Genomic DNA, 81646 nt, shown 5'->3' on the forward strand with positions numbered 1-81646 from the left:
AAAACCAACCGACATTACTAACTGAAGGTTGTATCTAATCCTGGGGGCAGGTCATCTATAGCCCTGATGATCCCAGTGCTTGATTTTGGACTAACCCGGCAATACAACGGCCCCCCTTCAACAGGTCAGATGGAAGCCCGTTTATGTGAAGCGATCAAAGATGACTCATCGCGTTCAGTGGATAACCTCTTGATCACTGCATTTGTCGGTAGCGCCATTTGTCTTGTTTTAGTCTTGCTCATCTTCAAGAAAGTGAGATGACCGCCAGCGCTTTGCTAAACGCCCTGTTCACCGTTCAACAAATCGCGGCAACTTTCAGGGTAAATAGCGGTACTTTGGTCACATTAACTTAGAGGTAATGCATTGATTTATAAGGATTTTAAAGGTCATGGAGCGGGCGAAGGGAATCGAACCCTCGTATAGAGCTTGGGAAGCTCTCGTTCTACCATTGAACTACGCCCGCTTTGAGGTGCGAGTGGCATTATAACCCCTTACCGCGACAGAGCAAGGTGTGATTGCGGATAACCGCTGGAGTTTTAAGCAGTTAATCTTTACGGCTTCCTTATGCGCCGGGATCGGCAATGAAGACCTCTCCGCTTCAGCCCGCGGCAAACAAAAGTCGCTCGCTGTCTTCCCCGTAAGACTGCTCATTCTTTGCGTTTCCCAGGATAAATTGACAGAGATTAGGACAACCGCACCTGCCGCCTCGCCAGATAAGGAATAGCATATCTCCCGTCGTCACCATTTCTAAACCGGAGAGAACAATGAATATTAAGTCATTGTTTGTAGGATTTTTTCTGATGTCGGGTTTCGTCAATGTTGCATTAGCGGACAGTTGCCGGGAGAACATTTTTGGCGGTCAGGATTGCCGCTACGATAATGGAACGACGTCAACGAGTCGGGCTAATATTTTTGGGGGACAGGATGTTCAGTATAGCGACGGCAGATCATCGACCAGTCGCGCCAATATTTTTGGCGGTCAGGATGTGAAAAACAGCGATGGAAGTAGTTCGACCAGCCGCGCCAACATTTTTGATGGCCAGGACACCCAATACAGCAATGGCGAAAGTGCGAGCAGCCGAGCCAATATTTTTGGCGGGCAGGACACACAGTACAGCAATGGCCATTCATCAACCAGTCAGCAAAATATCTTCAACGGCCAGGATACGCGGAATTATTAATTCACCGTAATAACACGCTAACAGGCCGGACTGCGCCTGTTAGCATTGCACGTTAGCACTTCGGTACGCTGCCCTGCGGGGGCAAATAACGCAGCGGATCAATCGCTGTTGCCCGGTAGCGTAACTGGAAGTGAAGCCTGACTGAATCGGTATCGCTACTGCCCATAGTGGCAATCTTCTGCCCCGCTTTCACGTTTTGCCCGTTATTCACCAACAGTGTGTCGTTATGCGCGTACGCGGTGATGTAATCTTCGCTGTGTTTAATCATGATCAGGTTGCCATAACCGCGCAGCTGGTTGCCGACATACACGACTTTCCCGGCCCCGGCGGCATAAATCGGTTGCCCGCGCGCACCGGCGATATCAATACCTTTGTTGCCACCTTCAGAGGTGGAATAGGTCATGATCACTTTGCCGGTCGTTGGCCAGCGCCAGCAGCGCTGCCCCACTGGCGGCCAGGAAGACTGGGGCACGGCAGAAGAAGGCACAACTTTAGCGGTTTTACCGCCGCTTTTACCGGCAGAAGAGGCCGTTTTTGAGGCGCCTTTGATTTTAAGTTGCTGCCCAACCTCAATCGTGTAAGGCGGCGAAATGCCATTCAGGCTTGCCAGATCTTTAACGCTGGTGCCGGTGATCCGCGAAATACGGTACAGGGTATCACCCCGTTTCACCGTATAAACGGCACCGGAATAAGAAGATTTACTCCCGGCGCAGCCTGCCAGCAGCAAAGCGATTGCCAGGCAAATAAGCATGCGAAACGGGTTTATCGTCGGGCGTCCTGCGCGCAAAACAGATCCTCGAATGTGATAAAAGGCGACCTATGATAACAGCCACGACCGGGATGCCAACCCCTTACGATTGATGGCGTGGGATCGGGTATCCCTGGGCGATGATTTCCATAATTTCCGGCAGATAAGGCATGGCAGGCATCTTTACCAGCGCCGGATAAAACACCTGCGGCGAAGGGAAAACATCCACCACATGGCACTGCGTAAGTTTACTGGCGTTCACTTCCGAAGAGGGTAGCAGTGTTGCCGCTGCCAGGCCGGATTCCAGCCACTCAAGGATCACGCCTGGCTGAGTAATATGCATGATCACTTTCGGGTTAACCCCCGCCTTACGGAACAGATCGATTAGCATCTCATACGTACCGCTGTCTTTAGCCCGGTGCAGCAGTACCAACGGAAATGCCGCCAGCGCCTGGTAGTCATAAGGACTGGACGGTACTTCCAGCAGGCACTGTTTACTGATCACCGCCACCAGCCGCACCGGATCAAAGGAGACATAATCAAAACCTTCACTGCGATAGGGCCGCTGGATCATCGCCAGATCGATAGTGCCTTCGTTCAACATGGTTTCTAAATGGCTGGAATCCGTTACCGAAATATTAATTTCCGCGTCGGGATGCCGTTTATAAAGCTCGAGGAGCAACGGCTTAAAATAGGATTGAAAGAGATGGGTCAAACCGAGTCGCAACTGGAATTTTTCTTTATTAGCAATAGCAACCGTTTCACGCGCGGTATCTTCAACATGACGTAATATTTCACACGCTTTACGGTAAAGAAAATAACCGGCGTCAGTAGGTTCAATACGATTTCCCTGCCGTGTAAACAGCGAAACCTGTAACTCTTCTTCCAGTTCCTGGATGCGTTTACTGAGCGGAGGCTGCGCCATATTCAACACTTTCGCCGCCTGACTTACCGATCCCTGCTCCACCACACGGCAAAAATAACGCAATCTTTTCAGATCCATACAACTTTTCTCCGCCATATCTGAATGCTCAGTATCCCACTTAGCGTGGAAAAGGAAAAGCCCGCTATTTTAATCAATTCACCAACGTTAAATTAACAATTATATAAAGAGTACTTTTTTGATCTGGTCTGAGTCAGGAAAACGGTATTTGTTTAATTGGTGACGTAAAAATAAGGTACTCGCAGTTAGTAAATTCCCATCTATCAATGGAAAAGACCATGTCAAATAGTAAAAATAATAATGTCAGCGGCGTTTCCGATTTACGCTCTGCACTTGAGTTATTAAAAACGCTACCCGGCGAATATGTTGAAACGGACACCGAAGTGGATCCGCACGCGGAGCTTTCCGGGGTGTACCGTTACGTAGGTGCTGGCGGCACCTGCCAGCGCCCGACACGTAAAAATGGCCCGGTAATGGTGTTCAATAAAATAAAAGGTTTTCAGGACATCAGTGTTGCCATCGGCCTGAACGGCTCGCGCAAACGCGTCAGCCACTTCCTGAACTGCGAACCCGAAAAACTCGGCCATCTGCTGAAAGACTCGGTACAAAACCCGATTCCTCCGGTACTGACCAAAGACCACGCGGTCTGCCAGCAGGTGGTGCATCTCGCCAGTGATGCAAACTTCGATCTGCGCACGCTGTTGCCTGCGCCTACCAACACCGAAGAAGACGCCGGTCCGTATATCACCATGGGCCTCTGCTATGCCTCTGATCCTGAAACGCATGAATCTGATATCACCATTCACCGCCTCTGTGTACAGAGCCGCGATGAACTCTCAATGTGGTTAACACCGGGCCGCCATATTGATGCTTTCCGCATGAAAGCGGAAGCTGCCGGCAAGCCGCTGCCGATCTCTATCAGTATCGGCGTTGACCCGGCGATTGAAATTGCCGCCTGCTTTGAGCCACCCACAACGCCGCTGGGTTACGACGAACTGAGCGTTGCTGGCGCGTTGCGCGGCCACGCTGTTGAAATGGTGCAGTGCAAGACCATCAATGAACGAGCTATTGCACATGCTGAAATTGTCATTGAGGGCGAATTGCTCCCGCATGCGCGCCTGCGTGAAGATCAGAACACCGATACCGGCAAAGCGATGCCTGAGTTTCCGGGCTATACCGGCGAAGCGAAAGATGCGCTGCCTATTATCAAAGTCAAAGCCGTGACGCATCGCTATAACCCGATCTGGCGCACCACTGTCGGCCCAGGTGAAGAGCATGTGAACATGGCGGGCATCCCGACTGAAGCCAGCATTCTTGATATGGTTGGCCGCGCCATGCCAGGCAAACTGCTCAACGTATTTGCTCACTCTGCTGGCGGCGGCAAGCTGCTGGCCGTTATGCAATTCAAGAAATTCTCTCCGGCAGATGAAGGCCGTCAGCGCCAGGCCGCGCTGCTGGCATTCTCAGCCTTCCCGGAACTGAAACACGTCATTCTGGTTGACGAAGACGTGGATATTTTTGACAGCGACGACGTGCTGTGGGCAATGCAGACACGCTATCAGGGCGATGTGGATACCGTCACTATCCCCGGCGTGCGTTGCCATCCGCTTGATCCTTCACAGATTCCGGCCTACAGCCCAAGCATTTTGCAGCAGGGAATGTCCTGCAAGACCATTTTTGACTGCACCGTACCGTTCCATCTGAAGAGCCACTTTGAACGTTCGAAGTTTAAAGAGGTTGATGTGAAACGTTTCTTGCCAGATTTCGAATAAGGAGAAGGGTGTGACCACGACACCACGTATCATCGTCGGCATTAGCGGCGCTTCCGGTTTTCAGTATGGCGTAAAAGCCCTTGAACTTTTACGTGCCCAGGAGATTGAAGTCCATTTGGTTATTTCGAAAGGGGCGGAAAAAACCTGTGAGCTGGAAACCGATTACCGGCTTGATGAGGTGATGGCACTTGCGGATGTGGTCCACCCCATCGGCAATCTTGGAGCCTCCATCTCCAGCGGATCGTTTAAGACCATGGGCATGCTTGTCGCGCCCTGTTCCATGCGTTCTCTGGGATCCATCGCAAACTGCCTGACGGATAACCTGCTAACCCGAGCCGCCGACGTGGTGCTCAAAGAGCGCCGCCGTCTGGTGCTGCTGGCGCGCGAAACGCCACTTAATCTCGGGCATATTCGCAACATGCAGGCAGTGACGGAAATGGGCGGGATAATTTTCCCGCCGGTGCCGGCGCTCTATCAGCGCCCGCAAACCACAGATGAGATCATTACCCATAGCGTCAGCCGCGCGCTGGACCTGTTCGGTATTGATGTGAAAAACCTCCCACGCTGGGGCGAGGGTCACCTTGCTTATAACGCGTAAAAACGCAGGAAATATTATGTTAATCGGTCCTTATGTGAACGGCGCCGCGGTGATCGTTGGCGGTCTTATGGGTTCACTGGTTGGCACCCGCATCCCCGATCGGGTCAAAGTGGCGCTGCCACTGACGTTTGGTCTGTGCTCTGTGGGTCTGGGCATCAACCTGGTGATTAAAGTTAAATTCATGCCCGCAGTGGTACTGGCAATGGTACTGGGGGCAGTGATTGGCGAAGCGTTCTTCTTTGAAAAACAGATTGGAAGAGCGGCCGACACCACCCGGGGTTTGATCAACCGGATTTTTCCGCCGGTACAGGGGCTAACCCACGATGAATTTACGGAAAAATTCGTTGCCATTCTGGTGCTGTTTTGCGCCAGTGGCACCGGTATCTTCGGTGCGATGCATGAAGGCATGACCGGCGATCCGTCGATTCTGTATATCAAAACGGTGCTGGATCTGTTCACGGCGGCGATCTTCGCTACCATGCTTGGCTTCTCTGTGATGACCATCGGTCTGCCGCTGATTATTGTGCAGGTCGCGCTGGCAACGTTGGCGGTGTATATCGTGCACATGATTACCCCGGACATGATGGGTGATTTCTCCTGCGCTGGCGGTCTTATTATGGTGGCGACCGGGCTGCGGATTTGTAATATCAAGCCCTTTCCGGTGGCAAATATGTTGCCCGGTCTGCTCCTGGTGATGCCGTTTTCCGCTCTGTGGGCAAAACTGTTTGCCTGATAGTCAGGTATAATAGGGTTCGCACGGTGGCGCTACGCTTACCAGCCCTGTCGGGAGCCCTCCCACAGGCTGGATAAACGCAGCGCCATTCGGCGTTCTACGTTCTGGAGTCGTTATGGGTATACAAGAGCACGTCATTTTGGTTAATGACCAGGGAGAGGTGACTGGCACTCAGGAGAAATATGCCGCGCACACTTCTCACACCCCACTGCATCTGGCTTTTTCCTGCTGGATCTTCAACCAGCAGGGACAGTTGCTGGTTACCCGCCGCGCGTTGAGTAAGAAAGCCTGGCCTGGGGTGTGGACCAACTCAGTTTGCGGCCACCCGCAACTGGGCGAATCTAACGAAGAGGCGATTATCCGCCGTTGCCGGTTCGAGATTGGCGCCAGCGTCGATAACATCACGCCAGTCCATGCGGATTTTCGATATTGCGAAACCGATCCTTCCGGGATCGTGGAAAACGAGGTATGCCCGGTCTATGCCGCGCGGATAAGCAGCGGGATCGCCCCCAACCGTGATGAGGTAATGGCGTATCAATGGGTCGGGCTGGAATCTGTGCTGCATGCACTGGATGCCACGCCGTGGGCCTTCAGCCCATGGATGGTTAGCGAAGCCGCACCGGATCAAGGCCGGGATAACCTGCGTCAATTCGCCTGCGAATTACAGCCATAAAAAAGCCCCAACGCGGTGAACGTCGGGGCTTTACCGGTTACGGTGTGATTATTTTGTCGGACGCATTGCCGGGAACAGGATCACGTCGCGAATGGTATGGCGGTTAGTGAACAGCATGACCATACGGTCGATACCAATCCCCAGCCCCGCAGTCGGCGGCAGACCGTGCTCCAGCGCCGTCACGTAATCTTCGTCGAAGAACATGGCTTCGTCGTCGCCCGCATCTTTCGCAGCGACCTGATCAGCAAAACGCTGCGCCTGATCTTCCGCGTCATTCAACTCGCTAAAGCCATTACCGATTTCACGGCCGCCAATAAAGAATTCAAAGCGGTCAGTGATTTCCGGGTTCTCGTCATTACGGCGCGCCAGCGGTGAAACTTCCGCCGGGTATTCGGTAATAAAGGTCGGCTGGATCAGGTGCGCTTCTGCGACTTCTTCGAAGATCTCCGTCACGATACGGCCCAGACCCCAGCTTTTCTCCACCTTAATACCGATGCTGTCCGCAATCGCTTTTGCGCTGTCGAAATTATCGAGATCCGCCATATTCGTTTCCGGACGGTATTTCTTGATCGCTTCGCGCATGGTCAGTTTTTCAAACGGCTTACCGAAGTCGAAAACCTGATCATCGTACGGGACTTCCGTTTTGCCGAGGATATCCTGCGCCAGGGTGCGGAACAGCGACTCGGTCAGTTCGATCAAATCTTTGTAATCCGCATAAGCCATATAGAGTTCCATCATGGTGAACTCAGGGTTATGACGAACGGAAATGCCTTCGTTACGGAAGTTACGGTTGATTTCGAACACGCGCTCAAAGCCGCCAACCACCAGGCGTTTGAGGTACAGTTCCGGCGCGATACGCAGGTACATGTCCAGATCCAGCGCGTTATGATGAGTGATAAACGGACGCGCAGATGCGCCGCCTGGGATCACCTGCATCATCGGGGTTTCTACTTCCATAAAGCCGCGACCGACCATGAACTGACGAATACCAGCCATGATTTGCGAACGAATTTTGAAAGTATTGCGGGATTCATCATTAGCGATGAGATCCAGATAGCGCTGACGATAACGCGCTTCCTGATCCTGCAACCCGTGGAATTTATCCGGCAGCGGACGCAATGCTTTGGTCAGCAGACGCAGTTCGGTGCAGTGGATAGAGAGTTCGCCAGTCTTGGTTTTGAACAGCTTGCCACGGGCGCCGAGGATGTCACCGAGGTCCCATTTCTTGAACTGCTCGTTATAAACGCCTTCTGCCAGGTCATCGCGCGACACATACAGCTGAATACGGCCACCAACGTCCTGCAAGGTGACGAAAGAAGCCTTACCCATAACGCGGCGCGTCATCATACGACCGGCTACCGCAACTTCAATGCCCAGCGCTTCCAGCTCTTCGTTCTCTTTGGCATCAAATTCAGCGTGCAGCTTGTCAGAGGTCTGGTCGCGACGGAAGTCGTTCGGAAACGGCACGCCCTGCTCGCGCAGTTGCGCCAGCTTCTCACGGCGGTTTTTCAGTTCATTATTAAGTTCAACTGCCGCGTCAGCGCCCTGTGCTTGTTGTTCAGACATGTTGGTTCCTCATAACCCTGCTTTCAAACTTGCTTCGATGAATTGATCCAGGCTGCCGTCCAGCACCGCCTGCGTGTTGCGGGTTTCAACCCCGGTGCGCAGATCTTTGATGCGGGAATCATCCAGGACATAAGAACGGATCTGGCTACCCCAGCCGATATCAGACTTGTTGTCTTCCATAGCCTGCTTCTCAGCATTTTTCTTTTGCATTTCCAGCTCATAAAGCTTTGCTTTCATCTGCTTCATGGCCTGGTCTTTGTTTTTATGCTGGGAACGGTCGTTCTGGCATTGCGTCACCAACCCGGTCGGAATATGGGTGATACGCACCGCAGATTCCGTACGGTTAACGTGCTGACCACCCGCGCCGGATGCGCGGTATACGTCGATACGCAGGTCCGCCGGATTAATTTCAATATCAATGTCGTCTTTCACTTCCGGGTAAACAAACGCGGAACTGAACGAGGTGTGACGACGGCCGCCGGAATCGAACGGGCTCTTACGCACCAGACGATGCACACCGGTTTCGGTACGCAACCAGCCGTAGGCATAATCGCCAATGATCTTGATGGTCACGGATTTAATACCGGCCACCTCACCTTCGGACTCTTCAATCACTTCGGTCTTGAAGCCGCGCGCTTCAGCCCAGCGCAGGTACATGCGCAGCAGCATGCTCGCCCAATCCTGCGCTTCGGTGCCGCCGGAACCCGCCTGAATATCCAGATAGCAGTCCGCGCTGTCGTACTCGCCGGAGAACATACGGCGGAATTCCAGCTGCGACAGCTTCTCTTCCAGCCCATCCAGCTCGGCTACGGCTTCGTTAAAGGTTTCTTCATCATCGGCTTCAACCGCCAGATCCAGCAGGCCGGCAACATCTTCCAGGCCCTGGCTCATCTGATCCAGTGTGTCGACAATGGCTTCGAGCGAAGAACGCTCTTTGCCCAGCGCCTGCGCGCGCTCAGGCTCATTCCATACGTCCGGCTGTTCCAGCTCGGCGTTTACTTCTTCCAGACGCTCTTTCTTGGCGTCATAGTCAAAGATACCCCCTAAGAACGTCGGAGCGCTCCGTGAGGTCCTGAATGCGATTTTTTACCGGGTTAATTTCAAACATGGTCTGATTTCTTTTAATGGACTTGTCAAAATGCGGTGATAAGGGCGGAAGTTTACCGGATCCACGCCCCTTTTTGTAGCGAATACTGGCGCTAAATTGGCCAGAGGTTTTCGATAATTAACTGCACGCTGCGATTACCGCGAAACTCATTTACATCAAGTTTATAAGCAATATTCACCTGCCTTACGCCGTTATCCGGCCAGCAGGCGGTATCAACATTAAAAGCGATACCATCCAGTAACGGGCCGCCGCCTACTGGTTCGAGCATGACTTTCAGGTGACGCTCGCCCACCAGCCGCTGTTGTAACAGCCGAAACTCGCCATCAAACACCGGTTCAGGGAACATTTGCCCCCAGGGGCCAGCTTCACGTAGCATCTCAGCGATTTCCAGCGTCATCTCCTGCGCCGTCAGCGGCCCGTCGGAGACGATCTCACCCTGCAATAACGCCGGATCCAGCCACTCGGTGACCAGCTCGCCAAAGCGTTGCTGAAACTCGCCGAACCGCGCCTCTTCCAGCGTCAATCCCGCTGCCATAGCATGGCCGCCAAACTTGAGCATCATCCCTGGGTAGAGTGTGTCGAGTCGCTCCAGCGCATCGCGCATATGCAGCCCCTGGACAGAACGACCGGAGCCTTTCAATACCCCCTCACCCGCAGGCGCGAAGGCGATCACAGGCCGATGAAAACGCTCTTTGATCCGTGAAGCGAGGATCCCCACCACGCCCTGATGCCACTCAGGATGGTACATTGCAAGCCCACCCGGTAACGCCGTCGTGCTGCGTTCGAGTTTCTCGCACAGCGTCAGCGCTTCGGCCTGCATGCCCTGCTCAATCTCTTTACGCGTCTGATTCAGGGCATCCAGTTCATTCGCCAGTTGGCGCGCTTCGCCAAGGTTCTCGCACAGCAACAATGCGACGCCGACAGACATATCATCCAGGCGTCCCGCCGCATTAAGGCGTGGCCCTAAAGCAAAACCCAGATCGCTGGCCGCCAGTTTCTGTGCATCCCGATTCGCCACCTCGAGCAAGGCTTTGATACCTGGGCGGCAACGCCCGGCGCGAATGCGGCTCAGCCCTTGCCAGGTCAGGATGCGGTTATTGGCATCTAACGGTACGACGTCCGCCACCGTTCCAAGCGCCACCAGATCGAGCAGCTCCGCAAGATTTGGCATCGCCAGCCCACGGGCATCAAACCAGCCGTTATCACGCAGAAAGCTGCGTAACGCCAGCATCACGTAAAACGCGACGCCAACCCCCGCCAGCGATTTCGACGGGAATGTACAGTCACGCAAGTTCGGGTTAACGATCGCTTCGGCTTCCGGCAGGGTGTCGCCTGGCAGGTGATGATCGGTCACCACCACCGGAATGCCCAGCGCATGCGCCCGCTCAACACCTGCATGAGAAGAAATACCGTTATCGACGGTCAGAATAAGCTGCGCGCCACGCGCATGGGCCTGATCGACCACCTCCGGGCTAAGCCCGTAACCATCGTCAAAACGGTTTGGCACCAGGTAGCTGACATTGTCGCCCCCCAGTGAACGCAGCGCCAGCACGCTTAATGCCGTACTGGTGGCACCATCGGCGTCAAAGTCACCAACAACGATAATGCGCAACCCTTCACGCAGCGCGTCGTACAGGTGTTTAACGGCATCTTCAATACCATTCAACTGCTGCCAGGGCAGCATGCCTTTCACACTGCGCTCCAGTTCCTGGTCACTGCGCACGCCGCGGCTGGCATAAAGCCGACGCAGTAAAGGCGGCATCGAATCTGCCAGTTCCACCGCGTCATTAACCACGCGGCGGCGAAGTTGTATCTGAGCTTTCACGCGTATTACTTACCGCCCGTGGCTTTTTGATGTTGATCGAGGAAGGCTTTCATTTCAGCAGGTGCCTGATAACCCGGCACGACATACCCATCATTCAGTACAATCGCCGGGGTGCCATTCACGCCAAACTGCACGCCAAGCGCATAGTGGTTAGCAATGTCAATATCACAACTGGCTGGCTTAACGCTTTTGCCGTTCATCGCGTCAGTAAAGGCCTGGTTACGATCTTTTGAACACCAGATTGATTTCATCTCTTTTTCAGCGTCGCTTGCCACGCCCTGACGCGGGAAAGCGAGGTAACGCACGGTAATACCCAGTGCGTTATAGTCGGCCATTTCGCTGTGCAGCTTCTGGCAGTAGCCACAGGTGATATCAGTGAATACCGTGATCACGTGTTTTTCCTGCGGGGCTTTATACACAATCATCTCTTTGGTCAGCGCGTTGAGGTGCGGCATTAGCATCTGCGAGGTGACGTTAACCGGTTGAGCGCCGCTGACATCGTACATGGGTCCCTGGATAATATGTTTGCCATCCTCAGTGACATACAACACGCCGCTACTGGTCAATACCGCTTTCATTCCAGCGACGGGAGCGGGCAGGACTTCTGTACTCTGAACACCCAGTTTCGCCAGCGACTGTTTGATCGCCGCGTCATCAGCATGTGCAGCACCCGTGAATGCCGCAGCCAACAGGGTGAACATCATTAAACCGTTTTTCATAACACATCCTTAGATTGTCAGCTCTCACGCCCGCGGGTGATGCTGTTGATGAAGCTTACGCAGCCGCTCGGTAGCCACATGCGTATAAATTTGCGTTGTTGAAAGATCCTGATGCCCCAGCAGCATTTGCACCACGCGCAGATCCGCGCCGTGGTTAAGCAAATGCGTAGCAAACGCGTGCCGTAAGACGTGCGGAGACAGCTTCTCGCTATCGATTCCCGCCAGCGTCGCATAATGTTTAATGCGATGCCAGAATGTCTGACGCGTCATCTGCTGAGCACGCTGGCTCGGAAACAGTACATCTATTGATGCGCCGTTAAGCAGCCACGGACGACCATATTCAAGATAATGCTCAACCCAGTAAACCGCCTCTTCACCCAGTGGCACCAGGCGTTCTTTATTGCCTTTACCAATAACCCGCAGCACACCCTGACGCAGGCTGATATCGCTCATGGTCAGTCCCACCAGTTCCGTAACACGAAGCCCGGTGGCGTATAAGACCTCAAGCATCGCTTTATCGCGTAACTCCAGCGGTTGGTCAACCGTTGGCGCGTGTAAAAGCCTGCCGACCTGCGCTTCGCTTAAGTCTTTTGGCAGGCGCTGCGGTAGCTTCGGTGAGGCCAGCAACGCGCTGGGATCGTCGCTGCGTATTTTTTCACGGTACAGATACTGAAAAAAACGCCGAACTGCACTTAACAACCGCGCAGAACTGGTCGCTTTGTAGCCGCCGTCTACACGCTCGGCCAGCAACGCTTGCAGATCGTCGCTTTGCGCCCGCTCAAGACTGCTCTCGCGATGATGCAGCCACTCCACCACGCTTTTCAGATCGCGTCGGTAAGCGCTAAGGGTATTGTCCGCCAGGTTGTTTTCAAGCCACAACGCATCAAGAAATTGTTCAATACGTGCGAGATCCTGTTCCATCTAAGCGCCTCTTTCTCTCCATCGCTGCATTATGCCTGATTGCCAAACGATTCTGGTACACTGGTCGCAAAGAGACATCAAGCATTGAGAAGTTTACGTTATGAATATTGGTCTGTTTTACGGTTCCAGCACCTGCTATACCGAAATGGCGGCTGAAAAAATCCGCGATATTATCGGGCCGGAACTGGTGACGCTGCACAACCTGAAAGACGACGCGCCCTCTCTGATGGAGCAATATGACGCGCTGATCCTCGGTATACCAACCTGGGATTTTGGCGAATTGCAGGAAGACTGGGAAGCCATCTGGGACCAGCTCGACACCCTCAATCTCGACGGAAAAATCATCGCACTGTACGGCATGGGCGATCAGCTTGGCTACGGTGAATGGTTCCTCGACGCGCTCGGCATGCTGCACGACAAACTGGCGCCTCGCGGCGCAACGTTTATCGGTTACTGGCCAACTGAAGGTTACGAATTTACCAGTAAGAAGCCCGTCATCGCCGATGGCCAGTTGTTCGTTGGCCTGGCGCTGGATGAAACCAATCAGTACGATCTGAGTGATGCGCGCATTCAGGCCTGGTGTGAACAAATCCTGATGGAAATGGCGGAACGCCTGGCCTGAGGCCAGCCCGGACTTTCGCTTAATGCAACCCCTGCGCCGGTTTCTGAGAAAGCACCCGGCGCAAATCCCGCCACTCTCGTGCATCCATGCTGTCTGCCGCTAACCACAAGTGCTGGCGTCTGCCGTCCTCTTCACGCCGCAAACGCAGCATCATTCCGCTGCGTAACATCCAGGGCGTACCGACAATGCTCCACTCCTCACCTTGCCAGCGCAGGCGAGCGTCCACCAACAGTTTGATCTCACCGTGGCAGGTATTAATGCGCCGCTGACTACGTACGCAGTCAAAAACTACCAGTGAAAGCAGCAATAACCACAGCGGGGTGTAGCTCAATGGCCATGGCATCAGCAATATCAGTGCCGCCACTAAGCCGTGGAGCAGTAAAGAGAGCCATTGCGCGCGCCAGGAGACGCGTAAATCAGATTGCCACAGGACCACGTTCCCGATTCCGCGTTTGAATTAACAGCACCATTCTTTGCAACTCCGCATCCTGGGGTTTGCCATGATTCATCAGCCAGTTGAATAAGTCTGGATCGTCGCTCTCCAGCAAACGCACAAACAGATGTTTGTCGTCATCGCTGAGCGTGTCGTACTCATGTTCGAAAAAAGGCATGATAGAGATATCGAGCTCGCGCATTCCACGGCGGCACGCCCAGTGGATACGCGCTTTGTTATTAATATCCATGTTCTTCTCCCTGCGTAGGCATGATTCGCCTATTGTAACGTGTTTTTATGCTTTCTTTTGCGGAATATTTGGCCTTCCGGTGCTGCTCGCGAAATAAATCGCATGCAGTGCAAAAATTTCATTCCTCTGCGTAATGCCTCGCAAGAGCAGGACAATGGCACAAAACGCATGCTTTAACGCTTGCAATGAACAATGGCTCTTTTACCATTAAGTACCCACACAGCGTTAAGCTAATCAGGACATTATTATGGCTTTTACTCCATTTCCGCCGCGTCAGCCGACCGCCTCTGCACGTCTGCCGCTGACGCTTATGACGCTCGATGACTGGGCGCTGGCAACCATTACTGGCGCAGACAGCGAGAAATACCTGCAAGGCCAGGTGACGGCCGATGTCGCAAATATGCTCCCTGAACAGCACCTGCTGGCAGCGCATTGCGATTCTAAAGGTAAAATGTGGAGCAATATGCGTTTGTTCCACTATCAGGACGGTTTTGCCTGGATCCTACGCCGAAGCGTACGTGACGCGCAGCTTACCGAATTGAAAAAATACGCTGTGTTCTCGAAAGTCACTATTGCCCCCGACAATGAACATGTGCTGCTCGGGGTTGCCGGTTTTCAGGCACGCGCAGCGCTGGCCGCACTGTTCCCTGCCCTGCCAGATGCGGAAAAACAGGTCGTGCAGAACGGCACGACTACACTGCTGTGGTTTGCGCACCCTGCCGAGCGTTTTCTGCTGGTCACCGATGAAGCAACCGCCACAGAAGTAGCAACGAAACTGGGTGGCGAAGCGCAACTCAACAACAGCCAGCAGTGGCTGGCGCTGAATATCGAAGCCGGTTTGCCTGTGATCGATACCCCGAACAGTGCGCAATTTATCCCGCAGGCCACTAACCTTCAGGCGCTCGGCGGCATCAGTTTCAAGAAAGGTTGCTACACCGGGCAGGAAATGGTGGCGCGGGCAAAATTCCGTGGCGCAAACAAACGTGCGCTCTGGTACCTGGCTGGTAACGCCAGCCGCGTTCCCGAGGCGGGTGAAGATCTGGAGCTGCAAATGGGGCAGAACTGGCGTCGTACCGGTACTGTGCTGGCCGCTGTGCAACTGGATGACGGGCGTGTACTGGTACAGGTTGTGATGAACAATGATATGGAGCCAGGCAGTGTTTTCCGCGTTCGCGATGATGCCAACACCTTAAGTATTGAACCACTGCCCTACTCGTTAGAAGAGTAAGCGAAATCATCAAGCCGGGGGCTGGCGCCATTCCCCCGGCTACAGCGTTTAAACCCGTCCGACGTATAGATAAATCGCCAGAAAATGGCACACGCTGCCACCCAGTACAAAGCCGTGCCAAATGGCATGGTTATAAGGGATGCGCTTGCAGACATAGAAAATCACGCCAAGCGAATAAACCAGGCCGCCGACGGCAAGCAGCGTCACCCCCCCCACAGACAAGCGTGTGGCAAGCTGATAAATCACAATCAGCGACAACCAGCCCATTGTCAGATAGGTGATAAGCGACAGCACTTTAAAGCGATGCGCAATCGTCAGTTTAAACAGAATGCCCAGCAGCGCCAGGCTCCAGATGACAATCATTAACCCGCGAGCCAGCGGCGAATCCAGGCCGACCAGCAGAAATGGCGTATAGGTTCCGGCAATCAATAGATAAATTGCGCAGTGATCAAATTTCTTCAGCCACACCTTCGCCCGTTGATGCGGGATGGCATGGTAGAGGGTGGAGGCAAGGAACAGTAAAATCATGCTGCCCCCGTACAGGCTGTAACTGGTAATGGCCATTACGCTTGCATTACTGTCCACCGCCTGCACCAGCAGCAATACCAGGCCTACAATACCGAACACCAGCCCGACACCGTGGCTGATGCTGTTGGCAATTTCCTCTGCCAGTGTGTATCCCTGTGCGATTAATGGTTTCTGAACCATGGCTAACTCCGGGAGAACGCTTTAAAACATTGCCATTATAGAGTAACTGAGAATGATTTCAGTGCACACCTGTAAGCTAAAATAAATATCGCGTATGAATGTGTAATGACAAAAGTCATATCTGGTGAATATAAAAATCGGGGAAACCATGCCGGAGTTATGGCAGCATGTGCGCACACAAAGGCCCGCCATGCCTGAAACGGGCTATGTTAACAGCAAGCAAAGGACACCGCCGTGACGATGTTTACTCACTCCGCCGTCGCCAGCCTCAATAATCTGGAGATGAGGGTTTATAACTTTGTTGTCAAAAATCGTGACAAAGTGATGTACATGACGATTCGGGAACTGGCCGACGCGGCGGGCGTCTCCACCACTACCGTGCTGCGCTTTTGTCGCAAGCTCAACTGCGAAGGTTACTCTGAGTTTCGCGTGCGTTTCAAATTATATCTGGAGCAAAACGAACCTCTTCAGACTAATTTCGGTGCCAGTGAAATCATCAGCTTTTTTAAAAGTGTCAATAACGATGATTTTGATAAATTACTCGATGATGCCGTAGAGATCATATTAGCTTCGGAGCGCATTATATTTGTGGGCGCAGGGACATCAGGCTCGCTGGCAAAATATGGCGCACGCTTCTTTTCTAATATCGGAAAATTCAGTAACCATATCGACGATCCTTATTTTCCGGTAACAAATGATATGGCAAAAAATGCGCTGGCAATTGTGCTTTCTGTCTCCGGCGAGACGGAAGAGATCCTGCGCTTCGCAGGGCAATTCAGCCTGCATCACTGCAAAGTGCTCTCTATTACCAGTCATGAGCATTCCCGCCTGGCAAAACTCGCTGATTTTAACCTCTCCTGGCATGTTCCGCCTACGCGCATGAACGGGGGTTACGATATTACAACGCAAATTCCGGTTATTTATATTCTTGAATCATTGGGCCGAAAACTGGCGAAGAAAATAGCATAAAAAAACAGGGTGTTTTTTCTGTGTAACAAATTACTCTGACAGCAATTTGTTATATCGTGACATTTAATTGCCCTTTGTTAGACTCGTTATTAGCCAATATGACGAGAACAGTAATGATGAAAAAATTAACCTTACCAAAAGACTTTTTATGGGGCGGCGCCGTTGCCGCCCACCAGGTTGAAGGTGGCTGGAATAAAGGCGGCAAAGGCCCCAGCATCTGCGATGTACTGACCGGCGGCGCGCATGGCGTACCGCGCGAAATCACTCAAGACGTTGTCGCAGGCAAATACTACCCGAACCACGAGGCTATTGACTTCCACGGGCACTACAAAGAAGACATCAAACTGTTCGCGGAAATGGGCTTCAAATGCTTTCGTACCTCCATTGCCTGGACACGCATTTTTCCAAAGGGTGATGAACAGCAGCCAAATGAAGAAGGGCTGAAATTCTACGACGATATGTTCGATGAACTGTTGAAATACAACATCGAGCCGGTAATCACCCTTTCTCACTTTGAAATGCCACTGCATCTGGTGCAGGAATACGGCGGCTGGACGAACCGTAACGTGGTCGATTTCTTTGTTCGCTTCGCGGAAGTAGTCTTTGAGCGTTACAAAAACAAGGTCAAATACTGGATGACCTTTAACGAAATCAACAACCAGCGCAACTGGCGGGCACCGCTGTTCGGCTACTGCTGTTCAGGCGTGGTCTACACCGACCATGAAAACCCGGAAGAAACCATGTACCAGGTGCTACACCATCAGTTCGTGGCCAGCGCGATGGCAGTCAAAATCGGTCACCGTATCAATCCAGCCATGAAGATTGGTTGCATGCTGGCAATGGTGCCGCTGTATCCCTTTTCATGTAAGCCGGAAGATGTCATGTACGCGCAAGAATCGATGCGCGAACGCTATGTGTTTACCGACGTTCAATTGCGCGGTTACTACCCGTCTTATGTGCTCAATGAATGGGAGCGCCGTGGTTTCAACATCCAAATGGAAGCCGGCGATGAAGCGGTACTGCGCGAAGGCTGCTGCGATTACCTTGGCTTCAGCTACTACATGACCAACGCGGTCAAAGCAGAAGGCGGCGTCGGTGATGCGCTCTCAGGTTTTCAGGGCAGTGTGCCCAACCCACATGTGAAGGCATCTGACTGGGGCTGGCAGATCGATCCGGTGGGCCTGCGTTATGCGCTGTGTGAACTCTACGAGCGTTATCAGAAACCGCTGTTTATCGTGGAAAACGGCTTTGGCGCTTACGATAAGGTCGAAGAAGATGGCAGCATCAACGATGATTACCGTATCGATTATCTGCGCGCGCACGTTAAAGAGATGGTGGAAGCCGTCACTTACGACGGTGTGGATCTGATGGGGTATACGCCGTGGGGCTGCATCGACTGCGTCTCCTTCACCACCGGTCAGTACAGCAAGCGGTACGGTTTTATCTACGTTAATAAACATGATGACGGCACAGGCGATATGTCGCGTTCACGGAAAAAAAGCTTTAACTGGTATAAAGAAGTGATCGCCAGCAATGGCGAAAACCTGTGATGTGTTGACTTCCTGATCAGGGCCCTTTGCCTTATCCAGCCCCGGTTAACGCCGGGCTGGATAAGAGTAACGCCATTCACTCAGCGGCCGCCCGCCAGGTCGAGGAAGCTGCCTGTAACATAAGAAGCTTTCTCGCTCAGCAACCAGGCGATGGCATGCGCCACCTCTTCCGGCTGCCCACCACGCTGCATAGGTATTGCAGGGCTGACACGATCAACTCGTCCTGGCTCTCCACCGCTGGCATGCATGTCGGTGTAAATAAACCCCGGGCGAACACAGTTAACGCGGATCCCGCATGCTGCGACTTCCAGCGACAACCCGGTTGTCAGCGTATCGACAGCGCCTTTTGAAGCGGCATAGTCAACATACTCGCCGGGTGAACCCGTGCGCGAAGCCGCAGAAGAAACATTGACGATAGCACCGCCTTGCCCGCCGCCCTGATGTGACATGCGTTTGACTGCCTCGCGGCAGCAGAGAAAATACCCGGTTACGTTCGTGGTAAGCACCTGGTTAATACGCTCCGCGGAGAGGTTTTCCAGCCGACACTGCGGGAATAAAATCCCGGCATTATTTACCAGCGCCGTCAGCGGTTCCGCAGCCTGGTCAATACGGGAAAACAAGGCTTCCACCTGTTTTTCATCGCTTATATCCGCCTGCACGGCAAAAGCTTTACCGCCCTGCGCGACGATGTCTGCCACCACGTCCCCAGCCGCCTGGGCGTTATGGTGGTAATTTACCGCCACGGTATAGCCTTCCTGCGCCAGCAGTTGCGCGGTCGCCCGGCCAATTCCCCGACTCCCGCCGGTCACTAATGCAATCGCCATCTTGTTCTCCACCATTAAAAAAGGGCGCCGAAGCGCCCTTAAAAGATAGTCTAATCAGTTAATTACTGATACTCGCTCATGGGTACGCAGGAGCAGAACAGATTACGGTCGCCATAGACATCATCCAGACGTTTAACCGTCGGCCAGTATTTGTTTGCCAAGCCCGCCGGGAAAACGGCCATCTCGCGGGTATAACCGTGGTTCCATTCTGCTACCAGCTCATTCTGTGTATGCGGCGCGTTAACCAACGGGTTATCTTCCAGCGGCCATTCACCCTGTTTCACACGATCGATCTCAGCGCGGATCGCCAGCATCGCGTCAATAAAGCGATCCAGTTCCACTTTGCTTTCAGACTCGGTAGGTTCCACCATCAGCGTGCCCGCGACCGGGAATGACATTGTCGGCGCATGAAAACCGTAGTCGATCAGGCGCTTGGCAATGTCCAGCTCACTAATACCGGTCTCTTCTTTCAGCGGGCGAATGTCAAGAATGCATTCATGCGCGACCCGGCCATCACGGCCGGTATAAAGCACCGGGAAAGCCTCTTTCAGACGGCTGGCAATATAGTTGGCATTGAGGATCGCTACCTGACTGGCCTGCTTCAGCCCTTCGGCGCCCATCATACGGATATACATCCAACTGATCGGCAGAATCGACGCGCTACCAAACGGTGCCGCAGATACTGCGCCCTGGCGTGTTAGCATTCCTTCAATCTGCACTACGCTGTGTCCAGGCACGAACGGTGCGAGATGCGCTTTCACGCCAATCGGTCCCATGCCCGGGCCGCCGCCGCCGTGTGGGATGCAGAACGTTTTATGCAGGTTGAGGTGCGAAACATCTGCGCCAATAAAGCCTGGTGAGGTAATGCCGACCTGCGCGTTCATGTTCGCGCCATCCAGGTAAACCTGGCCGCCGAACTGATGCACCACTTCGCACACTTCACGGATCGTCTCTTCATACACCCCATGAGTGGACGGATACGTCACCATAATGCAGGAGAGATTCTCTCCTGCCTGTGCAGCTTTCGCGCGCAGATCGGTCAGATCAATGTTGCCATTTTTATCGCAGGCTACCACTACCACCTGCATGCCCGCCATTTGCGCAGACGCCGGGTTGGTGCCGTGGGCAGAGCTGGGGATCAGGCAGATGTCACGATGACCTTCATTGCGGCTTTCGTGATAGTGGCGAATCGCCAGCAGCCCGGCGTATTCACCTTGCGCCCCAGAGTTCGGCTGCATACACAGTGCGTCATAGCCAGTCAGTTTCACCAGCCAGTCAGAAAGCTGGGCGATCATCTGATGGTAACCCTCTGCCTGTTCCGGCGGGCAGAACGGGTGCAGCTCAGCGAATTCCGGCCAGGTAATGGGGATCATTTCCGCAGCGGCGTTCAGTTTCATGGTGCAGGAACCCAGCGGGATCATCGCCTGGTTTAGCGCCAGGTCTTTACGCTCCAGCGAGTGCATATAACGCATCATATCGGTTTCGCTGTGGTAGCGATTAAAGACCGGGTGCGTCAGGAAATCATCATCGCGCAACATGTTTTGCGCAATGGAGCAGCTGTCGAGCGCCACTTCTTTATCCAGGGCATCCACATCCAGCCCATGATTGTCGCCCAACAGTACGTTGAACAGTACCTGCACATCTTCGCGGGTTGTGGTTTCATCCAGCGTAATTCCCACGGCATTAAGAATGTCGCTGCGCAGGTTAATTTCCTGAGCTTCGGCACGCGTCAGGACAGCCGCCTTATCGGTCACTTCCACACATAGGGTATCGAAGTAGTGCGCATGGCGCAGTTTAAGTCCATTACGCTGTAAACCAGCGGCGAGAATATCGGTCAAACGGTGGATGCGCCCGGCAATACGTTTCAGGCCCGCCGGGCCGTGGAACACCGCATAGAGACTGGCGATATTGGCCAGTAACACCTGTGAAGTACAAATATTGGAGTTCGCTTTTTCACGGCGAATATGCTGTTCACGCGTTTGCATCGCCATACGCAGCGCGGTGTTGCCAGCAGCATCTTTCGACACGCCGATAATACGGCCAGGCATGGAGCGTTTAAATTCATCTTTTGCAGCAAAAAAAGCGGCATGCGGGCCGCCGTAACCCATCGGAACGCCGAAACGCTGTGCGGAGCCAAACACAATGTCAGCCCCTTGTTTACCCGGCGCGGTCAGGAGCACCAACGCCATCAGATCCGCGGCGACACTCACCACAATTTTGCGGGTTTTCAGTTCGTCGATAAGCGCGCTGTAATCATGTACCTCACCGGTAGTGCCGACCTGCTGTAACAGCGCACCGAATACATCCTGGTGATCCAGCACTCTGCTTGCATCATCGACAATCACTTCAAAACCAAAGGTTTCGGCTCGGGTGCGCACCACATCCAATGTTTGCGGATGCACATCGGCGGCAACAAAGAAGCGGTTGGCGCTTTTCAATTTGCTGACGCGTTTTGCCATCGCCATCGCTTCGGCAGCGGCGGTGGCCTCATCCAGCAGTGAGGCGGAAGCGATATCCAGTCCGGTCAGATCCAGCGTGACTTGCTGGAAGTTAAGCAACGCTTCCAGACGTCCCTGCGAGACTTCGGGTTGATACGGGGTGTAAGCGGTGTACCAGCCCGGGTTTTCCAGCATATTACGCAGAATAACCGGCGGTAACTGCACGGCGGTATAACCCATGCCGATATAAGACTTAAAGCGCTTGTTCAGGCCCGCCATCGCTTTCAGTTCAGCCAGCGCAGCGAATTCAGTGGTCGGTTCTCCAACCTGCGGTGGTGTCGCAAGCTGAATGTCTTTAGGCACGATCTGGCCGATCAATACATTTAATGAATCCGCGCCAACTGTGTTCAGCATCTCCTGCTGTTGCGATGCGTCCGGGCCAATGTGCCTGCCGATAAATGCGGCGCGATTTTCAAGCTGACTTAACGTCTGGGTCATGAGCGAGAGTTCCTGAAACGTACAGTGAATCGAGTTTGGAAATTATCGGAGTACGCTAAATCGTTCGCGTTGCAGGGAGGCGGCGACGCAACTCACCCCAGTAATTAACATCCGTAGTGACTGGAGCAAGTAAGGAAGCCAACGCGTTTGCAACGCGAAGGATAGGGCGTATTTATTCGTCTTCTAACAGCGCCGCGTATGCGGTGGCATCCAGCAGAGCAGCAACTTCCGCTTCATCGCTGGCTTTGATTTTAAAGATCCAGCCTTCGCCATACGGCTCGCTGTTGACCCGCTCTGGTGAGTCGCTCAGCGCATCGTTGACCGCCACGATTTCGCCGCCAATCGGTGCATAAATATCGGATGCCGCTTTGACCGACTCGGCTACGGCGCAATCGTCGCCTGCCGTAACCGTTGCGCCGACGTCCGGCAGGTCAACGAAGACCATGTCGCCCAGCAACTCTTGTGCATGTTCGGTGATGCCAACGGTGTAAGTGCCGTCTGCTTCTTTACGCAGCCATTCGTGTTCTTTGCTGTATTTCAGTTCGCCAGGTACGTTGCTCATCTCATTCTCTCCAGATAAAAAAGTTACGCGACAGCTTTGCCTGCGCGCACAAAAATCGGTTTGGTCACTTTTACCGGCATTTCGCGGTTGCGGATTTGCACAACAGCTGTTTCACCGATGCCCGCCGGAACACGCGCCAGTGCAATACTGTAGCCAAGTGTCGGAGAGAAAGTGCCGCTGGTGATCACGCCTTCCTGCACGTTGCCAAGGCTGTCGGTGAAACGTACCGGTAGCGCGTTGCGCAGTACGCCTTTTTCCGTCATCACCAGACCAACCAGTTGTTCGGTGCCTTTTTCACGCTGCAACTCCAGCGCTTCGCGTCCAATGAAATCACGATCCTGCGGCTCCCAGGCGATGGTCCAGCCCATATTCGCGGCCAACGGAGAGACGCTTTCATCCATTTCCTGACCATACAGGTTCATACCCGCCTCAAGACGCAGCGTGTCGCGGGCGCCGAGACCGCATGGCTTGACGCCAGCATCGCGCAGTTGTTGCCAGAAACCGGCGGCCTGCTCATTAGGCAGCGCAATTTCGTAGCCTGCTTCCCCGGTGTAACCGGTCGTGGCAATGAAAAAACCTTCAGTTTCAACGCCAAAAAACGGTTTCATGCCTTCCACGGCGCGGCGCTGCGCATCGTTAAATAGCGAAGCGGCTTTCGCCTGCGCATTCGGTCCCTGAACCGCAATGAGTGACAGATCGTCACGCACGGTAATTTCAATCGCAAAGGGTTCAGCGTGTTGGGCAATCCAGGAGAGGTCTTTTTCGCGGGTGGCGGAGTTTACAACGAGGCGGAAGAAATCTTCAGTGAAGTAGTAGACGATGAGGTCATCAATCACGCCACCGGAGGCATTTAGCATGCCGGTGTAAAGCGCTTTACCGGGCTTCGTTAGCTTTGCCACATCGTTCGCCAGCAAATGCCGCAAAAAATCGCGGGTTCGGGCGCCTTTCAGATCGACAATGGTCATGTGCGACACATCGAACATTCCGGCATCGGTTCGGACTGCATGGTGTTCATCAATTTGTGAGCCGTAATGCAGTGGCATCATCCAGCCATGAAAATCCACCATTCGGGCGCCACACAGTGTGTGTTGTTCATACAAGGGGGTCTGCTGAGCCATCTTTTCCTCGTCGAATAAGCTGAGCTATTACGTTTGCCGGACGTGAAACGCGCCGGAAAACCGCTGTCGCCCCGATTTACACAGAGCAACGCAAACGTTCTCTTTTGCCTGAACTTATCACCGAAAGCCGTGCTTAACCATAAGGCAAAATGGGTCATCACATTAGCTTATGGCCTTTTTCACGAAAAGCAGAGGAAGTTTATTATGCTGCGCATGACCGCAAAAAACCGTCATTATTATTATACATTGCATGAAAATTGGTCTTCAACCAGCTTTTCACTCGGTAAAAGAGTGAGTTTTCCAGAAAAAGAAAATTCACCACATGAGAAAAAGTAATGTGAAAAATGGCGTGAAATTAGAATATTTCAAATGAGGGGGGAGGAACCCTTCCCGCTATGGGGAAGGGAAAGTGTGACGAAGTTAACGTAACCACTCTGGAAGATCGTTCAGACCTAATGCCTGACGCAAAAGCTGGCTTTTAACACCGGGAAGGGTATCGGCCAGTTTCAGACCCATGTCGCGCAGCAATTTTTTGGCCGGGTGAGCGCCAGCGAACAATTCGCGAAAACCTTGCATCCCTGCCAGCATCATTGCCGCGCTGTGTTTACGGCTGCGTTCATAGCGACGCAGATACAGATGCTGGCCAATATCTTTGCCCTGGCTGCGCAAACGGCGCAGTTCGGTAATGAGCTCAGCCACATCCATAAAACCGAGGTTAACCCCCTGGCCCGCCAGTGGATGAATGGTATGGGCTGCATCCCCTACCAGTGCCAGACGGTGCCCGGCAAAATGGCGGGCATAACGCCCGGTGAGCGGATAGACCTGCCGTTCACTCTCCACATGACACAAACCAAGACGGTTATCGAATGCCATACATAACGCCTGGTTAAAGGCTTCATCACTGGCCTGCTGCATCGCTTTTGCCTGATCGGGTGGCAATGACCAGACAATAGAGCACAAATGCGCATCGTTGAGCGGCAGAAAGGCGAGGATACCATCGTTATGGAAAACCTGACGGGCCACCGCCTGGTGAGGTTCGTCGGTGCGGATGGTCGCCACCAGCGCATGATGGTGATAATCCCAGAACGTCAGAGGAATATCGGCTTTGTTGCGTAACCACGAATTAGCGCCATCCGCCCCCACGACCAGCCGTGCGGTAAGCATCGTTCCGTCCTGCAACGTGAGGAAAGCGTCGTTTTCACCCCACGCAACTTGCTGCACGCCAGCGGGAGCAAACAGGGTGACGTCCTGGCACTGCCGGGCTTTTTCCCACAGCGCCTGTTGGATGACCGCGTTTTCAACAATGTAGCCGAGGTGATCGTACCCCATGCTGTGATCATCAAAAGTAATGCGACCGAAACTGTCTTTGTCCCACACTTCCATGCCGTGGTAGCAACCCGCGCGCCGGGCAATAATAGTTGACCATACACCAAGGTGGCTAAGCAGCCTTTCGCTGGCGGCATTGATCGCCGAGACGCGCAGCGCCGGTGGCGCATCATCCGCTAATGGTTCAGGAACTTGCTGTTCCAGCACCGCCACGCGCAGGCCGCTGCCCTGTAACCCGCAGGACAGCGCCAGCCCCACCATGCCGCCGCCGACAATCGCAACATCAACACTCTGCACTCTAGACTCCTTAAATCCTTAACGGGCAACCCAACCGAGGGTTCGCTGCGCCAGCCTGTCGCGCGCCGGGGTAAATAATTCCATCGCCATCAGCCCGGCATTACGCCCGACGACCAGCGGCGCCCAATGATTGGCAAACAGATGCACCAGTCCATCGGTTACACCGATGGTGGCTTTCTTATCCGCATGACGGCGTTTGCGATAGCGCGTCAGCACCGGATAACTTCCCACATCGTTCTGCGCCGACCAGGCCTGCGCCAGGCTTTCTGCAAGGGTCATCACGTCGCGCATACCGAGATTAAAACCTTGCCCGGCAATAGGATGCAGCGTTTGCGCCGCATTCCCCACGAGCACCGTGCGGTGAGAGATGGGCGAAGAGGCACATGTGAGCGTCAGTGGATAAACACTGCGTTTACCGGTCTGCATGATGCGGCCCAGTCGCCAGCCGAAGGCTTTTTGCAACTCATGGCAAAATTCTTCATCTGACCAGCCAGCAACCTGCTGCTGTTTTTCCTGCGGATGGCACCACACCAGCGAGCATCGCCCCTGCGACATAGGCAACATGGCCAGCGGACCGTGCGTAGTAAACCGTTCAAAAGCCCGCCCCTGATGGGCTACGGAGGTGGTCACGTTGGCAATAACCGCTACCTGATCGTAAGGCGATTGTTCCCAGTGAATACCTGACTGCCCGCCAATAACAGAACGCGAACCGTCTGCCGCCACCAACAGTTGACCGGTAATGGACTCGCCGCTTTCCAGTGTTACGCAGACGTGCTGCTCCGTACGGCAAAAGCGGTCGACCTTTTGTGGGCAATGCAGGGTAACGCCCGGGGCGTTTTGCAGCAGGGCAAACAACCGCTGCCCCACATCGTGCAACTCCACCACCTGGCCCAGCGCATCAAGCTGATAATCGTGCGCGTCCAGCGTGACAAACCCCGCGTGGCCGCGATCGCTTACGTGAACAGTGGAAATGGGCGTGGCGCATGCGGCCAGCGTCTGCCAGATCCCCACACGCTCCAGTTGCTGGCAGGTTCCTGCCGCCAGGGCAATTGCGCGGGCATCAAACCCCGGATGATGTGCCGTACCCGGCGTGGTCGCCTCAATCAAATGTACCGGCAACTGGCCGTTAGTGAGGCGAGAAATGGCCAGCGCAAGGGTGGCGCCCGCCATGCCGCCACCAACAATAATCACGCTCATAAACGACGTGCCGCCGCCATCAGCGCCTCGATATCATCCGCGGTTTTCACCACGCTGGCAGTCAGGTTCTCATTGCCATCTTCTGTGATGACAATGTCATCTTCCACGCGGATGCCAATACCGCGATACTGCTCCGGTACATCAGCATCCGGCGCGATATACAGCCCCGGCTCAACCGTTAGCACCATTCCCGGCGCCAGCTTGCGTGAGCGATCCTGGCCGTAAACGCCGACGTCATGCACATCCAGCCCCAGCCAGTGACTTAACCCGTGCATAAAGAAAGGGCGCTGTGCGTTGTTGGTGATGAGCTCTTCCACATCACCGTGCAGAATGCCGAGTTTTACCAACCCGCTTACCATGATGCGCACCACTTCACCCGTCACTTCCTGAATTGAAGTGCCCGGTCGGAATAACGTCAGGGAATGTTCCAGGGATGCCAGCACTATGTCGTAAATTTCACGTTGAGCCGGGCTGAATTTGCCATTCACCGGGAACGTGCGTGTGATATCTCCGGCATATCCCTGATATTCACAGCCTGCATCAATCAACACTAAATCGCCGTCGCGCATTTGGCTTTCGTTTTCGGTGTAATGCAGGATGCAGCCGTTCACGCCAGAGCCGACAATCGTGTTGTAGGAGGGAAAACGCGCACCGTGGCGGTTAAATTCATGGTGAATCTCACCTTCCAGTTGATACTCGAACATGCCCGGACGGCAAACCTGCATGGCGCGAGTATGCGCCAGCGCAGAAATTTCTCCGGCACGGCGCATCACATCAATCTCTTCGGCGGATTTGAACAGACGCATTTCATGCACAATTGGACGCCAGTCGGTCAACGTGGCGGGGGCGGTCAGATTCTGACGCGAACCTTTGCGCAGCTTATCCAGCGCCGTAAACAGAACTTTATCAGCATACTCAAACTCGCCCTGCGCGTGGTAAACCGCATCAAGGCCATTCAGCAACTGATAAAGATGCTCGTTGATATCCGGGAAGGGCAGCGCGCGATCGACGCTCAATTTTTCCGGCGCAGCTTCCTGGCCGAGACGGCGACCGAACCAGATTTCTGCCGTTTTATCGCGCACGCGGTTAAACAGGACGCTATGATTATGGGTGTCATCGCTTTTTATCAGTACCAGTACCGCTTCCGGCTCGTTAAAGCCAGTGAAGTACCAAAAATCGCTATTCTGCCGATACGGGTACTCGCTGTCGGCGCTGCGGGTAACTTCCGGCGCAGCAAAAATCAGCGCCGCGCTCCCTGGCACCATCTGCGCCAGTAACGCCTGGCGACGACGGAGAAACTCAAGCTGTGTCATGACACCCCTCCCTGCAAGGCTGATTAATGTAATGTCGGTTTACGCACTTCCGGTGCGGTTGGCTGCGGGCGCGTGAAAGTGTCGTGGCACAGCAACGCCGCGACACGGACATATTCGACGATCTCTTCGAGCGACATCTCCAGCTCTTCCTGATCTTCCTCTTCGTCATAGCCCAGCTGCGCAATGTTGCGCAGATCGTCAATTGCTTCACCGGTTTCACCCGTGACTTTATCGAGCTTCGGCTGCGTTACGCCCAGTCCTAACAAGAAATGATTGACCCAGCCAGCCAGCGCATCGGCCCGGTCAAAAACACTCACCTCATCGCCATCCGGCAAATAAAGCTGGAACAGGAAACCGTCGTCTTCCAGAGAGTCGCTGGTTGCTGCATGCATTTTGCGCAGCGCCTCTGCCAGCTCGTGGCCGAACGCCAGTCCGTCATTGGTTAAATCATGCAGCAACGGCAGCCAGGAGCTGTCTTTGTTGCCGCCGCAGAGCATCCCCGCGATAAGCCCGTGCATTTCAGCAGGAAGCAATCCCACGCCTTGTTGGTTGAGTAGCTGGCCTACATCGTTGTAACCAGGTATTTCGTTCTGTATAGACATGCGCATTCGTCGTCGTTGGGGGGAATATTCATGATATGCTACCACTTTGGCCCCTGGTGATATACCCGTGATGCTTCACGTTCCATGCCTTTGCATGCACGCTGAATATTTAAGGTATAGACGCAAAAAACTTGAAAGCACGCGCCAGGCTAGCATATAGTGTCGCCCCTTCGCAGCCCAGGGCTCGGATGCGAAGGCAGAGCGCAGTCAAACAGCAGGAAGGTGGCATGTCTGCACAACCCGTCGATATCCAAATTTTTGGTCGTTCACTGCGAGTGAACTGCCCGCCTGAGCAGAGGGATGCTCTAAACCAGGCTGCGGAAGATCTGAATCAGCGGTTGCAAGATCTGAAAGTTCGCACTAGAGTCACAAATACTGAGCAGTTGGTGTTTATCGCCGCGCTGAACATCAGCTACGAGCTGACTCAGGAAAAGGCAAAAACCCGCGAATACGCCGCCAGCATGGAACAGCGTATTCGGATGTTACAGCAGACCATCGAACAGGCATTGCTTGATCAGGGTCGCATAACAGAAAGACCGGGGCCGAAGTTTGAATAACACTTCAGGGTCAGTTGTGGTAGAGTGACCGTGAAGTTAAAAAATTCTCTGAGATGTTTGCAAGCGGGCCAGTCCCCTGAGCCGATATTTCATACCACAAGAATGTGGCGATCCATGGTTGGTGAGCATGCTCGGTTCGTCCGAGAAGCCTTAAAATCATGACGACGCATTCACCTTGAACCAAGGGTTCAAGGGTTACAGCCTGCGGCGGCATCTCGGAGATTCCCTTCTTTTTACTACCATGACGCAACTTCCTGATTTTCCTTCATCTCGGCAAGAAATCCGCAAACTCATTCGCCAGCGACGCCAGGCACTGACCAGCGAGCAGCAAGCACATTTTGCCCAACAGGCCGCCGCACGTATGATGGCCTGGCCGCCAGTCGTGATGGCGCATACTGTCGCGCTGTTTCTTTCATTTGATGGCGAACTGGATACTCAACCCCTGATCGAACAACTCTGGCGCAGCGGCAAACGCGTTTACCTGCCGGTATTGCATCCTTTTAGCCACGGAAATTTACTTTTTTTGCACTACCATCCGCACAGTGAATTGGTGGTTAATCGCCTGAAGATCCGGGAGCCCAGACTGGACGTCCGCGATGTGCTGCCACTCCAGCAGTTAGATGTACTTATCACCCCGCTGGTGGCGTTTGATGAACAAGGCCAGCGCCTGGGAATGGGCGGCGGTTTTTACGACAGGACGTTACAAAACTGGCGTCGGTATGGTTTACAACCGGTGGGTTATGCCCATGATTGCCAGGGAGTGGGTGAATTGCCGGTAGAAGAGTGGGATGTCCCGCTGCCTGCGGTGATCACGCCGTCAAAAATCTGGGAATGGTAACGGCCTCCCTCCCCCGTCAGGGAGAGGAAGACGCGTGGCTTATCAGAACAGTAGACGGGAACGAATGGTGCCAGGAATGGCCTTCATGCTCTGCAGCGCTTTCTGCGCCACCTCTTCATCCGCTTCAATATCCACAACCACATAACCCATATATGGCGTAGTTTGCAGATACTGCGCAGCAATGTTGATGTTCTGGCTGGCGAAGATTTGGTTCAGCGCAGTCAGCACACCAGGACGGTTTTCGTGGATGTGCAGCAGACGGCGACCGCCATGCAGCGGCAGAGACACTTCAGGGAAGTTAACGGCAGACAGCGTAGAGCCATTATCAGAGTACTTTATCAGTTTCCCTGCGACTTCCAGACCGATGTTTTCCTGCGCTTCCTGCGTGGAGCCACCAATATGCGGCGTCAGCAGCACGTTGTCGAACTCGCACAGCGGGGAATCAAACGGATCGCTGTTAGTTGCCGGTTCTGTCGGGAAGACGTCAATCGCCGCACCGGCCAGATGTTTGCGTTTCAGCGCATCGCACAGCGCCGGAATATCAACTACCGTACCGCGTGCGGCGTTGATCAGCAGTGCGCCTGGCTTCATCAGCGCCAGCTCTTCCACGCCGATCATATCTTTGGTGGAGTTGTTTTCTGGTACATGCAGGCTGACAACATCGCTCATGTTCAGCAGATCGGAAAGATGCTGTACCTGTGTGGCGTTACCCAGCGGCAGTTTGTTTTCAATGTCATAAAAGAATACATGCATGCCCAGCGATTCCGCCAGAATGCCAAGCTGGGTGCCAATATGACCGTAACCGATGATGCCCAGTTTTTTGCCGCGAGCTTCATAGGAGCCGACCGCGAGCTTGTTCCAGATGCCGCGGTGCGCTTTGGCGTTCGCTTCCGGAATGCCACGCATCAGCAGGAGTAGTTCGCCAATGACCAGTTCAGCGACAGAACGCGTGTTAGAGAACGGGGCATTGAATACCGGAATACCGCGTTTTGCTGCCGCATCCAGATTGACCTGATTGGTACCGATACAGAAACAACCAATCGCCACCAGCTTTTCAGCGGCTGCAATGACATCTTCAGTCAGTTGAGTACGGGATCGCAGGCCAATGAAGTGGGCATCACGGATAGATTCTTTCAGTTGTTCGCTGTCCAGCGCGCCCTTGTGAAATTCGATGTTGGTATAACCTGCCGCACGAAGGCTATCCAGCGCCTTCTGGTGAACTCCTTCAACGAGCAGGAATTTAATCTTGTCTTTCTCCAGTGATACCTTTGCCATTTACCCGACCCTGTTTTGTCTTGACTGTGATGTTGTGCAGATAACTATCCGCTCTAGTCAACATATCAAAAAAAACTATTGCAGCAATATGAACGTTTGCGTCGGCCATCTGAAGAAATGTCATACAGAGGGAAAAGGCAGACAAAAATGCTGGAAAAGCGAAACACGGCGGCAGGTAGACGACGAGAGGCCTATAAACGTGACAGATATCACCAAATTTGCCGATCGCGGATTTTTTACAGGGAGGCCTTCGCCTCCCGGTCAGATCATTTTACGATGGTTTTCACGCCATCAGCGGTGCCAATGAGTGCTACATCCGCGCCCCGGTTGGCGAATAACCCTACAGTGACGACGCCCGGGATGCCGTTAATGCTGTTTTCCAGCGCGACGGGGTCGATGATTTCCAGACCGTAAACGTCAAGGATCACGTTGCCATTGTCAGTTACCACATTCTGGCGATATTCCGGGCGACCGCCCAGTTTAACCAGTTCGCGTGCGACTGCGCTGCGAGCCATCGGGATCACCTCTACCGGTAACGGGAATTTACCCAGGATATCGACCTGCTTGGACGCATCAGCAATACAAATAAACTTATCGGCGACCGAGGCGATAATTTTCTCACGCGTTAGCGCCGCGCCGCCGCCTTTGATCATCTGCATCTGGCCATTGATCTCATCCGCGCCATCAACATAAATGCCCAGACGGTCAACTTCATTGAGATCGAACACGGTAATACCCAGGCCTTTCAGTTTTTCAGTCGAGGCATCCGAGCTGGAAACGGCGCCTTCAATCTGGCCTTTCATCGTGCCCAGCGCGTCAATAAAGTGCGCGGCGGTGGAGCCAGTGCCTACGCCAACAATGGTGCCGGGCTCAACATACTTCAGCGCTGCCCAGCCCACGGCTTTTTTGAGTTCATCCTGCGTCATGGTCGTTCACCTGTGGTGTGAAATTTCAGGCGCATTATAGACCAGCCACCCCCTAAATGTCCCTGTGACCAGTGTCACATTACGCGACAGCCAATTTCGTCTGTATCTGACAAAAATTTATGTCATAGTGCTGGGTAATCATTTTTCAGGAGACTGCGCGAGCAATGAAACGTCCGGACTACAGAACACTACAAGCCCTTGATGCGGTCATCCGTGAGCGCGGATTTGAGCGCGCCGCGCAAAAGCTGTGTATTACCCAGTCCGCCGTATCGCAGCGCATTAAGCAGCTCGAAAATATGTTCGGCCAGCCGCTATTAGTGCGCACGGTGCCGCCCCGCCCGACTGAACAGGGGCAAAAGCTGTTGGCGCTGCTGCGTCAGGTCGAGTTGTTAGAAGAGGAGTGGCTGGGCGATGAGCAAACCGGCTCCACGCCGCTGTTGCTGTCGCTGGCGGTCAACGCCGACAGTCTTGCAACCTGGCTGCTGCCTGCGCTGGCCCCTGTCCTGGCGGACTCGCCCATTCGCCTGAATCTGCAAGTCGAAGATGAAACCCGTACTCAGGAACGCCTGCGTCGCGGTGAAGTAGTGGGGGCAGTAAGTATCCAGCCGCAGGCTCTGCCGAGCTGCCTGGTCGATCAACTGGGGGCGCTGGATTACCTGTTTGTCGGTTCGAAAGCATTCGCCGAGCGCTACTTTCCGAATGGTGTCACGCGCGCTGCGCTGCTGAAGGCCCCTGCGGTGGCGTTTGACCACCTGGATGATATGCACCAGGCCTTTTTACAACAGTATTTTGATTTACCGCCGGGTAGTGTGCCATGCCATATCGTTAACTCGTCAGAAGCGTTTGTTCAGCTGGCGCGTCAGGGAACTACCTGCTGTATGATCCCACATTTACAGATTGAAAGAGAGCTGAACAGCGGCGAGTTGATTGACTTAACGCCGGGACTGCTGCAACGCCGCATGCTTTACTGGCACCGTTTCGCACCGGAAAGCCGGATGATGCGCAATGTGACCGATGCGCTGTTAGAGTATGGGCACCGCGTGTTACGGCAGGATTAATAATGCCCTCACCCGCAACGGGTGAGGGTGAGCGTTATTTCGCCGCGGGGGCTGGCTGCTGGCTCTGTACAGGTTCCAACTGGAACACAACATCAACCTGATCATCAAACTGGATCGTCGGCTGTTCGTAGGTTTCCTGCGCTGAAGCTGGCGCTGCTGCTTCGGCTTTCATCATCCGCACCATCGGGCTTGGCTGATAGTTAGAAACATGGTAACGCACACTGTAGATAGGGCCGAGTCTGGCATTAAAACCGGCCGCCAGTTGCTGTGCCTGATGCGTCGCATCATCAATGGCCGCTTTGCGGGCTTTATCTTTAAAAGACTCTGGTTGCGCAACGCCCAGCGAGACGGAACGGATCTCGTTCAGCCCGGCTTTCAGTGCGCCGTCCAGCAATGAGTTGAGTTTTTCCAGCTCGCGCAACGTCACTTCCACTGTGCGCACCGCGCGGTAACCTTTCAGAATGCTTTTGCCATTCTGGTAGTCGTAGTCGGGCTGAGTACGTAAGTTCGCGGCATTAATGTCCTTCCTGGCGATGCCGTTTTGCTCAAGGAAACTCAGGTATTGCGCAACACGGTCGTCAGCCTGTTTTTTGGCTGAAGCGGCGTCTTTAGCGGCGACGTTAACTTCAATCGCCAGGGTGGCGATGTCCGGGGTCGCATCCACGCTTGCCGTACCCGAAGTGACAATATGCGGGCCGTCAGGCAATTCATTTGCCTGTACCGCCATTGCGCTGAAACCAACCATTGCCGCCAGGGCCATCACTTTAAATTTCACCGTTGCTCCTCCATGGTGCTTTGTTACGTCCACACACACTGGACGCCTGGCAGCAAGCTTAGCGGCTCGGCGCAAATTGTCCATCGGACTTACCTTAACTGAATAATCCCTGCAAATGGTGCACGCCCTCTTTCGCGAGCTGAAGCGCGATAATCCACATCACCAGCCCGACCAGCAGATTAATTACCCGCTGTGCTTTGGCTGTTCGCAGGCGCGGTGCCAGCCAAGCGGCCAGTAAAGCAAGGCTAAAGAACCACAGGAAAGAAGCGCTGACCGTACCTAACGCAAACCAGCGGCGCGGTTCAACATCCAGTTGCCCCCCCAGACTACCGAGCACGACAAACGTATCCAGATAAACATGCGGATTAAGCCAGGTCACCGCCAGCATTGTGGCAATAATACGCCATCGCCCCTGGCGTAACGCTTCCGCGCTGGCAATATCCGGTTGGCTGCTGAGTGCCGTTTTTAGCGCGCCGAAACCGTACCACAGCAAAAAAGCAACGCCGCCCCAGGTCACCAGCGCTAACAGCCACGGGGACTGCATTAGCAACGCGCTACCGCCAAACACCCCGGCACAGATCAGTAAAACATCACTCAAAGTACAGAGCAGTGCAGTCATAATGTGATACTGCTTGCGGATCCCCTGATTCATCACAAACGCGTTTTGCGGGCCGAGAGGGAGGATCAGTGCAGCACCAAGCATAAAGCCTTGAAAATAATAAGATATCACATCGAAATTCCGTCTGAATTGTTTCTAAAACAGACTATAACGCGAGATTTTCATTAGCGGAAATTGATAATTTTAATCATACATAAGTACAGCTAATGAAGAAGACGATAAAAAAGGCCGACAGTGTCGGCCCGGATAATTATTGTTCTGTCGCTTCGTGGGTACGTTTGAGGTTAACGTCCATCTGCGGGAACGGGAAGCTGATGCCGTTTTCATCAAAGCGGCGTTTGATAAGCTCCAGTACATCCCAGTAAACATTCTGTAAATCGCTGCTCTTACTCCACACCCGCACCACAAAGTTGATGGAGCTTGGCCCCAGCTCGTTCAGACGTACCGTCATGTCACGATCTTTAAGGATGCGATCATCGGCCTGAATAATCTCAGTCAGGATCTGCTTCACCAGGTCGATATCGGAATCGTAAGCGACACCAATAATAAACTCGTTGCGGCGTACCGGCTCACGAGAGAAGTTAACAATATTACCGGCAATGATTTTGCCGTTCGGGATCACGACAATGCGGCCATCAACGGTACGCAGGGTGGTTGAGAAAATCTGCACCTGTAATACCGTACCCGCCACGCCACCAAGATCAACGTACTCACCCGAACGAAACGGACGGAAAGTAACCAGCAACACGCCAGCTGCGAGGTTAGAAAGCGAGCCCTGTAATGCCAGACCAATCGCCAGACCAGCGGCACCGAGCACCGCGATCACCGAAGCCGTTTGCACCCCTACGCGCCCCAGCGCGGCAATCAGGGTAAATGCGATAATCCCATAGCGAATCAGTGCGGAGAGAAAATCCGCGACAGTGGCATCAATATGTCTTGCCACCATCAGACGGTTAACGGTACTTGAGACAACACGCGCCACGATCATACCAATAATGATGATGGCAATCGCAGCCACGATATTGACGGCGTAGCTCAGCAATAGCGCCTGGTTATTCACCAGCCACGAGCCGGCACCGTTAATGCTGTCGACGACGTTGAGATCTTCCATTCTTTCTTCCTTACTGTTGTTCCAGACATAAAAACTGCCGCCCGCGCGCGGAGACAGATCCCTAAAGGGTAAACAATAAGAGGCAGTTTCGCCAAACGGATCACACTTTATGCCGCCAGCAGCCTGTTGAAATCCCAATAAAAAAGCCCGCATATTTGCGGGCTTTTTGCTGAATCAGGATTCAGATTACAGAACGTCTACCGCGTTCAGTTCTTTGAAAGCCTGCTCCAGACGTGCGACCATGCTGGTCTGCGCTGCACGCAGCCATACACGCGGGTCGTAGTATTTTTTGTTCGGCTGATCTGCGCCTTTCGGGTTGCCCAGCTGGCCCTGCAGGTAGCCTTCGTTTTCTTTGTAGTAGTTCAGGATACCTTCCCAGGTTGCCCATTGGGTGTCGGTATCGATGTTCATTTTGATCACGCCGTAGCTTACGGAGTCTTTGATTTCCTGTGCGGAAGAACCGGAACCGCCGTGGAATACAAAGTTCAGGCTGTTGTGCGGCAGGTTATGTTTCTTAGAAACATATTCCTGGGAGTCGCGCAGGATAGTCGGGGTCAGTTTCACGTTGCCCGGCTTGTATACGCCGTGTACGTTACCGAAGGAAGCAGCGATGGTGAAACGCGGGCTGATCGCATTCAGTTTGGTGTACGCGTAATCAACATCTTCCGGCTGAGTGTACAGTGCAGAAGCGTCCATGTGGCTGTTGTCTACGCCGTCTTCTTCGCCGCCGGTGCAACCCAGTTCGATTTCCAGCGTCATGCCCATTTTAGCCATGCGTGCCAGGTACTTAGAGCTGATTTCGATGTTCTCTTCCAGAGACTCTTCGGAAAGGTCGATCATGTGAGAAGAGAACAGCGGTTTGCCAGTAGCAGCGAAGTGTTTTTCACCCGCGTCCAGCAGGCCGTCGATCCACGGCAGCAGTTTTTTCGCGCAGTGGTCAGTGTGCAGAATAACCGGCACACCGTAATGTTCTGCCATCTGGTGAACGTGGTGCGCACCAGAGATAGCGCCCAGAATTGCTGCGCCCTGCGGAACGTCAGTTTTCACGCCTTTACCTGCGATGAACGCTGCGCCGCCGTTAGAGAACTGAACGATAACCGGTGCTTTAGCTTTCGCAGCAGCTTCCAGAACAGCGTTGATGGAATCAGTGCCCACGCAGTTAACTGCCGGCAGTGCAAAGTTGTTTTCTTTTGCTACCTGGAACACTTTCTGAACGTCATCACCAGTGATCACGCCCGGTTTTACGAAATCAAAAATTTTAGACATGTTACGTAGTCCTGTATCTGTATCTTCGACCGTTGAGAAACGTCGCGAGCTTTTAAGCGCGCTGAAAATTGGGCAGGTTTCCCTGCCCAGCAAAACTTACTTTTTAGCGCGCTCTTCGAGCATAGCTACTGCCGGCAGAACTTTGCCTTCGACGAATTCGAGGAATGCGCCGCCGCCAGTGGAGATGTAAGAGATCTTGTCAGCGATACCGAACAGATCAATCGCCGCCAGGGTGTCACCACCGCCAGCAATGGAGAACGCGTCGCTGTCTGCGATAGCGTTAGCCACAATTTCAGTACCTTTACGGAAGTTCGGGAATTCAAACACGCCAACCGGACCATTCCACAGGATAGTTTTGGCGTTTTTCAGGATTTCAGCCAGTTTTTCTGCAGACGCGTCGCCCAAATCCAGAATTTGCTCATCATCTTTGATGTCATTAACGGATTTCAGGGTAGCGGTAGCGGTTTCAGAGAACTCAGTGGCCACGCGAACATCTGTCGGAACCGGGATATCGCAAGTGCTCAGCAGACGTTTCGCTTCATCCACCAGGTCAGCTTCGTACAGAGATTTACCCACATTGTGGCCCTGGGCAGCAACGAAGGTATTAGCGATACCGCCGCCAACAATCAGCTGATCCGCAATTTTGGACAGGGAGTCCAGAACAGTCAGTTTGGTAGAAACCTTAGAACCACCCACGATAGCGACCATCGGACGAGCCGGCTCCTTCAGCGCTTTACCCAACGCTTCCAGTTCGTCTGCCAGCAGCGGACCAGCACAGGCAACATCAGCAAATTTGCCAATACCGTGCGTAGACGCCTGCGCGCGGTGCGCAGTACCGAAGGCATCCATCACAAATACGTCGCACAGGGCAGCGTATTTTTTGGACAGTGTTTCGTCGTCTTTCTTCTCGCCTTTGTTGAAGCGCACGTTTTCCAGAACCACCAGTTCGCCTGCAGCCACTTCAACGCCATCCAGATAGTCTTTAACCAGACGTACCGGGTTGGAGAGTTTGTCTTTCAGGTAATTTACGACCGGCAGCAGAGAGAATTCTTCGTTGTACTCACCTTCGGTCGGACGACCCAGGTGAGAAGTTACCATCACTTTCGCGCCCTGCTTCAACGCCAGTTCGATGGTCGGCAGAGAAGCACGGATACGCGCGTCGCTGGTCACTTTGCCATCTTTAACCGGTACGTTCAGATCCGCACGGATGAAAACACGTTTACCTGCCAAATCCAGATCGGTCATCTTAATTACAGACATGGTGAATCCTCTCAATGATTCTTAAAGTTTTGCAGACACATCAGTGCCTTACCTGAAACCAATAGCCGACATTGCTAACGTCGTGTCGAGCATCCGATTAGCAAAGCCCCATTCGTTATCGCACCATACCAGGGTTTTAATAAGGTGCGCGCCACTGACCCGTGTCTGTGTGCCATCAACAATGGCACTGTGCGGATCGTGGTTAAAATCGGTTGAAACCAACGGTAATTCCGTATAGTCAACTATACCATGAAATGTCCCCTGCGCTGCTTTTTGCAGCAACCCGTTGACTTCCATAGCTTTTACAGGTTTTTTAACCGTTACGCTGAGATCGATAGCCGTGACGTTAATCGTCGGTACGCGTACGGCTATCGCCTCGAATCTGTCGTTGAATTGCGGGAAGATTCGCGTGATCCCCGCCGCCAGTTTGGTATCTACCGGAATGATCGACTGACTGGCTGCCCGCGTACGACGCAGATCCGGATGATAGGCGTCAATAACCTGCTGATCGTGCATTGCCGAGTGTATGGTTGTTACCGTTCCCGACTCGATACCATATGCATCGTCGAGCAGTTTGATGACCGGAATAATACAGTTCGTGGTGCAGGAAGCATTAGAGACAAGGCGATCGTCGGCGCGTAATGTCTGCTGATTAACACCAAAAACGATGGTCGCGTCGAGATCGTGGCTGCCGGGATGGGAAAACAATACCTTTTTCGCCCCCGCCGCCAGATGCGCTTCACCATCTTCGCGGTTGCCATACACACCAGTACAGTCGAGAACCACATCGACGCCCAGCTCACGCCAGGGCAATGCAGCGATAGCGCGCTCGTGTAAAAGACGAATCACATCATCGCCAACAAAGAGTTGCTCTCGCTCCTGGCGCACATCCCAGGCAAAACGGCCGTGGCTGGTGTCATACTTCAATAAATGCGCCATGCCTACGGCATCTGCCAGTTCATTGATTGCCACCACGGTGATTTCCGCCCGACGCCCGGATTCGTATAAAGCACGAAGCACATTGCGCCCGATGCGACCGAAACCATTTATCGCTATGCGTACGGTCATAACTCTCCTGCAAGACAGGCCGGTTTGAAGTGGATGACAGAGTAATCCAGCAACGCCTGGAGGGGAATCCTCGCCTGCCGTAACTGCGCTTATTTGGTCATTTGTCGAACATTTAATCGACTGAAACGCTTCAGCTAGAATAAGCGAAACAAGGAATAAAAGGAATGATTGTCCAGACGGATTCGCCAGTAATCTGACTTGTGTCACATTTTCACTGGAATAATGGGCAACATGGCGGCGAAACGAAGAATAACGGACGAAAAAAACCGGGCAATCTGCCCGGTTGATGATTACCTGACGATGCGGGTTAGCGCTTACACTTTCCGGCCAGCTAACACACCTTGCCGGATAAGAGGAAGCTTACCTGCAGGCAGGCTCTTACAGCACTGCTTTCGCTTTGGCGACGACGTTGTCGACAGTGAAACCAAACTCTTCGAACAGCAGCTCAGCCGGTGCTGATTCACCGAAAGTGGTCATCCCAACCACAGCACCGTTCAGGCCAACATACTTGAACCAGAAGTCAGCAATACCAGCTTCGATAGCCACGCGTGCAGAAACGGCTTTCGGGAGCACGGATTCACGGTACGCAGCATCCTGTTTGTCGAACGTGTCGGTGGACGGCATAGAAACCACGCGTGCATTCACGCCTTCGGCTGTCAGTTTTTCCCATGCGGCTACCGCCAGTTCAACTTCAGAACCGGTAGCGATCAGAATCAGCTGCGGCTGCGCGGCTGCGCAATCCTTCAGGATGTATGCGCCGCGGGCGATATCTGCCAGTTGCTGCGCCGAACGCTCCTGCTGCGCCAGGTTCTGACGGGAGAGGATCAGCGCGGTCGGGCCGTCGGCACGTTCAACACCGTATTTCCACGCCACGGCAGATTCCACCTGGTCGCACGGACGCCAGGTACTGACGTTAGGGGTCATACGCAGAGAAGCCACCTGCTCCACCGGCTGGTGAGTCGGGCCGTCTTCACCCAGACCGATGGAGTCATGGGTGTAAACCAGAACCTGACGCTGTTTCATCAGTGCCGCCATACGCACCGCGTTGCGGGCATATTCTACAAACATCAGGAAGGTAGAGGTGTACGGCAGGAAACCGCCATGCAGGGAGATCCCATTGGCAATCGCGGTCATACCGAACTCGCGCACACCGTAGTGGATGTAGTTACCGGCAGTCTCTTCGTTAATCGCTTTCGAACCAGACCAGATAGTCAGGTTGCTTGGCGCCAGGTCAGCAGAGCCGCCCAGGAATTCCGGCAGCAGCGGGCCAAAGGCTTCGATGGCGTTCTGTGAAGCCTTACGGCTGGCGATTTTCGCCGGATTAGCCTGCAACTTCTCAACAAAAGCCTGCGCTTTAGCATCAAAGTCAGACGGCAGTTCGCCTTTCATACGGCGGGTGAATTCTGCCGCTTCCTGCGGGAAGGCTTTGGCATAGGCCGCGAACTTGTCGTTCCAGGCTGCTTCTTTAGCCTGGCCTGCTTCTTTCGCATCCCACTGGGCATAAATCTCAGACGGGATCTCAAATGGCGCGTATTTCCAGCCCAGTTGCTCACGGGTCAGGGCGATTTCTGCATCACCCAGCGGGGCACCGTGGGAGTCATGCGTACCGGCTTTGTTCGGTGAACCGAAACCGATAATGGTTTTACACATCAGCAACGATGGTTTATCGGTAATGCTGCGCGCTTCTTCTACTGCGCGTTTAATGGCGTCTGCATCGTGACCATCAACGCCGCGCACCACGTGCCAGCCGTAGGCTTCGAAGCGTTTCGCGGTATCGTCGGTGAACCAGCCTTCAACGTGACCGTCAATAGAGATGCCGTTGTCATCATAAAACGCGACCAGTTTGCCCAGTTTCAGGGTACCCGCCAGTGAGCAGACCTCATGAGAGATGCCTTCCATCATGCAGCCGTCACCCATAAAGGCGTAGGTGAAGTGGTTAACAATGTCATGGCCCGGACGGTTGAACTGCGCAGCAAGCGTTTTCTCAGCAATCGCCATGCCCACGGCATTGGCAATGCCCTGCCCCAGCGGCCCGGTGGTGGTTTCTACACCGGCGGTGTAACCGACTTCAGGGTGACCTGGCGTTTTGGAGTGCAACTGACGGAAGTTCTGCAGTTCGGACATCGGCAGATCGTAGCCGGTGAGGTGCAGCAAGCTGTAAATCAGCATCGAGCCATGGCCGTTGGACAGCACAAAGCGGTCGCGGTCAGCCCATGCAGGGTTCGTCGGGTTGTGGTTCAGAAAATCACGCCACAGGACTTCGGCAATGTCAGCCATCCCCATCGGGGCTCCCGGGTGACCGGATTTGGCTTTCTGTACCGCGTCCATGCTCAGCGCACGAATAGCATTGGCAAGCTCTTTACGTGAGGACATTTTGACTCCAGATCGGACGATTAAAGGCAGTTCCCGTAACGACTTGACGACAGCGCGTTTTGGGCTACGCCGGAAAAAAGTGCCAACAATGTAACCCAAGCGGATAGTCATGTACATGGACCATCCTTTTGCCTGTTCAGAAATCTCCGGAAGCTGCTCGCATGTTGCGCAATCCTCTCGCTCGCCTTTCCTGCTCTTCTTTATACTTACGTTCACTACCGGTTCGCCCGGGCAGTGACAAAATCAGAAAATTACTCACCATTGCGGAAGATGACACATGAAAATTCGCCCAGTATTACTTGCTCTGGGAATGACCACCCTGCTGGCCGGCTGCCAGAATATGGACTCCAGCGGTTTTCTTACCTCCGGGGCGGAAGCATTCCAGGCCTATACTCTGAGTGATGCACAGGTTAAGGCGCTGAGTGATGACGCTTGTAAGCAGATGGACAGCAAAGCCAGCATCGCGCCAGCGAGCAGCCCCTATAGTCAGCGTCTGAGTAAAATCGCGGCGGCGCTTGGCGACAATATCAACGGTCAACCGGTGAACTACAAAGTCTATGTGGCGAAGGATGTGAACGCCTTTGCAATGGCGAACGGCTGTATCCGTGTTTACAGCGCCTTGATGGATATGATGACGGATAACGAAGTTGAGGCAGTGATTGGCCATGAGATGGGCCACGTTGCGCTCGGGCATGTGAAGAAAGGCATGCAGGTTGCGCTGGGGACCAATGCGGTACGTGCAGCTGCGGCATCTGCGGGCGGCGTTGTCGGTAGCTTGTCGCAGTCACAGCTTGGCGCGCTGGGCGAGCAACTGGTCAATTCGCAGTTCTCTCAGCGTCAGGAATCCGAAGCGGATGATTACTCTTACGACTTGTTGCGCAAACGCGGCATCAGCCCTGCGGGACTGGCCACCAGCTTTGAGAAACTGGCCAAAATGGAAGAAGGCCGCCAAAGCTCAATGTTTGACGACCACCCAGCATCTGCAGCACGCGCGCAACATATTCGCGACCGCATGGCGGCAGACGGCATTCAATAACGCAACAGGGAGGCGATATTGCCTCCCTGTATTGTTCGACTGGCTGCTACCTGTAAATGTTATTCATCTTCCAGGTAGGTGTAGCCATACAGACCCGCTTCGAACTCTTCGAGGAACTGCTGTTGCAGCGTCTCATCCAGCCCGGTCTGTTTCACTTGATCGCGGAACTGCGTCAGCAATGTGTTCGGATCCAACTGTACGTATTGCAGCATATCTGCCACGGTGTCTCCTTCATCGGAGAGTTCAACTTCAACACTCCCATCCGGGAAAACAAACACGTCAACCGCTTCGGTATCCCCGAACAGGTTATGCATGTTACCAAGAATCTCCTGGTACGCACCAACCATAAAGAAGCCCAGCATCGGCGGGTTCTCCGGATCGTAATCCGGCATCGGCATCGTGGTCGCTATCCCATCGCCATCAACGTAATGATCGATAGCGCCATCAGAGTCGCAGGTAATATCCAGCAATACAGCACGGCGCTCCGGCGCATGGTTCAGCCCTTCCAGCGGCAGCACCGGGAACAGTTGATCGATGCCCCAGGCATCCGGCATTGACTGGAACAGCGAGAAGTTGACGTACATTTTGTCCGCCATACGCTCCTGCAGCTCATCAATAATCGGACGATGCGCGCGGTTACTTGGGTCAAGCTGCTTTTGCACTTCATGGCACATATTCAGGTACAACTGCTCGGCCCAGGCACGTTCCTGCAAACTGTAAGTCCCGGACGAATAACCAACATGGATGTCGTGCAAATCCATCTGGCTATCATGCAACCACTCACGCAGCGAACGACGGGTGCCCGGTTCATGCATCTCCTGCCAGGTTTCCCACATGCTTTGCAGCGCACGCGGTGCGTCTTCAGCCGGTGCGATCGCCTGTGTGTATTCGTTGCGTTCAACGCCAATAATGTTGGATACCAACACCGTATGGTGCGCTGTCACCGCCCGGCCTGACTCGGTGATGACCGTCGGATGCGGCAGGCCATTCTCTTCGCAGGCATCGCCAATCGCCCAGATAATGTTGTTAGCGTATTCGTTCAGCCCGTAGTTCACGGAGCAATCAGACTGAGAGCGGGTCCCTTCGTAATCCACCCCCAGACCACCGCCGACATCAAAGCACTGGATATTCACGCCCAGCTTATGCAACTCAACGTAGAAGCGTGCGGATTCACGTACCCCGGTGGCGATATCGCGAATATTCGCCATCTGCGATCCGAGGTGGAAATGCAGCAGTTGAATGCTGTCCAGACGCCCGCGCTCACGCAGAATTTCCACCAGTTGCAGAACCTGCGTAGCCGCAAGACCAAATTTGGATTTTTCGCCGCCGGACGACTGCCATTTACCGGAGCCCTGAGACGCCAGACGTGCGCGCACACCCAGGCGCGGAACCACGTTCAGGCGTTCGGCCTCTTCCAGCACGATGGCGATTTCGGTCATTTTCTCAATAACCAGATAGACCTTGTGGCCCATTTTTTCGCCGATCAGCGCCAGGCGAATGTATTCCCGGTCTTTATAGCCGTTACAAACAATCACCGATCGGGTCATGCCCGCATGCGCCAGTACCGCCATCAGTTCAGCTTTTGAACCGGCTTCCAGACCCAGCGGCTCGCCGGAATGGATCAATGACTCAATGACGCGACGGTGTTGGTTCACCTTAATCGGGTATACCAGGAAGTAATCACCGTTGTAGCCATAGGATTCGCGCGCGCGTTTGAACGCGGCGTTAATTGAACGCAGGCGGTGTTGCAGGATCTGCGGGAAGCAGAACAATGCTGGCAGACGCTGCCCCTGAGCTTCACGCGCTTTTACCAACTGCGCAAGGTCAACCCTGGCTTCCGGGACATCCGGATCCGGGCAAACGCTGATATGGCCCAGCTCATTGACGTCGTAGTAATTATTGCCCCACCAGGCAATGTTATAAGTACGAAGCATCTTGCTGGCTTCCTGGGAGCTCATCGCAACCTCCTGCATGGAACGTAGTACACCTGGTTCGCCCGCTGACGAAGGCGAAACCGAAGACATGTCGTCAGACATAGCAAACCTCAACATAACAAAGTGTATACCCTGTCCGTTTCACCGCACCGGTTGGCTGCTGAATGAAAAGGCGTGGATACAAAACAGTTGACTACTATCGCAGTGACACATAGCGATAACAACCCATAAACAGCCTGACTACTCAGCATTTCATGCTGAAGCGCCCGCTGTGCGACCGGTTTCTTGTTCATATCATTGTAAAACACGTTCCGAACTTGAGTATGACAGTCCGGCGAAACCACGAGAAAACTCCTGAAAAACCAGGAGAGCCCTTGTTCAGTTATCGCAACGCCTTACCGGCCCTGGAGTCCTGAGAAGCGCCGAAATGGGTATAACATCGGCAGGTTTGCAGATTAGAAATGCAGGTTGCGGGGAATAGGTGCGCGTCAGAACAACGCGACAGTTTCTGCAGAAAACAACGGTTCATTATTTCGTATCACCTCCACACAAGCCATTGACGACCTGCGACAAGCCAAAGCCATTAATTTCACTGCTTAACCCGGCTGGAAGTGGCGACACAGCATCTTGCCGTGCGCTGATTTTTAATGAGCCGCGCGCGGCGTTTTATACCGACAACGGGGTGAAAATGCAAAATAAAAAAGCTGTGTTTGACGCATTGCCAGGAAAATTTTCCGTCACTATTTGTGACAGGATGTGGTGAACAGCAAAAACCGCTGGCAATGGGGTTAAGAATTAACCTAGAATAGCCATCCAGATGTTAATCCGTCCATACGCCACAACCATCGCGCATGCACAGAATAACAGTCAGACTTCTGTGTCATCATCTGTCGTCCACGCGGCGCCACCGCGCTGGCATTCGGGCACAGAATTCGAGCTAACCGTATTACTCCAGGGTGAAAACAACATATGGCAAAACACCTTTTTACGTCCGAGTCCGTCTCCGAAGGGCATCCTGACAAAATTGCTGACCAAATTTCCGACGCCGTGCTGGATGCGATCCTTGAGCAGGATCCGAAAGCGCGCGTTGCGTGTGAAACTTACGTCAAAACCGGCATGGTTCTGGTAGGCGGCGAAATCACCACCAGCGCGTGGGTTGATATCGAAGAGATCACCCGTAATACCGTCCGCGAAATTGGCTATGTGCATTCCGACATGGGCTTTGACGCCAACTCTTGTGCGGTACTAAGCGCTATTGGTAAACAGTCTCCGGATATCAACCAGGGTGTTGACCGTGCCGATCCGCTGGAACAAGGCGCAGGCGACCAGGGCCTGATGTTTGGTTATGCGACCAATGAAACCGACGTTCTGATGCCCGCGCCAATCACTTACGCGCATCGTCTGGTTGAGCGTCAGGCTGAAGTGCGTAAAAACGGCACCCTGCCGTGGCTGCGTCCGGATGCGAAAAGCCAGGTCACGTTCCAGTATGACGACGGCAAAATTGTCGGTATCGATGCGGTAGTGCTGTCGACCCAGCATTCGGAAGATATTGATCAAAAATCCCTGCAAGAAGCCGTGATGGAAGAGATCATTAAACCGATCCTGCCGACTGAATGGCTGAACACCTCCACCAAATTCTTTATCAACCCGACTGGCCGTTTTGTTATTGGTGGCCCGATGGGCGACTGTGGGCTGACAGGGCGTAAAATTATTGTTGATACCTACGGCGGCATGGCGCGTCATGGCGGCGGTGCATTCTCTGGTAAGGATCCGTCAAAAGTTGACCGTTCTGCAGCCTATGCTGCACGCTATGTGGCGAAAAACATCGTTGCCGCTGGCCTTGCAGACCGTTGCGAGATCCAGGTCTCTTACGCCATTGGCGTTGCAGAACCAACCTCCATCATGGTGGAAACGTTCGGTACCGAGAAAATCGCCAGCGAGCAGTTAACCCTGCTGGTGCGCGAGTTCTTCGATCTCCGCCCGTACGGCCTGATCCAGATGTTGGATCTGCTGCACCCAATCTACAAACAAACCGCTGCATACGGTCACTTTGGTCGAGAAACCTTCCCATGGGAAAAAACCGACAAAGCGGCTCAGCTGCGCGAAGCTGCCGGCCTGTAATCCCTTCCCGACTGCTTTTAAGGCCAGCCTCGTGCTGGCTTTTTTATTTCCCCTGCGTTCATCCCGCCACGATTTTTCACACGGTCTATACTGGCTTAATCTCACTCCACGCTAGATGAAAGCGATTACATAGCGCCGCTCCGCTGCAAATTAAGAATTTTCTCTTTGAAATTATCTTAAACACGAGTTGTTACATCACGCTTCGGTTTTGTCCGAATCTTCGCCTTCCCGCTCACAATCCGTCTTTAGTAATTCTATAATATTTATGACTTTAATTTACATTTCGCGAAAAATCGAGATGTAACCGATTACACTCATGTGATAACAATCACATAATTTTGCCTGCTACTGGCCTACCTTTTACATCGATAAAACTAATGACACGAATGGAGGGCATAATGCCTGACAATAAAAAACAGGGGCGTTCAAACAAGGCAATGACCTTTTTTGTTTGCTTCCTCGCTGCACTGGCAGGGTTGCTTTTCGGCTTGGATATTGGGGTGATTGCCGGGGCGCTGCCCTTTATCACTGAGGATTTTCAAATTAGCTCACACACCCAGGAGTGGGTGGTCAGCTCAATGATGTTTGGTGCCGCCGTCGGTGCTGTCGGCAGCGGTTGGCTCTCATGGCGGCTGGGCCGCAAAAAAAGCCTGATGATCGGGGCGGTGCTGTTTGTGATCGGCTCGCTCTGCTCTGCCGTTGCGCCTAACGTTGACGTTCTGATTATCTCTCGTGTGCTGCTCGGCCTTGCCGTCGGTGTGGCTTCGTATACTGCGCCGCTCTATCTCTCTGAGATTGCACCAGAAAAAATCCGCGGCAGCATGATCTCCATGTATCAGTTGATGATCACCATCGGTATTCTCGGTGCTTACCTTTCCGATACCGCGTTCAGCTACAGCGGTGCATGGCGCTGGATGCTGGGCGTGATCATCATTCCGGCCGTATTACTGCTGATTGGCGTCTTCTTCCTGCCAGACAGCCCGCGCTGGTTTGCCGCGAAACGCCGTTTCCATGATGCCGAACGGGTTCTGCTGAGGCTGCGTGATACCAGCGCCGAAGCTAAGAACGAGCTGGAAGAGATCCGCGAAAGTCTGCAGGTTAAACAAAGCGGTTGGGCGCTGTTCAAAGAGAACAGCAACTTCCGCCGCGCGGTGTTCCTTGGCGTTCTGTTGCAGGTCATGCAGCAGTTCACCGGTATGAACGTCATCATGTATTACGCGCCAAAAATCTTCGAACTGGCGGGTTATAGCAACACTACCGAGCAGATGTGGGGTACGGTAATTGTCGGTCTGACCAACGTGCTGGCCACCTTTATTGCCATCGGTCTGGTGGATCGCTGGGGGCGTAAACCGACCCTGGTGCTGGGCTTCCTGGTCATGGCCGCCGGTATGGGGATCCTCGGTACAATGCTGCATCTGGGGATCCACTCCCCGTCGGCGCAATATTTCGCTGTCGCGATGTTGTTAATGTTTATTGTCGGCTTCGCGATGAGCGCCGGTCCGCTGATTTGGGTATTGTGTTCTGAAATTCAGCCGCTGAAAGGCCGCGATTTCGGCATCACCTGTTCGACCGCAACCAACTGGATTGCCAACATGATCGTTGGTGCGACCTTCCTGACCATGCTGAATTCGCTGGGCAATGCCAACACCTTCTGGGTGTACGGCGCGCTGAACCTGCTGTTCATTGTGCTGACGCTGTGGCTGGTTCCGGAAACCAAACACGTTTCGCTGGAGCATATTGAACGCAATCTGATGCGTGGCCGCCCGCTACGTGAAATTGGTTCGCAAAACTAAGCACACTGGCTTCCTCTGCGGAGGAAGCCTTTCCTCTTACGCTTGCACTCCCGCTTCGCTCATCCTATTCTCTGCACTTATGAAAACGCCCCGCCTTCCCATCGCCACGCAACAAGCCGTAATGCGTAGCCTGCGAGAAAAACTCGCTCTGGCCAACCAGACGCTCGACCGTAACTATCCAGAGCCTAAGCTTGTTTACCAGCAACGCGGCACTGCTGCGGGTACGGCATGGCTGGCAGATTATGAGATCCGGCTTAACCCGGTTCTGCTGCTGGAAAATGAGCAGGCATTTATTGAAGAGGTCGTACCTCACGAACTGGCGCACCTGCTGGTGTGGAAGCACTTCGGGCGTGTGCCTCCCCACGGAAAAGAGTGGAAATGGATGATGGAAAGCGTGCTTGGCGTCCCGGCCCGCCGTACGCATCAGTTTGAGCTGGAATCCGTGCGACGCAACACCTTCCCCTACCGCTGTAAATGCCAGCAACACCAGTTAACCGTGCGCCGTCATAATCGGGTGATACGCGGCGAGGCCGTTTACCGCTGTGTACGTTGCGGTGAACCGCTTATTGCTGACGCCAGTAACTGAATCCATTAAGAAGTTTTCTGCTCTTACTGATTGCATCAGGCAACACCTTCCGTTACGTTGCGGACTCGTTTTGACAGGGAGTTCGCCATGTTTCGTCTTTTCTCCATCTTACTGACTCTGATTGCTGGTCCGGCGCTGGCCGCCGATGGCATAAACAGCTTTGCCCAGGCTAAAGCGGCGGGCGTTAAAGTGAACGCCGACGCGCCAGGCGATTTCTACTGCGGCTGTAAAATTAACTGGCAGGGTAAAAAAGGCGTGGTTGATCTCGCTTCCTGCGGCTATCAGGTTCGCAAAAATGAAAACCGCGCCAGCCGCATTGAATGGGAGCATGTCATGCCTGCATGGCAGTTCGGTCATCAGCGCCAGTGCTGGCAGGATGGCGGCCGGAAAAACTGTGCTAAAGATCCGCTGTACCGCAAAATCGAGAGTGATATGCACAACCTGCAACCTGCCGTGGGCGAAGTTAATGGCGATCGCGGCAACTTCATGTACAGCCAGTGGAACGGTGGCGAAGGCCAGTACGGCCAGTGCCAAATGAAGATCGATTTTAAAGCTAAACTGGCTGAGCCGCCGGTACGTGCCCGTGGCGCCATTGCCCGTACTTATTTCTATATGCGCGACCAATACCACATCACGCTTTCACGCCAGCAAACGCAGCTTTTCACCGCATGGGATAAGCTCTACCCGGTTACCGACTGGGAGTGCAAACGCGATGCACGCATCGCTGAAGTTCAGGGCAACCATAACCCCTATGTGCAGCAAGCTTGCATGGCGCGAAAGAGCTAACCTACACTAGCGGCAATCATTTATTTTGCTGGCGCCCCCCTCTACCTGTGCGGCGGAGGGGAACTTGAGCGCCACGCGACAAACGGAATTTCACACTATGCGCACTCCCCGCATTCATCATCCTGAGCTTATCCAGGCGGGTCATGAAATCGCCCTCAGCGAAGATGCCGCCAATCATGTTGGCCGCGTGTTACGTATGGGCCCCGGCCAGGCAATTCAGCTTTTCGATGGCTCTAACCAGGTATTCGACGCAGAAATCGTCTATGCCGATAAGAAAAGCGTACGGGTGAACGTGCTGCGCGGCAGTGTGGACGATCGTGAATCACCGGTGCACATCCATCTCGGACAAGTGATGTCTCGTGGTGAAAAAATGGAATTCACCATCCAGAAATCGATTGAGCTTGGAGTAAGCCTCATTACGCCACTTTTTTCTGAGCGTTGCGGCGTTAAACTGGATGCCGAACGCCTGAATAAAAAGCTGCAACAGTGGCAGAAAATTGCCATTGCCGCCTGCGAACAGTGCGGGCGCAATCGTATTCCGGAAATCCGCCCTGCCATGGATCTGGAAGCCTGGTGCGCTGAAGAAGAGGCAGGTCTGAAACTGAACCTTCATCCGCGCGCCAGTCAGAGTATTAATACACTGCCGTTGCCTGTGGAGCGCGTGCGGCTGCTGATTGGCCCGGAAGGCGGCCTGACCGCCGATGAGATTGCCATGACCGCGCGTTATCAGTTCACGGATATTTTGTTAGGGCCACGCGTATTACGCACAGAGACCACGGCGCTTACCGCCATCACCGCCCTTCAGGTTCGCTTCGGCGACCTGGGTTGAGAGGAGAAGCATAATGATTAAGCTCGGCATCGTGATGGACCCCATCGCGGACATTAACATCAAAAAAGACTCCAGCTTCGCCATGTTGCTGGAAGCGCAGCGCCGCGGCTACGAGCTGCACTATATGGAGATGTCCGATCTCTATTTGATCAACGGAGAAGCCCGCGCCCGTACCCGTAAGCTCTCCGTCGAGCAAAATTACGATAAATGGTACGACTTTGGCAGCGAGCAGGATATTGCCCTTGCCGGGCTGGATGCCATTCTGATGCGCAAAGATCCGCCGTTCGATACCGAATACATCTATGCGACCTACATTCTTGAACGCGCCGAAGAGCAAGGCTCATTGCTCGTCAACAAACCGCAGAGCCTGCGCGACTGTAATGAAAAATTATTCACCGCCTGGTTTGCCGAACTGACCCCGGAAACGCTGGTCACACGCAATAAAGCCCAGTTGAAAGCCTTCTGGCAAAAACATGGCGATATCATTCTTAAACCGCTGGATGGTATGGGTGGTACCTCTATTTTCCGCGTGAAAGAGGGCGATCCTAACCTGTCGGTCATTGCCGAAACGCTGACGGAACTGGGCAACCGCTACTGTATGGCACAGAACTATTTGCCGGCCATCAAAGACGGCGACAAACGCGTTCTGGTTGTTGACGGCGAACCCGTGCCTTACTGCCTTGCACGCATTCCTCAGGGCGGCGAAACGCGTGGTAACCTGGCGGCTGGGGGGCGCGGCGAACCGCGTCCGCTGAGCGAAAGCGACTGGGCGATTGCGCGAAAAGTTGCGCCGACGCTCAAAGCCAAAGGGCTGATTTTTGTCGGTCTTGATATTATTGGCGATCGTCTGACTGAAATTAACGTCACCAGCCCGACCTGCATTCGCGAGATTGAAGCTGAATTTCCCATCTCCATTACCGGCATGCTGATGGATGCCATCGAAAAACGCCTGGGGAAATAGCCCTTAGCGCATCGGATACGGGAGGGATCCCGTATCCTGCCAGGTTTGGCTAGTGACAGCATTCTGCTTTCACCCCATACTAGACTGTCGCTTTTTTGAACCAGGAAACCGAACCTCTGACAATGAATTTACAGCATCACTTTCTTATTGCCATGCCCACGCTTCAGGATCCCCTCTTTCGGCGCTCCGTGGTTTATATCTGCGAGTACAACGACGAAGGCGCAATGGGGCTTGTTATCAATAAACCGCTGGAAAACCTGAAAGTAGACAGCGTGCTGGAGAAGCTCAAAATCCAGCCGGAACCACGCGATCCGGCGATTCGGCTGGACAAACCGGTGTTGCTCGGCGGCCCACTGGCGGAAGATCGTGGTTTTATTCTGCACACACCGCCCGCCAGTTTCTCCTCCAGCATTCGCGTGTCTGACAATACCGTGGTGACCACTTCGCGGGATGTTCTGGAAACCCTCGGGACGGCACAGCAACCCAGCGAAGTGCTGGTCACGCTGGGCTATTCCTCATGGGAAAAGGGGCAACTGGAGCAAGAGATCCTCGACAATGCCTGGCTGACCGCCCCGGCGGATCTCAACATTCTGTTTAAAACACCGCTTGCCGACCGCTGGCGCGACGCTGCAAAACTGATCGGCATAGACATCACGACCATGCCGGGCGTCGCGGGGCACGCCTGATGAGCGGAACTCTGCTGGCATTTGATTTTGGCACCAAAAGCATTGGTGTGGCGATTGGGCAGCGTATCACCGGCACGGCGCGCCCGCTAAATGCGTTAAAAGCGCAGGACGGTACGCCAAACTGGAGCCTGATTGAAAAGCTGTTGAAAGAGTGGCAACCCGATGCGGTGATTGTCGGATTACCGCTGAATATGGACGGCACAGAGCAGCCGCTGACCGCGCGGGCGCGTAATTTTGCCAACAAAATACATGGCCGTTTTGGTGTGCAGGTCAAACTGCACGATGAACGGCTCAGCACTGTTGAAGCCCGCTCCGGGCTATTCGAGCGCGGCGGTTTTCGTGCGCTTGATAAAGGCAGCGTGGATTCCGCCTCCGCCGTGATCATTCTGGAAAGCTGGTTCGAACAGAACATCTGATCTGCGCTTCCCCCTTTCCCCTTCCCCTTTAAAACAGCAAGCCGCGTCTCATCCGCGGCTTTCTGCCGATCGCTCTCACAAATTCAGCCCATGCTTTTTGCAATTCTTTTCTTGTTTCTATAAAAGAAACATAACAGGTAACATCTGTGACTATCAGGGTTTATCTGTCAGGCGTTTCACCAGGGTATGAAGTTCCTGTAAGCGCGCTTCCACGACCGTGTCGTCCACTTGCCACATACCGGCAAAGGCCAGCGCGGCCGAATGAGCACCAAGGGGTTTCGCCATGGAGATTTCGCCATCGTCATGGTGCCAGACCACATGGCCCTGTTCGCGCTGCTGAGCCACGTGCGGGCCAAGTTGTTGCCACTGCTCATCGGTAAAGCGTTGTTGCAGTGCGTCATCGCTTTCTGCCGCCAGGAGCGACATACCGATGACCGACTGCCAGGCCGGCAGCATATGAAAACCCGCCAGCGCCTGGCTAACCTGGCTGCCGGGTTCGGAGTGATAGATGTAAATGACCTGATCCTCCCACAACACCGCCATGGCCACCACAATGTCTTTCGGCGCGTAGCGTTCGAGTAAGGGTAATGCATGGGAGAACAGCGCCGAACCGCGAATCGCCTGAGCCGCCAGCGCATGAATGCCTGGGCCGGGCAGATAACGTCGCTGAGCATCCTGCATGGTCAGGCCAATAGAGGCCATGGTCATTAACAACCGGTTGACGCGGGTGGTGTTGATCCCCATCAGGCGCGCCAGTTCGCGGCAGCCAATCGCGCGGCCGCTGGATACCAGGTACTGCAGACAGCGAATACCGTCGATCAGGCTTTGGTTGGGTTGTGATGACATAGCAGGGGTCGCTTCTCTGGTTGCTCAAAAATTCGATTTTACCGTCAGTAAAGAAGGATACAAGGTTATGAAAATCTTTCCCCAAACCGATGCCAGAACCTTTCCGACACGCACGCTGCATGCTGACCTGCTGGTGGCAGGTGGCGGTCTTGCAGGCTTGTGCGCTGCGCTTGCTGCTGCGCGTGACGGGCTGCAAGTCATTTTGATTCAGGACAGACCCGTACTGGGGGGGAATGCCTCCAGTGAAGTCCGCTTGTGGGCCAACGGCGCAACATCGCATATGGGGAATAATAATCGCTGGGCGCGCGAAGGCGGCATTATGGGCGAAATCATGGAAGAGAACCTCTGGCGCAACAAAGAGGGGAATCCCGTGATGTTCGATCTGGTATTGCTCGATCTCGCCAAACGTCAGCAGGGCCTGACGCTGCTACTGAACACGGCCGTCTACGAGGTGGAAAAAGCGCAGCAACGGATCACGCAAGTCAAAGCGTTTAACCCGATTAACGAAACGTTTTATAGCGTCAGCGCAGATCAGTTTTGTGATGCCACCGGCGATGGTGTGCTCGGATACCTGGCCGGAGCAGAGTACCGCGAAGGGGCGGAAGACGCCGGGGAGCTGAGTGAAAAAATGGCGCCAGGCGATAGCTTCGGCCACAAGTTAGGCCACTCAATTTATTTTTACACCAAACAAACCGACGGACCGGTACGCTTTGTTCCCCCCTCCTTTGCATTGCAGGACATTACGGAGATCCCGCGCTACAAACGCCTCACCTCGACCCTTAACGGCTGCGACTTATGGTGGCTGGAATGGGGCGGGCGTCTTGATACCGTCCACGAAAGCGAAGAGATCAAATGGGAATTGTGGAAAATCGTCTGGGGCGTCTGGGATCATATTAAAAACTCAGGCCACTTCCCGGAAGCGGCAAACATGACCATCGAATGGGTGGGAGCCATTCCCGGTAAACGGGAAAGCCGCCGTTTTGTGGGCGATCATCTGCTTAGCCAGCAGGACATCATTGAACAACGCGATCACTACGATGCCGTGGCATATGGCGGCTGGTCTATTGATCTCCATCCGGCAGATGGCGTTTACAGTACTCACGATGGCTGCCGTCAGTTCCACAGTAAAGGCACGTACACTATTCCTTTTCGCAGTCTCTACAGCCGATCGCTGGATAACCTGCTACTAACCGGGCGGTTGATTTCCGCCTCTCATGTCGCTTTTGGCAGTGCCCGCGTGATGTGCACGTGTGGCCTGCTGGGCGAAGTAGTGGGTCGCGCCGCCGCGTTATGCCAAACCCGGCACTTATTGCCGCGTGAGCTGGCGACACCAGAGCATATTGGCGCGCTACAAACCCAGCTCCAGGCGAATGGCTGTTATATACCGCGTCACTGGCTGAGCGATCCCGCCGTCGGGGCGACGGTCACCGCCAGTAGTGAATTTCAGCTCACTGAACTGCCAGCCAACGGCCGCTGGCAATCGCTTGGCGAACGCATGGCGCTGCTGTTACCCATTAAGGCTGGCGAACATTTACCGGAAATCACCCTGCGCTTGCGTTCCACTTCAGCGCAGCAGTTAGTCATATCGCTGCTGGGCAGTGCCCGCGCCGGGAACTTTACGCCAGATTACCAGTACGACGAGTGCGCGGTGCGAGTCGACGATGAGGCAGAACACCGACTGACATTCCACTGGCAAAGCGATCGCGACCAGTATCTTTTCCTGGCCTTCGGGGCGCAGGAGGGTGTGGATATCGCGCTGACCGACGCCCGCATTCCCGGCCTGATGACTGTGTTTAACAGCCTGAATGCCCGTGTCGCGAAGCACACGCGGCAGGTGGCAGATGGCGACTTCGGTGTCGATGAATTCGACTTTTGGCTACCTCGCCGCCACCCGCATCAAATCCTTCCAGCCCTGCGTTTCAACCAGCCGCTCACCTGCTGGCGCGCGCAGAATGTGCTTAATGGCCGGTTGCGCCCGGAACAGCAAACCAATGCATGGAGCCCGGCTCTCGATGACAAGGTTCCACAAATCATCTGGCGCTGGGATGCGCCTCAGAAATTGCAACAACTGACGCTGGTGCAGGACAACGACTTTGATAACGCAATGGAGTCCGTCCAGATGGGACACCCCTACGCTGTCACGCCACACTGTATCACCCACTATCGCTTGTGGGTGGATGATCGGTTGCTGGCCGAGGTAGAGGATAATCACCACTCCGTTTGCCAGCACCGGCTGGATCAACCGCTGGCGGCCACCTGCATCCGGCTGGAGATTGTTGCCACAGCAGGGGCTCTCCCGGCGGTTTACTCCCTGAATGTCAGCTAAAGCCTGCCCTGCCCCACCCGCTTCTGGCGGCTTTGTTCAAAGGTCTGCATCCCCACCTGCTGCCCGGTTTGCATCACACCGGGCAACTGGTGGGTTTTGCCATCACGGATCAGGTTTGCCACCGCCGGGGTATTAATCAGCAGTTCAAACAGGGCGACCCGTCCCCCCTGCTTATCCTGTTCCAGCTTTTGCGCCAGTACTGCCCGCAGACTGCCGGCGAGTTGGCTACGCAGCGGCTCCTTCTCCTGTGCTGGAAAAGCATCCACCAGTCTTTCAACCGCTTGCGCCGCGCCGCGTGTATGCAGCGTTGCCAGGACCAGATGGCCGGTTTCCGCCGCCGTCAGCGCCAGGCTAATGGTCTCGTGGTCCCGCAACTCGCCAAGCAGGATCACATCAGGATCCTCTCGCAATGCTGCGCGCAACCCTGCGGCAAAAGTGGGACAATCCCGACCGATTTCACGTTGTTGGATCAGGCAACGATCGCTGACATGGACATATTCAATAGGATCTTCCAGTGTCAGGATATGCCCGGCGACATGCTGATTCAGATGATTAACCAGTGCGGCAAGCGTGGTCGATTTTCCGCTGCCAGTCGCCCCTGTCACCAAAATCAGGCCCGTCTCACGGGTGAGCGTTTCGGTGAGCGCCGGGGGGAGCTCGAGAAAGGTGGGTTGTGGGCAGGTATGCGGGAGTAAACGCAACGCCAGCGAAATACCGTTATGGCGGACAAACGCCGCCGCCCGCAGACGCTGGCCACTGGCGGTCGTCAGGGCAAAGTCTACCTGCCCCTGCTCCCACCACTGACATTGCATTGTTTCACTCAAATGGTCATTCAGGAGTGCGTTAATATCAGGGCACTCGAAGGGCGCCGGCTCCAGCCGCCCTTGTAGCCGCCAGCGCGGTGAACACCCGCTGCACAGGTGTAGATCCGAGACATTATGCTTTACACTAAGCTCCACTATTTCTTCTATATCCATATAGCCATCCTGGAATCATGAACGATATTGCGCATAACCTGGCACAAGTCCGGGACAAAATCTCAGCGACAGCAATGAGTTGCGGTCGTGCTTCAGAAGACGTTACCTTACTTGCAGTGAGCAAAACCAAACCTGCGAGCGCTGTCGCAGAAGCCATTGATGCAGGCCAGCGTGTGTTTGGTGAAAATTATGTGCAGGAAGGGGTGGATAAAATCCGCCATTTTCAGGAAATCGGTATCCAGGGGCTGGAATGGCACTTTATCGGCCCATTACAGTCCAATAAAAGTCGTCTGGTTGCCGAGCATTTCGACTGGTGTCATACCGTTGATCGCCTGCGTATTGCCTGCCGCTTAAGTGAACAGCGTCCGGCAACGCTCGCTCCGCTGAATGTACTGATTCAAATCAACATCAGCGACGAGCACAGTAAATCCGGCATTGCTCTTGCGGAACTGGATGTACTGGCGGCGCAGGTTGTGGAATTACCAGGGCTGTGCCTGCGTGGGTTGATGGCGATCCCAGCGCCGGAGAAAGAGTACGAAAGGCAGTTTGCCGTGGCGCAGCAAATGGCTGTAGCATTTGAAGCGCTTAAAACCCGCTATCCCACGGTAGATACTTTGTCGCTGGGCATGACAGACGATATGGCCGCCGCCATCGCGGCTGGCAGCACGATGGTGCGCATTGGAACGGCCATTTTTGGTGCGCGCGATTACACAAAAAATTAAGGAAAACTGAGGAACGCCATGAAGACGTTGACTTTCCTGCTCTCGACAGTCATTGAACTCTATACGATGGTTCTGCTGTTGCGCGTCTGGATGCAGTGGGCACGCTGCGATTTTTACAACCCATTTTCGCAGTTCGTGGTCAAGGCCACGCAGCCGATTGTCGGGCCGCTTCGCCGTATTCTGCCGCCGCTCGGGCCGATTGATAGCGCCTCGCTACTGATCGCGTTTGTCCTGAGTTTTATCAAAGCCATCGTGCTGTTTATGGTGGTCACCTTCCAGCCGATTATCTGGATCTCTGCGCTGTTGATCTTGCTGAAAACCATCGGTCTGATGATTTTCTGGGTTCTGCTGGTGATGGCGATCATGAGCTGGGTCAGCCAGGGGCGTAGCCCGGTGGAGTACGTTTTGATGCAGTTGACGGAACCGTTGCTGCGTCCTATCCGTAATCTGCTGCCCTCAATGGGGGGAATTGATTTTTCGCCTATGATCCTCGTGCTGCTGCTGTACGTGATCAATATGGGGGTTGCTGAACTGCTGCAATCCACCGGCAATATCCTGCTGCCGGGGCTGTGGATGGCGCTATGAGTGCCGCTGCAGTCTGTGAAGACGGGCTGGTGTTACGGCTGTATATTCAGCCGAAAGCCAGCCGGGACGCAATCATTGGCTTACATGGCGATGAATTAAAAGTCGCCATCACCGCTCCGCCAGTGGATGGCCAGGCCAATGCGCATCTGGTCAAATACCTTGCGAAACAGTTTCGCGTGGCGAAAAACCAGGTCGTCATTGAAAAAGGCGAACTGGGCCGCCACAAACAGATTAAAATCACGCATCCGCAACAGATCCCGACGGAAGTCGCGGCGTTGATAAATTAGGATCCCTTATGCAGAAAGTTGTCCTCGCTACCGGTAATGCCGGTAAAGTGCGCGAGCTTGCCTCGCTACTCACTGATTTTGGCCTCACGATTGTGGCGCAAACCGATCTGGGTGTTGAGTCTGCGGAAGAGACCGGCCTGACCTTTATTGAAAACGCGATCCTTAAAGCGCGCCATGCTGCGCAGATAACGGGTTTACCGGCGATTGCCGATGATTCAGGTCTGGCGGTGGACGCGCTGGGCGGCGCTCCTGGGATCTACTCCGCTCGTTATGCGGGTGTTGATGCCAGCGATCGGCAGAACCTGGAAAAACTGCTGGATGCTTTAAAAGAGGTTCCGGACACAGAACGTCAGGCACAGTTCCATTGCGTGCTGGTCTATATGCGTCATGCCAACGATCCTACTCCCCTGGTATGCCACGGTAGCTGGTCGGGCGTGATTACCCGCCAGCCTGCCGGTGATGGCGGCTTTGGTTACGATCCCGTGTTCTTTGTTCCCTCTGCCGGGAAAACCGCTGCGGAGCTAACCCGCGAAGAAAAAAGCGCCCTCTCCCACCGGGGGCAGGCGTTAAAACTGTTACTGGAAGCACTGCGTAATGGCTGATTTGCCACCTCTGAGTCTTTATATTCACATTCCCTGGTGCGTGCAGAAATGCCCGTACTGCGACTTCAATTCCCATGCGTTAAAAGGCGAAGTCCCACACGACGATTATGTGCAGCACTTGCTGAACGATCTGGATGCCGATGTGCCCTATGCACAGGGACGAGAAATAAAGACTATTTTTATTGGTGGCGGTACGCCGAGCCTGCTCTCCGGCCCGGCGATGCAAACACTCCTTGATGGTGTGCGTGAACGGCTGCCTCTCGCTGCTGATGCGGAGATCACCATGGAAGCCAATCCAGGCACCGTGGAAGCAGACCGGTTTGTCGATTATCAGCGCGCCGGAGTGAACCGCATTTCGATTGGTGTGCAAAGTTTTAGCGACAACAAACTCCAGCGCCTGGGGCGTATTCACGGCCCGGAGGAAGCCCGGCGCGCTGCACGTCTCGCAAGCGGCCTTGGGCTGCGCAGTTTTAATCTTGATTTAATGCATGGCCTGCCGGATCAGTCGCTGGAAGAGGCGCTGGACGATCTGCGCCAGGCGATTGCGCTTAATCCGCCGCATCTTTCCTGGTATCAGCTCACTATCGAACCCAACACCCTGTTCGGCTCTCGCCCGCCTGTATTACCGGATGATGATGCGCTGTGGGATATCTTCGAGCAAGGTCATCAGATCCTTACCGCTGCCGGGTATCAGCAGTACGAAACCTCAGCCTATGCCAAACCCGGCTACCAATGTCAGCACAACCTGAACTACTGGCGTTTCGGCGATTATCTGGGTATTGGCTGCGGCGCGCATGGCAAAGTGACCCTGGCGGATGGCCGCATTTTAAGAACGGCAAAAACGCGCCATCCTCGTGGTTATATGCAGGGTAACTATCTGGATAAGCAGCATGAGGTGGAAGCGCAGGATAAACCGTTCGAGTTCTTTATGAACCGTTTTCGTCTGCTTGAACCCGCGCCGCGCGCGGAGTTTTCTCGTTATACCGGCTTAGATGAAAGTGCTATCCGCGCTCAGATCGACCAGGCGCTGTCGCTTAATTATCTGACTGAAAATGAGAATGCGTGGCAGATAACCGAGCACGGAAAGCTATTCTTAAATTCACTCCTTGAACTGTTCCTTGCCGAATAACCGCTCTGCCGTGCCTGCTACGGCGGGCACGCTTTTCACCGCCTCATGTTCTTGTTTGCTGACAATGTCATGATGCTGGAATGCAGAGCGAACCAGCACAACAGCACAGGCAATCACGCCGCCCAGAATCGCCATCATGATCATTAACTGGCTTTTTGCCAGACCATCTTTTTTTAAAGGCAATGAAGGGGAAAGCTGATATTTAAAAGGTTTAAAATCAATGTCTTTTAAATTGATCTTTTGCAGTTGTGATAAGCGATATTCGCGGTTAAGAAACGCAGGATCCAATCGCGTCACATCTTTAATGGAATTTTCAATCTTAAGCTTTTCCGCAATACCATCTGAACCGAGCGCAATAGAGTAATCCGGGTCGTCCTGTACTATCTGGCCGTTGCTATAAACCGGGCGTTTGATACCAGCGGCGTTCGCCACAATAAGCGAATAGTTTAAACGGTGAATACTCGCATCATGCTTATTAAGCATCTCAACACGCTCTATTTCCAGCGAGTCTTTTTCAAAATTGGTTCTTAATGCCACTTCATCCCGTAAAGTATCTACAGTTTCCTTAACTACCAACTCTGAAACATAATTAATATAGCGGTTAAGAACCTGCTGTGCGTCTTGTGCATTCGGTGCTGTGAAGCTTAACGTCCATGACGGATAAGGCATGGATTGGCTATTTTTATCGGTGAGATTATTGACCGCATTGAGTTGCTGGGCAAGCTGGACAATGCCGCGGTGTCGCGCCTCCGGCTCTGCATTCTTAAGCTGCGGGAAATCTGCCACCAACGGCGAAGAGCCTAAAAACTTTTCCTGTAGCGTTTGTGAATTAAAATTTTTGAGAAATAGATTAAAGACCTGTTCGGCGGTTACCGGTGCTTTCACGCCAAGAGTATCAAGGGTATTAATGGCCTGATTAAGCTCACTCCACTGAATTTTCTCGGCAGGGGTGATTTCTGCCCGGCTGGTCCATTTTTGCGGCAACAACAATGAAATAAAGAAACCTGCCGCCGCAAACGCCACAACGATGGCTATAATGAATTTTTTACTGTTCAACAAAATCCGAAATAAATCCAAAAGATCTATTTCATCTTTTTTGAACGGGGCAATATTCGGCCCGTATACACTCTCATTATTTCCGTGAGGAATATTAAATGTTGACATATTAATCCATTCAATAGTCATACCCGTAATTTAGGGAGCCACTCTATCACTATCATTCTTATTCCAAAAGGAGAATAAACATCCATCAAATTAATACAAAATCTCGCTTAATACATTTCCGAAATATCATTAGATAAATTTCTAAAAAAAGAGAGTTTAAGTAGGCAGAATATTGGGGGAGATGAAATGTGCGAGAGTAAAGCGATAATTAGCCCTCTTAAAAAAGAAGGCTATAAGAAGGATTATTTTAGCCCGGCAGTTAATGCCTTACGGCTATCTTCCAACGACACCACGCGTTTGCAGACGTCTTTTCCGAACTGCTGGAAATCTGCTTCCTGGTTTTGCCACTCATTCTGAATAGCGGTTTGCAGACCACCAAGGCTGCCCAACACGCCCTGAAGAGGATTACCGCCCCCCTTCAGTACGGCTTTAGCGCCCATTTCGTTAATGCTGTCCTGCAGGATGCCGCCCATCGCCTGATTCACCAGTTGCTGGCCATCCGCCCGGACTTGATCAATCGCTTTATAATGGAAGGTCAGGCCATCGCTACGATGTTCAATAATGCGGTTCATCTGCGTTTTCAGTTGCGCATCCAGTTTGGTCAGACGACTGCGCATGCTGCTGCTTTCACCGACTTCTTTGACGATGATGTTATCCAGCGCAACCCGGCCTTTCTCCACGCGACTGCGCGCGCCATCGTCAATCCATGGCAGTGCGCTACGCAAGTCCGCCTGGTAATCCTTCGCCTGTTCGCGCTGAGCAGCGCTGAGCGTATATTGCTTGCCGTTAAACATCACATTGCCATCCGGCGTGATAACCAGATTGCCGTTCTCACCTTTAACCTGCACGGTTTGCGGGCTGAGGATCACATCGTCGCGTGGGGTCACACTACACTGATAATCCGCCTGCGCGGCAAAGGCGGTCAGTGTCAGGGCAGCCGCCAGCAGCGTTTTGCGCATCATAAAAAACTCCTGTAGAGACAAAACGGGCCAGCTAATGCTGGCCCCTTATGCTTGATTAGTCCCACCAAACGTCGAAAAGTTCGCTAATACGCACCTCATCGAGTTTGCGGTCTTCCAGCCATTTACGCACGATGGCCTGATGTTCTTCCGTGCATTTACCCACTTCCTGCAGGCAAATCAGCCCGTCCCATGCAAGGTAACCGCTGCCGTCAAACGCCAGCTTGTTCGGCTCAATCACTTCCTGAATAAAGTCATCAACGGTTTTGTCGATTTGCTCTTCGCTGGTGCCTTCGGCGAAGCGCCACGCCACAGAGAAGCCCAGTTCCTGGAATTCGTCGATATGCATTTTTTTACGCAAACGGCGGCTGCGGTTTGTTGCCATTATTTCACCCTCTCGAACATTAAGTCCCATACGCCGTGACCAAGACGATGGCCACGCTGTTCAAATTTGGTTACCGGGCGCGACGCCGGACGCGGTACATAGTCGTGGGTCGCCGACAGGTTTGTATAACCGTCGATAGACGACATCACTTCAAGCATATGTTGCGCATACGCTTCCCAGTCGGTCGCCATATGGAACACGCCACCCAGCTTAAGCTTACTCTTCACCAGTTCAGCAAACGGTACCTGAACAATACGGCGTTTATTATGGCGCGCTTTATGCCACGGGTCAGGAAAAAACAGCTGAACCATGTTTAAAGAATTGTCAGGGATCATTTTGTGCAGCACTTCTACGGCATCGTGGCACATCACTCGCAGGTTGCTGATCCCCTCTTCATGTGCGGAAGAGAGACAAGCTCCCACGCCCGGCGAGTGGACTTCGATCCCCAGGAAGTTCTGCTCAGGGCGGAGTTTCGCCATTTCAACCAGCGAAGCACCCATACCGAAACCGATCTCCAGCGTCACCGGCGCGTTGCGGCCGAACAGCGCGGTAAAATCCACAGGCTGTTCCGTGAATTCAACGCCCATCACCGGCCAGTAGTGATCCAGCGCGTGCTGCTGCCCTTTGGTCAGGCGGCCCTGACGACGGACGAAACTGCGGATCCGGCGCAGCGGGCGACCATTTTCATCAAATTCCGGTGAAATGACGTCGTTATTCATACAGTGTTCTGCTTGTGAGAGTGTTCAGGAAACGGGCATTATCCAAAGTTCATCGCCCGATGCAAGCATCGTAAAAGTTCCGATTTACAGCGCGGTGCCTCTGTGCTGCAATCTTCGCCCCTGATAACGCGATTCTGGTGACCATGCAAGCGTCTCAATTTTCAGCCCAGGTTCTGGACTGGTACGACAAATACGGGCGAAAAACCCTGCCCTGGCAAACTGAAAAAACGCCCTACAAAGTATGGCTATCGGAAGTGATGTTGCAACAGACCCAGGTGGCAACCGTTATTCCCTATTTCCAGCGCTTTATGGTGCGTTTCCCGACGGTAACCGATCTGGCCAATGCGCCGCTGGATGAAGTGTTGCATCTGTGGACCGGGCTGGGTTATTACGCCCGCGCCCGCAACTTACACAAAGCCGCGCAGCAAGTCGCGCAGCATCATGGCGGTCATTTCCCGGAAACATTCGAGGAGGTCGCCGCCCTGCCCGGCGTAGGCCGCTCAACAGCGGGCGCGATCCTCTCTTTATCGCTGGGCAAACATTTTCCCATCCTTGATGGCAACGTCAAACGCGTGCTGGCGCGCTGCTACGCCGTTGGCGGTTGGCCGGGTAAAAAAGAGGTGGAAAAACGCCTGTGGGCGATCAGTACCGAGGTCACGCCAGCAAAAGGCGTTGAACGCTTTAACCAGGCGATGATGGATCTGGGAGCAATGGTGTGCACACGCTCAAAGCCAAAGTGCGAATTGTGCCCATTACAAACCGGCTGCGAAGCGTATGCCGCGCACAGTTGGGCACAATATCCCGGCAAAAAACCGAAGCAGACGCTTCCTGAACGCACCGGTTACTTCCTGCTGATGCAGCATGAAAGCGAGGTCTATCTTGAACAGCGTCCGCCGAGCGGGCTATGGGGCGGATTGTTCTGCTTCCCGCAGTTCAGTGATGAGTCGGGCCTACGAGACTGGCTGGCACAGAGAAATATAAATGCAGATAATCTCAGCCAACTGGTCGCTTTCCGCCATACTTTTAGCCATTTCCATCTGGATATTGTACCGATGTGGCTTGGCGTGTCCTCGTTCTCGTCTTGCATGGATGAAGGCGTGGGTCTTTGGTATAACTTAGCGCAACCGCCGTCGGTCGGTCTGGCGGCTCCGGTGGAACGCCTGATACAGCAATTACGCGCCGAAGCCCTGTCGCTTCGCGCATGAAAGAGGATGACTTATGAGCAGAACCATTTTTTGTACCTTCCTGCAACGTGAAGCGGAAGGGCAGGACTTCCAGCTCTATCCGGGCGATCTGGGTAAACGTATTTATAACGAGATCTCGAAGGAAGCCTGGAAGCAGTGGCAGCAGAAGCAAACCATGCTGATCAACGAGAAAAAACTCAACATGATGAATGTGGAGCACCGTAAGCTGTTAGAAGAGGAGATGGTGAATTTCCTCTTCGAGGGCAAAGACGTGCACATTGAAGGCTATACGCCGCAAGAAAAAAAATAAGCTTCTGATCGCACGCCGGCTGGCAACGCCGCTAAACAGGCAAAAGAGTGCCAGCCTGCGTGCATCACCGGCGCGTTCACACCCACACAACTGCATCCCGGAATGATGAAAAAATTTTTAGCGCTTGCCATTATTGCGCCGTTGCTGATTTCTTGTTCCAGCTCTAAAAAAGCAGGCGAAGACTATAACGAAGCCTGGATCAAAGACACCAACGGTTTTGACATTTTGATGGGGCAGTTCGCCCACAATATTGAAAATTTATGGGGCTTTAACGAAGTTCTGATCGCAGGGCCGAAGGATTACGTTAAATACACCGACCAGTATCAGACCCGAAGCCATATTAACTTCGACGAAGGTACTATTACTGTCGAAACCATTGCCGGTACTGAGCCCGCTGCGCACTTGCGCGAGGCAATTATCAAAACCCTGCTGATGGGCGACGATCCGGGATCTATCGATCTCTATTCCGATGCCGACGACATTCAGATTTCCAAAGAGCCGTTCTTGTATGGTCAGGTGCTGGATAACAACGGCGAAGCGATTCGCTGGCAGTGGCGCGCCGTGCGTTTTGCCGATTATCTGCTGCAAACGCGGTTAAAAAGCCGCAGCAATGGCCTGCATATGATTTACAGCGTGACCATTAATCTGGTCCCGAACCACCTCGATAAACGCGCACATAAATACGTGGGCATGGTGCGCCAGGCCGCGCGTAAATATGGTGTCGAAGAGTCGCTGATTCTGGCCATCATGCAAACCGAATCTTCTTTTAACCCTTACGCTGTCAGCCGCTCCGATGCGCTTGGCCTGATGCAGGTCGTACAGCACAGCGCCGGGAAAGATGTGTTCCGCGCACAGGGGAAATCGGGTACGCCGGACAGGAGCTACCTGTTTGATCCTCAGAGTAATATTGATACCGGCACAGCTTATCTGGCGATGCTGAACAATGTTTATCTTTCTGGCATCAGCAACCCGACATCACGCCGTTATGCGGTGATCACCGCCTATAACGGCGGTGCAGGCAGTGTGTTACGCGTCTTCTCCAGCGATAAGGTGCAGGCGGCGAACATCATTAATACCATGACGCCCGGCGATGTTTACCAGACCCTGACCACCCGCCATCCGTCGGCAGAATCCCGCCGTTACCTCTACAAAGTGAATACCGCGCAAAAAACCTGGCGCCGTAATTAATCGTTTCGTGTATGCCTCTTTCTGTTGAGAAGGAAAGAGGCATAAACGTTTCCTCTGGGAAATGCAAACGGTTGCGTAAAATTGTGACATGAGTCACCATATGGAATTGCAATCAGAGGAAGTTTGCATTTTTATGTCGGGCATAACAAATTCGACACGCCGTTAGTGGTAGGATCGTGACAGATAACAATAGTAATTGTGCCCATTCCAACATCTATCCGTCTCCTTTGTGAGGAAATTAGCATGAATCTTAAGCTGCAGCTGAAAGTCATTATCTTTCTGCAGTTCTGCCTGTGGGGAAGCTGGCTGACTACACTTGGCTCTTATATGTTCGTTACCCTGAAGTTCGAGGGAGCGGAAATTGGTGCCGTTTACAGCTCGCTGGGTATCGCCTCGCTGCTTATGCCGACACTGCTTGGTATCGTGGCCGATAAATGGCTCAGTGCGAAGTGGGTATATGCGCTGTGTCATCTGGTTGGGGCAATCACACTGTTCATTGCTGCGGGCGTCACCACGCCGGGGGCCATGTTCGCGATTATCCTGCTCAACTCGCTGGCCTATATGCCAACGCTTGGCCTGGTGAACACTATCTCCTATTTCCGCCTGCAATCTGCCGGCTACGATATCGTGAAGGATTTCCCGCCCATCCGTATCTGGGGCACCATCGGCTTTATTCTGGCGATGTGGGCAGTCAGCTTCTCGGGCTTTGAACTCAGCCATATGCAGCTTTATATTGGCGCGGGCTTGTCGCTGGTGTTGAGCCTGATCTCCCTGACGCTGCCGCATATGCCGGTCGCCAAAAGCAGAGAGAAGCAGACCTGGGTAGAAATGCTGGGCCTGAATGCTTTCGCACTGTTTAAAAACAAGCGTATGGCAATCTTTTTCATCTTCTCAATGCTGCTGGGCGCAGAGTTGCAGATCACCAACATGTTCGGTAACACCTTCCTGCACAGCTTCGATAGCAACCCGCTGTTCGCCAATAGCTTTATTGTGACGCACGCGTCAGTGATGATGTCGATTTCGCAGATCTCCGAAACCGCCTTTATCCTGGCTATCCCGTTCTTTATGAGCCGCTACGGCATTAAGAACGTCATGATGATCAGTATCTTCGCCTGGGTGCTGCGTTTCGGCCTGTTCGCTTTCGGCGATCCGACGCCGTTTGGCACCGTGCTGCTGGTGCTGTCGATGATCGTTTATGGTTGCGCCTTCGATTTCTTCAACATCTCCGGTTCGGTGTTCGTTGAGAAAGAAGTTAACCCGGCTATCCGCGCCAGTGCGCAGGGGATGCTGCTGATGATGACCAACGGCTTTGGCTGTATCCTCGGTGGTATGGTCAGTGGCAAAGTGGTAGAAATCTACACCACCGCAGGCATCACTGACTGGAAAACGGTATGGCTGATTTTCGCAGGTTATTCGCTGGTACTGGCTTTCGCCTTCGTCACGTTGTTTAAATATAAACATGTGCGAGAGCCTGAAGGCGTCGCGCAGAAAGCGTAAAACAGAAAACCCGGCCTGGCGCCGGGTTTTTTATTGCCTGAGTGGTATGAGGCTCAGCGGCCAGTGCAGAGTTACCCGACCATAGCCAGCACAAAGGCAACCGCCAGTAGATCAGCGCTGCCACCTGGGCTTAAACGCCGGGCTATCAGTGCCTCATCCATCTGGCGCAGTGCGGCAGTATCCCACTGCGTGGCCAGTAGCCTCACCGCATAATCCTGTACATAACGCAGCCCTGTCATGCCCCCGCGCGATACCAGATTGCTGTCGGCATTGGCGGCCATCAGCCGCAGCAATGCGTTGTGCAATCGCCGCTCGCCCTGTTCCTGATGCCAGAACGGCAACACTGCGCGTCGCACAGTGACAAAGCCTTGCTCAACTTCACCACGCGCCCCGGTCAGGCCGTAATCGCGAAACTGCTTTTCGCCTGCTGTTACCGCCTGCGAACGGGTGGCCAGCTCACGCTCCACCAGGCCACAACAGATTTCACTGACCTGCAGGCACAGCGCATCAGCGCTGATAATCCGGTTTTGTCCCTGCAAGCGCCCGGCGGCAAAACACAATAATCCCAGGGAAAAAATACCGCCTTTATGCGTATTCACCCCGTTAGTGGCGGCAAACATTGCCTGTTCGCAGGCAATGCCGGCTGGCCGCAACAGGCGCAGTTGTTCGCTTGCGGGTTGATGCGCGTGCTGTCTGCCCGCCTGCTCGAATACCTGAAACCACGGCGTGATGGCGGCGATACTGGTTAAAAACAGACGATGATCCATATCCTGGTGCGACCCGGAGTTTGCCCGATCCACCAGCCCCGGTTTTGGGGTTAAATCCAGTTCAAGGCGCAGCGCCTGCGCCGCCAGAGAAGGAACATCCGCTGCTTGCGGTTTAGTCGCGAGCAAACCAGCCATCGATTAATCTCTCTACGCGGGCTGTCACTTCGTCGACAGGGTGGCGGCGTGACCGTGCGCAAGCGTGCGCCGGTTCATCGCAAACCAGGCAACGACGCGTGTTCAGGTCCAGTGAATGGCGACCCACCTGCCCGTTATGAGGGCAGAACACGTCAAAATCCCACAGCCTGCCGAGGGGATGCGTTTGCTCCATCTCCACGCAGCGGGCTTTAATTTCCACCGCCGGGTGCTCAACACACCACAAGGCTTCCGCGCCGGTTGGCAACCAAAGTACCTGCCTGTCCAGTACGTTCCAGTGATGTTGCCACAGCAACTGGTCGCAGGCTTGCAGCGCCACGCCCATAGTATTGCGATAGCGGATACTGTCTTTTACGGCACCGGGTGTCACCAGCGTCAGTGAAATGACCGGTTGTTGATAGTGAGTGAGCCAGTCAGCCTGACGCGCTGCGCGACTATCTTTCGCCGCCAGCAACGCTTCAAGGCTGACGCCCGCTCTCACGGGCGTCAGTGTGGTCATTGATTTTCCTCTTTAACCTGACGAACAACATCAATCACGCTGCCGTCGCGGTACCGGATCACCCCGACGATGCGGTCGGTAAAGGCGATCGGTTTCGGTTCGCCGGTCAGGGAGATGGCGCGCTGATACAACGTGTCGATATCAACGATTTTCAGCCCTGCCGCCAGCAAACGCTCGCGGATTTCCGGGCGCGCCGGGTTAACGGCAATCCCGTGATCGGTGACCAGCACATCAATGCTTTCCCCTGGTGTCAGCAGCGTGGTCACGCGTTTTACTACCGTCGGAATGCGGCTACGCAGCAGTGGCGCAACCACAATCGTCAGGTTTGCCGCTGCGGCCACATCACAGTGACCGCCGGAAGCGCCACGCATTACGCCGTCAGAACCGGTGATCACGTTGACGTTAAAATCAACATCGATCTCCAGCGCGCTGAGGATCACCACATCCAGTTGATCGCAGCTTGCTGCTTTACCGCCAGGATTGGCGTACACATTGGTGGAGATCTCTACGTGGTTCGGGTTACGGCGCAGTGATGCCGCCGCCTCGCCATCGAAGCACTGGGTATCGAGCAGTTTTTCGATCAGCCCTTTTTCATGAAGATCCACCAGACTGCCGGTAATGCCGCCGAGCGCGAAACGGGCTTTTACGCCATGACGTTCCATTTTCGCTTCCATAAAGCGGGTCGCCGCGGTGGCTGCCGCTCCGGAGCCGGTCTGCATGGAAAAGCCATCTTTGAAATAGCCTGAATGTTCAATCACGTCGGCGGCATAACGGGCGATCATCAGCTCACGCGGGTTACTGGTGACGCGTGCCGCGCCGACACTGATTTTCGCCGGATCGCCAACGCTCTCCACCTGTACAATCAGATCGACCTGATCCTGTCCCAGGCTGGCCGGCATATTCGGGAACGGCACCAGCTCTTCGGTCAGCAGCACCACTTTTTTGGCGAACTGCGCATCGACCATCGCGTAACCCAGCGACCCGCAAACGGATTTACCCTGCGTGCCATTGGCATTGCCAAACTCATCGCTGCACGGTACCCCCAGGAACGCGACATCAATATTCAGCTCGCCGTCCTGCAACAGTTTCACGCGGCCACCGTGGGAGTGGATCTGTACCGGCTCCGCCATCAGGCCGTGCGAGATGGCATCAGCCAGTTTGCCGCGCATGCCAGAGGTGTAGATTCGGGTAATCACCCCGTTCTGGATGTGTTCGATCAGGGCATCGTTACAGGTCATCAGTGAGCTGGATGCCAGCGTCAGGTTTTTAAAACCCAGACGCGCGAGGGTCGCAATCACATTATTAATCACCCGATCGCCTTCGCGGAACGCGTGGTGAAAAGAGATGGTCATACCATCTTTCAGGCCGCTACGGGCAATCGCATCTTCCAGCGTGGCGCAGAGTTTGCGGGTATGTTTGCTGTTAACGTCCGCCAGCCAGGGTGTGGCTGCATGGGCGCTATCAAAAGGTTTTAAATCACGCAGATGGGGAAAATTAACGTGAAGAAGTTCTGTTTGATTCATTGTTCTTTCCTTACTGACGCACGCCGGACGCAGCCGCACGTTCCAGCACCATCTGCGCGTGATTAATAATCGGGGCGTCAATCATTTTGCCGTTCAGCGAGACAACCCCAAGGCCGTTACGCTCCCCCTCTTCCGCCGCTTCGATAACCAACTTAGCGTGGTCAACTTCCTGCTGTGTTGGCGCATAGGCGTTATGCAACAGGTCGATTTGGCGCGGGTTAATCAATGACTTGCCGTTAAAGCCCATTTTGCGGATCAGCTCGACTTCACGCAGGAACCCCGCCTCATCGTTAACGTCTGACCACACCACGTCGAAAGCATCTATACCGGCAGCACGGGCAGCGTGCAGCACGGCGCAACGTGCATAAAACAGCTCGGTACCGTCACCGCGCTCGGTTTGCATATCCATAACGTAGTCGAAGGCCGCCAGCGCAATGCCAATCAGACGCTGGGAACTGCGGGCAATGGCCACTGCATTAATCACGCCGATAGCGGACTCAATTGCCGCCATCACGCGGGTTGATCCCACTTCGCGGCCGCACGCCAGCTCAATACGCTCCAGGTGACGTTCCAGTTCGTAAATATCTTCCGGGGTGTCGGTTTTTGGCAAACGCACCACATCCACGCCAGCGCGGACGACCGCTTCCAGATCCGGCAAGCCAAACGGAGTATTCAGTGGGTTAATACGCACCACCGTTTCGATGTCCTGATACATAGGGTGTTGCAGCGCATGGAAGACCAGCAGACGCGCGGTGTCTTTTTCACGCAGAGCGACCGCATCTTCCAGGTCGAACATGATCGAATCCGGGCGATAAATAAACGCGGTAGAGAGCATGGCGGCATTCGCGCCTGGCAGAAACAGCATGCTACGACGAAGTTTTTTCACAGCAGTTTCCCCCACTCGATTTCACTCCCTTCGGCGGCACGCAGCACCGCACTTTGCAGACGGGCGCGGATCACGCAGTCCAGTGCGCCTTTGTCTTCAATGATCACTAACCCCTGGCGCACATCCATTGCACGCAGCGTGGCGTTCACTACCTGACGGATCTGATCGCCAAACTGCTTGATCACTTCACTGTGAACAACCACTTCAAGCTCGCCTTCGGCGGGCGCTATTTTCACCATCAGGTCGCTGGACTCCATAGTCCCGGCCAGCGCCTCCCTAACAATTTTCATAATGACATTCCTGATTTTTAAGCGACTTCCGCGCTGTAATGGGATTCCAGATGCGCGAAAGTGGTATCCGGTACAATTTCCCGAATACGGGAAAACTGGTGTGTTTTCAGTAAACGACGCACTTCCGATGCCGAGATGGCAGTACCCGTGGCTTTGATACGTGGGATTTCCCGCACCTCCACCGCACCAGCCAGCAGCTGATGCATGGTCTGGTTGTACTGGCGGGTCACGTCGCAAAATGGCTCACTGCCAATAAAGCGATGCGTAATGCCGAGCGCCGGGGCGATATAGTTACGGAAAATAAGCAGATCGATTTCACTCCACGCCTGCTGCACTTTTCCTGTCTCTTTAAGGAAGTAGGCCGGGAAGGTAGCGCGAGAAATGATGTACTGAGAGCCTTCGTGTACGGTGACATTGGCCAAATGGGCGACGCCTGCCTTCACCATTTTCAGCCGCGCGGCGAAAGAGAAGAACGACGCGTCTTCACGCACCACAAACAAGTGCAGCCAGTCGCAGGATTGCGCGGCTTGTTCAACCAGATGACGGTGCCCGAGGGTGAAGGGATTGGCGTTCATCACAATCGCGCCAATGCGCTTTCCCGGCACGCGATCGGCCTGTAACGTACGGCAATAACGCTGAATGCCAGACGGTGTGTTCTCCATCAGAATCGCATTGTTGCCACTTTGCGCTACAGGCCAGAAACCGCTGTGCTGAAAACGCTCCCGGTTGCACGGACGGGTGCACAAGAACAGATGAAAATGGCCACGCGCCAGCGCAAGGTTTTCAACTTCTGCGAGTAGCCGCGCGCTGAGGTTTTCACCGCGCAGCGCTTCATCGACTGCCACACACTTGATGACGTTGGCGGCCAGCCCCGCACAACCCACCAGTCGGTTTCCCGACCAGGCTTCAACGAAAGTGGTGATATCGCTGTCCATACCTAAACCGCTGTCTGCGAGCAACGTGCGGATAGAAGCCAGCCGTTGAGTATTGCCGTTGACTTCCGCTACGCGGAAGTCGATGGGGGGTCGTGCTTGCATGGTCTTGCCTTCGTCCTTAGTGCGCTGCCGTCAGCGCATGGGCTGGCGCATCGATAATCACATTACTGAGATGGCCGATATTCTCGATTTCCACTTCAATGCGATCGCCCGCTTTCATAAACAGCGGTGGGTTACGTTTTTTACCCACTCCGCCAGGCGAACCGGTGATAATCACGTCACCCGGCGTCAGGCTGGTAAAAGTACTGATATACTCAATCAGCTCCGCCACCTTGTGGATCATGCTGGCGGTGTTGTCGTCCTGTACCATGCGGCCATTCAGCCAGGTGCGGATTGCCAGCGCATGCGGATCCGGGATTTCATCAGCGGTGGTCATCCACGGCCCGAACGCGCCGGTCTGCCGCCAGTTTTTACCGGCGGTAAACCAGGTGTGCTGCCAGTCGCGCGCTGAGCCATCCATGTAGCAGCTGTAACCTGCCACATGGCTTAGCGCTGTCTCACGGCTGATGTTTTCACCGCCTTTACCGATGATCACCGCCAGTTCGCCTTCATAGTCGAATTCGCTGGAATGACGTGGCTTCAGTACCGGTGCGTTATGCCCGGTTTGTGAGTCGGCAAAGCGGACAAACAGCGTAGGTGCCGGGTTGTGCTGATCAAATTCTTTGCGCTTTTCGGCGTAGTTCATGCCCACGCAGAGAATCTTCCCTGGGTTGTCGATCACCGGCAGAAATTGGAGATCATCGAAGCGAATATCCGGCGTTTCGCCAGCCAGCTGTTGCGCTTCTTGCAGCGCGTTGGCGGCGAGCAGCGACTTCAAATCACCGTAACGATCGCCCATGCGCTGACCCAGATTGATGACGCCCTCAGCCGTGACGATGCCGTAGCTACGGATCCCCTGATGGACAAAGCTTGCGAGTTTCATATCAGTTCCTGTAATGCTTAATCAGACGAGGAAATTGCCAAGGACCAGCAGTGATACCGACACGTTGATCGCCCCACCGATACGGGTAGCAATCTGTGCAAATGGCATCAGGCTCATGCGGTTGCCCGCCGTCAGGATGGCAACATCCCCTGTACCGCCCTGGCCGCTCTGGCAGCAGGAAATAATCGCCACATCAATGGGATGCATGCCGATTTTTTTACCAACAAAGAAGCCTGTCGCAACCAGTGCGGACACCGTACTCACGATCACCAGCAGGTTATTGAGGGTGAAAGCGTGAACCAGCTCTTGCCACGGCGTAATGGCCACGCCAACCGCGAAAAGGATTGGATAGGTCACAGAGGTCTGGAAGAATTTGTACACCACCTGAGAGCCTTCCAGCAGACGCGGGGAAACGCCATGCGCCAGTTTGACCAGCACCGCGGCAAACAGCATGCCGACCGGTGCAGGCAGGCCAATCAGTTTGTGGCCCAGCATACCGATCATGTACAGCAGGACCGCCAACAGCGCGCCTGCAGCAATAGTGGTCACGTCCGTTTTGCCAGAAAAGGCCGGTGCAGCAGAGGCTTTCTCGTCCCCGTTTTCACGGTTTGGCATTAACTGGCCTTCACCGGTCAGGTGCGGGAAGCGTTTGCCGAGCTGGTTCAGGCAGCCAGAGATAATAATGGCGGTCAGACCACCGAGCATCACCATCGGCAGTACACGACCCAGCGCGACACCCTGGTCCATATGCAGCAGAGCAGCATAGCCAATGGAGAGCGGAATAGCGCCTTCACCCACGCCCCCCGCCATAATCGGCAGGATAATAAAGAAGAAAATCTGGAACGGTTCCATACCGAGCATCAGGCCAACGCCCATGCCGACCAGCATGCCGACGATTTCGCCGCACAGCATTGGGAAGAAAATACGCAGGAAGCCCTGGATCAGGGTGGTGCGGTTCATGCTCATAATGCTGCCAACAATAATGCAGCAGATATAGAGATAGAGAATGTTGGTGGATTTGTAGAACTTGGTGGTTGATTCCACAACCACATCCGGCAGCAGGCCGTAATAGACCATTGCCGACGGAATAAAGGTCGCGCAAATCGCTGCCGCGCCCAGTTTGCCAATGATCGGCAGGCGCTTACCAAATTCGCCACAGGCAAAACCAAAGAACGCCAGTGTCGCCACCATCACCACGATATCGCTGGGAAGCTTGCCACCCAGACAGTCGATAGCAATCAACGCGCCCGCCAACAGGAATAATGGCAGTGGAATAATCCCTACTTTCCAGGTATCCATAATGTGCCACCACTTATCTTTAAGTGATGTTTTTTGAATCGACAGCGATTCAGAGGTAACAGAAAATGAATCGTCAGTTGTGCTCATAATTAAGCCCCTTGGTTATTTTGTGTGTACAGATTAAAGGGCTAAACACACACTTTATGTGAGGAGCTGCATAATAAAATTGGAGTTTTAATGGCGCCTATGGTTTTTATGGTTTCTTTTATTTTGTGTGATTCACGCCTTAATTATGCGCGTGGTTTTTATGGTTTCTTTTATATCGAAACACAAGTTAATAACATTTCCCAAAAGAATTATTTAACAGGCTGTTTTTTGCCGCCAACGCTTGCTGTGCAAGGGATCACAAGTTTCCAGTAAACTGCGCACGAAGCCCGTAAAAGATGCTACATTGACGCTTTGTTAGCTGCTGTGCGTGCCGTCATGAAAGTATCCTTTCAAATCAAACTTTTTATTTCGCTGGTGCTTTTTTTCTCCGGCCTTTTTGCCTTGCTTGGTGTTTATTATTACAAGGACGTTGGCCGCCAGCTATACCAGGAAATGAGTGCAAGAGCAAAAATACAAGCCGAAGAGATCGCGATTATTCCGAATTTACGTCGTTCGGTGGCCGAAAAAGATATTCCGGCGATTACGCAATTTATGCATAAAGTTGTCGCGCATAGCGATGCCAGTTTTATTGTTATCGGTGACAATAAAGGCCTCCATTTATTTCATTCCGTCCATGCTGATGTGGTGGGTAAAACCCTGGTTGGCGGTGATAACGAAGAGGTATTACAGGGGTTAAGCACCACCACCATTCGCAAAGGGGGGCTGGGGATTTCACTGCGCAGCAAGGCGCCGATATTTGATGATAATGGGCATGTCGTCGGTATTGTTTCAGTCGGCTATCTGACCAGCTATCTCGACACCATTACGCTGGGTAAAGTGATCAATATTTTTATTGCCGCCGTGTTGTTGCTGGCCGCGTTGTTTATTTTTTCCTGGTTTTTCACCCGCGGCATTAAAAAGCAAATCTTTTCGCTGGAGCCGCGCGAAATCGGCCTGCTGGTGCGTCAGCAGAAAGCGATGATGGAATCGATTTATGAAGGGGTAATCGCCGTCGACAGCGAGTTGCGCATTGAGGTGATCAACCAGGCCGCGCGGAAATTGCTGGGGTTAAGCCAGCCAACGCGCGCGTTACGCGGTCTGGCCATTGGTGAGGTGATTGCACCGGGGCCCTTTTTCACCCGCACGGTGATGCTGGAGAAAGATACCCACGATGAAATTTGCCGTTTTAACGAATTGACGGTGATTGCCAGCCGGGTGCGCATCATGCTGGAAGATAAATTACAGGGTTGGGTGATCACCTTCCGCGACCGCAACGAGATTGACACGCTCAGTGCACAGCTTAGCCAGGTCAAACGCTACGTCGATAACCTGCGCATTATGCGCCATGAACAACTAAACCGCATGACCACCCTGTCTGGCTTGCTGCATATGGAACGTTACGACGAAGCGGTACGCTATATCCAGGCGCAGTCGGAACATGCCCAGGAGTTGCTGGACTTTATCTCGTCGCGCTTTAGCTCGCCGACCTTGTGCGGTCTGCTGCTGGGTAAAGCGGCCCGCGCGCGTGAAAAAGGCGTCGAGCTGGCCTTCGATCCGCTGTGCCAGATGGAAAAAGCATGCGGATCGCTGGGAGAAGCGGAGCTGATCTCCATCATCGGCAACCTGCTGGATAACGCCATTGAGGCGACACAGCGCGCTCCGCTGCCGCATGAGCCGGTGGAGGTGCTAATCCTGCTTAATGAGCGGGAACTGATCATTGAGGTGGCGGATCGCGGTATCGGTATCGATCCGGCCATCCGCGAACGGATTTTTGAGCGAGGGATGACCACCAAACGCAGTGGCGATCATGGCTTTGGCCTGTATCTGATCGCCAGCTACGTTATGCAAGCAGGTGGATCTATTGATGTCTCCGCCAACGCGCCTCGCGGTGCTATTTTTTCTTTGTTTATTCCTGAAACGGGCAATGTACAGCGCCCCGTACCGACCCTGGAAGATCAGAATTATGCGACATGAACAGATAGACGTGCTGATAGTAGAAGATGAAAACGCGCTTGCGCAGCTTCATGCTGAACTGGTCGGCAAACACCCACGTTTGCGCCTGGTGGGCATTGCGTCGTCGCTTGCCGACGCGCAGGTGTTGCTGAGCAGTACCCAGCCGCAACTGGTTTTACTCGATAATTACCTGCCGGATGGAAAAGGCATCACCTTGATCAGCGATCCGTTGATTGCCCGGGCGAATTGCTCGGTGATTTTTATCACCGCCGCCAGCGACATGGACACCTGCAGTCTTGCTATTCGCAACGGCGCTTTCGACTACATTCTCAAGCCGGTTTCCTGGAAGCGCCTGAGTCAGTCGCTGGAGCGTTTTGTGCAATTTGCCGAGCAGCAACGGGTATGGAAGGTTGTCGACCAACAAAACGTTGACTCACTCTATCAATTACAGGCCAAAAACTACCGGCAGGATAATGGCAGCAAAGGCATCGAGGAGAATACGCTGGCGCTGGTGCAAAAGCTGTTTGCCGACGATGCGGAGCGCTGTTTTTCGGTAGATGAAGTGGTCAGCGAAACCGGGTTGAGTAAAACCACCACTCGGCGTTATCTGGAGCACTGCGTAGACGCCGGTTTCCTGGCGGTAGAGATGCAGTATGGCAAAATTGGCCACCCGCGCCGTATGTACCGTCGGGCTGCCGCCTGAATGTTGCCCCTCACCCTGCACGGCGTGAGGGGGCAAAACATTACTTCAGCACATACCCGTACAAGCGTTTGATACCATCCGTATCGGTTTCCGAATAGACGCCCTGCAATTCCGGCGAAAAGCCCGGCAACAGATTGACGCCCTCTTCCAGCGCCAGGAAATAGCGCTGCACTGCGCCGCCCCACACTTCGCCCGGCACCACACAGAGTACGCCTGGCGGGTAAGGCAGTGCCCCTTCCGCCGCAATGCGCCCTTCCGCCTCGCTGATGCGCACCAGCTCAACATTGCCGCGAATAAATTCACTGTTGGCGTCCTGTGGGTTCATGACCACAGCTGGCAGGCTCTCTTTGCGGAACATCGCTTTTTGCAGATCTTTCACGTCAAAACTGACATACAGATCGTGCATCTCCTGGCATAGCTCGCGCAGAGTGTAATCGCGGTAACGCACCGGGTATTTGTTAAAGATCGTCGGCAGCACATCGGCCAGCGGGGTGTCATCTTCGATATGTTGCTCGAACTGAGCCAGCATGGCGACCAGTTGCGCCATCTTCTCTGCGCTTTCGGCCGGCGTAAGCAGGAACAGGATCGAGTTGAGATCGCATTTCTCCGGCACAATCCCGTTCTCGCGCAGAAAGTGCGCCAGAATGGTTGCCGGAATGCCGAACTCAGTATAGTCACCGGTTTCGGCATCAATGCCTGGTGTAGTCAGCAGCAGCTTGCAGGGATCAACAAAATATTGCTCCTGCGCATACCCTTCAAAACCGTGCCATTTATCGCCAGGCTCGAAGCTGAAGAAACGGCGTTCACGGGCGATCACCTCAGTCGGATGATCCTGCCACGGCCGCCCGCCGATCGCCGGGGGCACAAACGGTTTGATCATTTTACAGTTGGCGATGATCGCTTTGCGCGCTTCAATGCCCAGCGCGACGCATTCGGCCCACAGGCGGCGACCGCTCTCGCCCTGGTGGATCTTTGCGTTAACGTCCAGCGCAGCAAACAACGGGTAAAACGGGCTGGTGGACGCGTGCAGCATGAAAGCGTTATTGAGCCGCTTATGCGGGCAAAAACGCGCCTGGCCGCGCAGATGATTATCTTTCTTGTGGATCTGCGAGGTTTGCGAGAACCCCGCCTGCTGTTTATGCACCGACTGGGTGACAAAAATCCCCGGATCGTTTTCATTCAGATCGAGCAGCAGCGGCGAGCAGTCGGCCATCATTGGGATAAACTGCTCGTAACCCACCCACGCCGAGTCAAACAGAATGTAATCGCACAGGCTGCCGATCTTGTCGATCACCTGGCGAGCGTTATAAATAGTGCCGTCATACGTACCAAGCTGGATCACCGCGAGGCGAAACGGGCGAGGTTGATCGGCTTTCTCCGGCGCGACGTCGCGGATGAGCTCGCGCAAATAGCGCTCATCAAAGCAATGATCGTCAATACCGCCGATAAAACCAAACGGGTTACGTGCCGCTTCCAGATAAACCGGCGTCGCACCGGCCTGAATCAACGCGCCGTGGTGGTTTGATTTGTGGTTATTGCGGTCAAAAAGCACCAAATCGCCCCGGGTCAGTAGCGCGTTGGTGACGACTTTGTTGGCGGCAGACGTTCCGTTAAGCACGAAGTAGGTCTTATCGGCGTTAAACACCTTTGCTGCGAATTTTTGCGCATGCTTCGCCGAACCTTCGTGGATCAGCAGATCCCCCAGTTTCACGTCGGCATTGCACATGTCGGCGCGAAAGACATTCTCACCGAAAAAGTCATAGAACTGACGCCCGGCCGGGTGCTTCTTAAAAAATTCGCCGTGCTGGTGCCCTGGGCACGCAAAGGTACTGTTATCCATTTCGACATACTGGCGCAGCGTGTTGAAAAAGGGCGGCAACAGATTGTCTTCGTAATCGCAGGCGGCGGTTTCCAGTTCCAGCCACTCCTGATCTTTACCGCCGATCACCGCTGTGACGCCTTCCGGCGTTTCGACCGCATTGTCTTTCGCAAACACGAACACCGGCAGGTTAAAACCCGTTCGTTTTAGCAGCGTAAGAATGCCGCTACGACTCTCCGCCATCGTCATGACGACTGCCGCCACATCCGTAAAGTCTGTACTGTCCAGCGTCACCTTTTCGCGGTGGGTGGAGAGTGTGGATACCAGCTCGCGGCTGACGGCAATTTTCAGTGATTTCATAAGCACGAATACCCGTTTCAGGGGAGTAAAAGGCCCCAGGTGAAGCAGGTGCTTCACCCAACGAACGTGTCTGACCGGAACCAGCTCCGACCGCCAGACATCAGTAAAAGCAGAACGCTTCTGATCTTACTGTTGTCCTGCAGTGAGCGTGCGATACCCTCACCGCATGGTGAGTAAAGTATGGGATAAAATGAAATGGGCGGCAGGCCGCATGCTGGCGCAAAGCGGGCGATAAACGGCTGAAAGCTGCGTCATCAGAAGCCCCCGAGAGATGGAAGAAAATTCGCGCAATCATGTCACTTTTCCCAAGGTGGCGCAACCAACGAGGCGGATGATTCGCATAAAAATGCTATTCTGTGCGCCGTATTATTCAGTTTTATGAACATTCGGAGAGATAACGTGTTAACTGGCCCTTTTATCAATGCCGCCGCCGTCTTGATAGGTGGAACCCTTGGCGCACTGCTCAGCCATCGCCTGCCGGAAAGGGTGCGAGCCTCCATGCCATCAATTTTTGGACTTGCGTCGCTGGGTATCGGCATTCTGCTGGTGGTGAAATGCGTTAATCTGCCCGTGATGGTACTCGCCACGCTTGTCGGCACGCTGATTGGTGAGTTGTGCTATGTCGAACGCGGCATCAGTGGCGGTGTGAATGCCCTGCGCAATGTGGTGCAAAAGCGCAAAAATACTCAGGACGCCAACAGTGCTCACGAATCGTTTATTCAAAGCCTGGTGGCGATCATCATTCTGTTTTGCGCCAGCGGCACCGGTATTTTTGGCGCAATGCGCGAAGGGATGACCGGTGACGCCAGCATCCTGATTGCCAAGGCCTTTCTCGATTTCTTTACCGCGGTTATATTCGCGACGTCGCTCGGTTTTGCTGTGGCCGTCATTTCTGTACCAATGCTGATTATTCAGTTGACGCTCGCCACCTGTGCCACATTGATTTTGCCGCTGACTACGCCAGCAATGATGGGGGATTTCACCGCAGTTGGCGGTGTCCTGCTGCTGGCGACCGGTTTACGCATTTGCGGAATTAAAATGTTTGCGGTGGCAAATATGCTGCCTGCGTTGGTGCTCGCCATGCCGATTTCTGCCCTGTGGACGGCGTTTTTTGCCTGACCTGGCGTGCATTTTCAACAAAGTGGTGATAGATTGTGCAGTCTGCAACGATTTCAAGAAATTTCGTTGACGGAGCGTGGTGAATCAGGTTTAATGCGCCCCGTTGCCCGGATAGCTCAGTCGGTAGAGCAGGGGATTGAAAATCCCCGTGTCCTTGGTTCGATTCCGAGTCCGGGCACCACTATTCAGAGAACCCAGCCTTTGGCTGGGTTTTTGCTTTTCTGGGTACGGACTCTCCATCGAACTGCGTTCGATTATTCGCCGCAAGCGGCTCACCCCTTCGGGGCCAGCGCGACTAGCGCGCTGTTCAACGCCTGACGGCGTTAGTCCGGGTCCGGGCACCACTTATTCAGAGAACCCAGCCTTTGGCTGGGTTTTTGCTTTTCTGGGTACGG

The 81646-nt window shown here is 53.9% G+C and carries 77 protein-coding genes, 2 tRNA genes, 1 other RNA gene and 1 pseudogene; 36 read left to right on the forward strand and 45 right to left on the reverse strand.

Features of this window, described 5'->3' with window-relative positions; all coding sequences use genetic code 11:
- Positions 1-389 precede the first annotated feature (389 nt).
- A tRNA-Gly gene (locus RTX30_RS19475) sits at positions 390-463 on the reverse strand.
- Between the two features lie 301 nt (positions 464-764).
- On the opposite strand from RTX30_RS19475, the gene RTX30_RS19480 reads away from it, so the two are divergent.
- Complete coding sequence (locus tag RTX30_RS19480; protein ID WP_312691844.1) at positions 765-1181, forward strand: hypothetical protein; 417 nt, start codon at positions 765-767, stop codon at positions 1179-1181.
- Between the two features lie 52 nt (positions 1182-1233).
- Here RTX30_RS19480 and actS read toward each other — a convergent pair whose 3' ends face one another.
- Complete coding sequence (gene actS, locus RTX30_RS19485) at positions 1234-1932, reverse strand: amidase activator ActS (protein WP_312691989.1); 699 nt, start codon at positions 1930-1932, stop codon at positions 1234-1236.
- 100 nt (positions 1933-2032) lie between these two features.
- Entirely contained in the window at positions 2033-2932 is a 900-nt protein-coding gene (locus RTX30_RS19490; RefSeq protein WP_312691846.1) for a LysR family transcriptional regulator, read from the reverse strand.
- A gap of 218 nt (positions 2933-3150) precedes the next feature.
- On the opposite strand from RTX30_RS19490, the gene RTX30_RS19495 reads away from it, so the two are divergent.
- From RTX30_RS19495 to idi, 4 genes are all read left to right on the forward strand, one after another.
- The gene (locus RTX30_RS19495) at positions 3151-4644 is read left to right on the forward strand and encodes a UbiD family decarboxylase (RefSeq protein WP_312691848.1); all 1494 of its coding nucleotides are present in this window, start codon (positions 3151-3153) and stop codon (positions 4642-4644) included.
- A gap of 10 nt (positions 4645-4654) precedes the next feature.
- A complete protein-coding gene (locus RTX30_RS19500) occupies positions 4655-5242 on the forward strand; it encodes a UbiX family flavin prenyltransferase (protein ID WP_312691850.1) in 588 nt (195 codons plus the stop codon).
- A gap of 16 nt (positions 5243-5258) precedes the next feature.
- Entirely contained in the window at positions 5259-5975 is a 717-nt protein-coding gene (locus tag RTX30_RS19505; RefSeq protein ID WP_312691852.1) for a DUF554 domain-containing protein, read from the forward strand.
- Between the two features lie 115 nt (positions 5976-6090).
- Entirely contained in the window at positions 6091-6648 is a 558-nt protein-coding gene (idi, locus tag RTX30_RS19510) for an isopentenyl-diphosphate Delta-isomerase (RefSeq protein ID WP_312691854.1), read from the forward strand.
- 48 nt (positions 6649-6696) lie between these two features.
- Here the strand turns inward: idi and lysS are convergent, their stop codons facing one another.
- The 5 genes from lysS to xerD form a co-directional block, all read right to left on the reverse strand.
- The gene (gene lysS / locus RTX30_RS19515; RefSeq protein ID WP_312691856.1) at positions 6697-8214 is read right to left on the reverse strand and encodes a lysine--tRNA ligase; all 1518 of its coding nucleotides are present in this window, start codon (positions 8212-8214) and stop codon (positions 6697-6699) included.
- 9 nt (positions 8215-8223) lie between these two features.
- Positions 8224-9322, reverse strand: a protein-coding gene (gene prfB, locus RTX30_RS19520) for a peptide chain release factor 2 (RefSeq protein ID WP_312691858.1) whose coding sequence is annotated in 2 segments (ribosomal slippage) — positions 8224-9246 and positions 9248-9322 — 1098 coding nt in all. Because the reading frame shifts where the segments join, the coding sequence is not laid out codon by codon here.
- Between the two features lie 91 nt (positions 9323-9413).
- Positions 9414-11147, reverse strand: coding sequence for a single-stranded-DNA-specific exonuclease RecJ (recJ, locus tag RTX30_RS19525; protein ID WP_312691860.1), 1734 nt, complete (start codon positions 11145-11147; stop codon positions 9414-9416).
- A 5-nt stretch (positions 11148-11152) separates the two neighbouring features.
- Positions 11153-11866 carry a bifunctional protein-disulfide isomerase/oxidoreductase DsbC gene (gene dsbC, locus RTX30_RS19530; protein WP_312691862.1) on the reverse strand — a complete coding sequence of 238 codons (714 nt, stop codon included), beginning with the start codon at positions 11864-11866 and terminating at the stop codon, positions 11153-11155.
- 24 nt (positions 11867-11890) lie between these two features.
- Complete coding sequence (gene xerD, locus RTX30_RS19535) at positions 11891-12787, reverse strand: site-specific tyrosine recombinase XerD (protein WP_312691864.1); 897 nt, start codon at positions 12785-12787, stop codon at positions 11891-11893.
- Between the two features lie 100 nt (positions 12788-12887).
- On the opposite strand from xerD, the gene fldB reads away from it, so the two are divergent.
- Entirely contained in the window at positions 12888-13409 is a 522-nt protein-coding gene (fldB, locus tag RTX30_RS19540; protein WP_312691866.1) for a flavodoxin FldB, read from the forward strand.
- A gap of 19 nt (positions 13410-13428) precedes the next feature.
- Here the strand turns inward: fldB and RTX30_RS19545 are convergent, their stop codons facing one another.
- On the reverse strand, positions 13429-13845 hold the full coding sequence (locus RTX30_RS19545; protein ID WP_312691868.1) for a protein YgfX: 417 nt from the start codon (positions 13843-13845) through the stop codon (positions 13429-13431).
- On the reverse strand, positions 13826-14092 hold the full coding sequence (gene sdhE / locus RTX30_RS19550) for an FAD assembly factor SdhE (protein WP_312691870.1): 267 nt from the start codon (positions 14090-14092) through the stop codon (positions 13826-13828). The genes RTX30_RS19545 and sdhE overlap by 20 nt, the downstream gene beginning before the upstream one ends.
- Positions 14093-14339: 247 nt before the next feature.
- Between sdhE and ygfZ the strand changes: the two genes are divergently transcribed.
- A complete protein-coding gene (gene ygfZ / locus RTX30_RS19555; RefSeq protein WP_312691872.1) occupies positions 14340-15320 on the forward strand; it encodes a tRNA-modifying protein YgfZ in 981 nt (326 codons plus the stop codon).
- 48 nt (positions 15321-15368) lie between these two features.
- On the opposite strand, the gene trhA is transcribed toward ygfZ, so the two are convergent.
- Positions 15369-16028, reverse strand: coding sequence for a PAQR family membrane homeostasis protein TrhA (trhA, locus tag RTX30_RS19560; protein ID WP_312691874.1), 660 nt, complete (start codon positions 16026-16028; stop codon positions 15369-15371).
- 240 nt (positions 16029-16268) lie between these two features.
- Between trhA and RTX30_RS19565 the strand changes: the two genes are divergently transcribed.
- Both RTX30_RS19565 and RTX30_RS19570 read left to right on the forward strand, forming a co-directional pair.
- Complete coding sequence (locus RTX30_RS19565; RefSeq protein ID WP_312691991.1) at positions 16269-16997, forward strand: MurR/RpiR family transcriptional regulator; 729 nt, start codon at positions 16269-16271, stop codon at positions 16995-16997.
- A 116-nt stretch (positions 16998-17113) separates the two neighbouring features.
- The gene (locus RTX30_RS19570; RefSeq protein WP_312691993.1) at positions 17114-18547 is read left to right on the forward strand and encodes a 6-phospho-beta-glucosidase; all 1434 of its coding nucleotides are present in this window, start codon (positions 17114-17116) and stop codon (positions 18545-18547) included.
- A gap of 80 nt (positions 18548-18627) precedes the next feature.
- Here RTX30_RS19570 and RTX30_RS19575 read toward each other — a convergent pair whose 3' ends face one another.
- The 8 genes from RTX30_RS19575 to RTX30_RS19610 form a co-directional block, all read right to left on the reverse strand.
- Entirely contained in the window at positions 18628-19371 is a 744-nt protein-coding gene (locus RTX30_RS19575) for an SDR family oxidoreductase (protein ID WP_312691877.1), read from the reverse strand.
- A gap of 62 nt (positions 19372-19433) precedes the next feature.
- Entirely contained in the window at positions 19434-22307 is a 2874-nt protein-coding gene (gcvP, locus tag RTX30_RS19580; protein ID WP_312691879.1) for an aminomethyl-transferring glycine dehydrogenase, read from the reverse strand.
- Positions 22308-22479: 172 nt separating this feature from the next.
- A complete protein-coding gene (gene gcvH / locus RTX30_RS19585; RefSeq protein ID WP_312691881.1) occupies positions 22480-22869 on the reverse strand; it encodes a glycine cleavage system protein GcvH in 390 nt (129 codons plus the stop codon).
- A 23-nt stretch (positions 22870-22892) separates the two neighbouring features.
- Positions 22893-23987 (reverse strand): glycine cleavage system aminomethyltransferase GcvT, encoded by a 1095-nt coding sequence (gcvT, locus tag RTX30_RS19590; protein ID WP_312691883.1) that lies wholly within the window; start codon positions 23985-23987, stop codon positions 22893-22895.
- A gap of 420 nt (positions 23988-24407) precedes the next feature.
- Positions 24408-25610, reverse strand: a complete 1203-nt coding sequence (gene ubiI / locus RTX30_RS19595) for an FAD-dependent 2-octaprenylphenol hydroxylase (RefSeq protein ID WP_312691885.1) — start codon at positions 25608-25610, stop codon at positions 24408-24410.
- An 18-nt stretch (positions 25611-25628) separates the two neighbouring features.
- The gene (ubiH, locus tag RTX30_RS19600; protein WP_312691887.1) at positions 25629-26807 is read right to left on the reverse strand and encodes a 2-octaprenyl-6-methoxyphenyl hydroxylase; all 1179 of its coding nucleotides are present in this window, start codon (positions 26805-26807) and stop codon (positions 25629-25631) included.
- Positions 26804-28120: a Xaa-Pro aminopeptidase gene (gene pepP / locus RTX30_RS19605; protein ID WP_312691889.1), complete on the reverse strand. Its 1317-nt coding sequence runs from the start codon at positions 28118-28120 to the stop codon at positions 26804-26806. Before pepP ends, ubiH begins: the two co-directional genes overlap by 4 nt.
- 23 nt (positions 28121-28143) lie before the next feature.
- Positions 28144-28722, reverse strand: coding sequence for a YecA family protein (locus RTX30_RS19610; RefSeq protein WP_312691891.1), 579 nt, complete (start codon positions 28720-28722; stop codon positions 28144-28146).
- A 227-nt stretch (positions 28723-28949) separates the two neighbouring features.
- On the opposite strand from RTX30_RS19610, the gene zapA reads away from it, so the two are divergent.
- From zapA to RTX30_RS19625, 3 genes are all read left to right on the forward strand, one after another.
- Positions 28950-29279, forward strand: a complete 330-nt coding sequence (gene zapA / locus RTX30_RS19615; RefSeq protein ID WP_017457603.1) for a cell division protein ZapA — start codon at positions 28950-28952, stop codon at positions 29277-29279.
- A 42-nt stretch (positions 29280-29321) separates the two neighbouring features.
- A non-coding RNA gene (gene ssrS, locus RTX30_RS19620) (6S RNA) lies at positions 29322-29505 on the forward strand.
- A gap of 15 nt (positions 29506-29520) precedes the next feature.
- Positions 29521-30117 (forward strand): 5-formyltetrahydrofolate cyclo-ligase, encoded by a 597-nt coding sequence (locus RTX30_RS19625; protein WP_312691895.1) that lies wholly within the window; start codon positions 29521-29523, stop codon positions 30115-30117.
- Positions 30118-30159: 42 nt separating this feature from the next.
- Here RTX30_RS19625 and serA read toward each other — a convergent pair whose 3' ends face one another.
- Together serA and rpiA are read right to left on the reverse strand one after the other, a co-directional pair.
- Complete coding sequence (gene serA / locus RTX30_RS19630) at positions 30160-31392, reverse strand: phosphoglycerate dehydrogenase (RefSeq protein ID WP_312691897.1); 1233 nt, start codon at positions 31390-31392, stop codon at positions 30160-30162.
- A gap of 266 nt (positions 31393-31658) precedes the next feature.
- Entirely contained in the window at positions 31659-32318 is a 660-nt protein-coding gene (gene rpiA / locus RTX30_RS19635; protein ID WP_312691899.1) for a ribose-5-phosphate isomerase RpiA, read from the reverse strand.
- 164 nt (positions 32319-32482) lie between these two features.
- Here rpiA and argP point away from each other — a divergent pair, with 164 nt between their 5' ends.
- Positions 32483-33376 carry a DNA-binding transcriptional regulator ArgP gene (argP, locus tag RTX30_RS19640; protein WP_312691901.1) on the forward strand — a complete coding sequence of 298 codons (894 nt, stop codon included), beginning with the start codon at positions 32483-32485 and terminating at the stop codon, positions 33374-33376.
- Positions 33377-33410: 34 nt separating this feature from the next.
- Here the strand turns inward: argP and RTX30_RS19645 are convergent, their stop codons facing one another.
- From RTX30_RS19645 to tkt, 7 genes are all read right to left on the reverse strand, one after another.
- On the reverse strand, positions 33411-34151 hold the full coding sequence (locus RTX30_RS19645; RefSeq protein WP_312691903.1) for an oxidative stress defense protein: 741 nt from the start codon (positions 34149-34151) through the stop codon (positions 33411-33413).
- Between the two features lie 94 nt (positions 34152-34245).
- Entirely contained in the window at positions 34246-34881 is a 636-nt protein-coding gene (gene argO, locus RTX30_RS19650) for an arginine exporter ArgO (protein ID WP_312691905.1), read from the reverse strand.
- A 139-nt stretch (positions 34882-35020) separates the two neighbouring features.
- Positions 35021-35881 (reverse strand): small-conductance mechanosensitive channel MscS, encoded by an 861-nt coding sequence (mscS, locus tag RTX30_RS19655; protein WP_312691907.1) that lies wholly within the window; start codon positions 35879-35881, stop codon positions 35021-35023.
- Positions 35882-36067: 186 nt separating this feature from the next.
- Positions 36068-37147 (reverse strand): class II fructose-bisphosphate aldolase, encoded by a 1080-nt coding sequence (gene fbaA / locus RTX30_RS19660; protein WP_312691909.1) that lies wholly within the window; start codon positions 37145-37147, stop codon positions 36068-36070.
- 96 nt (positions 37148-37243) lie between these two features.
- Positions 37244-38407: a phosphoglycerate kinase gene (gene pgk / locus RTX30_RS19665; protein WP_312691911.1), complete on the reverse strand. Its 1164-nt coding sequence runs from the start codon at positions 38405-38407 to the stop codon at positions 37244-37246.
- 48 nt (positions 38408-38455) lie between these two features.
- Positions 38456-39475, reverse strand: coding sequence for an erythrose-4-phosphate dehydrogenase (gene epd, locus RTX30_RS19670; RefSeq protein ID WP_312691913.1), 1020 nt, complete (start codon positions 39473-39475; stop codon positions 38456-38458).
- 378 nt (positions 39476-39853) lie between these two features.
- Positions 39854-41848, reverse strand: a complete 1995-nt coding sequence (gene tkt / locus RTX30_RS19675) for a transketolase (RefSeq protein WP_312691915.1) — start codon at positions 41846-41848, stop codon at positions 39854-39856.
- Positions 41849-42125: 277 nt separating this feature from the next.
- Between tkt and RTX30_RS19680 the strand changes: the two genes are divergently transcribed.
- A complete protein-coding gene (locus RTX30_RS19680; protein WP_312691917.1) occupies positions 42126-42884 on the forward strand; it encodes a M48 family metallopeptidase in 759 nt (252 codons plus the stop codon).
- A gap of 59 nt (positions 42885-42943) precedes the next feature.
- On the opposite strand, the gene speA is transcribed toward RTX30_RS19680, so the two are convergent.
- On the reverse strand, positions 42944-44920 hold the full coding sequence (gene speA / locus RTX30_RS19685) for a biosynthetic arginine decarboxylase (protein ID WP_312691920.1): 1977 nt from the start codon (positions 44918-44920) through the stop codon (positions 42944-42946).
- An 8-nt stretch (positions 44921-44928) separates the two neighbouring features.
- Positions 44929-45111 (reverse strand): acid stress response protein YqgB, encoded by a 183-nt coding sequence (gene yqgB, locus RTX30_RS22410; protein ID WP_409429834.1) that lies wholly within the window; start codon positions 45109-45111, stop codon positions 44929-44931.
- A gap of 676 nt (positions 45112-45787) precedes the next feature.
- Here yqgB and metK point away from each other — a divergent pair.
- The 8 genes and pseudogenes from metK to ruvX all read left to right on the forward strand — a co-directional run bounded on the left by metK (position 45788) and on the right by ruvX (position 52996).
- Positions 45788-46939 (forward strand): methionine adenosyltransferase, encoded by a 1152-nt coding sequence (metK, locus tag RTX30_RS19695; RefSeq protein WP_312691922.1) that lies wholly within the window; start codon positions 45788-45790, stop codon positions 46937-46939.
- 329 nt (positions 46940-47268) lie between these two features.
- Positions 47269-48732 (forward strand): annotated as a pseudogene (locus RTX30_RS19700) (sugar porter family MFS transporter); the annotation flags it as partial.
- Positions 48733-48811: 79 nt separating this feature from the next.
- Positions 48812-49318, forward strand: a complete 507-nt coding sequence (locus tag RTX30_RS19705) for a SprT family zinc-dependent metalloprotease (RefSeq protein ID WP_312691924.1) — start codon at positions 48812-48814, stop codon at positions 49316-49318.
- An 87-nt stretch (positions 49319-49405) separates the two neighbouring features.
- Positions 49406-50104, forward strand: coding sequence for a deoxyribonuclease I (endA, locus tag RTX30_RS19710; protein ID WP_312691926.1), 699 nt, complete (start codon positions 49406-49408; stop codon positions 50102-50104).
- A gap of 97 nt (positions 50105-50201) precedes the next feature.
- The gene (gene rsmE / locus RTX30_RS19715) at positions 50202-50933 is read left to right on the forward strand and encodes a 16S rRNA (uracil(1498)-N(3))-methyltransferase (RefSeq protein WP_312691928.1); all 732 of its coding nucleotides are present in this window, start codon (positions 50202-50204) and stop codon (positions 50931-50933) included.
- 13 nt (positions 50934-50946) lie between these two features.
- The gene (gene gshB / locus RTX30_RS19720) at positions 50947-51894 is read left to right on the forward strand and encodes a glutathione synthase (protein WP_312691930.1); all 948 of its coding nucleotides are present in this window, start codon (positions 50947-50949) and stop codon (positions 51892-51894) included.
- 122 nt (positions 51895-52016) lie between these two features.
- Positions 52017-52580 (forward strand): YqgE/AlgH family protein, encoded by a 564-nt coding sequence (locus RTX30_RS19725; protein ID WP_312691932.1) that lies wholly within the window; start codon positions 52017-52019, stop codon positions 52578-52580.
- On the forward strand, positions 52580-52996 hold the full coding sequence (gene ruvX / locus RTX30_RS19730; RefSeq protein ID WP_312691934.1) for a Holliday junction resolvase RuvX: 417 nt from the start codon (positions 52580-52582) through the stop codon (positions 52994-52996). The genes RTX30_RS19725 and ruvX overlap by 1 nt, the downstream gene beginning before the upstream one ends.
- A 153-nt stretch (positions 52997-53149) precedes the next feature.
- On the opposite strand, the gene RTX30_RS19735 is transcribed toward ruvX, so the two are convergent.
- Positions 53150-53842, reverse strand: coding sequence for an IclR family transcriptional regulator (locus tag RTX30_RS19735; protein WP_312691936.1), 693 nt, complete (start codon positions 53840-53842; stop codon positions 53150-53152).
- A gap of 67 nt (positions 53843-53909) precedes the next feature.
- Here RTX30_RS19735 and RTX30_RS19740 point away from each other — a divergent pair, with 67 nt between their 5' ends.
- On the forward strand, positions 53910-56168 hold the full coding sequence (locus RTX30_RS19740; RefSeq protein ID WP_312691939.1) for an FAD-dependent oxidoreductase: 2259 nt from the start codon (positions 53910-53912) through the stop codon (positions 56166-56168).
- On the opposite strand, the gene RTX30_RS19745 is transcribed toward RTX30_RS19740, so the two are convergent.
- The gene (locus RTX30_RS19745) at positions 56165-57145 is read right to left on the reverse strand and encodes a type IV pilus twitching motility protein PilT (protein WP_312691941.1); all 981 of its coding nucleotides are present in this window, start codon (positions 57143-57145) and stop codon (positions 56165-56167) included. The two genes, RTX30_RS19740 and RTX30_RS19745, sit on opposite strands and share 4 nt — an antisense overlap.
- A 17-nt stretch (positions 57146-57162) precedes the next feature.
- Here RTX30_RS19745 and RTX30_RS19750 point away from each other — a divergent pair, with 17 nt between their 5' ends.
- From RTX30_RS19750 to hemW, 5 genes are read left to right on the forward strand one after another with little or no spacing between them, the layout of a single operon-like run.
- Positions 57163-57867: a YggS family pyridoxal phosphate-dependent enzyme gene (locus tag RTX30_RS19750; RefSeq protein WP_312691943.1), complete on the forward strand. Its 705-nt coding sequence runs from the start codon at positions 57163-57165 to the stop codon at positions 57865-57867.
- Between the two features lie 18 nt (positions 57868-57885).
- Positions 57886-58452, forward strand: coding sequence for a YggT family protein (locus RTX30_RS19755; protein ID WP_312691945.1), 567 nt, complete (start codon positions 57886-57888; stop codon positions 58450-58452).
- Positions 58449-58739, forward strand: a complete 291-nt coding sequence (gene yggU, locus RTX30_RS19760; protein ID WP_312691947.1) for a DUF167 family protein YggU — start codon at positions 58449-58451, stop codon at positions 58737-58739. The genes RTX30_RS19755 and yggU overlap by 4 nt, the downstream gene beginning before the upstream one ends.
- An 8-nt stretch (positions 58740-58747) precedes the next feature.
- Positions 58748-59341, forward strand: coding sequence for an XTP/dITP diphosphatase (locus RTX30_RS19765; protein ID WP_312691949.1), 594 nt, complete (start codon positions 58748-58750; stop codon positions 59339-59341).
- Positions 59334-60470 (forward strand): radical SAM family heme chaperone HemW, encoded by a 1137-nt coding sequence (gene hemW, locus RTX30_RS19770; protein WP_312691951.1) that lies wholly within the window; start codon positions 59334-59336, stop codon positions 60468-60470. Before RTX30_RS19765 ends, hemW begins: the two co-directional genes overlap by 8 nt.
- Here the strand turns inward: hemW and wzz(fepE) are convergent.
- The 4 genes from wzz(fepE) to trmB form a co-directional block, all read right to left on the reverse strand.
- Complete coding sequence (gene wzz(fepE), locus RTX30_RS19775; RefSeq protein ID WP_312691953.1) at positions 60441-61634, reverse strand: LPS O-antigen length regulator Wzz(fepE); 1194 nt, start codon at positions 61632-61634, stop codon at positions 60441-60443. The two genes, hemW and wzz(fepE), sit on opposite strands and share 30 nt — an antisense overlap.
- Before the next feature lie 242 nt (positions 61635-61876).
- Positions 61877-62596 (reverse strand): DUF2884 domain-containing protein, encoded by a 720-nt coding sequence (locus tag RTX30_RS19780; protein WP_312691955.1) that lies wholly within the window; start codon positions 62594-62596, stop codon positions 61877-61879.
- A gap of 55 nt (positions 62597-62651) precedes the next feature.
- Complete coding sequence (locus tag RTX30_RS19785) at positions 62652-62978, reverse strand: YggL family protein (protein WP_312691957.1); 327 nt, start codon at positions 62976-62978, stop codon at positions 62652-62654.
- Positions 62978-63697: a tRNA (guanosine(46)-N7)-methyltransferase TrmB gene (gene trmB / locus RTX30_RS19790; protein ID WP_312691959.1), complete on the reverse strand. Its 720-nt coding sequence runs from the start codon at positions 63695-63697 to the stop codon at positions 62978-62980. The genes RTX30_RS19785 and trmB overlap by 1 nt, the downstream gene beginning before the upstream one ends.
- Positions 63698-63840: 143 nt before the next feature.
- Here trmB and mutY point away from each other — a divergent pair, with 143 nt between their 5' ends.
- The 4 genes from mutY (at position 63841) to RTX30_RS19810 (ending at position 67876) form a co-directional block, all read left to right on the forward strand.
- Complete coding sequence (gene mutY / locus RTX30_RS19795; RefSeq protein ID WP_312691961.1) at positions 63841-64902, forward strand: A/G-specific adenine glycosylase; 1062 nt, start codon at positions 63841-63843, stop codon at positions 64900-64902.
- Between the two features lie 13 nt (positions 64903-64915).
- Positions 64916-65191: an oxidative damage protection protein gene (locus tag RTX30_RS19800; RefSeq protein WP_020455176.1), complete on the forward strand. Its 276-nt coding sequence runs from the start codon at positions 64916-64918 to the stop codon at positions 65189-65191.
- Between the two features lie 105 nt (positions 65192-65296).
- On the forward strand, positions 65297-66379 hold the full coding sequence (mltC, locus tag RTX30_RS19805; RefSeq protein WP_312691995.1) for a membrane-bound lytic murein transglycosylase MltC: 1083 nt from the start codon (positions 65297-65299) through the stop codon (positions 66377-66379).
- Between the two features lie 243 nt (positions 66380-66622).
- Positions 66623-67876, forward strand: a complete 1254-nt coding sequence (locus RTX30_RS19810; RefSeq protein ID WP_312691963.1) for a nucleoside permease — start codon at positions 66623-66625, stop codon at positions 67874-67876.
- 71 nt (positions 67877-67947) lie between these two features.
- On the opposite strand, the gene citG is transcribed toward RTX30_RS19810, so the two are convergent.
- Genes citG through RTX30_RS19850 form a run of 8 tightly spaced genes read right to left on the reverse strand, consistent with a single transcriptional unit; the run spans position 67948 to position 75297 of the window.
- On the reverse strand, positions 67948-68778 hold the full coding sequence (gene citG / locus RTX30_RS19815) for a triphosphoribosyl-dephospho-CoA synthase CitG (protein WP_312691965.1): 831 nt from the start codon (positions 68776-68778) through the stop codon (positions 67948-67950).
- Positions 68756-69295, reverse strand: a complete 540-nt coding sequence (gene citX / locus RTX30_RS19820; protein ID WP_312691967.1) for a citrate lyase holo-[acyl-carrier protein] synthase — start codon at positions 69293-69295, stop codon at positions 68756-68758. The genes citG and citX overlap by 23 nt, the downstream gene beginning before the upstream one ends.
- Positions 69292-70818: a citrate lyase subunit alpha gene (citF, locus tag RTX30_RS19825; RefSeq protein ID WP_312691969.1), complete on the reverse strand. Its 1527-nt coding sequence runs from the start codon at positions 70816-70818 to the stop codon at positions 69292-69294. The genes citX and citF overlap by 4 nt, the downstream gene beginning before the upstream one ends.
- Before the next feature lie 10 nt (positions 70819-70828).
- The gene (gene citE / locus RTX30_RS19830) at positions 70829-71704 is read right to left on the reverse strand and encodes a citrate (pro-3S)-lyase subunit beta (protein ID WP_312691971.1); all 876 of its coding nucleotides are present in this window, start codon (positions 71702-71704) and stop codon (positions 70829-70831) included.
- On the reverse strand, positions 71701-71994 hold the full coding sequence (citD, locus tag RTX30_RS19835) for a citrate lyase acyl carrier protein (protein ID WP_312691973.1): 294 nt from the start codon (positions 71992-71994) through the stop codon (positions 71701-71703). Before citD ends, citE begins: the two co-directional genes overlap by 4 nt.
- A gap of 17 nt (positions 71995-72011) precedes the next feature.
- On the reverse strand, positions 72012-73031 hold the full coding sequence (citC, locus tag RTX30_RS19840; RefSeq protein ID WP_312691975.1) for a [citrate (pro-3S)-lyase] ligase: 1020 nt from the start codon (positions 73029-73031) through the stop codon (positions 72012-72014).
- A gap of 16 nt (positions 73032-73047) precedes the next feature.
- A complete protein-coding gene (locus RTX30_RS19845; RefSeq protein ID WP_312691977.1) occupies positions 73048-73911 on the reverse strand; it encodes a fumarylacetoacetate hydrolase family protein in 864 nt (287 codons plus the stop codon).
- Positions 73912-73932: 21 nt separating this feature from the next.
- Complete coding sequence (locus tag RTX30_RS19850; protein ID WP_312691980.1) at positions 73933-75297, reverse strand: 2-hydroxycarboxylate transporter family protein; 1365 nt, start codon at positions 75295-75297, stop codon at positions 73933-73935.
- A 336-nt stretch (positions 75298-75633) separates the two neighbouring features.
- Here RTX30_RS19850 and RTX30_RS19855 point away from each other — a divergent pair, with 336 nt between their 5' ends.
- Positions 75634-77271 carry a sensor histidine kinase gene (locus tag RTX30_RS19855; protein ID WP_312691981.1) on the forward strand — a complete coding sequence of 546 codons (1638 nt, stop codon included), beginning with the start codon at positions 75634-75636 and terminating at the stop codon, positions 77269-77271.
- Entirely contained in the window at positions 77261-77953 is a 693-nt protein-coding gene (locus RTX30_RS19860) for a response regulator (RefSeq protein ID WP_312691983.1), read from the forward strand. Before RTX30_RS19855 ends, RTX30_RS19860 begins: the two co-directional genes overlap by 11 nt.
- Positions 77954-77993: 40 nt before the next feature.
- Here RTX30_RS19860 and RTX30_RS19865 read toward each other — a convergent pair whose 3' ends face one another.
- On the reverse strand, positions 77994-80132 hold the full coding sequence (locus RTX30_RS19865; RefSeq protein ID WP_312691985.1) for an ornithine decarboxylase: 2139 nt from the start codon (positions 80130-80132) through the stop codon (positions 77994-77996).
- A gap of 399 nt (positions 80133-80531) precedes the next feature.
- Between RTX30_RS19865 and RTX30_RS19870 the strand changes: the two genes are divergently transcribed.
- Both RTX30_RS19870 and RTX30_RS19875 read left to right on the forward strand, forming a co-directional pair.
- Positions 80532-81251 (forward strand): DUF554 domain-containing protein, encoded by a 720-nt coding sequence (locus RTX30_RS19870; RefSeq protein WP_312691987.1) that lies wholly within the window; start codon positions 80532-80534, stop codon positions 81249-81251.
- A 105-nt stretch (positions 81252-81356) separates the two neighbouring features.
- A tRNA-Phe gene (locus RTX30_RS19875) sits at positions 81357-81432 on the forward strand.
- The last annotated feature ends 214 nt before the right edge of the window (positions 81433-81646 follow it).

Origin of the sequence: Kosakonia sp., assembly GCF_032052965.1 — a bacterium.
Lineage (GTDB): Bacteria > Pseudomonadota > Gammaproteobacteria > Enterobacterales > Enterobacteriaceae > Kosakonia.

Coding starts and splice junctions, on each gene's coding strand:
- dsbC (WP_312691862.1), bottom strand. CDS start 11,866: ATGAAAAACGGTTTAATGATGTTCACCCTGTTGGCTGCGGCATTCACG.
- RTX30_RS19505 (WP_312691852.1), top strand. CDS start 5,259: ATGTTAATCGGTCCTTATGTGAACGGCGCCGCGGTGATCGTTGGCGGT.
- citG (WP_312691965.1), bottom strand. CDS start 68,778: ATGGCTGGTTTGCTCGCGACTAAACCGCAAGCAGCGGATGTTCCTTCT.
- endA (WP_312691926.1), top strand. CDS start 49,406: ATGTTTCGTCTTTTCTCCATCTTACTGACTCTGATTGCTGGTCCGGCG.
- fbaA (WP_312691909.1), bottom strand. CDS start 37,147: ATGTCTAAAATTTTTGATTTCGTAAAACCGGGCGTGATCACTGGTGAT.
- RTX30_RS19810 (WP_312691963.1), top strand. CDS start 66,623: ATGAATCTTAAGCTGCAGCTGAAAGTCATTATCTTTCTGCAGTTCTGC.
- RTX30_RS19480 (WP_312691844.1), top strand. CDS start 765: ATGAATATTAAGTCATTGTTTGTAGGATTTTTTCTGATGTCGGGTTTC.
- RTX30_RS19845 (WP_312691977.1), bottom strand. CDS start 73,911: ATGAAACTCGCAAGCTTTGTCCATCAGGGGATCCGTAGCTACGGCATC.
- citX (WP_312691967.1), bottom strand. CDS start 69,295: ATGACCACACTGACGCCCGTGAGAGCGGGCGTCAGCCTTGAAGCGTTG.
- pgk (WP_312691911.1), bottom strand. CDS start 38,407: ATGTCTGTAATTAAGATGACCGATCTGGATTTGGCAGGTAAACGTGTT.
- hemW (WP_312691951.1), top strand. CDS start 59,334: ATGGCTGATTTGCCACCTCTGAGTCTTTATATTCACATTCCCTGGTGC.
- rsmE (WP_312691928.1), top strand. CDS start 50,202: ATGCGCACTCCCCGCATTCATCATCCTGAGCTTATCCAGGCGGGTCAT.
- RTX30_RS19850 (WP_312691980.1), bottom strand. CDS start 75,297: ATGAGCACAACTGACGATTCATTTTCTGTTACCTCTGAATCGCTGTCG.
- gcvT (WP_312691883.1), bottom strand. CDS start 23,987: ATGGCTCAGCAGACCCCCTTGTATGAACAACACACACTGTGTGGCGCC.
- RTX30_RS19725 (WP_312691932.1), top strand. CDS start 52,017: ATGAATTTACAGCATCACTTTCTTATTGCCATGCCCACGCTTCAGGAT.
- RTX30_RS19625 (WP_312691895.1), top strand. CDS start 29,521: ATGACGCAACTTCCTGATTTTCCTTCATCTCGGCAAGAAATCCGCAAA.
- RTX30_RS19780 (WP_312691955.1), bottom strand. CDS start 62,596: ATGATGCGCAAAACGCTGCTGGCGGCTGCCCTGACACTGACCGCCTTT.
- mutY (WP_312691961.1), top strand. CDS start 63,841: ATGCAAGCGTCTCAATTTTCAGCCCAGGTTCTGGACTGGTACGACAAA.
- gcvP (WP_312691879.1), bottom strand. CDS start 22,307: ATGACCCAGACGTTAAGTCAGCTTGAAAATCGCGCCGCATTTATCGGC.
- RTX30_RS19705 (WP_312691924.1), top strand. CDS start 48,812: ATGAAAACGCCCCGCCTTCCCATCGCCACGCAACAAGCCGTAATGCGT.
- RTX30_RS19495 (WP_312691848.1), top strand. CDS start 3,151: ATGTCAAATAGTAAAAATAATAATGTCAGCGGCGTTTCCGATTTACGC.
- sdhE (WP_312691870.1), bottom strand. CDS start 14,092: ATGGATATTAATAACAAAGCGCGTATCCACTGGGCGTGCCGCCGTGGA.
- yqgB (WP_409429834.1), bottom strand. CDS start 45,111: ATGAACAAGAAACCGGTCGCACAGCGGGCGCTTCAGCATGAAATGCTG.
- RTX30_RS19490 (WP_312691846.1), bottom strand. CDS start 2,932: ATGGATCTGAAAAGATTGCGTTATTTTTGCCGTGTGGTGGAGCAGGGA.
- RTX30_RS19745 (WP_312691941.1), bottom strand. CDS start 57,145: ATGGATATAGAAGAAATAGTGGAGCTTAGTGTAAAGCATAATGTCTCG.
- RTX30_RS19860 (WP_312691983.1), top strand. CDS start 77,261: ATGCGACATGAACAGATAGACGTGCTGATAGTAGAAGATGAAAACGCG.
- actS (WP_312691989.1), bottom strand. CDS start 1,932: ATGCTTATTTGCCTGGCAATCGCTTTGCTGCTGGCAGGCTGCGCCGGG.
- RTX30_RS19565 (WP_312691991.1), top strand. CDS start 16,269: ATGTTTACTCACTCCGCCGTCGCCAGCCTCAATAATCTGGAGATGAGG.
- RTX30_RS19785 (WP_312691957.1), bottom strand. CDS start 62,978: ATGGCAACAAACCGCAGCCGCCGTTTGCGTAAAAAAATGCATATCGAC.
- RTX30_RS19855 (WP_312691981.1), top strand. CDS start 75,634: ATGAAAGTATCCTTTCAAATCAAACTTTTTATTTCGCTGGTGCTTTTT.
- speA (WP_312691920.1), bottom strand. CDS start 44,920: ATGTCTGACGACATGTCTTCGGTTTCGCCTTCGTCAGCGGGCGAACCA.
- citD (WP_312691973.1), bottom strand. CDS start 71,994: ATGAAAATTGTTAGGGAGGCGCTGGCCGGGACTATGGAGTCCAGCGAC.
- epd (WP_312691913.1), bottom strand. CDS start 39,475: ATGACCGTACGCATAGCGATAAATGGTTTCGGTCGCATCGGGCGCAAT.
- RTX30_RS19575 (WP_312691877.1), bottom strand. CDS start 19,371: ATGGCGATTGCATTAGTGACCGGCGGGAGTCGGGGAATTGGCCGGGCG.
- zapA (WP_017457603.1), top strand. CDS start 28,950: ATGTCTGCACAACCCGTCGATATCCAAATTTTTGGTCGTTCACTGCGA.
- xerD (WP_312691864.1), bottom strand. CDS start 12,787: ATGGAACAGGATCTCGCACGTATTGAACAATTTCTTGATGCGTTGTGG.
- citC (WP_312691975.1), bottom strand. CDS start 73,031: ATGCAAGCACGACCCCCCATCGACTTCCGCGTAGCGGAAGTCAACGGC.
- serA (WP_312691897.1), bottom strand. CDS start 31,392: ATGGCAAAGGTATCACTGGAGAAAGACAAGATTAAATTCCTGCTCGTT.
- mscS (WP_312691907.1), bottom strand. CDS start 35,881: ATGGAAGATCTCAACGTCGTCGACAGCATTAACGGTGCCGGCTCGTGG.
- RTX30_RS19755 (WP_312691945.1), top strand. CDS start 57,886: ATGAAGACGTTGACTTTCCTGCTCTCGACAGTCATTGAACTCTATACG.
- RTX30_RS19610 (WP_312691891.1), bottom strand. CDS start 28,722: ATGTCTATACAGAACGAAATACCTGGTTACAACGATGTAGGCCAGCTA.
- RTX30_RS19680 (WP_312691917.1), top strand. CDS start 42,126: ATGAAAATTCGCCCAGTATTACTTGCTCTGGGAATGACCACCCTGCTG.
- idi (WP_312691854.1), top strand. CDS start 6,091: ATGGGTATACAAGAGCACGTCATTTTGGTTAATGACCAGGGAGAGGTG.
- rpiA (WP_312691899.1), bottom strand. CDS start 32,318: ATGACGCAGGATGAACTCAAAAAAGCCGTGGGCTGGGCAGCGCTGAAG.
- ruvX (WP_312691934.1), top strand. CDS start 52,580: ATGAGCGGAACTCTGCTGGCATTTGATTTTGGCACCAAAAGCATTGGT.
- pepP (WP_312691889.1), bottom strand. CDS start 28,120: ATGACACAGCTTGAGTTTCTCCGTCGTCGCCAGGCGTTACTGGCGCAG.
- metK (WP_312691922.1), top strand. CDS start 45,788: ATGGCAAAACACCTTTTTACGTCCGAGTCCGTCTCCGAAGGGCATCCT.
- argP (WP_312691901.1), top strand. CDS start 32,483: ATGAAACGTCCGGACTACAGAACACTACAAGCCCTTGATGCGGTCATC.
- RTX30_RS19735 (WP_312691936.1), bottom strand. CDS start 53,842: ATGTCATCACAACCCAACCAAAGCCTGATCGACGGTATTCGCTGTCTG.
- trmB (WP_312691959.1), bottom strand. CDS start 63,697: ATGAATAACGACGTCATTTCACCGGAATTTGATGAAAATGGTCGCCCG.
- RTX30_RS19800 (WP_020455176.1), top strand. CDS start 64,916: ATGAGCAGAACCATTTTTTGTACCTTCCTGCAACGTGAAGCGGAAGGG.
- ygfZ (WP_312691872.1), top strand. CDS start 14,340: ATGGCTTTTACTCCATTTCCGCCGCGTCAGCCGACCGCCTCTGCACGT.
- citF (WP_312691969.1), bottom strand. CDS start 70,818: ATGAATCAAACAGAACTTCTTCACGTTAATTTTCCCCATCTGCGTGAT.
- RTX30_RS19765 (WP_312691949.1), top strand. CDS start 58,748: ATGCAGAAAGTTGTCCTCGCTACCGGTAATGCCGGTAAAGTGCGCGAG.
- gcvH (WP_312691881.1), bottom strand. CDS start 22,869: ATGAGCAACGTACCTGGCGAACTGAAATACAGCAAAGAACACGAATGG.
- trhA (WP_312691874.1), bottom strand. CDS start 16,028: ATGGTTCAGAAACCATTAATCGCACAGGGATACACACTGGCAGAGGAA.
- RTX30_RS19865 (WP_312691985.1), bottom strand. CDS start 80,132: ATGAAATCACTGAAAATTGCCGTCAGCCGCGAGCTGGTATCCACACTC.
- RTX30_RS19570 (WP_312691993.1), top strand. CDS start 17,114: ATGAAAAAATTAACCTTACCAAAAGACTTTTTATGGGGCGGCGCCGTT.
- RTX30_RS19750 (WP_312691943.1), top strand. CDS start 57,163: ATGAACGATATTGCGCATAACCTGGCACAAGTCCGGGACAAAATCTCA.
- ubiH (WP_312691887.1), bottom strand. CDS start 26,807: ATGAGCGTGATTATTGTTGGTGGCGGCATGGCGGGCGCCACCCTTGCG.
- gshB (WP_312691930.1), top strand. CDS start 50,947: ATGATTAAGCTCGGCATCGTGATGGACCCCATCGCGGACATTAACATC.
- yggU (WP_312691947.1), top strand. CDS start 58,449: ATGAGTGCCGCTGCAGTCTGTGAAGACGGGCTGGTGTTACGGCTGTAT.
- fldB (WP_312691866.1), top strand. CDS start 12,888: ATGAATATTGGTCTGTTTTACGGTTCCAGCACCTGCTATACCGAAATG.
- RTX30_RS19740 (WP_312691939.1), top strand. CDS start 53,910: ATGAAAATCTTTCCCCAAACCGATGCCAGAACCTTTCCGACACGCACG.
- mltC (WP_312691995.1), top strand. CDS start 65,297: ATGAAAAAATTTTTAGCGCTTGCCATTATTGCGCCGTTGCTGATTTCT.
- lysS (WP_312691856.1), bottom strand. CDS start 8,214: ATGTCTGAACAACAAGCACAGGGCGCTGACGCGGCAGTTGAACTTAAT.
- tkt (WP_312691915.1), bottom strand. CDS start 41,848: ATGTCCTCACGTAAAGAGCTTGCCAATGCTATTCGTGCGCTGAGCATG.